Annotated in this window: 103 protein-coding genes and 4 pseudogenes (1 of these 107 running past the window's edge); 53 read left to right on the forward strand and 54 right to left on the reverse strand. The window is 61.9% G+C overall.

Translation table 11 applies throughout. The annotated features are described in order from the left end of the window. Nucleotides 1-60, forward strand: partial view of a hypothetical protein gene (locus D906_RS10115; RefSeq protein WP_016715725.1) — the 3' end only. The gene continues 204 nt to the left of window position 1, outside the view; the window shows 60 of its 264 coding nt (coding positions 205-264); its start codon lies beyond the left edge, outside the window; the stop codon is at nt 58-60. A 123-nt stretch (nt 61-183) separates the two neighbouring features. Here the strand turns inward: D906_RS10115 and D906_RS10120 are convergent, their stop codons facing one another. Further along, nucleotides 184-834, reverse strand: a complete 651-nt coding sequence (locus D906_RS10120; RefSeq protein ID WP_027609057.1) for a TIGR04211 family SH3 domain-containing protein — start codon at nt 832-834, stop codon at nt 184-186. Between the two features lie 200 nt (nt 835-1,034). Here D906_RS10120 and D906_RS10125 point away from each other — a divergent pair, with 200 nt between their 5' ends. After that, complete coding sequence (locus tag D906_RS10125; protein ID WP_027615138.1) at nt 1,035-1,514, forward strand: VOC family protein; 480 nt, start codon at nt 1,035-1,037, stop codon at nt 1,512-1,514. Nucleotides 1,515-1,776: 262 nt separating this feature from the next. Here D906_RS10125 and D906_RS10130 read toward each other — a convergent pair whose 3' ends face one another. After that, nucleotides 1,777-3,522, reverse strand: coding sequence for a BCCT family transporter (locus D906_RS10130; protein ID WP_025754487.1), 1,746 nt, complete (start codon nt 3,520-3,522; stop codon nt 1,777-1,779). Nucleotides 3,523-3,838: 316 nt separating this feature from the next. Here D906_RS10130 and D906_RS10135 point away from each other — a divergent pair, with 316 nt between their 5' ends. From D906_RS10135 to D906_RS10150, 4 genes are all read left to right on the forward strand, one after another. Then, the gene (locus tag D906_RS10135) at nt 3,839-4,156 is read left to right on the forward strand and encodes a hypothetical protein (RefSeq protein ID WP_019096412.1); all 318 of its coding nucleotides are present in this window, start codon (nt 3,839-3,841) and stop codon (nt 4,154-4,156) included. Between the two features lie 8 nt (nt 4,157-4,164). After that, nucleotides 4,165-4,365, forward strand: coding sequence for a DUF1289 domain-containing protein (locus tag D906_RS10140; protein WP_025754486.1), 201 nt, complete (start codon nt 4,165-4,167; stop codon nt 4,363-4,365). A 51-nt stretch (nt 4,366-4,416) separates the two neighbouring features. Further along, nucleotides 4,417-5,058 carry a LysE family translocator gene (locus D906_RS10145; protein WP_019096410.1) on the forward strand — a complete coding sequence of 214 codons (642 nt, stop codon included), beginning with the start codon at nt 4,417-4,419 and terminating at the stop codon, nt 5,056-5,058. 173 nt (nt 5,059-5,231) lie between these two features. Continuing rightward, nucleotides 5,232-6,020, forward strand: coding sequence for an ABC transporter substrate-binding protein (locus tag D906_RS10150; protein WP_019096409.1), 789 nt, complete (start codon nt 5,232-5,234; stop codon nt 6,018-6,020). Here the strand turns inward: D906_RS10150 and D906_RS10155 are convergent, their stop codons facing one another. Genes D906_RS10155 through D906_RS10170 form a run of 4 tightly spaced genes read right to left on the reverse strand, consistent with a single transcriptional unit; the run spans nt 6,021 to nt 11,122 of the window. Next, entirely contained in the window at nt 6,021-7,043 is a 1,023-nt protein-coding gene (locus D906_RS10155) for an XdhC family protein (RefSeq protein WP_027609055.1), read from the reverse strand. Nucleotides 7,044-7,055: 12 nt separating this feature from the next. Then, a complete protein-coding gene (locus D906_RS10160; RefSeq protein WP_027615140.1) occupies nt 7,056-8,399 on the reverse strand; it encodes a cytochrome c in 1,344 nt (447 codons plus the stop codon). Nucleotides 8,400-8,417: 18 nt separating this feature from the next. Continuing rightward, nucleotides 8,418-10,667, reverse strand: coding sequence for a xanthine dehydrogenase family protein molybdopterin-binding subunit (locus D906_RS10165; protein ID WP_027615141.1), 2,250 nt, complete (start codon nt 10,665-10,667; stop codon nt 8,418-8,420). Continuing rightward, nucleotides 10,667-11,122 carry a (2Fe-2S)-binding protein gene (locus D906_RS10170; protein ID WP_016715736.1) on the reverse strand — a complete coding sequence of 152 codons (456 nt, stop codon included), beginning with the start codon at nt 11,120-11,122 and terminating at the stop codon, nt 10,667-10,669. Before D906_RS10170 ends, D906_RS10165 begins: the two co-directional genes overlap by 1 nt. A 245-nt stretch (nt 11,123-11,367) precedes the next feature. Here D906_RS10170 and D906_RS10175 point away from each other — a divergent pair, with 245 nt between their 5' ends. Together D906_RS10175 and D906_RS10180 are read left to right on the forward strand one after the other, a co-directional pair. After that, entirely contained in the window at nt 11,368-13,554 is a 2,187-nt protein-coding gene (locus tag D906_RS10175) for an OsmC domain/YcaO domain-containing protein (protein ID WP_097156167.1), read from the forward strand. A 250-nt stretch (nt 13,555-13,804) separates the two neighbouring features. Continuing rightward, nucleotides 13,805-14,620, forward strand: coding sequence for a class I SAM-dependent methyltransferase (locus D906_RS10180; RefSeq protein WP_019098310.1), 816 nt, complete (start codon nt 13,805-13,807; stop codon nt 14,618-14,620). A 268-nt stretch (nt 14,621-14,888) separates the two neighbouring features. Here D906_RS10180 and D906_RS10185 read toward each other — a convergent pair. From D906_RS10185 to tssB, 11 genes and pseudogenes are all read right to left on the reverse strand, one after another. Then, nucleotides 14,889-15,149 (reverse strand): annotated as a pseudogene (locus tag D906_RS10185) (contractile injection system protein, VgrG/Pvc8 family); the annotation flags it as partial. Nucleotides 15,150-15,223: 74 nt separating this feature from the next. Further along, on the reverse strand, nt 15,224-15,748 hold the full coding sequence (locus tag D906_RS10190; RefSeq protein ID WP_019098308.1) for an Hcp family type VI secretion system effector: 525 nt from the start codon (nt 15,746-15,748) through the stop codon (nt 15,224-15,226). A 132-nt stretch (nt 15,749-15,880) separates the two neighbouring features. Further along, nucleotides 15,881-16,744, reverse strand: coding sequence for a type IVB secretion system protein IcmH/DotU (icmH, locus tag D906_RS10195; protein WP_027615143.1), 864 nt, complete (start codon nt 16,742-16,744; stop codon nt 15,881-15,883). Between the two features lies 1 nt (nt 16,745). Continuing rightward, nucleotides 16,746-18,083 (reverse strand): type VI secretion system baseplate subunit TssK, encoded by a 1,338-nt coding sequence (tssK, locus tag D906_RS10200; RefSeq protein ID WP_027615144.1) that lies wholly within the window; start codon nt 18,081-18,083, stop codon nt 16,746-16,748. Between the two features lie 56 nt (nt 18,084-18,139). Further along, on the reverse strand, nt 18,140-18,940 hold the full coding sequence (tssJ, locus tag D906_RS10205; RefSeq protein ID WP_027609049.1) for a type VI secretion system lipoprotein TssJ: 801 nt from the start codon (nt 18,938-18,940) through the stop codon (nt 18,140-18,142). Then, nucleotides 18,937-19,506, reverse strand: a complete 570-nt coding sequence (locus tag D906_RS10210; RefSeq protein WP_019097027.1) for an FHA domain-containing protein — start codon at nt 19,504-19,506, stop codon at nt 18,937-18,939. Before D906_RS10210 ends, tssJ begins: the two co-directional genes overlap by 4 nt. Beyond that, the gene (tssG, locus tag D906_RS10215; protein ID WP_019097028.1) at nt 19,503-20,519 is read right to left on the reverse strand and encodes a type VI secretion system baseplate subunit TssG; all 1,017 of its coding nucleotides are present in this window, start codon (nt 20,517-20,519) and stop codon (nt 19,503-19,505) included. The genes D906_RS10210 and tssG overlap by 4 nt, the downstream gene beginning before the upstream one ends. Next, nucleotides 20,483-22,249 carry a type VI secretion system baseplate subunit TssF gene (gene tssF / locus D906_RS10220; protein WP_025753236.1) on the reverse strand — a complete coding sequence of 589 codons (1,767 nt, stop codon included), beginning with the start codon at nt 22,247-22,249 and terminating at the stop codon, nt 20,483-20,485. The genes tssG and tssF overlap by 37 nt, the downstream gene beginning before the upstream one ends. Before the next feature lie 3 nt (nt 22,250-22,252). Next, nucleotides 22,253-22,663 carry a type VI secretion system baseplate subunit TssE gene (gene tssE, locus D906_RS10225; RefSeq protein WP_019097030.1) on the reverse strand — a complete coding sequence of 137 codons (411 nt, stop codon included), beginning with the start codon at nt 22,661-22,663 and terminating at the stop codon, nt 22,253-22,255. Further along, nucleotides 22,660-24,150 carry a type VI secretion system contractile sheath large subunit gene (gene tssC, locus D906_RS10230; protein WP_027615145.1) on the reverse strand — a complete coding sequence of 497 codons (1,491 nt, stop codon included), beginning with the start codon at nt 24,148-24,150 and terminating at the stop codon, nt 22,660-22,662. Before tssC ends, tssE begins: the two co-directional genes overlap by 4 nt. 17 nt (nt 24,151-24,167) lie before the next feature. Next, the gene (gene tssB / locus D906_RS10235) at nt 24,168-24,671 is read right to left on the reverse strand and encodes a type VI secretion system contractile sheath small subunit (RefSeq protein WP_025753232.1); all 504 of its coding nucleotides are present in this window, start codon (nt 24,669-24,671) and stop codon (nt 24,168-24,170) included. A 325-nt stretch (nt 24,672-24,996) separates the two neighbouring features. Between tssB and vasI the strand changes: the two genes are divergently transcribed. From vasI to tssM, 3 genes are read left to right on the forward strand one after another with little or no spacing between them, the layout of a single operon-like run. Next, nucleotides 24,997-25,647, forward strand: a complete 651-nt coding sequence (gene vasI / locus D906_RS10240) for a type VI secretion system-associated protein VasI (RefSeq protein WP_027609046.1) — start codon at nt 24,997-24,999, stop codon at nt 25,645-25,647. Further along, nucleotides 25,635-27,098 carry a type VI secretion system protein TssA gene (gene tssA, locus D906_RS10245; protein ID WP_027615146.1) on the forward strand — a complete coding sequence of 488 codons (1,464 nt, stop codon included), beginning with the start codon at nt 25,635-25,637 and terminating at the stop codon, nt 27,096-27,098. The genes vasI and tssA overlap by 13 nt, the downstream gene beginning before the upstream one ends. Next, nucleotides 27,095-30,721 (forward strand): type VI secretion system membrane subunit TssM, encoded by a 3,627-nt coding sequence (gene tssM, locus D906_RS10250; RefSeq protein WP_027615147.1) that lies wholly within the window; start codon nt 27,095-27,097, stop codon nt 30,719-30,721. The genes tssA and tssM overlap by 4 nt, the downstream gene beginning before the upstream one ends. 18 nt (nt 30,722-30,739) lie before the next feature. Here the strand turns inward: tssM and D906_RS10255 are convergent, their stop codons facing one another. The 4 genes from D906_RS10255 to D906_RS10270 are packed head-to-tail and all read right to left on the reverse strand — an operon-like array spanning nt 30,740 to nt 35,314. Then, nucleotides 30,740-32,422, reverse strand: coding sequence for an FAD-dependent oxidoreductase (locus tag D906_RS10255; RefSeq protein ID WP_027615148.1), 1,683 nt, complete (start codon nt 32,420-32,422; stop codon nt 30,740-30,742). Between the two features lie 39 nt (nt 32,423-32,461). Then, entirely contained in the window at nt 32,462-32,782 is a 321-nt protein-coding gene (locus D906_RS10260) for an NIPSNAP family protein (protein ID WP_025753224.1), read from the reverse strand. Then, a complete protein-coding gene (locus D906_RS10265; protein WP_027615149.1) occupies nt 32,767-34,500 on the reverse strand; it encodes an FAD-dependent oxidoreductase in 1,734 nt (577 codons plus the stop codon). Before D906_RS10265 ends, D906_RS10260 begins: the two co-directional genes overlap by 16 nt. A 4-nt stretch (nt 34,501-34,504) precedes the next feature. Continuing rightward, the gene (locus D906_RS10270; RefSeq protein WP_027615150.1) at nt 34,505-35,314 is read right to left on the reverse strand and encodes a shikimate dehydrogenase; all 810 of its coding nucleotides are present in this window, start codon (nt 35,312-35,314) and stop codon (nt 34,505-34,507) included. A gap of 155 nt (nt 35,315-35,469) precedes the next feature. Here D906_RS10270 and D906_RS10275 point away from each other — a divergent pair, with 155 nt between their 5' ends. Continuing rightward, the gene (locus tag D906_RS10275) at nt 35,470-36,240 is read left to right on the forward strand and encodes an IclR family transcriptional regulator (RefSeq protein ID WP_019099334.1); all 771 of its coding nucleotides are present in this window, start codon (nt 35,470-35,472) and stop codon (nt 36,238-36,240) included. Between the two features lie 112 nt (nt 36,241-36,352). On the opposite strand, the gene D906_RS10280 is transcribed toward D906_RS10275, so the two are convergent. From D906_RS10280 to D906_RS10315, 8 genes are all read right to left on the reverse strand, one after another. Further along, on the reverse strand, nt 36,353-37,597 hold the full coding sequence (locus D906_RS10280; protein WP_019099335.1) for an OprD family porin: 1,245 nt from the start codon (nt 37,595-37,597) through the stop codon (nt 36,353-36,355). Nucleotides 37,598-37,792: 195 nt separating this feature from the next. Next, nucleotides 37,793-38,836, reverse strand: coding sequence for a polyamine ABC transporter substrate-binding protein (locus tag D906_RS10285; protein ID WP_019099336.1), 1,044 nt, complete (start codon nt 38,834-38,836; stop codon nt 37,793-37,795). After that, complete coding sequence (locus D906_RS10290; protein WP_027615151.1) at nt 38,833-39,969, reverse strand: FAD-binding oxidoreductase; 1,137 nt, start codon at nt 39,967-39,969, stop codon at nt 38,833-38,835. Before D906_RS10290 ends, D906_RS10285 begins: the two co-directional genes overlap by 4 nt. Next, complete coding sequence (locus tag D906_RS10295) at nt 39,966-41,324, reverse strand: NAD(P)/FAD-dependent oxidoreductase (protein WP_019099338.1); 1,359 nt, start codon at nt 41,322-41,324, stop codon at nt 39,966-39,968. The genes D906_RS10290 and D906_RS10295 overlap by 4 nt, the downstream gene beginning before the upstream one ends. Next, nucleotides 41,321-41,611, reverse strand: coding sequence for a (2Fe-2S)-binding protein (locus D906_RS10300; RefSeq protein WP_016714352.1), 291 nt, complete (start codon nt 41,609-41,611; stop codon nt 41,321-41,323). Before D906_RS10300 ends, D906_RS10295 begins: the two co-directional genes overlap by 4 nt. A gap of 14 nt (nt 41,612-41,625) precedes the next feature. Beyond that, the gene (locus tag D906_RS10305) at nt 41,626-42,420 is read right to left on the reverse strand and encodes an ABC transporter permease (protein WP_016714351.1); all 795 of its coding nucleotides are present in this window, start codon (nt 42,418-42,420) and stop codon (nt 41,626-41,628) included. A gap of 4 nt (nt 42,421-42,424) precedes the next feature. Then, nucleotides 42,425-43,294, reverse strand: coding sequence for an ABC transporter permease (locus D906_RS10310; protein WP_019099339.1), 870 nt, complete (start codon nt 43,292-43,294; stop codon nt 42,425-42,427). Further along, nucleotides 43,291-44,310 (reverse strand): ABC transporter ATP-binding protein, encoded by a 1,020-nt coding sequence (locus tag D906_RS10315; RefSeq protein WP_027609040.1) that lies wholly within the window; start codon nt 44,308-44,310, stop codon nt 43,291-43,293. Before D906_RS10315 ends, D906_RS10310 begins: the two co-directional genes overlap by 4 nt. Nucleotides 44,311-44,559: 249 nt before the next feature. Here D906_RS10315 and D906_RS10320 point away from each other — a divergent pair, with 249 nt between their 5' ends. Beyond that, complete coding sequence (locus D906_RS10320) at nt 44,560-45,387, forward strand: IclR family transcriptional regulator (protein ID WP_027609039.1); 828 nt, start codon at nt 44,560-44,562, stop codon at nt 45,385-45,387. Nucleotides 45,388-45,390: 3 nt separating this feature from the next. Here D906_RS10320 and D906_RS10325 read toward each other — a convergent pair whose 3' ends face one another. Together D906_RS10325 and D906_RS26600 are read right to left on the reverse strand one after the other, a co-directional pair. Continuing rightward, nucleotides 45,391-47,244, reverse strand: coding sequence for an ABC transporter ATP-binding protein (locus tag D906_RS10325; RefSeq protein WP_019099342.1), 1,854 nt, complete (start codon nt 47,242-47,244; stop codon nt 45,391-45,393). Nucleotides 47,245-47,374: 130 nt separating this feature from the next. After that, the gene (locus tag D906_RS26600; protein WP_025753219.1) at nt 47,375-47,716 is read right to left on the reverse strand and encodes a hypothetical protein; all 342 of its coding nucleotides are present in this window, start codon (nt 47,714-47,716) and stop codon (nt 47,375-47,377) included. Between D906_RS26600 and dapA the strand changes: the two genes are divergently transcribed. The 11 genes from dapA (at nt 47,715) to D906_RS10390 (ending at nt 57,699) form a co-directional block, all read left to right on the forward strand. Next, entirely contained in the window at nt 47,715-48,581 is an 867-nt protein-coding gene (gene dapA, locus D906_RS10330) for a 4-hydroxy-tetrahydrodipicolinate synthase (RefSeq protein WP_025753218.1), read from the forward strand. The genes D906_RS26600 and dapA overlap by 2 nt on opposite strands. Before the next feature lie 186 nt (nt 48,582-48,767). Then, a complete protein-coding gene (locus D906_RS10335; protein WP_027609037.1) occupies nt 48,768-49,811 on the forward strand; it encodes an aliphatic amidase in 1,044 nt (347 codons plus the stop codon). Between the two features lie 54 nt (nt 49,812-49,865). Continuing rightward, complete coding sequence (locus D906_RS10340; protein ID WP_027615152.1) at nt 49,866-50,987, forward strand: AAA family ATPase; 1,122 nt, start codon at nt 49,866-49,868, stop codon at nt 50,985-50,987. Between the two features lie 21 nt (nt 50,988-51,008). Beyond that, a complete protein-coding gene (locus D906_RS10345) occupies nt 51,009-52,166 on the forward strand; it encodes a transporter substrate-binding domain-containing protein (RefSeq protein WP_033694576.1) in 1,158 nt (385 codons plus the stop codon). Further along, entirely contained in the window at nt 52,163-52,747 is a 585-nt protein-coding gene (locus D906_RS10350) for an ANTAR domain-containing response regulator (protein ID WP_027615153.1), read from the forward strand. Before D906_RS10345 ends, D906_RS10350 begins: the two co-directional genes overlap by 4 nt. A gap of 12 nt (nt 52,748-52,759) precedes the next feature. Further along, the gene (locus D906_RS10355) at nt 52,760-53,272 is read left to right on the forward strand and encodes an AmiS/UreI family transporter (RefSeq protein ID WP_025753213.1); all 513 of its coding nucleotides are present in this window, start codon (nt 52,760-52,762) and stop codon (nt 53,270-53,272) included. Nucleotides 53,273-53,746: 474 nt separating this feature from the next. After that, nucleotides 53,747-54,103 carry a metalloregulator ArsR/SmtB family transcription factor gene (locus D906_RS10360; protein WP_025753212.1) on the forward strand — a complete coding sequence of 119 codons (357 nt, stop codon included), beginning with the start codon at nt 53,747-53,749 and terminating at the stop codon, nt 54,101-54,103. Between the two features lie 29 nt (nt 54,104-54,132). Next, nucleotides 54,133-55,416 (forward strand): arsenic transporter, encoded by a 1,284-nt coding sequence (locus D906_RS10365; RefSeq protein ID WP_019099351.1) that lies wholly within the window; start codon nt 54,133-54,135, stop codon nt 55,414-55,416. Nucleotides 55,417-55,430: 14 nt separating this feature from the next. Further along, nucleotides 55,431-55,901: an arsenate reductase ArsC gene (locus tag D906_RS10370; protein ID WP_019099352.1), complete on the forward strand. Its 471-nt coding sequence runs from the start codon at nt 55,431-55,433 to the stop codon at nt 55,899-55,901. Nucleotides 55,902-55,924: 23 nt separating this feature from the next. Continuing rightward, nucleotides 55,925-56,638: an arsenical resistance protein ArsH gene (gene arsH / locus D906_RS10375; RefSeq protein WP_025753211.1), complete on the forward strand. Its 714-nt coding sequence runs from the start codon at nt 55,925-55,927 to the stop codon at nt 56,636-56,638. Between the two features lie 551 nt (nt 56,639-57,189). After that, complete coding sequence (locus D906_RS10390) at nt 57,190-57,699, forward strand: GrpB family protein (protein WP_019097707.1); 510 nt, start codon at nt 57,190-57,192, stop codon at nt 57,697-57,699. 272 nt (nt 57,700-57,971) lie between these two features. Here D906_RS10390 and D906_RS10395 read toward each other — a convergent pair whose 3' ends face one another. Next, nucleotides 57,972-59,660: an NAD(P)H dependent flavin oxidoreductase family protein gene (locus D906_RS10395; RefSeq protein WP_027615154.1), complete on the reverse strand. Its 1,689-nt coding sequence runs from the start codon at nt 59,658-59,660 to the stop codon at nt 57,972-57,974. Nucleotides 59,661-59,739: 79 nt separating this feature from the next. On the opposite strand from D906_RS10395, the gene D906_RS10400 reads away from it, so the two are divergent. Together D906_RS10400 and D906_RS10410 are read left to right on the forward strand one after the other, a co-directional pair. Further along, entirely contained in the window at nt 59,740-61,263 is a 1,524-nt protein-coding gene (locus D906_RS10400) for a PLP-dependent aminotransferase family protein (RefSeq protein ID WP_027615155.1), read from the forward strand. A gap of 261 nt (nt 61,264-61,524) precedes the next feature. Further along, nucleotides 61,525-62,415, forward strand: a complete 891-nt coding sequence (locus D906_RS10410; RefSeq protein WP_027609033.1) for an alpha/beta fold hydrolase — start codon at nt 61,525-61,527, stop codon at nt 62,413-62,415. 25 nt (nt 62,416-62,440) lie between these two features. Here the strand turns inward: D906_RS10410 and D906_RS10415 are convergent, their stop codons facing one another. Next, entirely contained in the window at nt 62,441-62,791 is a 351-nt protein-coding gene (locus tag D906_RS10415; RefSeq protein ID WP_232062799.1) for a tetratricopeptide repeat protein, read from the reverse strand. A 307-nt stretch (nt 62,792-63,098) separates the two neighbouring features. Here D906_RS10415 and D906_RS10420 point away from each other — a divergent pair, with 307 nt between their 5' ends. Next, complete coding sequence (locus tag D906_RS10420) at nt 63,099-64,724, forward strand: methyl-accepting chemotaxis protein (RefSeq protein ID WP_027615156.1); 1,626 nt, start codon at nt 63,099-63,101, stop codon at nt 64,722-64,724. Nucleotides 64,725-64,801: 77 nt separating this feature from the next. Here the strand turns inward: D906_RS10420 and D906_RS10425 are convergent, their stop codons facing one another. Together D906_RS10425 and D906_RS10430 are read right to left on the reverse strand one after the other, a co-directional pair. Then, nucleotides 64,802-66,082: an MFS transporter gene (locus D906_RS10425; RefSeq protein WP_027615157.1), complete on the reverse strand. Its 1,281-nt coding sequence runs from the start codon at nt 66,080-66,082 to the stop codon at nt 64,802-64,804. A gap of 247 nt (nt 66,083-66,329) precedes the next feature. Next, the gene (locus D906_RS10430) at nt 66,330-67,205 is read right to left on the reverse strand and encodes a universal stress protein (RefSeq protein WP_027615158.1); all 876 of its coding nucleotides are present in this window, start codon (nt 67,203-67,205) and stop codon (nt 66,330-66,332) included. Nucleotides 67,206-67,448: 243 nt separating this feature from the next. Between D906_RS10430 and D906_RS26780 the strand changes: the two are divergent. Continuing rightward, nucleotides 67,449-67,550, forward strand: a pseudogene (locus tag D906_RS26780) (DUF2780 domain-containing protein); the annotation flags it as partial. A 117-nt stretch (nt 67,551-67,667) separates the two neighbouring features. On the opposite strand, the gene D906_RS10445 reads toward D906_RS26780, so the two are convergent. Beyond that, entirely contained in the window at nt 67,668-68,366 is a 699-nt protein-coding gene (locus D906_RS10445) for an RHS repeat-associated core domain-containing protein (RefSeq protein ID WP_371262234.1), read from the reverse strand. Between the two features lie 621 nt (nt 68,367-68,987). Between D906_RS10445 and D906_RS26785 the strand changes: the two are divergent. Further along, nucleotides 68,988-69,395: pseudogene (locus tag D906_RS26785) on the forward strand (hydratase); the annotation flags it as partial. On the opposite strand, the gene D906_RS10460 reads toward D906_RS26785, so the two are convergent. Further along, on the reverse strand, nt 69,385-70,203 hold the full coding sequence (locus tag D906_RS10460) for a helix-turn-helix domain-containing protein (RefSeq protein WP_027615159.1): 819 nt from the start codon (nt 70,201-70,203) through the stop codon (nt 69,385-69,387). The pseudogene D906_RS26785 and the gene D906_RS10460 sit on opposite strands and share 11 nt — an antisense overlap. 106 nt (nt 70,204-70,309) lie before the next feature. On the opposite strand from D906_RS10460, the gene D906_RS10465 reads away from it, so the two are divergent. The 11 genes from D906_RS10465 to D906_RS10515 all read left to right on the forward strand — a co-directional run bounded on the left by D906_RS10465 (nt 70,310) and on the right by D906_RS10515 (nt 81,087). Then, nucleotides 70,310-70,741 (forward strand): MAPEG family protein, encoded by a 432-nt coding sequence (locus tag D906_RS10465; protein ID WP_019096512.1) that lies wholly within the window; start codon nt 70,310-70,312, stop codon nt 70,739-70,741. 80 nt (nt 70,742-70,821) lie between these two features. Further along, nucleotides 70,822-71,055 carry a hypothetical protein gene (locus D906_RS10470; RefSeq protein ID WP_016714321.1) on the forward strand — a complete coding sequence of 78 codons (234 nt, stop codon included), beginning with the start codon at nt 70,822-70,824 and terminating at the stop codon, nt 71,053-71,055. A gap of 140 nt (nt 71,056-71,195) precedes the next feature. After that, a complete protein-coding gene (gene pstS, locus D906_RS10475; RefSeq protein WP_016714320.1) occupies nt 71,196-72,227 on the forward strand; it encodes a phosphate ABC transporter substrate-binding protein PstS in 1,032 nt (343 codons plus the stop codon). Nucleotides 72,228-72,297: 70 nt separating this feature from the next. Beyond that, nucleotides 72,298-73,263, forward strand: coding sequence for a phosphate ABC transporter permease subunit PstC (gene pstC / locus D906_RS10480; RefSeq protein ID WP_016714319.1), 966 nt, complete (start codon nt 72,298-72,300; stop codon nt 73,261-73,263). Next, nucleotides 73,263-74,156 carry a phosphate ABC transporter permease PstA gene (pstA, locus tag D906_RS10485; protein ID WP_016714318.1) on the forward strand — a complete coding sequence of 298 codons (894 nt, stop codon included), beginning with the start codon at nt 73,263-73,265 and terminating at the stop codon, nt 74,154-74,156. The genes pstC and pstA overlap by 1 nt, the downstream gene beginning before the upstream one ends. Nucleotides 74,157-74,231: 75 nt before the next feature. Then, nucleotides 74,232-74,993, forward strand: coding sequence for a phosphate ABC transporter ATP-binding protein PstB (gene pstB / locus D906_RS10490; protein ID WP_042131386.1), 762 nt, complete (start codon nt 74,232-74,234; stop codon nt 74,991-74,993). Nucleotides 74,994-75,083: 90 nt separating this feature from the next. Continuing rightward, on the forward strand, nt 75,084-75,782 hold the full coding sequence (locus D906_RS10495) for a hypothetical protein (protein WP_025753184.1): 699 nt from the start codon (nt 75,084-75,086) through the stop codon (nt 75,780-75,782). Beyond that, the gene (locus D906_RS10500) at nt 75,782-76,381 is read left to right on the forward strand and encodes a hypothetical protein (protein ID WP_016714315.1); all 600 of its coding nucleotides are present in this window, start codon (nt 75,782-75,784) and stop codon (nt 76,379-76,381) included. Before D906_RS10495 ends, D906_RS10500 begins: the two co-directional genes overlap by 1 nt. Nucleotides 76,382-76,738: 357 nt before the next feature. Next, on the forward strand, nt 76,739-77,926 hold the full coding sequence (locus D906_RS10505) for a porin (RefSeq protein WP_016714314.1): 1,188 nt from the start codon (nt 76,739-76,741) through the stop codon (nt 77,924-77,926). A 130-nt stretch (nt 77,927-78,056) separates the two neighbouring features. Then, on the forward strand, nt 78,057-79,220 hold the full coding sequence (nosP, locus tag D906_RS10510) for a nitric oxide-sensing protein NosP (RefSeq protein WP_027615160.1): 1,164 nt from the start codon (nt 78,057-78,059) through the stop codon (nt 79,218-79,220). Beyond that, nucleotides 79,150-81,087, forward strand: coding sequence for a NahK/ErcS family hybrid sensor histidine kinase/response regulator (locus tag D906_RS10515; RefSeq protein ID WP_371104903.1), 1,938 nt, complete (start codon nt 79,150-79,152; stop codon nt 81,085-81,087). Before nosP ends, D906_RS10515 begins: the two co-directional genes overlap by 71 nt. A 45-nt stretch (nt 81,088-81,132) precedes the next feature. Here the strand turns inward: D906_RS10515 and D906_RS10520 are convergent, their stop codons facing one another. The 6 genes from D906_RS10520 to D906_RS10545 form a co-directional block, all read right to left on the reverse strand. Further along, complete coding sequence (locus D906_RS10520; RefSeq protein ID WP_016714311.1) at nt 81,133-81,798, reverse strand: response regulator transcription factor; 666 nt, start codon at nt 81,796-81,798, stop codon at nt 81,133-81,135. Between the two features lie 54 nt (nt 81,799-81,852). Further along, nucleotides 81,853-82,401: a PQQ-dependent catabolism-associated CXXCW motif protein gene (locus D906_RS10525; protein ID WP_027609027.1), complete on the reverse strand. Its 549-nt coding sequence runs from the start codon at nt 82,399-82,401 to the stop codon at nt 81,853-81,855. A 142-nt stretch (nt 82,402-82,543) separates the two neighbouring features. Beyond that, nucleotides 82,544-83,335 (reverse strand): ABC transporter permease, encoded by a 792-nt coding sequence (locus tag D906_RS10530; protein ID WP_016714309.1) that lies wholly within the window; start codon nt 83,333-83,335, stop codon nt 82,544-82,546. Next, a complete protein-coding gene (locus tag D906_RS10535; protein WP_019099523.1) occupies nt 83,332-84,072 on the reverse strand; it encodes an ABC transporter ATP-binding protein in 741 nt (246 codons plus the stop codon). Before D906_RS10535 ends, D906_RS10530 begins: the two co-directional genes overlap by 4 nt. Continuing rightward, nucleotides 84,069-85,055 carry a YVTN family beta-propeller repeat protein gene (locus tag D906_RS10540; RefSeq protein ID WP_016714307.1) on the reverse strand — a complete coding sequence of 329 codons (987 nt, stop codon included), beginning with the start codon at nt 85,053-85,055 and terminating at the stop codon, nt 84,069-84,071. The genes D906_RS10535 and D906_RS10540 overlap by 4 nt, the downstream gene beginning before the upstream one ends. A gap of 30 nt (nt 85,056-85,085) precedes the next feature. Next, the gene (locus tag D906_RS10545; RefSeq protein WP_019099522.1) at nt 85,086-86,264 is read right to left on the reverse strand and encodes an ABC transporter substrate-binding protein; all 1,179 of its coding nucleotides are present in this window, start codon (nt 86,262-86,264) and stop codon (nt 85,086-85,088) included. 161 nt (nt 86,265-86,425) lie between these two features. Between D906_RS10545 and D906_RS10550 the strand changes: the two genes are divergently transcribed. Together D906_RS10550 and D906_RS10555 are read left to right on the forward strand one after the other, a co-directional pair. Continuing rightward, nucleotides 86,426-87,700, forward strand: coding sequence for a histidine kinase (locus tag D906_RS10550; RefSeq protein WP_019099521.1), 1,275 nt, complete (start codon nt 86,426-86,428; stop codon nt 87,698-87,700). Next, nucleotides 87,700-88,338, forward strand: a complete 639-nt coding sequence (locus tag D906_RS10555; RefSeq protein ID WP_016714304.1) for a response regulator transcription factor — start codon at nt 87,700-87,702, stop codon at nt 88,336-88,338. The genes D906_RS10550 and D906_RS10555 overlap by 1 nt, the downstream gene beginning before the upstream one ends. Nucleotides 88,339-88,432: 94 nt before the next feature. On the opposite strand, the gene D906_RS10560 is transcribed toward D906_RS10555, so the two are convergent. Continuing rightward, nucleotides 88,433-89,092, reverse strand: a complete 660-nt coding sequence (locus tag D906_RS10560) for a pentapeptide repeat-containing protein (RefSeq protein ID WP_019099520.1) — start codon at nt 89,090-89,092, stop codon at nt 88,433-88,435. Nucleotides 89,093-89,158: 66 nt separating this feature from the next. After that, on the reverse strand, nt 89,159-91,054 hold the full coding sequence (gene exaA / locus D906_RS10565) for a quinoprotein ethanol dehydrogenase (RefSeq protein WP_033693183.1): 1,896 nt from the start codon (nt 91,052-91,054) through the stop codon (nt 89,159-89,161). 254 nt (nt 91,055-91,308) lie between these two features. Here exaA and pedF point away from each other — a divergent pair, with 254 nt between their 5' ends. From pedF to D906_RS10610, 9 genes are all read left to right on the forward strand, one after another. After that, nucleotides 91,309-91,770 carry a cytochrome c-550 PedF gene (gene pedF / locus D906_RS10570; RefSeq protein ID WP_016714301.1) on the forward strand — a complete coding sequence of 154 codons (462 nt, stop codon included), beginning with the start codon at nt 91,309-91,311 and terminating at the stop codon, nt 91,768-91,770. Between the two features lie 5 nt (nt 91,771-91,775). Continuing rightward, the gene (locus tag D906_RS10575; RefSeq protein WP_019099518.1) at nt 91,776-92,651 is read left to right on the forward strand and encodes an ABC transporter substrate-binding protein; all 876 of its coding nucleotides are present in this window, start codon (nt 91,776-91,778) and stop codon (nt 92,649-92,651) included. A 9-nt stretch (nt 92,652-92,660) separates the two neighbouring features. Further along, nucleotides 92,661-93,422 carry a quinoprotein dehydrogenase-associated SoxYZ-like carrier gene (locus tag D906_RS10580; RefSeq protein ID WP_027609025.1) on the forward strand — a complete coding sequence of 254 codons (762 nt, stop codon included), beginning with the start codon at nt 92,661-92,663 and terminating at the stop codon, nt 93,420-93,422. Between the two features lie 39 nt (nt 93,423-93,461). Continuing rightward, the gene (locus D906_RS10585; RefSeq protein WP_019099516.1) at nt 93,462-94,403 is read left to right on the forward strand and encodes a quinoprotein relay system zinc metallohydrolase 1; all 942 of its coding nucleotides are present in this window, start codon (nt 93,462-93,464) and stop codon (nt 94,401-94,403) included. A 206-nt stretch (nt 94,404-94,609) separates the two neighbouring features. Further along, nucleotides 94,610-96,397: a PQQ-dependent alcohol dehydrogenase PedH gene (gene pedH, locus D906_RS10590; protein WP_019099515.1), complete on the forward strand. Its 1,788-nt coding sequence runs from the start codon at nt 94,610-94,612 to the stop codon at nt 96,395-96,397. Between the two features lie 133 nt (nt 96,398-96,530). Then, nucleotides 96,531-98,051, forward strand: a complete 1,521-nt coding sequence (locus D906_RS10595; protein ID WP_019099514.1) for an aldehyde dehydrogenase family protein — start codon at nt 96,531-96,533, stop codon at nt 98,049-98,051. Nucleotides 98,052-98,280: 229 nt separating this feature from the next. Continuing rightward, nucleotides 98,281-98,352 carry a pyrroloquinoline quinone precursor peptide PqqA gene (gene pqqA / locus D906_RS10600; RefSeq protein WP_010455123.1) on the forward strand — a complete coding sequence of 24 codons (72 nt, stop codon included), beginning with the start codon at nt 98,281-98,283 and terminating at the stop codon, nt 98,350-98,352. 144 nt (nt 98,353-98,496) lie between these two features. Next, nucleotides 98,497-99,660 carry an alcohol dehydrogenase-like regulatory protein ErcA gene (gene ercA / locus D906_RS10605; RefSeq protein ID WP_016714295.1) on the forward strand — a complete coding sequence of 388 codons (1,164 nt, stop codon included), beginning with the start codon at nt 98,497-98,499 and terminating at the stop codon, nt 99,658-99,660. Next, on the forward strand, nt 99,644-101,332 hold the full coding sequence (locus D906_RS10610; RefSeq protein ID WP_019099513.1) for a NahK/ErcS family hybrid sensor histidine kinase/response regulator: 1,689 nt from the start codon (nt 99,644-99,646) through the stop codon (nt 101,330-101,332). Before ercA ends, D906_RS10610 begins: the two co-directional genes overlap by 17 nt. 52 nt (nt 101,333-101,384) lie before the next feature. Here the strand turns inward: D906_RS10610 and D906_RS10615 are convergent, their stop codons facing one another. Further along, nucleotides 101,385-102,527, reverse strand: coding sequence for a hypothetical protein (locus D906_RS10615; RefSeq protein WP_332262056.1), 1,143 nt, complete (start codon nt 102,525-102,527; stop codon nt 101,385-101,387). A 1,123-nt stretch (nt 102,528-103,650) separates the two neighbouring features. Between D906_RS10615 and D906_RS10620 the strand changes: the two genes are divergently transcribed. Continuing rightward, complete coding sequence (locus tag D906_RS10620; protein WP_025753171.1) at nt 103,651-104,265, forward strand: hypothetical protein; 615 nt, start codon at nt 103,651-103,653, stop codon at nt 104,263-104,265. Nucleotides 104,266-104,341: 76 nt separating this feature from the next. Further along, nucleotides 104,342-104,671: pseudogene (locus D906_RS10625) on the forward strand (PLP-dependent aminotransferase family protein); the annotation flags it as partial. A gap of 48 nt (nt 104,672-104,719) precedes the next feature. Here D906_RS10625 and D906_RS10630 read toward each other — a convergent pair. From D906_RS10630 to D906_RS10665, 8 genes are all read right to left on the reverse strand, one after another. Continuing rightward, nucleotides 104,720-106,057 carry a D-serine ammonia-lyase gene (locus D906_RS10630; RefSeq protein ID WP_027615161.1) on the reverse strand — a complete coding sequence of 446 codons (1,338 nt, stop codon included), beginning with the start codon at nt 106,055-106,057 and terminating at the stop codon, nt 104,720-104,722. Between the two features lie 183 nt (nt 106,058-106,240). After that, nucleotides 106,241-106,963, reverse strand: coding sequence for a proteasome-type protease (locus D906_RS10635; protein ID WP_020371278.1), 723 nt, complete (start codon nt 106,961-106,963; stop codon nt 106,241-106,243). Nucleotides 106,964-107,036: 73 nt separating this feature from the next. Then, nucleotides 107,037-107,816 (reverse strand): transglutaminase family protein, encoded by a 780-nt coding sequence (locus D906_RS10640; RefSeq protein ID WP_025753166.1) that lies wholly within the window; start codon nt 107,814-107,816, stop codon nt 107,037-107,039. Next, the gene (locus D906_RS10645; RefSeq protein ID WP_025753165.1) at nt 107,813-108,763 is read right to left on the reverse strand and encodes an alpha-E domain-containing protein; all 951 of its coding nucleotides are present in this window, start codon (nt 108,761-108,763) and stop codon (nt 107,813-107,815) included. The genes D906_RS10640 and D906_RS10645 overlap by 4 nt, the downstream gene beginning before the upstream one ends. A gap of 3 nt (nt 108,764-108,766) precedes the next feature. Then, complete coding sequence (locus tag D906_RS10650) at nt 108,767-110,176, reverse strand: circularly permuted type 2 ATP-grasp protein (RefSeq protein WP_027615162.1); 1,410 nt, start codon at nt 110,174-110,176, stop codon at nt 108,767-108,769. A 372-nt stretch (nt 110,177-110,548) separates the two neighbouring features. Beyond that, a complete protein-coding gene (locus D906_RS10655) occupies nt 110,549-111,478 on the reverse strand; it encodes a LysR family transcriptional regulator (RefSeq protein WP_025753162.1) in 930 nt (309 codons plus the stop codon). 48 nt (nt 111,479-111,526) lie between these two features. Further along, nucleotides 111,527-112,561, reverse strand: coding sequence for a methionine synthase (locus D906_RS10660; protein ID WP_025753160.1), 1,035 nt, complete (start codon nt 112,559-112,561; stop codon nt 111,527-111,529). A 27-nt stretch (nt 112,562-112,588) separates the two neighbouring features. Then, nucleotides 112,589-113,572, reverse strand: a complete 984-nt coding sequence (locus tag D906_RS10665; protein ID WP_027615163.1) for a DUF1852 domain-containing protein — start codon at nt 113,570-113,572, stop codon at nt 112,589-112,591. Nucleotides 113,573-113,582: the final 10 nt, after the last annotated feature.

Below are 113,582 nucleotides of genomic sequence, written 5' to 3' on the forward strand. Positions count from 1 at the left end.
CAGTGCCAGGCCTCGGCGGACCAGGCCAAGACCATTTACAACAAGGCACGTAGCAAATAAGCCTTCGCGGGCCTCATCGCGGGTAAACCCGCTCCTACAGGTACATCACCGGCCTCGAACCTGTTGAAAATCCTGTGGGAGCGGGCGAGCCCGCGAAGAAGCCAGTGCAGGATGGCCCCACTGTCAGAACCAGCGATCGTTCTTCTTCCGCCCCCGGGTCAGCGCCGGCAGGATCAACCCCGCCAGCAACCCCGCCCCGGCAATGCTGCCGCCATACACCATGTAGCGCATCATCACCTGTTTGTTCTCGTCACCCAGGCGTGCCTGGGTATCGCGCAGGTCCGACTGGCTCTGGTCAAGCTGCTCGCTCAGTGCCTTGTTGCGCGCCTCCAGTTCGTCGTTCAGCTTCTTGCGTGAATCCAGGGTTTCCTGCATGCCCTGCACGCGGCTTTTCCAGCTGTCGTCGATGGTCTTCAACTGCCCGGTCAGTTCCGCGACCTGGGCATCGAGCTGCGGCAGGCGCTCGTTCTGCCCCGGCACGGCCTGCAGGTCGTTGCTGAGGATCCACACCACATCGCCGTTCTGCCCGCGCACCTGGCTGTAGTTGCCCTGGCTGCCGATCAGGGTCAGCTTCTGCCCGGATTTGAGGGTGCCGACGATGCGGTGCCCATCGGTCGGGCCACTACGCACGTAGGTGCTCAGGCTGTCGCTGACCCAGCGTGCATCACTGGCGGGCTCTTCGGCGTACGCCGGTACGGCGAGGGCCACCAGAGCGGCAATCAGGCCGCCGCGCAGGGCAGGGAGGGCGGAAGCGGTTGGGCGGAAATCGGGCATGTTCGGTCTTCGCTGAAACAGGACAAAAGTAGGCCCGGTGACTGGGCCGATGAACCGGTCGGTGAGTTGACCGTCAGCGAAAGACCGTTTTTTTGTAAGCAGGTTCACTACCTGATATCGGAAATGTCTGCAGGATGTTGCAGGAGCTTTATCGGAGCTAGCGCTAGAATGAAAGGTTGACACCTTCATGGAGCAAGACCATGACTGCCAAGAACAGCGTCTGCCTCTGGTTCGACAACGATGCCGAGGAGGCTGCCAACTTTTACGCCAGCGTATTCCCGGACAGTAAAGTGATTGCCCTGCACAAGGCGCCAAGTGACTATCCTTCGGGCAAGGAGGGCGATGTCATCACGGTCGAATTCACCGTCATGGGCATACCCTGCGTGGGGCTCAATGGCGGCAAGGCCTTTACGCATTGCGAGGCGTTTTCGTTCCAGGTCAGTACCGAAGACCAGGCCGAAACCGACCGCTTGTGGGATGCCATTGTCGGTAATGGCGGGGAGGCCAGCGTCTGCGGCTGGTGCAAGGACAAATGGGGGATTTCCTGGCAGATCACCCCTCGTATCCTGATCGAAGCCATCGGCCATCCCGACCGCGCCGCAGCCAAACGGGCGTTCGAGGCCATGATGCAGATGGGCAAGATCGATGTGGCAAAAATTGCGGCGGCATTGAAGGGGTGATGCCGGTCTATGCGCTCTGGTTATCGTTTTGTCCTGGAAAACATCGCTTATCGAGGCGTGCCGCCGTTCCTGAGCTCAGGTGGCGGCACCGATTCATCCGCTGCTTTCGTGGACGAGATCGACCGCCTGCTGGGCTTGGAACTGGGTGCCCGTGCATTCCAGGCGCGCTACCGGGGCGTGGCATTGGAGCTCACACCCTTGGAGTTCCGCATGCTGGCAGCGTTGGGACCGCGCAGCAGCCCCGGTTTACAGGCCGGCCCGGTCAGCTACCGGTCACTTCGGCTTCTGCCGCGACCTTCACTGAGGCCTTCTTCTCCTGCACCACGATGTAGAACTCCTCGCCATGCTTCACCGCGCCATACAGCACGGCCTTCTCGATCAGCTCGTTACCGCGCAGGTGGCGCAGCATCATCGGGTCTTTGCGCAGGTCGCGGTACAGGGCCAGGCACAGCAGCACCATCACCACCACAAAGGGCAGGGCCACGACGATGGTCAGGTTCTGCAACCCCGTCAGCGCCTCGCCGGGGGCCCGTGGGTCGCCAATCGCCAGCATGATCGCCGCCACGGTACCGGTCAGCGCGCCCCAGAAAATCACCGTGCGCCGCGAGGGCGCTGTGGTGCCGTGTTCCGACAGTGTGCCCATCACCAGCGAGGCGGCATCGGCACCGGAAACGAAGAAGATGCCCACCAGGATCATTACCAGCACCGAGGTCGCTGAAGCCAGCGGATAGCTGTCCAGCAACTGGTACAGCGCGTGGTTGCTGTTGACTGCGCCATTGGCCAGCTGGAATGCGCCTTCGCGCACGGCATCGATGGCCGCACCGCCAAAAATGGTGAACCACACCAGGCTCACCAGGCTGGGCACCAGCAGTACACCCGTAACGAACTGGCGGATAGTGCGGCCGCGGCTGATGCGGGCGATGAACATGCCCACGAACGGTGTCCAGGAAATCCACCAAGCCCAGTAGAACACGGTCCAGCCGGCCAGCCAGCTGTTCATCTGCTCACCGCCGCTGGCGTTGGTACGGGCCATCATTTCCGGCAGCATCTTGATGTAGATGCCGAGCGAGGTCGGCAGCAGGTTGAGCATCAGCAACGTCGGGCCGACCATGAAAACGAACACTGCCAGCACCAGCGCCAGCACCATGTTGGTGTTGGACAACCACTGGATGCCCTTGCCGATGCCCGACACCGCCGAGGTGACGAAGGCAATGGTCAGCAGGGTGATGATCGAGATGTAGAACAGCTTGCCGGGGCTCTCGATCCAGCCGTTGTACTCCAGGCCGCCGGCAATCTGCAGGGCCCCAAGGCCCAATGAGGCCGCCGAGCCGAACAGCGTGGCGAAAATAGCCATCATGTCGATCATGCGCCCTAGCGGGCCGTTGGCGTGCTTGCCGATCAACGGCCGGAAGGCCGCGGAAATCAGCTGTGAGCGGCCACGGCGGAAGGTGCCATAGGCAATCACCAGACCGACGATGGCGTACATGGCCCAAGGGTGCAGGGTCCAGTGGAACAAGGTGGTGGCCATGGCCACCTGCATCGCTTCACTTGTCTGCCCGGTGGCCGAGCCGGGCGGCGGCGACACATAGTGCGACAGCGGCTCGGCCACGCCGAAGAACATCAGGCCGATGCCCATGCCGGCGCTGAACATCATGGCCACCCAGGACACCGTACGGAATTCTGGCTGCTCGCCATCACGCCCCAGTGGCACCCGGCCATAACGGCTGGCGGCCAGCCACAGCACGAACACCACGAACAAGGTGGATGTGAGCACGAAGAACCAGCCGAAGTTGAGAATGACCCAGGACTGCGCGCTGGAAGCGCTGCTGGCGAGGCTGGCCTGGTTGAGGAAGCCCCAGAGCACGAACGCGATTGCCAGGAGGCTGGTGAAACCAAACACGACGCCGTCGAGTTTGCCCTCGAAATGCCGGTCCTGGCGGGCCTCTGCGGTTTTCGAGGGGTCCGTCACGCCGAGGTCGAGCGTTTCGGTGATGTGTTCCTTTGCCATGAATGATGAGGCCCCTTTGTGGCTTACCTGCATGCACAGGCTTGTTGTTGTGTGGGCTACCGAGTTCGATGACGGCCTCGGCGGGGTGGAATGCTGGCGCGATTATCCTGCGCGGGAAAAGGCGCCCCCTGTCCCGATAACGCCCTGGGGCGTCCATTGCGCGACTTGGCAAATACTTTTAGTTCTGGGGGCAATAGCCCTTTCTGCCTCGGGTTCTGGTACCCTGATGGGCATTACCCGGGCCCGCTCATCCGAGCACCGTAGAAGCGCTGCTGCTTGCGGGCCTGGCCGTACCAGGAAACGGAGATTCGTCAAAATGGCCACTGATCGTGTGAGCCTGATTCATTTCGATAAATTGAGCATGAGCCCTGCCGCTGCCGATCGGTTCCAGAAAGCCCTCGACGCGCTGGCAGCGCTCAAGCTGCAGGACCGTTACGTGTACCTCATCGCTCCTTATCTGGGTGATATCGCTGACGCGTCTGACGCCGAGCAACTGGACACCGCCTTGGGCCAGTGCATCCAGGTGGTTGATGAGCTGCTGGCTGCCAGGTCGGTGAGCAAGGTCAAGGCCGAGGAAGTGCGCCAGGTGTTTCACAGCGCTGCCGAGCGTGCGCGGGCAGAACTGCCTGGCTGAGTGGTGGGATGGCCAAAGACATCGAAAACCCCTGCGTTTCGTTATGCCAGCTCAACAGCGAGCTGTGCGTGAGCTGCGGCCGCACCCGTGACGAAATCCGCAAGTGGCGGGGCATGAAACGGCCGGAAAAGATGGCCACCGTGCAACGCGCGGCAACGCGGATGAAGGCTATCGTCAAGAAGGCAGCCAAGCGGCAGAATACCGACTGAACCCTCGCGCCCTGTACAGGGCCTTTCCTGATTTGCCTGAAGAGCCTGAAAATGGATGTTCACTCGCTGTTAGCGTTTACCCTGGTTGCCGCCATCGCGATCGCCAGTCCCGGCCCGGCCACACTCATGGCCATCAACAACAGCCTGGCCCATGGCCAGCGCAGCACGATCTGGTCGTCGCTGGGCAATGGCTCGGGCCTGTTCTGCCTGTCGGCAGCCGCCATGCTGGGCCTGGGCGCCCTGCTGGCCAGTTCTGAAGTGCTGTTCAATGCCGTGAAAATCCTGGGGGCGGGCTATCTGTTCTACCTGGGGGTGCGGCAGTTGCTGAAAAAAGGCCCGATGCTGGCGCAGGCTACTGCCGAGGGGGCGGCCAAGGTTCGCCCCTCGCCGCTGAAGCTCTACAAGTCGGCGTTCCTTACCGCAGTGACCAACCCCAAGGCGACCATGTTCTTCACGGCGCTGTTCCCGCAGTTCATCGACCAAGGGGCCGCACTGTTGCCGCAATTCCTGGCCTTGACCGGTATTTTCGTGGCGTTGTCGCTGGTTTCGCTGAGCTTGTATGCCGCGCTGGCTGCACGGGCGAAAGGCGTGCTGACCCGGCCGTCACTGTCGCGCTGGGTGAGCCGGGTGGTGGGCACTACCTTTATCGGGTTTGGTGCGGCGATCCTGGCGATGCGTCGTCAGGGCGCCTGAGTGCCAGAGAGGGTAATCGACGGCTCGTTCACCGTTAGCCGACCATCTACTTTTCGCACAGGGTCCAGACTGTCTGCAGCCCGCACAGATGAATGCTGCAGTTGATCACAGGATGTGGCAGCCTTTGGCCACCACGCCGGGTCACCGGATGTAACTTGTGCCGAGGGTTGTAGATGATCGAGCGTTGTTTTCGCCACGGCTTGCTCCTGTTGTCGTGCCTGCTGCTGCCGTTGGCTGCGGTAGCTCAAGAGCCTTGCCGGCGGTTGACCGCCACCGGCAACCCGGAGTACCCCCCGTACCTGTGGCGCGACCCGCAAAACCCCCAGCAACTGATCGGTGCCAACGCTGACCTGCTCAAGTACCTGGGCAAGCAGTTGGGGCTGGAGATCGAGGTGGTTTACGTCGGGCCGTGGTCGCGCGCCCAGGAAGAGGTGCGCACCGGCCGGATCGACTTGATGGCCGGGTACTTCATGACCCAGGCCCGGCAGCAACAGATGGACTTCATCACCCCGCCATTTCTGCACACGCCCAGCGTGGTCTGGGTTCGCCAGGACAATGCCTTTGCCTACCACCAATGGGCAGACCTGAAAGGTCGCAAAGGCGGGACCTTGGTCAACAACAGTCACGGTCAGCAGTTCGACGACTTTGCCAGGGCCAACCTCATCCTCGAAGCAGTACCCAGCGCCAGGCAGGCATTCGAAAAACTCATGCACAAACGCAGCGACTATGTCGTGTACGAGCAGTACCCCGGCATGGCGCTGGCGCGCACCTTGGGTATTGCCAGCACTGTGCAGGTGCTGGAACCGCCAATCTCCAGCGAAGGGCTGTACCTGGCGCTTTCGCATGATTCGCCCTGCAATCGGCCGCATTTGCGTGAAGCGCTGGCGCGGCAAATGGAAAAGATCGTGGCCGGGGCGTTGCCGCAGCAGTTGTTGCAGCAGAACCTGAAGCGGTGGCAGTAATCAGCGAGGAAGGTGCGCGGCCTCCCGTGCGTGCTTGGCCCGGGTCACGTTGACCGCGCCAGGCAGGGTGACGTCGTTCTTCGCCGCGAGGATTTCGGCCATGACGCTGACGGCGATCTCGGCCGGTGTCTTGCTGCCGATGTAGATGCCAATCGGGCCATGCAAGCGTTGCAGCGACGCCTCGCTTTCGCCGAAGTGCTCGATCAGGCGTTCACGGCGCAGTTGGCTGTTGCGCCGCGAGCCGATGGCGCCAATGTAGAACGCCGGGCTGTGCAAGGCTTCGAGCAGGGCCAGATCATCCAGTTTGGGGTCGTGGCTGACGGCGACGATGGCGCTGCGCAGGTCCGGCGCGAAGGCGCGGACTACGTCGTCGGGCATGCCGGCCAGCAGGTTGACGCCGGGCACGCTCCAGCCTGCTGTGTACTCAGGGCGTGGGTCGCACAGCGAAACGTTGAAACCATTGAACAGGGCCATGGTGGCCAAGTACTCGGCCAGTGCGCCACCACCGATCAGCAGTAAACGATAGCCCGGCCCAAGGGTGCTGAGCATGTGTTGGCCATCGAAGCTGAACAGGTCAGGCGTGCTGGTGGGGGTAAGGCTGATATCACCGTTGTGCAGGTTGAGCCCGCGGCGGACCAGGCTGCCCTTATCGAGGCAGGCCAGCAGTCGTTCGAGGTGCTGCAGCGGCGGTGCGAACTCCAGCACAAGCTCCAGTGTGCCGCCACAGGGCAGGCCGAAACGGTGTGCTTCATCGGCGCTGACGCCGTAACGCACCACTTGAGGCAGGCCGTTGGGCATGCCGGGGCCGCTGTAGGCGGTGGTGTAACGGTGAATGAGGTCATCCTCGATACAGCCACCGGAGACACTGCCGACCACCCGGCCGTCACTGCGCAAGGCCATCATCGAGCCCACCGGGCGCGGGGAGGAGCCCCAGGTGCGGGCGACCGTGGCCAGCAGGACGCGGTGCCCGGCGGTGAGCCAGTCTCGGGTGGTGCGCAGCACCAGCAGGTCGATGCTTTCCATGGAGGCTCCCGTTCAGCGCATATGCAAAATGATCGGGCTACTGCTGGCCGGGTCGGTATGCCCACGCAACGTGCCCACCGCCTGTGCATTCACGACACCGCCCTGGTTTCCCCAGGCCGTGCGCACGAAGCTCAGCACATCGGCAATCTCCTGGTCATTCAGTTGCTCTCGGAACGCCGGCATGCGGTAGGCATCAGGCAACCCCGCCGTCACCACCCGCTGCGAACCGTTCAGGGTAATGTTGATCGCCGAAGCGTCTTCTTTCGCCAGCGCCGAGGTTGCCCCCGCCAAAGGCGGCATCCATTGGTCCTGGCCCTTGCCCTCCAGCCCGTGGCACGAGGCGCAGCGAGTCACGTAGGTATGTGCGCCCGGGCTGTTGAGCTGTGTTGCTGCCGACTCGGCCACGTACTGCCACGGCGCCCCATCGCGCTGCGGGTCGCCGGGAAGCGATTTGAGGTAGTGGGCGATGGCCCTCAGGTCATCGTCGCTCATGAACTGCGTGGAGTTGTTGAACGCCTCGGTCATCGAGCCGAATACGACGGCATGGCGGTTGCGGCCGGTTTTGAGAAACTGCGCAATCTCGTCTTCGCTCCAGCGCCCCAGCCCTGTGTTGTGGTCGGCACGCAGGCTCGGTGCGTACCAGCCATCGAGCAGGGCGCCCGCCAGGAATGGTTTGCCGCTGTCATCCAGCGCCTTTTCGTTGAAGGCCAGGCCACGGGGCGTGTGGCAACTGCCACAGTGACCAGGGCCCTGAACGATATAGGCACCCCGGTTCCACAGCGCATCCTGCCCGGCCTTGTCGGCGTAAGGCGTGGTGGCGGCGAACAGGCCGTTCCACAGGGCAATGGGCCAGCGCAGGTTCAGTGGCCAGGGGATGTCGCTGGCCAGGTTGGCCTGCCGGGCCGGTTGCACGCCGTGCATGAAAAATGCGTACAGCGCCTTTACATCGTCGTCACTGAGCTTGGCGTAGGACGGGTAGGGCATGGCCGGGTACAGCCTCCGGCCGCCGGGCGCGACACCCTGACGCACGGCGCGGTCGAAGTCGGCGAGGCTGTAGCTGCCGATACCGTTGTCGCGATCAGGGGTAATGTTGGTGGCGTGAATAGCCCCCAGCGGGGTGGCCATTTCCAGCCCGCCTGCGAACGGTTTGCCGTCCGGCAGGCTGTGGCAAGCCACGCAGTCGCTGAGCCGGGCCACGTACTCGCCACGGCTGACCAGCGCCGGGTCGGCGGCAATGGCCTGTGCATCGACGAACGGCGAGGCAGGCTCGCGGGTGACATACCAGGCCATCAGGCCTGCCGCGACCAGGCACGGCAGTGTCAGCCAGCCAGCGGTTCTTGCGAAGCGATGGGTCATCGGGCGATCCTTGTGCGGTCAGCTGAAGGTATGGCGGCTCAACGGCAGGCTGCGCACGCGCTGGCCAGTCAGTTGCGCGACGGCGTTGGCCACCGCCGGGGCTACGGCCGGCAACGGAGGCTCGCCAATGCCGCCCATCTTCGCCCCGCTTTCGACAATGCGCACATGCACCCGGGCCATGCGTGAAGGCGGCAGGATCGGGTACAGGTCATAGTTGCGCGCTCGTGGTTTGCCGTCCACGTATACCGCCTCTTCCACCAGCGTCTGCGACAGGCCCAAGGCGACGGCGCCGTTCACCTGATGCTCGATGATCGCCGGGTTGACGATGCTGCCCGGGTCGATGGCTTGCCAGATGTCGTGCACCTTCACCTGGCCGTTCTCGATCGACACCTCGGCGATGACCGCTGCCTCCGAGCCGAATGGCGAGGCCATGGCCACGCCGCGTGCCCGCTTGCTGCCATCCTCGGCGGTGAACGGGCCGCGCTTCCAGCCACCGGACAGGTCGGCGACCGCGTTCAGCAGATTGGTCAGGCGCGGGTTGTCGCGCAGCAGGTGCAGGCGCAGTTCGAACGGGTCCTTACCGCCTTTGTCGGCCAGTTCGTCGAGGAACGACTCGTAGAAAAAGTCGTTCAGTGAGTTGCCCACCGAGCGCCAGTAGCCGAGCATGGCCGGGCCTTTTACGTAGATCTGCGCGATGCGCTTGTTGGCGATGGCGTAGGCCTTGCCCGACAGCCCTTCAAGCGCGGTCGGGTCGATCTTTTCACCTTGTTTGCCGGCCAGGGCCTCGGTCGGGCCTTCGGTGGCGCTTACCGCTTCGAGGGCCACTGGCATGCCGTCGGCATCCAGGCCGGCGCGGAACTTCACCCCGGCGACCGGGCGTAGCACATCACGCAGGAATTCCTCTTCGCGGCTCCAGATAAGCTTCACCGGCCGCCCGACCGCCTTGGCCAGTGCGATGGCCTGCGGGTAGGGGTTGGCCGAGTCGTACAGGAAGTGGCGGCCAAAGAAGCCGCCCAGCAATGGCGAATGCAGGTTGATCTGCGCAGCCTCCAGGCCTGTACGTTTGGCAATGTCGTCGCGGAACATGTCCGGTGCCTGGTTGGGCAGCCACACGTCCAGGGTGCCGTCCGCGTTGAAGCGGGCGAGGGCAGAGGGCGGTTCCAGCTGGGCATGGTTCAGGTACTGGTTGTGGTAGCTGGCCTCTACCTTGGTCTTGGCGTTGCTCAAGGCACCCGTGATATCACCCTCGTTCTCTTCATCACGTGCCGGGCCCTCGACCGTGGTCAGGTGCTCGCGCCAGCCATCGCTGGAGAAGTCTGCCGGCATCGCCCGCACCTTGGTGTCGGCGGTCGCCTCTTGCCAGTCCACCTGGATAGCCTCCACCGCGCGTTTGGCATGCCACCAGCGTTCGGCGACCACGGCGACAGCGCCCGGTAACTGATGCACGGAATGCACGCCCTTCATGGCCTTGACCTGCTCTTCGTTGCGCAGGCTGCCCACGGTCATGCCCAAGCGTGGCGCGTGCTGCACGGCGGCGTGGAGCATGCCGTCGACCTTGATGTCGATGCAGTACTGCGCCTTGCCGGTGGACTTGTCGTAGGCATCCAGGCGACGCACTGGCTTGCCGATCCAGCGAAACTGGCTGGGGTCGCGCAATTTGACGCTGTCCGGGGCGGGTACTGGCAGGTCCATGGCGCGGCCGGCAAGTTCGCCATAAGGTACTGAGCGCCCGCTCATGGTATGTACTACGTTACCCGGTGTGGTAGAGAGCTCCTCGACCGGCACGCCGAGCTGTTCGGCGCCCGCCTGCAGCAGCATGGCCCGGGCGAGGGCACCCAGGCGGCGCATGGTCGGGTAGCTCATGCGCACCGACATGCTGCCGCCAGTGATGCGCATACCGTTTTCCATGACGACATAGGCTTCGCCCGGTGGAGCGGCGTCGACCACGAAATGGGCAGGGTCGACATCCAGCTCTTCACCTACGATCTGCGCCATGGCGGTGAAGGGCCCTTGCCCGCCCTCCATGAAGGGGCTGAGCAGGCGCACCGTGCCATCCGGGCGAATTTCCAGAAACGCGGGCACTTGGGTGCCGCGTTGCGGGGCGGCTGCAATCGCCGCCTGCACGCGTGCTGGCCCCATTGGCAGGCCGAAGCCCAGCACCAGGGCACCGACGGCCGTGCCGGCAAGAAAGCGCCGACGCGACAGGTTGACGGTTTCGCCCATTTGCAGCTTGAGCAGTTCGGCCGGTGTATCGACGGGCGTGTTCATCAGGCCTGCTCCCCTTGGGCCAGTGCATTCACGGCAGTATGGATGGCGTTGTAAGTGCCGCAGCGGCACAGGTTGACCATGGCCGCGTCGATCTGCGCGTCACTGGGCTTAGGGGTGTGCTTGAGCAGCGCCGTGGCCGCCATCACCTGGCCGGACTGGCAGTAGCCGCACTGGGCCACCTGGTGCTCGACCCAGGCCGCGACCACCCGTTTGCCGACGGCATCGGCTTCGATTGCCTCGATGGTGGTCACCTCGCGCCCGACCACACCGGCCACCGGGGTGACACAGGCGCGCACCACGTTGCCGTCCACCAGCACCGAACAGGCGCCGCACTGGGCCAGGCCACAGCCATACTTGGTGCCGGTCAGCCCCAGGTCGTCGCGGATCACCCACAGCAGGGGCGTGTCGGCGTCCACCTCGACCTGGTAGGTCTTCTGGTTGATGCGTAGTTCCATGGTTCACCTGCCAATCATCGGTTGCTATCGCTGTGTTTTTTCTGGGCGGGGAATACGTTGTTCCCCAGAGAAGAAACGCTAGCACAGGGGGATGACCGCTGGTCTGGTGGCGGGGGCAGGTTCAGAGGATCAGGCAAGCAATCCGGTGGAATGCGCAAGCGACGAGGTAAACAGGACTTCCAGGCTGAAAACCCGGATAATGCCGGCCACTTTCGTTTTGCACGCTTAAATCACGGTAAACCCGCATGGAAATCAAGGTCAATTTTCTCGACAATCTCCGTCTCGAAGCCAAGTTCGACGACTTCACGGTGATCGCCGACCAACCGATCCGCTACAAGGGTGATGGTTCGGCCCCAGGCCCGTTCGATTACTTCCTGGCGTCTTCGGCCTTGTGCGCGGCTTACTTCGTCAAGCTGTACTGCCAGACCCGCGACATCCCCACCGAGAACATTCGCCTGTCGCAAAACAACATCGTCGACCCGGAAAACCGCTACAACCAGATCTTCAAGATCCAGGTCGAGCTGCCCGAAGACATTTCCGAGAAGGACCGCCAGGGCATCCTGCGCTCGATCGACCGCTGCACCGTCAAGAAGGTGGTACAGACCGGCCCCGAGTTCGTGATCGAAGTGGTCGACAACCTCGACGCCGATGCCCAGGGCCTGCTGATGCCGGTGTCGGACAGTACCACCTACATCCCTGGCAAGGACCTGCCGCTGGAGCAGACCATCGCCAACATGTCGGGCATCCTGGCCGGGTTGGGGATGAAGATCGAGATCGCTTCGTGGCGCAATATCGTGCCCAACGTGTGGTCGTTGCATGTGCGTGATGCGCAGTCGCCGATGTGCTTCACCAATGGCAAGGGTGCCACCAAGGAAGCCGCGCTGGCATCGGCGCTGGGTGAATTCATCGAGCGCCTGAACTGCAACTTCTTCTATAACGACCAGTTCTGGGGCGAGGACCTGGCCAACGCGCCGTTCGTGCATTACCCGAACGAGCAGTGGTTCAAGCCTGGCCCACGCGATGCGCTGCCCGCCGAGATCCTCGACGAGCACTGCCTGGCAATCTACAACCCCGACGGTGAGCTACGCGGTTCGCATTTGTACGACACCAACTCGGGCAACACGGCGCGCGGCATCTGCTCGCTGCCGTTCGTGCGCCAATCGGACAAGCAGGTGGTGTACTTCCCGTCCAACCTGATCGAAAACCTGTTCCTCAGCAACGGCATGAGCGCTGGCAACACCCTCGCTGAAGCGCAGGTGCAGTGCCTGTCGGAAATCTTCGAGCGCGCGGTCAAGCGCGAAATCCTCGAAGGCGAGCTGTGCCTGCCGGATGTGCCGCAGGACGTACTGGCCAAGTACCCGGCCATTGTTGCCGGCATTCAGGGCCTGGAAGAACAGGGCTTCCCGGTGCTGGTCAAGGATGCTTCGCTGGGTGGCGAATTCCCGGTCATGTGCGTCACCCTGATGAACCCGCGCACCGGCGGCGTGTTCGCCTCGTTCGGCGCCCACCCAAGCCTGGAAGTGGCACTGGAGCGCAGCCTTACCGAACTGCTGCAGGGCCGCAGCTTCGAAGGGCTGAACGACCTGCCGCAGCCGACCTTCGAAAGCCATGCCCTGACCGAGCCGAACAACTTCGTCGAGCACTTCATCGACTCCAGCGGTGTGGTGTCGTGGCGCTTCTTCAGTGCCAAGGCGGACTTCGAGTTCGTCGAGTGGGACTTCTCCGGCCACGGCGAGGATTCCAATATTCAAGAGGCCGCAACCCTGTTCGGCATCCTCGAAGACTTGGGCAAGGAAGTGTACATGGCGGTGTACGACAACCTGGGCGCCACCGCCTGCCGCATCCTGGTGCCGGGCTACTCGGAAATCTACCCCGTCGAGGACCTGATCTGGGACAACACCAACCGCGCCTTGTCGTTCCGCGCCGACATCCTCAACCTGCACAGCCTTGAAAGCCGCGCCCTGAAGCTGCTGCTCAAGCGCCTGGATAACTGCGATGTGGATGACTACACCACCATCACCACACTGATTGGCGTGGAGTTCGACGAAAACACGGTGTGGGGCCAGCTGACCATTCTGGAACTGAAGCTGCTGATCTGCCTGGCAGTGCAGCGCTTCGAGGAGGCCAAGGGACTGGTCGAGGCGTTCCTGCAGTTCAACGACAACACTGTTGAGCGCGGGCTGTTCTACCAGGCCCTGAACGTGGTGCTGGAAGTGCAACTGGATGACGAGCTGGAGATGGACGACTACGAAGCCAACTTCCGCCGCATGTTCGGCAACGCACGCATGGATGCTGTGCTGGGCTCGTTGGATGGTAGCGTGCGCTTCCATGGCCTGACCCCGACCAGCATGAAGCTCGAAGGCCTTGATCGCCACCTGCGCTTGATCGAAAGCTACAAGAAACTGCACGCAGCCCGGGCCAAGTTCGCCTGAGTGCACAATCGGTTGCAGGGCTCGCAGCCCTGCCCGATATCCTGACGCCTGCGCGTTTACTGTGGGAGCGGGCTTGTCGAACCGCCGCGAACACCGGCGCAGCCGGTGCCATATATCGCTTTGATCACGGTCCTATCCCCAATTCGCCTTTCCGCTTGGCCTGAGAGGCGCGTAACATTTTGCTCCCCAAATCCATGGCGCGTTAACCGCCAGAAGGACCTCGGCCGCGCACAGCAAAAAGGCGCAGACCATGACCACCCCTTTGGATACCAATGCCCTCAAAGCCCGTCAGCAAGCCGCCTGGGCCAGCGGTGACTACGCGGTAATCGGCACCACCCTGCAACTGGTTGGCGAGCGCCTGGCAGAAGCCTGTGACCTGCGCTGGGATGAGCAGGTGCTGGATGTTGCGGCCGGTAATGGCAACGCCACACTGGCGGCTGCCCGACGCGGTTGCCGCGTCACCTCCACCGACTATGTCCCCGAACTGCTAAAGCGTGGCGAAGAGCGGGCACGGGCCGAACACCTGAATGTGCTGTTTCAGGCTGCCGATGCTGAAGCGTTGCCGTTTGCCGATGGCACCTTCGATGCGGTGCTTTCCACGTTCGGTGTGATGTTTGCCCCTGATCAGGCCCAGGCCGCACGTGAGCTGGGGCGGGTATGCCGGCCCGGTGGTCGTATAGGCTTGGCCAACTGGACCCCGCAAGGTTTTGTCGGGCAGATGTTCAAGACCCTCGGGCGGCATGTGCCGCCCCCCGCCGGGGCCTTGCCGCCCTCGCGGTGGGGTGACGAGGAACAGTTGCGCGTGATGTTCGAAGGGGTGCTGGGTGAGCTGAATGTCAGTCGCCAGCACTTCAACTTCCGCTACCGCTCGGCGGCGCATTTCATCGAGGTTTTTCGTACCTGGTACGGGCCGGTGCACAAGGCGTTTGCTTCGCTGGATGCGGAGAAGGCCAGTGCTTTGGAGCGAGACCTTGCTCAGTTGCTGGATGACTGCAATGTGGGAGGGCCTGCATCGTTGGTGGTGCCCAGCGAATACCTTGAGGTGGTGATCATTCGCGGGCGGTAGCCAACACACCTTCAAAAGCCTCGGCGGGTGGGGGTGCCGCGCGGACATTGAAGAGCTTGCAGATGAGGTACCAACAGATGGCGACGGTAAGGTTTCGGGGCCATGGGCCATGAAGTGGCGCAGATGCCATTTCGTGTCAACGTCAGTTATACCAAGTGACAAGGCCTGCTCTGCAGATAGTAACTTTGGTCCGTAATGCTCGTTGTGCCAAGCGTAGACTTCAGTTTGTAGCGAGGCGAAAGCAGGGAGTTTCTTCTCATAGTCCAAGGTGATGTCGGGGCTCGCCCTGGCTGAAGCTGCTGACCAGGCCGTGTACGTACCGTACGGGGCGTTCACCCTGCCAGATGGTGAACAGCACGGGTTTGTCGAGCAGGTGGCCGAAGTCGATGCCGTGTTCGAAGCTGATCAGCTCCAGGGTCAATGTAAACGGTTGGCTGAGCGCTTCTTCGAGCTTGAATGACACCACTTCGAACTCAGCGTTGCAAACGAGTGGCTGGAAGCTTTATCGCAAGTCAGATTGGCTGGGCATAAGCAGTCCTTGTCGGCCGTCTGAGGTTTCAGAAGTCCGGGCAGGCTGGCCTGCCCGGTTGCCGTACTGTCAGATCACACGGCTGTCTCTTTGGGCTTGCGCCAGTCATCCGCGCCTGCGGTGCTTGCAGTGAGGTGCTCCCACTCGATGCCGCGGTAAGCCATCGAAACTTTGAAGAACTGGGTGAAGTCGCTGTTGCCCTTGTCCTGCACGTGTGGCATTTCAAGGTCGATGTCGATGATTACCGCGTCGATCAGTTTGGTCGTGAAGAACCGTTCCTGTGTGCCTTCGACCGAGGTCCGGTACCAACTGAGCTCGACGTTGGGCAGCATTTCACCGCTGGACAGCGCGCTGTACAGCAGCGGAACTGCCTTGTTCAGGGCGCAGGTGATAATCAGCGGCCCATGTACCCGCTGGCCTGCTGGCTGACCACTTTGAGGGTCCGTGGGCACGGTGATGCGGTGTTTGACTTCCTGCACCAGAATCTGGTCTTCGTGGCCTTCTACGAAAATGTTGCCGACGGAGTCGGCAGTGAATGCACCTGCGGTGATGTTGCCTTGTGTCTTGCCTTCGATCTTGATGTAAGCGGGTGTTGGCATGGCAGTTTCTCCTGCGTCCATGTGGATTAGCACGCACACCACAGGTGGCGTGGCCATCGAAAACGATGGGCTTTTCAATGAGGCAGATGCCTCGCTAATGGGGTGAATTCGGTGGGTGCATGTAGCCTTCGCCTACTGCTGCAGGATGGCGTTGAGCGACTCCAGTACTTCGGTGGTAATCAGGTGCAGCCGGTAGCTGTAGATGCCGTAGGCCACCGCCATGGCGATGGCGGAAATCACCAAAGGGCTCCACCAGGGCCATTGCCGGTTCATGCGGAAGTTCCGTGGGGCCACATTGGTGTAGGGGTCGCAGACTTCTTCAGGGGTGGGGCCACGCAGTTCGCGGATGATCCCGTGCAGTTGGTGAATCAGTGCAGTGATGGTTTCTTCACCTTTCGGCGCCAGCGCATACTTGCCCCTCAGCCCAAGGCAAAGGGCGAAGTACATGAACTCCAGCACGTCCTGATAACGCTTGGGCTCCTGCATCAGGCGCGAGATCACGGTGAAGATCTTTTCTCCGCCCCAGGTCTCGTCGTGGAAGATGCTCAGCAAGGGTTCCTGGCTCCAGCAGCTGCTTTTGCCCCAGGGCCGCTCCATGACGGCTTCGTCGATGAACAGGCACAGGCCGTAGGTATACGCCAGCAGCTGAGCAGGCTCGTATCCGTGCTGGCGCATTTCTTCCTGAATGTTGTCGATCTGGTTGCGCACTTGCTGGTGCACATCTTTGATATTTGGCAATTCGTCCAGCGTACGCAGGCGTATGACCAAGCCAAACAGCGGTGATGCGGCATCCAGCATCAGGTTGGCGAACCCGCCCCGCAGCTGAAACTGCGGGTCGGCGGGATAGCCTTCGTAAACAGGCTCAGGCTTTTGCGCAGAGGCTTGTGCGTTGGCCGGCGCGGCCTGGTCGTCGGGTGCTGACGGTTTAAGGGTTGTAGTCAGCTGACTGACTTCAGCGTTTGTTGCATCGGTGCGGGTAGTCGTGTCATCTGCCATATCACTGACTCCTGATCGCCCAGAACTGCAGTTCGAGGCCCTGGAATTCGCCCGCAATGTGGAGACCAAAGCCATTGGCCTCGGCCATGCACGCCCAGGCCGGGTCGCGCCTGTTCACTTCGAAGTAACTGAAGCCCGCGTGAAAAGGCAGGTCGCGCGGCGCCACCGGCAAAGGCAACAAGGGGATGCCCGGCAGTTGCAGCGGCACCAGGTCGTACAGCGACTCCAGTGAGGTGATCTTGGCTTTCTGGATGAACATCTGGCGCAACACCTGCGGTGGCAGGTCGGCGCGCACGGCAAGGATGAAGTCGGCTTCGTCGATCAGACGGCGGTCTTCCAGCCTGGTCGTCATCACACCGAACGCTTCGTTCACCAGCGGCAGTGAAACGGCGCGCGGCTGCAGGACGGTGCTCAGGGCGCGGCGCAAGGTGTCTTCCAGCGGCTTGAACGAAGTACGCAGCGCCGTGTGGTGGTACGCGGGGTAATCTTGCGGGAGCCTGTTTTCGTCGGTGAACGTGACAAACTCGCCACAGGCCTGGCTCATGCACAGGTAAAGCTGCTCGGGATGCGTTTGCGCTTGCCGGGCCAGGTGCTGAAAGCACGGCCACCAGCGGTTCATGGCCTGCAGCAGGTTGAAGTCGCGAATGTCGGCGATACCGGACTGGCCCGAGGCGCCAATACGCTTGGCAAGGCCTCGCGCTCGCTCGCGCAGGGTGTTGGTCATTTCGTCTAGGAACCGCTGCAGTGCCGGCACCGCTCGCACCGACACGCTGGTGGGGTAGAAGGTTTCGTCCAGTTGCAGGCTGCCGTCGGGGCGCCGCTCCAGGATGCGTGCCATGGCCAGGCGTGCGTAGGCACTGCTGTCATCAGCCTTGCGTTTTAGCTGCAGGTTGGGCATGGCAAGGTCTACCTGTACCAGGTCACCGTCCGCAGAATGGGTGTCCTTGATCTCCTGTGGCTGGGCGGTGTAGCGGAAGTTGGCGGCATTGTCGGGCCAGCTCACTTCGCAGCCGCCCTCGGTGCGCAGCGGCAGGCACAGATACACCTCGCTGTCCTTGCACGCGTCGTCGTCGATTTCCAGCGGTGGCGGCGGCGGCAGGTCGGCGGGGATGTCGAACACCGTGCCGTCCGGCATGACGCCCCGCGCCCGGGTGATGGCGATCTTGCCCAGGCTCAGGTACTCGTCGTTCAGCTGTAGCTCGCTAAAGCCGTAGTAGGCTGCGTTCAGGCTGGCAAGGCGCTGGTGGAGAGCTGCTTCACCCGCCCGGGCTGCTTGCTGGAAATGCTGTGGTTTTACGAACAGGCCTTCGGGCCAAAGAACGGGATTGCGTGAACTCATGGGCACTCCGTGTCAACGTGAGTAAGCGGGAAGGGCAAAGGGGAGTAGACGTGTCATCAATCTTCTTCCTTGAGCACGATGTGCGTGTCGTTGACCAACACCGACAGCATGATCTGGCGGCCACGCGGCGGAATGCGCAGCACTTGCCGCCAGCTGGCGTCCTCAAGGCCTCGGTAGTCGGCAATCACCGCCACGAAACGGGTTTCGGCATGGATGGGTTCGAACGGGATGTACTTGAACTGGCCAGGGCGCAGCAGGTAATCGTCATCACGGATGTAGGTACTGCGCAGGGCTTTGGCCGGGTCCTGGTCCAGCAACTGGTACACGGTGTTACGCAGTAGCGAGTCGTCGCGCAGCTGCAGGATCTTGATGGCAATCGGCGTGGCGACGGGTTCCGAGGCCACGGTTGTGGTGTGCGGCAAGGTCAACGTTACGGTCGGGTCGTCGTAGCTGCCAGGGGTGCTCTCTTCCAGAGGAGAGCGAGCCGGTTCATCGTTGCCTTCCTCGTCCACCTCGACGGGGGACATGGCTGGAAACTGCTCGTGCAGGTACTCCAGTAGGGTCACGATCTTTTCCGTCAGTGCATAAGGGTCGCCCGCACTCAGGGTGACGGCGTAGGGGCTGGGCTCCAGGGTGCTGTGCTGTTCTTCGGCCGCTACCTCAAGGCTGTTCGGATTACCATTGAGGGTAGGGCTCGCGTTGATGCTGAACGCAACTTGGGTCGGGTGATCCTTCGGCGGCCCGATGGGCAACGTGTGGTCCATGGCAACTTGGCCCATCCTGCTTAACGAGGTGCAGCCGGCACCCCCGAACATTGCAACCAGCAGGGCCGCGACCAGCAACGGTTGGCGGGTCATGGGCGGTCTCCGGCAATCAGCCGCAGCAGCGGGCTCGACGGGGAAGCCTCTGACTCAGCGGCTGCATCCAGCGCTGCCAAGGGATCGTTGCCCATGGTGGGCTCGAAGGCCGAGCAGATCTCGGCAGCCGGTTGCGTAGCAGAGGGTTCGATCGGCCAAGAGGCTGCTGTTTCTTCGGCGATCAGGCGGTCGAGTACCCTCTGATCCGGATAGAACATGTCCTCCAGCGAACGCGTGGCGGCGGGGTCCTGGGCGTACTGAACCTGTAGCCGATAAGCACCCACCCGAAGCTGGTCGCCTTCAAGCAGGCGTCTGGGTGGGTATGCACCCAGGCTGGTGGCGCTGCCATTCAGATAGGTGCGCTGGCAGTGATCGATCACACAGAAGCTGCCTTCTATCCAGCGGATCTCGCAGTGGATGGGCGCAACGCTCTGATTAGGATCGTCGAGCTGCCAGCTTGTCTGTCCGCTGCCAATGGTTCCGCCCTTGCAATCGAATCGGTGCCTGGCGATAACGCCATGTCGCAGTTGGTCCAGGTTGGTGATGCTCACGGTCAATGTGTTCATGAGCGCCCCCTGAACCGTACAACGGGACTGATCTGGCCATGCCGGTCGTCGATGAAGCTGGTCCAGCCCAGGTAGGCGCCCTGGCTGCGGTGCAAGCAGAAGGGTGACAGCGCGTTCTGCTTCAGGCGCAGCTCCAGGTCGTAGGCAAGGCCGTCACGCAGCAGAACGTCGATCAATGCACGCAAACGGCCGAAGTTGATGCCGCTGGGTAGCAGGTCCCGCAGTTGCGCCTGGTCGAGTTCGCTGATCACGATGGTGAACTTGCTGCTGCGTGTGCGTGTACGGCTGCCGATCATGAACGTGCTGCCCAGCTGGCCGTTGGCGCGCCCCAGGCTTACGCGTTGCCCGGCCGCAGTGGGTACCGAGCGGGTTTCGAATTCGCGGATCTGCACATGCTTGAGGTCGAAGCAGTGCGCAATGATGCCGGCCACGGTGCCTGGCGCACGGCTGCGGCTGGCGATGACCCCGGCAAAACTGAGCAGGCGGCTCCAGGGCAGTGCCGTATCCCCTCGCAGTTGCTTGTCGTTCAGCCCCAGCAGGGCAAAAACGTACTGCGAGAACCCGTCACGGGCACCCGGCTGGAAGCGGATGTAGTACCGGTATTTGCGCCAGCTGCGGTGCAACAGGCTGAGCAGGTAGTGGTTGAAAAAGTCGAAGAATGCCGGCCGTACACCGATGCCTTGCGCATGTTCATAGGCCACCTGCTCCAGGTAATAGGTGGGCAATGGTGAATCGGTACCGTGTAACCCGAGGAACGTGGCAACGACCCGGTAGCGCGCCTCTTCGTCGGGCATGCGTTGGGCTTTGTAAACGTCCGATACGGGGAAGGTCAGCCGTGGGTCACAGGCCAGGCGCACGCGCAAGCGGGTAGCCTCGTCAGGCCAACGGGGTTCCAGATCGTCGCCATGCAACCCATGCAGCCGCTCCAGCAACTGGAAGAAGTTGTACTGGTGCGCCTCGGCGAGCAGTCTGTCGGCTAGATCAGCGGTTGTTTGCCGGTCTGTATTGGCCATGTGTAGTGCTCGTTGTTGGTGATGTTGATCACTTCCAGCTGATGGAAGGAATTGATGCTGGCGTACAAGGCAAAGAAGTGGGCAAGCACGCAACTGAACAGGTACAGGTCGCCTTCGCAGAGGAAGGCGGCCTGGTCCAGCTTCAGCCGGGTGTGCAAGCCGCGAATGGGTTGCCCCTTGATAAGCCAGTCCATGGGCTTTGTATGGATGTCGCGCATGCCGTCCAGGCGCTTCTGGGTGGTCCGCGCCTGCTGGATGTCGTGCAGGGCGACGAAGTCGTAGGCGCGGATCACCGCTTTGAGCGGCTCGACCGAGAGCAGGGACAGGTAGTTGAGCGACATGTTGGAAATCAATGCCCATTGCAACTGGCCGTCCAGCACCGGGCGACAAGGGCGGGTGGGCTTGCAGATGTTGGTGTAGGTGGCCAGTGGCGGCGTAAATTCGGTACGCGCGTTGATGTCACCAATGCCCAACGCCAGCGGCAGGTCTCGGTTGGTGCACGTCAGGTCGATGGACGCAGTTTCCAGCTCGCCGATATAGCTGTTGGCATCGGCACGAACGAAGGCGATGCGGTGCGTGACGCCATCGCCGCGCAGGCACGCCTCCACCTGGTAGCGGTAGTACAGCGCAGTGCGTCCTTGAACGTGCTCGATCTCATGGGCGAACGACTCGAAGGGACGGAACGTTCGCAGGTGCTCACCGACACTCCCGTCGGCCGTCGTTCGCGTGCTGATGACCTGGTCGACACTGAAAATTTCGTAACCGTGCGGCTCGGCTCCCTTGGGTTTCAGTGGGGCCAAGGCGTCCTCGCTGGACAGGTCGATGGGCTCGGCACTGTGCTGAAACAAGTTGACTGCAGGTGCGCAGAACAAACTGAAATCTGCGTTGCTGACACGCAGTGTGTCGGGTAACTGGCGCGTGAAGTGAAACTCGAGGCTTACCGCCAGGCTGTCATGCGCTGGCCAGGCTTTATCCAGCCCGGTAACGCTGAAAAAGTGGAAGCGCTGGGGGAAGACAAAGTACTCCTGCAGGATCCTGTAGCCATCAAAGACGTTCTGCGGGTAGGGCAGCAAGGCGTCGTCGGGGCTAAAGCCCGGGAAGGAGATGCTGCCGGCCGGCAGCCGACGAACTTCACCCTTGACGATCACGTTGATGTGCTTGAGGTATTGGGAAACCCACAGGTACAACGTGCGGGCGGTGCGAATATCACCGCTGAGGTAGAAGTCGAGACTGGAGCAGCCCAGGCTGTTCAGTGGCCGGTCGACCAGTGCCTGCAGTCCGATGCGGATCACCGCGTTATCGAGTGTCTGGGTTGCACTCACCGTGTCGATCTTGAACGGATGAATGTTCACCGCAGTGCACGTGCGGAACTCGCAGGCTACGCCGTCCACGGGTTCCGAGCACAACCTCGACCCCTTCGGAATGTGCTGTGACTGACTGAGGGACTGCTTGACCGGGGTGAACTGGATGATCGTCGCGCTGGGCAAGGGCCGCAGGTAATTGGGCCACAGCAACTGCAGCATGGGGTGAGTCAGCTCCGGCAGGTCGTCTTCCAGTTTGAGCCGCAGTTTGGCGGTCAGGAATGCAAAGGCTTCCATCAGGCGTTCGACATCGGGGTCACTGGCACCTGTGCCAAGCAGCCTTGCAAGTTGTGGGTTGTCCTTGGCGAAGTCGTTCCCCAGTTCGTGCAGGTAACGCAGCTCTTCGCTGAAGCGGTCTTTCAGTGACATCGGTCACCTCACTCGGGTGTAGCGGTTGTGCCCGTTGACCAGCAGCTCGAGTTGCAGCTGCTCTGCGTGGTTGTTGACCTGCACCTGGCAATCGAGCCTGAAATGCAGCTCCAGCGGGGCATGGCTATCGGGCACTACCTTGAGCGTGCGTATCTGGATACGTGGTTCGAAGCGCTGGAGGGTGCGGCGAATATCCGCGCTCACGTGTACGAGCAAGTCGCCGCGGTTCACGTCATGCCAGTTGAAGTCACGCAAGCCCAGCTCAGGACTGCTCTGAGAGCACCCCTGGCGGGCGTTGAGCAGCGTTTCGAGGTGGCGTTTGATGGTGGCGAACGTGTGCGCAGCGCTTTCCTGTCGAGTGGCCTGCGGACGGGTACTCTGATCCACCGTCAAGCGTTCAAAAAAACCACTCATTGCGTATCGAGCCGCCCGACCAGAGAGATCTCGAAGTTCGCGCCCATGTACTTGAAGTGCGGACGCACGGCGATCGAAACCTGATACCAGCCTGGGTCACCGGCAACATCCGAGACTTCAATACGGGCGGCACGTAGCGGCCGGCGGCTGCGAACGTCGGCAGAGGGGGTTTCCTGGTCGGCGACATACTGCTTGATCCACTTGTTCAGCTCGGACTCAAGGTCTCGGCGTTCCTTCCAGCTGCCGATCTGTTCGCGCTGCAGCACTTTGATGTAGTGTGCCAGGCGGTTGACGATGAACAGATAGGGCAGCTGGGTCCCCAGCTTGTAGTTGGTCTGTGCCTGCAGCCCCTCGGGGGTTTTCGGGAAGTTCTTGGGTTTTTGCACCGAGTTGGCTGAGAAGAACGCTGCATTGTCGCTGTCTTTGCGCATGGTCAGGGCGATGAAGCCCTCTTCGGCGAGCTCGAACTCCTTGCGATCGGAAATCAGCACTTCGGTAGGAATCTTGGCCTGCAATTGCCCCAGTGACTCGTACAGGTGGACTGGCAAGTCTTCGACCGCACCACCCGATTGCGGGCCGATGATGTTCGGGCACCAGCGGTAGCGGGCGAAGCTGTCGTTGATGCAACTGGCCAGCAGGAAGGCGGAATTGCCCCACAGGTAGTGGTCATGCCGCCCGGCGATGTCTTCGTTGTAGTTGAAGCTCTCGATTGGCTTTTCTTGCGGATGGTAGGCGGAGCGCAGCATGAAGCGTGGTCCGGTCAGCGCGACATGACGTGCGTCTTCGCTTTCGCGAAAAGCGCGCCACTTGGCATGACGTGGGCCGGCGAAGAGGTCTTTTATTTCCTTGAGGTTGGGCAACTCTTCAAAGCTGCTCAAGTTGAAGAACTCGGGGGAAGGTGCGGCCAGGAAGGGCGCGTGGGACATGGCACCTACGGAGGCCATGTAACTCAACAGTTTGATGTCCGCGGAGGCAGGGCCAAAGTTGTAGTTGCCTACCATGGCCGCAACCGGCTCTCCCCCGAACTGGCCGTACCCGGCGGTGTAAACATGTTTGTAGAGGCCGCTGCAGGTAATGTCTGCGGCATTTTCGAAGTCGTCGAGCAAGTCCTCTTTGCTGATGTGCAAAATTTCGAGCTTGATGTTCTCCCTGAAGTTCGTGCGGTCGACCAGAAGTTTCAGGCTCCGCCATGAGGATTCAAGCCGCTGAAACTCGGGTTGATGCAAAATGGCATCCATCTGTTTGCCGAGAACCCGGTCAACCTCAGCAATCATCTGGTCGACCCGGTGCTTGTTGATCAATTGATCCGGGTCATTGCTCTTGAGGATTTCGGCGATGAAGGCAGATACGCCCTGCCTGGCAACCTGATAGCCCTCCTGAGTAGGTACCAGTTTGGTTTCTGCCATGATCTGGTCGAGCAAGGTGCCATTGCCCAATGTATCGATGGTTGCGTCTGTGGTGAGGGTGGTGGTGTTTGGATTAGGCATGGGGACGCTCCATTGTCTCAGTCTTTTTCTGGCGCTTCAGGTACCAGGTCCAGTTCTTGTGCGAGCTGTTTACGGGCTTGCTCGTTGTTCAGCAGGTGTTGCAATTGCTTGCGGAAGGCCGGGACGTTGCCAAGCGGGCCTTTCAGGGCGACCAGCGCCTCGCGCAGTTCCAGCAGCTTGTTCAGCTCGGGTACCTGCCGCGCGATACGGTCCGGCCCGAAATCGTTGATGGACCTGAACTGCAGATGGACCGCCAGCTCGGCATCCGGGGCTGCACTGAGCACGGAAGGCACAGATACCGCCAGGCTCACGTTGGCGTCGTTCAACACGCTGTTGAACGTGTGTTTGTCGACTCGCATCACCTGGCGGTCCTCGAGCGCGCGGTCTTCGTCCAGGCCGAAGTCGCCCAGTACCAGCATTTTGTGGGGCAGCTCCACCTCAGCCTGCTCATCGCTCGTAGCGGGGACGTATTTGATATTGACGCGTTCTTTAGGCGCGACAGAACCCGTATTCCTAGACATTGGTACGTAACTCCCTGTTGGTTTGTAGGATGTTTAATTATGGGGCATGTTTAATGTGCTGTTTCTCTTGTAAGAAGTTTCTTACATATGTTTATCTGGCGGGGTGAGTTGCCTTGTTCCTATAAAACCATGCAGGGTGAAGTGCTCTTTGGTCGAGCGTGAAGATGTAAGTAAATATTTGTTTGTGTTCAGTCGTCGCTGTGTATTAGTCTCCGTCCGGTTTTGTTTTGGCTGGCTATTTTTTGGCGTGTGAGCCTATATGTGTTTATAGGAAAATGGGTGCGGTCATATAGGCGTTTGTACTGTTTTTGGAGAGTGAATCAGGATGATTAACCGTTCTGTATATGGCGCCGGTCTTTCGTTGCTGTTTTGTTTGCAGCCGGTACTGGCAGGCCCCACGCGGGACTGTTCACGGATTGTGTCGAACGTCGAGCGACTGGCCTGTTTCGACCAGGCTGCGAACACGCCGGCATTCACGGCAGAACGGCAGTGGTCTGCACCAGAGCAGCAGGCCCCGAGCGTGTTGCGCGTGATGGCGAATGAAGCAGCGCGGGCGCCAGATGACCTGACGTTTCACATCGGTAGCCGAACCGATGACGGTGCCGGCGTTTCAGCGCTCGTGATATCAGCGCCTGCCATCGCATCGGGTAACGAACCTGCTTACCTGGCAATCAGTTGCATCCAGGCCATCTCCCGGTTGCAACTGATTGCCAAACGCCCCATCGAGGCAAGCTGGGTCAAGGTACGGCTGACAGGGCAGGGCTGGTCTACCCGTGAAACGCCCTGGCAGGTCATGGAGAACGGGCAGGTAATCGATGCCGGCCGGGGCTTGCCAGCGATCGAGCAGATCAGGAAGCTGATTGGCGCTCATCGCATCGAAGTTGTGAGTGAGCACAGCGAGCTCGACGGGTTGATCTTCGATGCACAAGGGCTGAGCCCGTTGATCAGCCAGGCGCGAAACACATGCCGGTGGTAGCGCAGGTGTCAGGGGGCAAGCTCACGCGACTGCTGGCGCCGATCGATCCGGCAGTACCGGCTGGCCTGTTCGATGTCGAGGACGAAACCTACCAGGCGATCGACCAGGAGATGGTCAAGCTGGGCGGGCTGCAGGAGGCGATGATCGACTGGGTGTACATCGAAGAGGCGTCCTGTCAGTACCTGAGCCGGCAATGCAAGCACCTGCGAATCGTCGCGCACTTGAGTGCCGCCTGGTTACGCAGCCGCTGCTGGGAGCGTTGGGGAGATACCTTGGCGTTGCTGGCCGGCATGATCGAGTGCTATTGGGAACCCGCCCACCCCAAGCCAGGGCCGAAAGGCTTCCTGACCAAGCGCAGGCTGGTCGGGCTGGTGATCAACCGCTTGACCGAGGCGCTGCCGCGTCTCGACCGTTTCACTTATACCCCTGCCCATGCCGCAGCAGCGCAGGCGGCGTTGAAACACCTGCAACAACAGCACGCGGCACAGCTGGAGGCTGCTGTTCTCGACGGGCTGGAGCGCCTGCTGTGCAAACACACTGAACGTGTCAGCGGTGCCGGCGAGGCTGCCGTGCCCAAGGCGCCCGCTGTAAACGTGAAGCCTACGCCGCTGGCCGATGTCATCGCCGCGCCCATGCCGCGTGTGTCGATGGGCAGTGAACGTGAGACACGACGGGCCATACTGGCCATGGCCGAACTCATCAACCAGCAGGATCCTTACGACCCAACCGGCTACCAGTTACGGCGTTTCGGTTTGTGGGCACACATTCAGGCGGCGCCTCCGGCCAGGCAAGGCACCCGCACGGAATTGATGGCGGTGCCACTGGATATAACGCGGGTTTATGAAGAGGCCATTGCCAGCACAGCGATTGACCCGGCCTTGCTTCAGCGCATCGAAAAGAGCGTGGCGGCGTGCCCCTACTGGATTCGTGGCAGCTTTCTGGCTGCAACTGTCGCCACGCGGCTGGCGATGAGCGATGTGGCTGAGGCCATCCGTTGCGCGACCGCCCGGTTTGTACAGCGCATGCCGGCACTTCAGCAGCTGTGCTTCAGCGACGGATTGGTATTTGTCGATGACCAATGCCTGGCGTGGCTCAAGGGCGCGCAAGGGCCTTCTGGCCAAGCGGCCCCGCCTCACGCGTTTGGTGGCCTGCACGAGGAACTGGCCGGCCAGCTGGACAGCGGCGGCGTAGAGCCCGTGCTGCTGAGGCTGCAAGCACTGCAAGCGGACCTGGGTACCCCTCGGGACCGCTGCCATACCACCATGATCGCAGCCGACTTGCTGGCCGCACGGGGCGTGTCATGGCTGGCCCAGGACTTGTGCGCCGGCGTTGCCCGTACGATGCAGCAAACCACCGCCAGTGCGTGGGAGCCAGAGGTATTCCAGCGGCTTCAGCAGTACGCAGCCCCTCCAACGCTGGCTGATCAACACAAGGACCAGGAGCCTCGATGAATCATATATGGAAGCAATTCAAAGGTTGGGGCTTGCCGTGGGTAACGCGCATTGGCCTGGCGCTGCCGGTGTTACTTGGGTTGGCGGCAACGCTGCTGCTGGTCGCCATCTGGTGGCTCGGCCCGCAATGGACGTGGCGTGAGCAACAGCCACTGGCCAGTGTGGCGCACCGCAGCGTGGCAAGCCTGGTACTCATGCTCGTGCCGCTAATAGGCTGGCTGGTGGTGCTGCGTAGACGCTTTCGTCGATTGCAAGCGGAGCGCCGGCAGGCACAGGCTGCCGAACGGGATCGCGCGCTGCCGTTGGTGCAGGCGCAAGAGAAGGCGCTGAGCCAAGGGCTTGACCGGTATCTTGACAATGCCGGTGGGCCACGTGCCTTGTACCGGCTGCCCTGGTACCTGGTGATGGGTGATGAACAGGCCGGTAAAACCAGCTTCATCGACTGCACCGATCAGCGTTTTACCCTGACGCGTATCGATCAGGTCCAGGCACAAGGGCGGCAGACTGAAGCGCTGGCCTATCCGGTGGGCTGGTGGGTCAGCGACGATGCCGTGCTCATCGACCCACCCGGTGCGTTCATCCGTCAGCAGCCAGCGGCAGGCTCGACAGCCGACGCCCCCACCGAGCCGGAGCCCTCCTTCGTGCCGGGGGCCCAGGCCAGGTTGTGGGACCACCTGTTGGGCTGGCTACTGCGAAATCGCAGCCAGCGAGCGCTTAACGGCGTGGTGCTGGTCGTCGACTTGCCGGAACTGCTGCATGGCACGCCTGAGCAGCGCGTTGCGCTGGCCCACAGGTTGCGCACCCGCCTGTACGAAGTGAGCAGCCACCTGGGATCGCGCTTGCCGCTCTACGTGGTACTGAGCAAATTCGATTTGCTGGACGGCTTCGATCAGTTCTACGGCAAGCTTTCGGCCGCCAGGCGCGAAAACCTGTTGGGGTTTACCTTCAAACTGGATGCGGTTGACGCGTTCGACGTCTGGCTGGATGAGTATGACGAGCACTACGGTCGGTTTCTCGGCACGTTGCAGGAGCAGCTCATCGATCAACTGGATGTACTGGTGAAGGCTCCACCCTGTGGGCGCCTGTTTTCGCTGTATGGGCAGCTGGTCGGGTTGCGCCCCATACTGCTGGCATTTCTGCGCGAAACCCTGGTGAGTGACCGTTACTCCACGCCCGCCCTGGTACGCGGTGTGTATTGGTCGTCTGTGATGCAGCAAGGCGACATGCGCAATGCCTTTGTGCGTGAAGCCGCACAACCCTACAAGACGAAACTTCCGTTGCGTGAAGGCAAGGCACAAGGCAAGGCATTGGCCTTCTTCATTCAGCAAGCCTTCAGGCGGGTCATCTATCAGGAGGCCGGCCTGGCGGGCGACAACGTTCGGGTGGCGCGCAGCAAGCGTCAACTGCTGTGGGTCAGCTCGGGCGTGGGCATCCTTGCGTTCAGCATCGCCTTGGCGAGTTGGCAACGCTATTTCGATATCAATGGGTCCAAGGCCGCCAGCGTGCTCGCCAAAAGCCAGGAGTACAGCCATCACCAGGTCGATCAGCGCCTAGACCCGACCGGGCGCAACCTGTTGGCGCCACTGGACCAGATCCGCGATGCGGTGGCGGTGTTTGGCGACTATCGCGTGGCATGGCCAGGGGTTGCCGATCTTGGCCTTTATCAAGGGCGCAACATTGGCCCCACGGTTGACGAAGCGTACCTCAGCTTGTTGTCCAGGCGTTTTTTGCCGGCCTTGGCCAGCGGTGTGATCGATGCCATGAACGCAGCACCGCCGGGCAGCGAGCAACAAATGGCGGCGCTCAGGGTTTACCGGATGATCGAGGACCGCCACAGTCGCCGGCCTGAATGGGTGGAAGACTGGATGGCGCGCCAATGGCAAAAGGCGTTCCCTGGTCAGGGGCAGTTGCAGCGAGACCTCATGCACCATTTGGAATACGCCCTTGCCTACGCTGACACCGATTTGCCGCAGTACCGTGAGCGCGTCAGCGAAGTGCAGCAGGCATTGCGTAAATTGCCTCTACCACAGCGGGTTTATGAGGGGCTGAAGCAACAGGCTCACGAGCAATTGCACACCGGCCTGAACCTGCGTCACCAGGTAGGCCCTGCATTCGATGTCGTGTATCAGCCTTCGTTCGGGGCCAGGCAAGGGGAGGAGGATGTGCAACTGCCCCCCATGCTCACAGCCAAAGGCTTCAGGGAGTACTTTGAACCGCACAGCCAGCGGTTCGCTGAAATGGCGATGGTCGATCAGTGGGCGCTCGGGGAGCGCGCCCAGCTCGATTATTCGAGCGTTGATCGAGAGGCGCTGACCGAACGGCTGCACAACCTTTACAGCGCCGATTACGTCGACAGCTGGCGTCGCGCCTTGAACGCCTTCACCGTGGCAGACTTCCGTGATCTGAACCATGGTGTCACCGTTCTGGAGCAGTTGACTGGCCCGGCAGCACCGTTGCAGCGGCTGCTGTATACGGTCAGGGATAACACGTCGCTTGCGTCACCCACAGTTGTCGAGGCACCGGGCGAGGTGGGTTCGTTGCGGCCACAAACAGGCAACCCCGAGCAACAGCAAGCACAGGCCATCCAGCGGGCTTTTGCAGGCCTGGGCGCCATGTTGCTGGTGACAGGAGACAAACCGAGCTACTACGACGAAACCCTGGGTGCCGTATCGGCTGTGCTGGACTATGCCAAGGCCGTACAGGACAGCCCGGACCGCGGCAAGGCTGCGCTGCAAGCCGTGCATCAGCGCTTCTCGATGACCGGGCAGGACCCGATTGGCACCCTGCAACGTGTTGCCACAGGTTTGCCGGAACCGATCAACCACCAGGTCAGAAAGCTTGCCGACCATACAGCCAAAGTGCTGAACGTTGAAGCACTGCGCGAACTGGAGCGACGTTGGGATGCTGAGGTGTACAGCTTCTTCCAGCAACGTCTGGCAGGCCGCTACCCCTTTGTGGTGAGGGCACCTGATGCTTCACTGGATGACTTCGAAGCATTCTTTGGGCCCAAAGGGCGTTTGAAGCAGTTTGATGATCAGTATCTCAAGGTCTTCCTCAAGGACAACCTTGAGGCGTTGCAGTCTGGCCAGCACGGGCATTCCCTGATTCGCCCCGACGTGATCGAGCAGCTCGAGCTGGCCGAACGTATTCGCGAAACCTTCTTCGATCAGCGCGGCAAGTTGAGTGTGCAGTTCAGTGTCGAACCGTTGGGGCTCAGTGCGAATCAGCGTACCAGCCTGCTGGACCTGGATGGCCAGTTGATCTCCTACACCCATGGGCCTACCCAGATCACCGGTATCGTCTGGCCCAATACCATGGGGCAGCAGGTACGCAGCAACCTGACTTTACTCAGGCAGAACGGCAATAGCAGCAGCCTCGAATACCGTGGCCCATGGTCGATGTTCCGCTTGCTCAGCCGCGGCTCGCTCAATGGGCGAACGGCGACCAGCGTGGACCTGAGCTTCAGGACAGGCGACGGTGTAATGCGCTATCGGTTGAATGCTGAAAAGGCCTTCAACCCCATTACCCAGCAACCGTTCAAAGGTTTCCGCTTGCCACGCGGGTTAATGCAACAGCCAACCAAGGTTGCTCAAACCGGGCAACCGCATGAACAGCCTTTATGACGCCATGTCTCGCTGAGGTCATGCCGAGCCCAAGCCGCTCAACGCCCTACCGGCCAGATACCCAAAGGTCATCCCCGGACCAAGGGTAATGCCGCCGCTGGGGTAGTGCCCACCCATCACGCTGTGCATGTCGTTGCCCACCGCAAACAGCCCGGGTATCGGCTGCCCTGCGCGGTCCAGCACCCGGGCCGAGGCGTCGGTGCCCAGGCCGGCGAAGGTGCCCAGGCTGCCCGGCAGTAGCTTCACGGCGTGAAACGGCCCATGCAGCAAGGGCCGCAGCGACGGGTTGGGGGCTTGCAACGGTTCGCCCTGAGCCCGGTTGTAGGCCGATGCGCCACGCTGGAATACGGGGTCCTCACCTTGGGCTGCATGCCGGTTGAAGTCGTGCACCGTGCGCTGCAGCTGCGCGGCATCGATCCCGCAGCGCTGCGCCAGTTCCGCCAGGCTGGCGCTACTGTGCAAGTAGCCACGGCGTTGATAGAAGCGGGTTGAGAACGGAAAGGGCTTGGCCCAGCCAATGCCATAGCGGCGTTGTGCTGCGTGGTCGCAGATCAGCCAGGCTTCAGGTGTTTCGCCGTGCGGTGTTGCGGCGAACAGTGCGTTCATGAAGTCATGGTAGCAATCGGCTTCGTTTACGAAGCGTCGGCCATCGCGACGTACCGCGATGAAGCCAGGTTTGGCGCGGTCCATCAGGTGCGGGAAATGGCCGAAACTGCCATCGCCGCATGGCACCTTCGATACAGGCGCCCAGGCGCCAGCCTGGGCCAGTGCCGTACTGACCAGGCCACCGGCTTGTTCACCCAACCGCAGGCCGTCGCCGCTGTTTTCCCTGGGTGCAGCGGAGTAGTGCTGGTCACCCTGCGGCGCATGCGGCATCAGTTGCGCGATGCGCTGGCGATCATGCGGGAAGCCACCGCAGGCCAACACCACACCACGGCGTGCCTGGATGACCTGGCCGTCGGCAAACAGTGCGCCACTGACTCGGCCTTCGCCCAGCAGGTGGCAGGCCGGTTTGTCGGTCAGCAATGTCACATCAAGGTCGAGGGCGCTGCGTAGCAGGCGCGCCATCAGCGCATTGCCATTGACCAACTGCTGGCCGCGACGATGCAGCAGCAGGTCTCGCCCATGGCGCAGCAGGCGCTTGCTGACATGCAGCGCCGCCTTGGCCGAGCGCGTGGCGTTGAAGAAGGCGGCCATGTCTGTGCCACCGGCAATGCCCATGCCGGCCAGGCTGACGATGTCCAGCGGTGGGCGTAATGTGTGCAGCCAAGGCCCGAGCTGGCGCCCGTCGTAGGGCAGGGCACACAGTGAGCGCCCGCCGTGTGCACTGCCATCGCCTTCACGCATGTCGGGCATGCGGCTGCCGCTCTGGAACTGTACCGCCGTGTGCTGCTGGAAAAACGCCACCATTTCCGGGCCATGGCGCAGGAACGCACGTTGACGCGGGTCCAGTTCGTGGGTGTGGGTTTGCGCACGCAGGTAGCGCTCTGGGGCATCGTCGGCTTCGACGATGCCTTCGGCGATGGCCAGCGGGTTACGCGGTATCCACAACCAGCCCCCCGACCAGGCGCTGGTGCCGCCCAGCTGGCGGGCTTTTTCCGCAACGATCACATGCAGGCCGTGATGCGCGGCGGTTACGGCGGCAGCCAGGCCCGAAGCGCCGGAGCCAATGACGAGTACGTCACATTCGAGGGGGTGCATGAAGGGGTCCGCTCAGGCGTTGGTAGAGGGTGGCGCGCTTTACTGCAGCGGCGAAAAACCGGTGGGCCGCAGCAGCCGCGATTGCAGGCGCACAACGGCCCCGAGCTCGCGGTTAAGCCGCGAAAACGCTGCCCAGCGCGGGTCCGCTGCCATGGCTGTGCGCCGTGCGATGCGATCGTCGAGGCTGGCATAGCCCCAGATGTGCACCACCTGGTTGACGTCGCCGAACTCGCTGGTGAAAAAGCCGACCAGGTTACCCAGGTGTTCGCTTTGAACGTCCAGCGCATGGCTTTGGTACAGGGCTAGCCAGTCGGCCATTTTCAGTGGGTCGAGGGTGTAGGTTCTCAGTTCGTAGTACATGCCGGGGTCTCCGTGTGGGTGGCCGGCGCCTGCAGGCGCGCGGTGATGTGGTTGGCAGCGAGCCAGCCGAAGGTGAGGGCAGGGCCCAGGGTGATGCCGGGGCCGGGGTAGGTGCCCTTCATCAGTGAGTTCATGTCGTTGCCGACCGCATACAGCCCGGCAATTGGCTGGCCGCTACGGTCAAGCACGTTGGCGTCGGCGTTGGTCACCAGGCCACGGGCCGACCCGAGGTCGCCGGTGTGAATGCGGATGGCGTAGAACGGCCCGTTGCTCAACGGCGCCAGGCAGGGGTTGGGCGTGTGTTGCGGGTCGCCCATGTAGCGGTTGTAGCTGTTGCCGCCTTTGCCGAACGCACGGTCGATGCCATTGCGGGCATCCGTGTTGAACTGCTCGAGGGTTTGCGCGAACACTTTGGGCTCTACGCCAATGGCCTGGGCCAGGGCTTGCGGTGTCGCGGCCCGGTACAGGTAGCCGGCGTCGATCAACGCCTGGTTGTTCACAGGCTTCGGCCGCGCCAGGCCGAGCCCATAGCGGTTCATCGCCTCGGCATCGCACACCAGCCAGCAGCTGGCAATGCCGTTGGCGAACATGGTCTGCACGAAGTGGTGGTAGGAGTCGGACTCGTTGACGAAGCGCCGCCCGGTCGGGTCTACCGCAATCACGCCAGGCTTGGCGCGGTCGGTGACCAGGTGCGGGAAGCGCTCCCGCTGGCCACCGGGATGGCGCCGTTCGGAAACCGGCGCCCAGAAGAAGTTGGCCGCCAGGCCTTCGCCCTCGGCGGCCGACACCGCCTGACCAAGGCGCAGGGCGGCACCGTCGTTGAAGGGGGGCGACATGGTCAGGTGCGGCGCCTCTTGGGCGGGGCGGTAGCTGGCGGCCAGTGCGCCTGCAGCGAACCCGCCCATGGCGCACACCACACCGCCACGTGCCATTACCCGCTGACGCCGGCCCTCGTGCAGTACAACCACGCCGGTCACCACGCCTTGCTCGACAATCAGCTCTTCGGCTTCGCTGCGCAACCACAGTTGCGTGCCATGGGCGAAGGCACTGGTGGCCAGGCGGGCGATCAATGCGTTGCCGGTGGTAAGCCGAGTGCCACGCGGGTGCTTTAGGCGGTCCCGCGTGTAGCGCACTATCAGTTTCAGGCAATGCCACAGCGAGCCGGGCGAGCGGCGGATACTGAGAAAATGCTGGATATCCACGCGGTTGACCATCATGCCGCCGAACAGCAGCATGCCGGGCGGTGGCATCTGCAGGTCCTTGAAGCGCGGGCCAAGGTGCTTGCCGTCGTACTCGACCATTTCCAGTGCCCGGCCGAACTGCGTGGCGCCGGGTGCATCCGGGTAATAATCGGGTGAGTGCGGGCGTAAGGCATAGCGCAGTTCGGTGTGGCGCTCCAGCCAACGCAGTGCCTGGTGCCCATGCTCGATGAAGGCGTCGCCCAGCATGGGGTCGTAGCCATCACCGATGACGTGTTTGAGGTAGGTGCGCATGGCCTCGGGGGAGTCCTTGGCACCCGCGTCCCGGGCCTGATCGGTGCCGTACAGCCATACCGCACCGCCTGAAATCGCCGAGGTGCCGCCAAAGCGTTCGGCCTTTTCCACGACCAGCACCTTCAGCCCGCGGCAGGCCGCCGTGGCCGCCGCAGCCAAGCCGCCGGCGCCACTGCCCAGTACCACCAGGTCAACGCTGTGTTGTGTGTGTTCAAGGGTCGCCATGGCTTCAGATCTCCAGCGGCGTCACGCCCATGAAGGCGCCAAGGTGGCCGAGTTGGGCGTAGGCCATTTCCGGGCCCGTCTGGATCGGGCAGCCGACTTGCCGTGCGCGGTTCAGCAGTGGGGTGATTTCGGGCGAAGTGACCACGTCGGCCACCAAGGTGTCGGGTTGCAGGGTAGCCAGCAGGGCGGCGGGCAGTGGCAGCTCTGCGCTTGTGCCCATGCCGACCGGGGAGGCGTTGGCCACCAGGTCGAAGTCTTCCAGCCCACTGAACTGTGTGCTGACCGTAAGCCCGGGGAAGGCATTGCCGAGCAGTTCGCACACCGCCCCCATGCGCGTTGTGCTGGGGTCGCTGAGGGTAATGTTGGCAATGCCTGCCTCGCCCAGCGCATAGGCGATGGCACTGCCAACACCGCCGCAACCGATCACCAATGCCCGCTTGCCCGTCGCTTTGAAGCCATGTTTGCGCGCAGCGCCCAGGAAGCCGGCGCCGTCGACGTTGTCGCCCAGCAGGCGCCCGTCGCGCTCGCGGCGTATCACATTGACCGACCCCAGTGCCGCCGCACGTTCGCTCAGGCTATCCAGGCGGTTGGCCAGGGCCTGCTTGTACGGCACGGTGACCACGCAGCCGCGCAGGTTTTGCCAGCCGCGCAGGGTGCCGGCAAAGCTGTCCAGCGCCGCCTGGTGCAGGTCGATGGGCAGCATGGCGAGGTTGCAGTTTTTGTGGGTGAACCAGGTGTTGAAGTTTTCCGGGGACTTCACCTGGGCGATGGGCGAACCGACGATGGCGACCAGTTCAGTGGAACCACGAATCATGCTGACCTCCTTATTGGCGTTGTTATGACGGCAAGCGTGAAGCAGCGGGGTGCGGGCAACAATGCGCTAATCGGTGGTTTAGTGCGATAATCGCAATCATGTTCCGGTTATCGCGTTAATCGGCTGTTTTTTCTCCCCACTTGCGAGTTGAAGGCATGAACACCCCCGCCATTCATCCCCGTGACCTGATTGCCGGCTTGCAGAAAGGCCTGGCCCTGATGCAGCTGTTCAGCGCCGAGCAGCCACGCCTGAGCGTGCCGCAGGCAGCCAGGCTGTCTGGCCTTACGCCCAGCGCCACCCGGCGCTTTTTACTGACTTTGGTGCATGAGGGCTTTGCCGAAACCGACAGCCGCGAGTACTGGCTGACGCCCAAGGCGTTGCGCCTTGGCCAGGCGTATGTCGACTCGGCGCAACTGCCGCGCATGCTGCGGCCGATCGTCGAGCAGGTGGCGCGGCAGACCCAGGAGCATGTATCAGTGGGCACCCGCGATGGCGACGAGATCATCCACCTGGTGCGCAGCCGCTACAGCCATGTGGCGTCGTTGTCGATCAGGCCTGGTTCGCGGGTGCCGATGTATTGCACGGCGGGGGGACGGATATGGCTGGCTTGGCTGGATGAAAGCGAGCGGGATGACTACTTTGCACGCAACCCGCTGCGGGCACTGACGCCTTACACACAGACTGACCGTGGGCTGCTGGAGGCGGAGTTGCTGCGGGTGAAAACGCAGGGCTTCTGTATTGTCGACCAGGAATATGAGATGGGTATGCGTGTGTTGGGGGTACCGCTGCTGGATCGGGCCGGGCAGTTGAAAGCAACGCTCACCATCACGACCCATGCTTCGCGCCTGAGCGTGGATGAAATTCGGTTGCGGTATGTGCCGACACTGTATGAAGCGCAGGCGTTGTTGCAGCCAGTGATGGCTTGAGGCGGCATGGCTGGGGAATTGCGTAGCCATCTTCGCGGGCAAGCCCGCTCCCACAGGTATCGTGCAGAGTGCCGGGCTTGCGCAATCCCTTAGGAGCGGGCAGTACATACCCTTAGAAAATATTGAGCGGGTACTCGGTAATCACCCGCACTTCATCAATCTGGCCGCCACGCTCGGAGCTACGGTAGCTGGCCTGCCGCACCCGGAACGACAAGTCCTTGGCTACGCCGGCCTGCACCACATAGCGTACTTCAACGTCACGCTCCCAGGCCTTGCCATCCAGGTCGCCGCCGGTGCCGCTCTTGAAGTCGGTGCCTTTCACATAGCGGGTCATGAAGCTCAGCCCTGGTACGCCATAAGCGGCCATGTTCAGGTCGTATCGGGCCTGCCAGGACTTTTCGTTCTCGTAGTCGAAGTCCGAGTACTGCACCGAGTTGGCAAAGTTGTAGACCGCGTTGCCGTCTGGCCCGTACACGTAGTCGCCGGTGCCGGACACCTTCTGGTAGGCCAGGGTGAAGGCATGAGCGCCCAGCGTCCAGGTCCCCCCCAGGCTCCAGATGCGGTTGTCCAGGTCGCCACTGCGGGCCTGGCCGATGCTTTGCGTGTCGTAGGCGTTGAAGTCGAACTTAAGCGACTGGCCGGAACCCAGCGGCAACAGGTAGCGGGTGTTCACGTAGTACTTGCGAAAGTGCTCGGCAGTTTTGGCGTAGTACAGGCTGCTGGAGAGCCGCTCATTGAACGTGTACACCCCGCCCAGGTAGTCCACGGCGGTCATGCGCCCGCTGTCGCGGGATGACTGGTTGCGGTTGGTCAGGCCGGTGAAGTGCCCCGCGTCCAACTGCAGATTGCGGATTTCCTTGCTGGTGAGCGAGAAGCCGTCGACGGTTTCCGGCAGCAGGCGGCTGTCGGAGGTGGCCAGCACAGGCACTGCCATGACCTGCGTGCCGTATTTGAGCACGGTGTTGGACGCGCGCATTTTCAGCACTGCCCCGGCTTTGCTCATGTCTTGCTTGGCGCCATGGTTGTCCTGCTCCAGCAAGCCCGTACCGCCCCCCGTGCGGCCGTCACCCGTGTCGAGCCTGAAGGCGTACTGGCCGATCAGGTCGATGCCAAAGCCGACGGTGCCTTGGGTGAAGCCGGACTGAAAGGTACCGATAAAGCCCTGGGCCCATTCCTCGCCGTAGTTTTGCCGTGCGCCGCTGGCGCGGTTGTCACGCTGCATGTACATGTTGCGTGCCTTGACAGACAGCTTGCTGCCTTCGATGAAACCCGCCGATTCGGACTGCTCGCTGGCCTGCAGCAAGGGGCTGGCAGACGCCAGCAACAGGGCGGTGACGCCGAGTGTGTTGATGCTCATTTCATGCTCCGTTTGCTTGTTCTAGTTAGGTGGCAGCGTGATGCAAGGGGTGCCTGAGCCGTTTTGCAGGCGTGCAGAAGCCCTGTCCGCGCCTGTGCAGGGCAGAGCATTCTTACGTTTACAGATGGCTCAAGCGGGTGGTGCGCCCGCTGGCCGGCATCCGAGGTACCGGCCAGCGGGCCAGGTGGCGTCGGCCTATCGCTCGATCTGGCGATTCCAGCGGGCGTTCCATTCCGGACGTTGGGTATTGACCTGGTCCCAATCGATGGTAACGGCCGTTTGCAGGTAGGTCTGCATGGCCTCGACCTGACCACGGGTCTTGTCGCTGGTCGGGGTGTTGGGGTTGGACGGGATCTGGTCACCTAGCTCCAGAGCCGGAGCCTGCGCTTCGGGGCTCAGCAGGAATTCGGCGAGCTTTTGCGCAAGCTCCGGCTGGTCGTTGTTGGCGGTGACGCATTCGGCCTGGTTGAGCACCACGGCGCCTTCCTTGGGCGCTGCGTACTCCACCGGGATGCCTTTGAGCTTCAGTGCCGTCACTTGGGTGGGGGTGAGCGGGAACAGCGCGGCTTCGTCGGTTTGCACCATTTCCGAGAGCTTGGCCGAGTTGGGGATGTACTCCAGCACGTTCGGGCCAACGTTCTGCTTCCAGGCAGCGAAGCCCGGGTTGACGTCGGTATCGGTGCCGCCGTGCAGGCGGTTGTACATCAGAAAACCGTGCAGGCCGAAGGTGGACGAGGCCATCGACTGGAACACTACCTTGTCTTTGAAGCGCGGGTCGGCCAGGTCATTCCACGAGGTGGGTGCGGCCCAGCCCTTTTCCTTGAACAGGCGGCTGTTGTAGGCCAGCCCGGTTACCCCCAGGCTGACGGCGGCGGCCTTGTCCTTGATCAGGGCTTTTTCCGGCAGCTGGGCCAGGGTTGGGTTGGGCTTGAGCGTGCTGCACAGCCCCATGCCAATGGCGCGGTACATGATGCCGTCATCCAGCACCATCACATGGATCGACGGCTTGTTCGGCGTAGCCTGGACCTTGGCCAGGATGTCGGCCGACGTACCGGGCACGATCACCACCTTTACATCGTTGGCCTTCTCGAACCGGGGCAGGATGTTGTCGCTGAACAGCCGTTCCATGGTGCCACCGTTCATGCCCAGGTACAGCGTGGGTTGGGCCATGGCGGGCAGGCAGGCGAACAGGCCGGGCACGGTGCAGAACAGGGCGAGCAAACGTTGCTTGTGCGTCATGACAGGTTTTCCTTGTGGTGGTGGTTGGGCTGAAAACGGTGGATGGAGAAGGCCGCGAGGCTGATGGCGGGTGTGCCCTGCAGGATGCATTGCGCCAGTGCTTCACCCGCCGCCGGGCCAATCTGGAAACCCGCGCCGGCAAAGCCGAAGCCGTGCAGCAGGCCGGGTCGGTGCAGGCTGGGGCCAAGCACCGGTTCGTCGTCGGGCAGGTAGCCTTCGGTGCCGCTCCAGGTGCGGACGGCCTGGGCACCGGCCAGGGCCGGGTACAGCTCAGTGGCGTTGCGCAATATGTCGAGCACGGCGGCCTGGCCCGGGCGTGCGGTGGTCGGGGTCAGGGCAAAGCCGCGCCCGCCGCCGAGCACGCAGTTGCCACGCGCTACCTGGCGGGCGTAGATACCGCCGCCTTCGACCCCGGTGCTGGCGGTCATGAACAGCGGCAGCGGCTCGGTGACCAGCATGGCCGGGTGGGCGGCGGTGAGTGGCACCGGTTCGCCGAACTGTTCGGCCAGCTGCGCCGACCAGGCGCCGGCGCAGTTCAACAGCCAGGGTGCCTTGAAGCACTGGCCGGTGCTGGTGTGTACGCTGAAGCGCTGGCCGTCGTGGTCCACATCAAGCACGTTGCACTGCTCGTGCACCTCGGCACCGCTGTGCCGGGCTGCCTGGGCGAACGCCGGCGATACAAGGCGAGGGTTGGCGTGGCCATCCTCGGGGCAATACGAGGCACCGACGGCGATGTCGCCCACCCAGGGAAAGCGTTGGCGCAGCTCGCGGCGTTCCAGCAGTTGCAGGCGCAGGTCAAAGGCCTGGGTACGGCGTGCATAGGCCTTCAGGGCATCGAAATCGGTTTCGCTGCGGGCCAGCTTCAGGTGGCCGCTGCGGGCGTACTCGCCGTCGATGCCGATCCATTCGCGCAGCTGCCCCCAAATGGCATGGGCGCGCATCGACAACGGCAGCTGGGCCAGCGAGCGTCCCTGACGGCGCACGCCGCCGTAGTTCACCCCGCTGGAATGCGAACCGCAGAAGTCGCGTTCCAGCAGCGCCACCTGCTGGCCAGCACGGGCCAGGGTCAAGGCAGCGCTGCTGCCGACGATGCCGGCACCCACGATGATGGCGTCCACTTCAAGCAGCCTCATGGCTTTATCTCCAGACCAAAGGGCAGCGGCTTGACCGGTGCCTGGCCGCGCAAGCGCCCGACCTGATCAAGGGGCCGACCGCTTTCGCAGGCAATCAGCTCGGCGGCAGCGGCGCCGCACACACGGCCTTGGCAGCGGCCCATGCCGACCCGGCACATGGCCTTGACCCGGTTGATTTCCCAGTGCCCGGCGCGCACGGTTGCGCGGATTTCCCCGGCGCTGACCTGCTCGCAACGGCACACGGTCAGCAGGTCGGAGGCTTGGCTGGCCCATTGTTCGGGGAACGGGAAGGCTTGCTCCAGGCCCTGACGAAAGCGCTGCAACGTGGCCAAGCGCTTTTCCAGCTGTCGCTGGCGTTGCGGGTTGCCAGGCTTGCCGAGATCGTCCAGCAGCGTCAGGGCTGCCAGTTCACCGGTCATTTCCGCACCATCGGCACCCAGGATGCCGGCACCGTCGCCCGCCAGGTACACGCCGGGGCTGCTGGCGCGGCCCTGGGGGTCACGTACCGGTAGCCAAGCGCGGTTGAGGGTGTTCCAGGCAAACTCGCAGCCCAGCAGGTCGGCCAGCTGGGTTTCGCTGCGCAGGGCGTGGGCGAAGGCCACGGCGTCGCAGGGCAGCTGATGCTGCTGACCGTTGAGTGACCAGCGAACGCCGCTGGCGCGTTGTTCGCCGTCAATGCCGAGCAGGGTTACTCCCTGGTGCACCGGTATGCCTTTGCGGGCAAGCCAGGCGCGGTAGTAAAGGCCTTTGGCAAAGGTGCCCGGCTGCAGCAGCAGGCGTGGCAGGGCACGTACCTGGGCGCTGAACGGCGAGGTGTCGAGCACTGCGCTGACCGTGGCGCCGGCCTTGGCGTACTGATAGGCCACCAGGTACAACAGCGGCCCACTGCCTGCCAGCACCACCCGCTCGCCGATGGCGCAGCCCTGGAACTTCAGGGCAATCTGTGCGGCGCCCAGGGTATAGACCCCAGGCAAGGTCCAGCCGGGGATCGGCAACACGCGGTCGGTGGCGCCGGTGGCGACAATCACCCGGTCGAACGCCAGGCGGTCGGCCAACTCGCCCTGTTGCAAGGTGTCCAGCACCTGCTGCTCGGCGTTCCACACCAAGGTATCCGGGCGGTAGTCGAGTTGCCCGCGCAGTTGCTCAAGGGTGGTATGCACGGCTTGTGCCTTGCCAGCCTCGAAACCGTACAACGCCTTGGCCGACCGGCGAAAGTTGGCTGGCTGCTGGCGGTAGATCTGCCCACCGCCGCGGCTGGCTTCGTCCAACAGCACCGGGCGAACGCCGTGGGCCACCAGGGTTTGCGCGGCGCGGATGCCGGCGGGGCCGGCACCGATGATCACGATTGCAGTCATGGCCGGCGCCCCGGATCGCGGGTGATGCACTGGCCGGCTTCCAGAAAGGTCGAGCAGGCGCGCACCCGGCGCCCATCCTGCAGGCGTACCCAACAGTCCTGGCAGGCACCCATCAGGCAGAAACCGGCGCGCGGCTCGGCGCTGAAATCGCTGCCGCGCAGGTGCGTGGCATTGGTCAGGATAGCGGTCAGCAGGGTGTCGCCGTTCATGCCCTGGGCTGGCTGGCCGTCGAGCAAAAAGGGCAGCGGCTCGCGGTCGTGCTCGGCCACGCGCTTGAACAGGGGCATAGGGGCATTCCTTGTCATTGCTTGCCCACCAGGACGCGGTCCAGGCCGTAAACCCGGTCCAGGGCGACCATGGTCAGGGCGGTGACGGCGATCACCAGTGCCGAAACGGCGGCCATCATCGGGTCGATCGATTCGGTGGCGTACACGTACATGCGCACGGGCAGAGTCTGCGTGGCGGGTGAGGTGACGAAGATCGACAGCGTGACTTCGTCGAAGCTGTTGATGAACGCCAGCAGCCAGCCACCGGCCACCCCCGGCAAGATCATCGGCAGGGTCACTTTGCAGAACAGCGTGACGCGGCCTGCGCCCAGGCTCTGTGCGGCCTGCTCGGCGCTGCGGTCGATGCCAATGGCGGCAGCCAGCACCAGGCGCAGCACGTAGGGTGTAATGACCACCACATGGGCAAACACCAGCCAGGCGAAGCTGCCATTGACCCCAAGCAAGGCGAACAGCCGCAGCAGGGCTACACCCAGCACCAGGTGCGGGATGATGATGGGTGACAGCAGCAGCCCGTTGACAAAGCCCTGGCCCGGGAAGCTGTAGCGGGTCAGCGCCAGGCCAGCGGGTACGGCGATCAGGGTGGCCAGCGAGGCCGCCAGGGCGGCGAGTTTCAGGCTGTTGTAGAACGCGTCAAGGAAGTCGGCGCGCTCGAACACGGCGCTGAACCAGCGCAGCGAGAAGCCGGCGGTGGGCAGGCTCAGGGTGTTTTCCGGGGTGAATGCCACCAGGCACACCACCACCAGCGGGGCGAGCATGAACAGCATCACCAGGGCGTGAAAAGACAGGGCCAGCGGGCCGTTACGGGTCATGGGTTCAAACTCCAAGTGCGCGTTTGTAGCGGCGTTCCACCAGCCGGTTCCAGCTGAGCATCACCAGCAGGTTGATCAGCAGCAGGGCGACCGCGATGGTGGCGCCCATCGGCCAGTTCAGTTCGGCCAGGTACTGGTCGTAAATCATGGTGGCGACCATCTTCAGTCGGCGCCCGCCCAGCAGCCCGGGGATGGCGAACGAGCTGGCCGCCAGGCCGAACACGATCAGCGTGCCCGACAGCACGCCCGGCATGATCTGTGGCAGCACGATGCGGCGGAACACCGTCCACTGGCTGGCGCCCAGCGACAGTGCAGCCTGTTCGGCGGCCGGGTCGAGCTTCTGCAACGAGGTCCATACCGGGATGATCATGAACGGCAGCATCACGTGGACCAGGCCGATGATCACCGCGAACGGGGTGTACAACAGCTTTACCGGCTGCCCACCGAGGGCGCTGATGCCTTGGTTGATCAGGCCGTCAGAGCCCAGCAGCAGGCTCCAGCCGAAGGCGCGCACCACCACCGAAATCAGCAGCGGGGTCAGCACCAGGATCAGAAAGATCGAGCGCCACGGCGCGCCCATGCGGCTAAGCACCATGGCCTCGGGGATGCCGATCAGCACGCACAGCAAGGTGACCAGGGCGCTGATCCAGAAGGTGCGGAAGAAAATCTCGTAGTAATAGGTGTCGGTCACCAGGCTCAGGTAATGGCTGAGGGTGTACTGGCCGGCCTGGATGCCGCTGGTGTAGTCGAACGCGTTGAACGACAGCAGCACGGTCAGCCCCAGCGGCATCACCAGCAAGGCCAGGAACAACAGCAGGGCCGGGCTGCTCAGGCCGTAGCCCCAGGCATTGTTGCGCAGTTTTGCCGTACTCATGCCGCCACCTCGGCCGCATTCAGCACCCGCAGCAGGGCATCGTTCCAGTCCAGGCCAACCGGCGCACCTTCGTCCAGCGGCGCGCTGCCATCGTTGGCGCGGACCACGGCCAGGTTGCCCAGGGCAGTATCAACGCGGTACAGCCACTGGCTGCCGAGGAAGTAGCGGCAGCTGATGCGCCCTGCCAGTTTGCCGCTGCCCGCCGGGCCGAGGCTGATCTTTTCCGGGCGCAGGCTGAGGGTGAGCGGCCCCTGGGGCGCTGCCTGCGGTTGGCCGCCGGGGCCGGTGACACCACGCAGGCGGTTGGCCTTGCCGACAAAGTCGGAAATGAACGGTGTGCCCGGGTGTTCGTAGAGACGGTAAGGGTCATCGACCTGGGTGATGCGCCCGGCTTCCATCACCACCACCCGGTCGCTGATCGACAAGGCTTCGGCCTGGTCGTGGGTGACCATCAACGTGGTAATGCCGACTTCATTCTGGATACGGCAGATCTCGAACTGCATTTCTTCACGCAGGTGTGCGTCCAGGTTGGACAGCGGCTCGTCCAGCAGCAGCACGGGCGGTTCGATCACCAGCGCGCGTGCCAGTGCCACGCGCTGGCGCTGGCCGCCGGACAATTCCCGTGGGTAGCGGTCGGCATGCTTGTCCAGGCGCACCAGCGCCAACGCCTGGTCGACGCGGCGGGCGACGTCGGCATTGACCACCTTGCGCATGCGCAGGCCAAAGGCAACGTTGTCGCGCACGGTCATGTGCGGGAACAGCGCGTAGCTCTGGAACACCACGCCCAGGCCGCGGCTGGCTGGTTTGGCGTGGGTGATGTCGCGGCCATCGAGCACGATGCGGCCACTGGTGACCTCGACGAAGCCGGCAATCATCTGCAGGGTGGTGGTCTTGCCGCAGCCGGAAGGGCCGAGCAGGGAGACAAACTCGCCTTTTTCGATGGCCAGTGACGAACTGGCCACGGCCTCCGTGGCGCCATAGCGCTTGCAGAGTTTGTCGATCAACAGAAAGGTCATGGCTGTGCTCCATCGCAAACGGAACCGGGATGAACCGGCAGTTTCAGGGTGGGCAGAGCGCCAGCGGCGAAAAGCAATGCTTTTACGGACGTTGGCGCTCGCTTCTGTGGCGGCGGCCGATGTTGTGATATCGCCCTATGGACCGGAGAGTAGGGCAATGATTAGGATGGCGACAAAGGGTAATTTCACTGAGTGACAGCTATTTTGAAATTATTCCACTCAATGAAATTTGAAAGGGTTTAGCGAAAAATGGATTCCGATAAACGAAATGAGCAAGCCAGGGAAGTGGGTGTCAGTGCCGTGTCCCGTTTGTTCGCCGTGTTGCGTGCGCTGGGTGATTGCGGTGGCGAGGGCGAGAAGGTCAGCCAGCTGGCCCAGCGGGTTGGCCTGGCACAGCCCACCACACACCGGTTACTGCGCAGCCTGATCGAAGAGGGCATGGTCGACCAGTGTGCGACCACCAAGCGCTACCGCCTGAGCCTGGATTTCTTTGCCCTGGCGGCCAAGGCCGGGCAGGCCGGCAATTTGCGCGATGTGGTGCGCCCCAGCCTGTTGCGGCTGTCGGCTTCGCTGGGGGATTCGCTGTTTCTGCTGGCGCGTTCGGGGTTTGACGCCGTGTGCCTGGACCGCAGCGAAGGGCCTTACCCGATCCGCACCTTTACCGGCGACATCGGCGGCCGTGTGGCGTTGGGCGTGGGGCAGGGCAGCCTGGCCATTCTGGCTTTCCTGCCTGAGGAAGAACGTGACGAGGTGATCCGTTACAACCTGCCGCGGCTCAAGGATTTTCACCATTACGACGAAGTGCTGCTGCGTGCCGAAATCGACAATGTGCGCAGCCTGGGGTATGCCGGGCGCAATACCGGGGTACTCGACGGCATGGCCGGCCTGGCTGTGCCGATTCTCGACCGCAACGGCCACGCTGTGGCTGCGCTGAGCGTGGCGACCATCAGCGACCGCCTTGGGCCTAACCGCATGCCGACTGTGGTGGCCTTGCTCAAGCGTGAGGCGGCGGCGATCGGCGAGCGGGTGAACCCGTTCGACCCGGTGCTGCGCCGCCCCTCGCATGTGTTTGGCTAAGGCCTATTCCACCGCCTCGGCCACTCCTTGGTCCTCACCCAGGAACCCGCCGCTCTGGTGTTGCCACAGCCGGGCATAGGTGCCCTTTTTCGCCAGCAACTCAGCGTGGGTACCTTGCTCGATGATGCGGCCTTCATCCATCACGATCAGACGGTCCATGGCCGCAATCGTCGACAGCCGGTGGGCGATGGCGATGACGGTTTTGCCTTGCATCATTTCATCCAGGCTTTCCTGAATGGCCACTTCCACTTCCGAGTCCAGCGCGCTGGTGGCTTCGTCCAGCAGCAGGATCGGTGCGTTCTTCAGCATCACTCGGGCAATGGCGATGCGCTGGCGCTGACCGCCGGACAGCTTGATACCGCGTTCACCCACCAGTGTGTCGTAGCCACTGCGGCCTTGGCGGTCACTGAGCTGGCTGATGAACCCATCGGCCTGGGCATTGACCGCAGCAGCGCGGATCTGCGCTTCGGTGGCATCCGGGCGGCCGTAGGCGATGTTGTCGCGGATCGAGCGGTGTAGCAGCGAAGTGTCTTGTGTGACCATGCCGATGGCGCTGCGCAGGCTGTCCTGGGTGACCTTGGCGACGTCCTGCCCATCAATGCGGATGACACCGCTGTCCACGTCATAGAAGCGCAGCAGCAAGTTGATCAAGGTGGATTTGCCTGCGCCTGAGCGGCCGACCAGCCCGACCTTTTCGCCTGGGCGAATGTGCAGGCTCAGGTCGTTCAACACCTGGCGCTCGCCGTTGTAGTTGAAGCTGACCTTGTCGAACGTTACTGCGCCGCCCTGGGTCACCAGTTCGCCTGCATCGGTTGCATCCTGCACCTTGGGGCCGCGGGTGAGGGTGGCCATGCCGTCCTGCACGGTGCCGATGCTCTCGAACAACGAGGTCATCTGCCACATGATCCAGTGCGACATCCCGTTGATACGCAGGGCCATGGCGGTGATTGCCGCGACTGCACCGGTGCCGACCTGGCCTTGGTGCCACAGCCACAGCGCATAGCCGCCGGAGCCGAAGATCAAGCCCACCACCAGCGCCTGGTTGACGATTTCGAACTGGCTGACCAGGCGCATCTGGCGAAAGCCGGTCTGCTTGAAGTCCTCCATGGCCGCACGGGCGAAGTGCGCTTCGCGCCTGGAGTGCGAGAACAGCTTTACCGTCGTGATGTTGGTGTAGGCATCGGAAACCCGCCCGGTCATCGACGACCGCGCGTTGGCCTGTTCCTGCCCGACCTTGCCCAGGCGCGGCACGAAGTACAGCATCGCCAGCCCGAACAGAGCCAGCCAGGCAATGAACGGCAGCATCAGCTTCAGGGCAAAACCACCCGCCAGGGCGATGATTGCAATGAAATACACGCCGATACCGGGCAGTATTTCGATGACGGTGAACAGCACCTCGCGTACCGCCAAGGCTGTCTGCATCACTTTGGTAGTGACCCGGCCCGAAAACTCGTCAGAGAAGAACGACAAGCTCTGGCGCAGCATCAGCCGGTGAAAGTCCCAGCGCAACCGCAGCGGCAAGTTGATCGCCAGCACTTGGTGCTGAACCATGGTACGCATTGCCACCAGCCCGATGCTGGCCACCAGGACGATACCGATGCCCCACAACACGCGGCTTTCCTCAGCACCTACGGCGCCCCCGGCCTGCCAGTTCGAGAGCAGGTCGACCACCTGGCCGAGGAAGGCAAACAGCCAGGCTTCGTAAACCGATACCCCGGCACTGAGCAGGGCCAGGGCAAGGATATAGCCACGGGCGCCCCGGGTGCAGGCCCACATGAAGCGCAGCAGGCCCACCGGGGGTGGCGGCACTTCGTCAGGGGGGAAGGGGTCGAGCCAGCGTTCAAAAACACGAAACATGTGGGTCTCCGCAAATCAGGTTTTGCTTACCGGGTAACCATACCGCACATCCAGGCATTCGCCTGCCGGCATAACCTTTTCTCATCAAGTCATCGCCCGAAATGTCGCTGTATGCACGGTGAACGAAAGTTCAGGCTTCTGCACTGAGCCGGCTTCGAGCTTTGCGACGCTGCAGCAAGGTCGAGGGTTGACACCCCGCGTGTCGCTCCACCATTATCCAGCCTAATCCACGCAACGGGCTTTCCCCCATGTCCATGTCCAACCACGCCATCATCGCTTCGGGCTTCATTGCCCAGGCAGGCGCGTGCGTTGCCGTTGCCAAGAAATCCAAGAAACAGCCGCTCATCTGACCGAGGCGCGCTGTCTCGTCAGGTGGGCTGACGAGACAGAAGGCGCCAGGTATCCCTGCCAGACCACTTCGGCTCTTCACCCTCTGACGCTGACTTTCGGTCAACATCAGGAGTTTTTGCATGTCGAATTTCCGTGGTATCTGGATCGCCCTCGTCACGCCAATGCGCGCCAATGAAATCGACTTTGCCGCCTTGGAAAAGTTGGTGAAGAAGCTGCTCGAGGACGGCGTGGCCGGTTTTGTGGTGTGCGGTACCACGGGTGAGGCGGCGGCACTGTCCAAGGCCGAGCAGCTGGCGGTGCTGGATGCGGTGCTGGCCTGGGTGGAGCCAGGCAGGGTGGTGATGGGCCTGTCGGGTTACAACCTGCGTGAGCTGCTAGCGTTTCAGGCTGAAGTCCAGCAGCGTGACATTGGCGGGTTGCTAGTCCCCGCACCGTGCTACATCCGCCCTTCGCAGGCCGGTCTCGAAGCCTTCTTCGCCACTGTGGCCGATGCCGCCCGCGTGCCGGTGATCGTATACGACATTCCCTATCGCACGGGCGTGCGCATCGAGCGTGAAACCCTGCGCCGAATCGTGCGCCACCCGCGCATTGCAGCGGTCAAGGATTGCAGCGGCGACAGCGAGACCACCCTGGCCCTGATCGAGGATGGCCATGCCCAGGTGCTGGCCGGTGAAGACCTGCAGATCTTCAACAACCTGTGCCTGGGGGGGGCCGGGGCCATTTCAGCCTCCGCGCACGTGCGCGCCGACCTGTATGTGCGCATGCAGCAGCAGGTCGACAGCGGTGACTGGGTGGCAGCGCGTGGCACGTTCTACCAGTTGCTGCCCTGGATCAAGCTGGCGTTTGCCGAGCCCAACCCGACGGTGGTGAAGGCAGCGTTGCAGTTGCAAAACCTGATGGCAGACGAGCTGCGCGAGCCGATGCAAGCGTGCACGGATACGACCCGGGACAGGCTACAACGCGTGCTGGGCTCACTCGGCGCCTGAAGAGGCAGCAGCTGTTGCCGGGTTGACAAGCCGCCACACCCGACATATACCGTTGGTTGTCAGGAGCTGCGCATCAATGGCGATGCCGCTGCCTCCACCCCGAACCCCCAAGAGCAAATGAGCTCTCTCCGCATGCGGAGAGGGCTTTTTGTCGTCCCTGAAAAATAACAACAAGAGGTGTTCAACATGCGTCATGGTGATATTTCCAGCAGCAACGACACCGTCGGTGTGGCCGTGGTCAACTACAAGATGCCGCGCCTGCATACCCGCGATGAAGTGCTCGAAAACGCGAGGAAGATCGCCGACATCATTGTCGGCATGAAGCAGGGGTTGCCGGGCATGGACCTGGTGATTTTCCCGGAGTACAGCCTGCAGGGCATCATGTACGACCCGGCAGAAATGATGGAAACCGCCGTGGCCGTACCCGGCGTGGAAACCGAAGTGTTCGCCCAGGCCTGCCGCAAGGCCAATGTCTGGGGCGTGTTCTCGCTGACCGGCGAACGCCATGAAGAGCACCCGCGCAAGTCGCCCTACAACACCCTGGTGCTGATCGACAACAACGGCGAGATCGTGCAGAAGTACCGCAAGATCATCCCTTGGTGCCCGATCGAAGGCTGGTACCCCGGCGGCCAGACCTACGTTGCCGATGGCCCCAAGGGCCTGAAAATCAGCATGATCATCTGCGATGACGGCAACTACCCGGAAATCTGGCGCGACTGCGCCATGAAAGGCGCCGAGCTGATCGTGCGTTGCCAGGGCTACATGTATCCGGCCAAGGACCAGCAGGTGCTGATGGCCAAAGCCATGGCCTGGGCCAACAACTGCTACGTGGCAGTGGCCAACGCCGCCGGCTTCGATGGTGTGTATTCCTACTTCGGCCACTCGGCGATCATCGGTTTCGATGGCCGCACCCTGGGCGAGTGTGGTGAAGAGGAAATGGGCATTCAGTACGCCCAGCTGTCGATCTCGCAGATTCGCGATGCGCGGCAGAACGACCAGTCACAAAACCACCTGTACAAGATTCTGCACCGCGGTTACAGCGGCATGCATTTGTCCGGCGACGGTGACCGTGGCATCGCCGAATGCCCGTTCGACTTCTACCGCACCTGGGTGCTGGATGCCGAGAAGGCCCGCGAAAATGTCGAGGCCATTACCCGGCGCACCTCGGGGGTGGCGCAGTGCCCGGTTGGCAACCTTCCCTACGACGCGAAGGAAAAGGAAGCCCGCTAAAGGGCGTGCCCGGCGTGCCTGCGGGCACGCTGTTTCACCGTTGAGGGGAAGACCATGCCGTTCTTGAACGACCTGCTGGAGCAGACGCGCCGCGACGCGTCCTCCAGCGCTGCACTGAATGCCGAAAACTGTCACACGCGGACAATCGTCGAAACCCACCTGCGTAGCGAAGACACCCTGCAGTCGCGATTCCGCTTCGATGTCGCCGCTATCATGCAGGTGTTACGCAGCGAAGTACTGGGCCAGGACGAAGCCCTGCAGGCCATCGAAGATGTGCTCACGGTGGTGCGGGCGGATATTCTCGACCCGCGCCGGCCACTGTTCACGGCGTTGTTCCTCGGCCCGACCGGGGTTGGCAAGACCGAGATCGTGCGCGCCCTGGCCCGCGCACTGCACGGTGATGCCGATGCCTTCTGCCGGGTGGACATGAACACGCTGGCCCAGGAGCACTACGCCGCTGCCCTGACCGGTGCGCCGCCGGGCTATGCTGGCGCCAAGGAGGGCCGCACGCTGTTCGACCAGGCGCTGCTCGACGGCAGCCAGGGGCGCCCGGGGATCGTGCTGTTCGATGAGCTGGAAAAGGCCAGCAAGGAGGTGTCCCAGGCGCTGCTCAATGTGTTCGACAATGGCCTGCTGCGCTTGGCTTCCGGGGAAAAGAGCTTCAATTTCCGCAATACCCTGGTATTCATGACCAGCAACCTGGCGGCAGACGAAATACGCCAGCACCGGCTTGGCCCACTGGCATCGCTGCGGCGTTTGCTGGGGCAGCGGGCAGGGCAACGGGAGCGTTTGCTGGCCGTTGTGCGGCGACGCCTGGTGAAGCGTTTTTCTGCCGAGTTCGTCAACCGCATCGACAGCACCGTGGTGTTCAACGCCATCGAACAGGAAGTGAGCGAGCGCATCGTCGAGCTTGAAGTGTCGCGCCTGAACCGGCGTCTGGCCAAGCATCACTGCCGCCTGCAACTGGATGCGGCAGTGGTCGGCAAGCTGGCCAGCGAAGGGCATGACGTGGAGTTCGGCGCCCGTGCACTCAAGCGGTTCATCCGCCACGAACTGGAGGTGCCGCTGGCCGAGTACCTGCTCGGCAACCGCATCCCCTGCCGGGCCGAAGTGGCCTGCATCACGGTGGCCGGGCACCTCGAGCGCGGGCGTATCCGTTTTTCGGTGCCTACATGATGGCTGCCACAGGACAGTGTGATGAGTAGACAAGACAGGCAATTGAAGGTGGGCTTGCTGTTCGCCGAAAGCGGCGTTACTGCAGCCATCGAGCGCTCGCAGCGCTGCGGTGCGTTGCTGGCGGCAGAACAGGTGAACCGCGAAGGCGGTGTACTTGGCCAGCCGGTGCTGACCCTGGTCGGTGACCCCGGGGGCGACCCGGACCGGTACCGCAACCTGTGCGACGACTATGTGCGCAACCACGGCGTGCGCCTGATGCTCGGCTGCTACATGTCGCATACCCGCAAAGCCGTGATGCCGGTGGTCGAGCGCGCGGATGGCTTGCTGTTCTATCCCACGCCTTACGAGGGTTTCGAGTACTCGCCCAACATCATCTACGGCGGGCCGGCACCCAACCAGAACAGCGCGCCGCTGGCGGCCTACCTGACCCGCCATTATGGTGCCAGGGTCGCCTTCGTCGGCTCGGACTACATCTACCCGCGGGAAAGCAACCACGTCATGCGCCACCTGTACAAGCAGCATGGCGGCGAAGTGGTGGAGGAGGCTTACATGCCACTGTACCCCTCGGCCGATGACCTGGCCCAGGTGGTGGAGCGGGTGGTTCGCGCTGCCCCGGATGTGGTGTTCTCGACCGTGGTCGGTACGGGTACGGCAAGTTTCTATCAGGCATTGGCGCAGCGTTACGGTAATGGTCCTCGGCCGCCCATTGCCAGCCTGACCACCAGTGAGGCCGAAATCGCCGAGATGGGCGCCAAGGTGGCCTGTGGCAACATCGTCGTGGCGCCGTATTTCACCAGTGTCGACTCGCCACAAAGCCACGCGTTCGTCAGCGCGTGTCGGGCGTTTTTCCCTGCTGATGTGCGCATCACCGCCTGGGCCGAGGCCGCCTACAGCCAGATGCGCATGTTGTGCCAGGCGGTGAATGCCACCGGCAGCCTGGAGGTGGAGGTGATCCGCAATCACCTGTACCACGCCAGCTTGGACAGCCCCCAGGGCAGGGTGCATGTGGAGCAGCAGAACAACCATTCGCACCTGTTCGCGCGCATAGGCGAGATCGATGCGAGCGGGCAGATCTGCATCAAATGGCAGTCGCCAGTGGCTATCCGCCCCGACCCCTATGTGGTAGTGCACAACCTCGATGACTGGACGGCGAGCATGGCGGGAGGCGGCCCCTCATGAGCACCTCGAACATCCTGAATACGCTGCGTGAGCTGCATGTCGGCATTGTTTGCCCGCCCAGTGAAATCACCGATGCCCTGGTGTTGCAACTGATGCGCATCGGTTGTTCGGTAAAGCAGTACTGGCCACCGCCCAAGGCGTTCGACACCCACACCGACCTGGTGTTTTGCGGGGTGTTCGAAGGGCGCCACCATGGCGAACTGGGCAAGCTGCTGGCCCAGGGCGGGGTTCGCCTGACCGCTGTCGCGCTGGTTGAGTATGAAAGCCCGACCATTCTCTCGCAGATTCTGGAGCTGGGGTGCCATGGCGTGATCGTGCTGCCGCTGGACAGCCACAAGGTGCTGCCTGCGCTGGTGTGCGCCAGAAGCAATAGCGAAGCCCACGCCCGTTTGATGCAGAAAAACGCCCAGTTACAGGAGCGCCTGGAACACCAGGCCGACATCAACAAGGCCAAGGTCCTGCTGATGGCGGCTCAGGGCTGGCAGGAGCCTGAAGCCCATGCCTACCTGTCGAAAGAGGCAATGAAACAGCGGTTGTCGATGTTGGAAATGGCAAGAAAAACCCTAGAACAATTCGAATGAGAAGAGGTTGCCATGTTGTACGGACTGGTTCTGCTGTATGTGGGTGCGGTGTTGTTCATCAACGGCATCTGGCTGATGGGGCGTATCACCGACCGTGAAGTGGCGGTGATCAACCTGTTTGTCGGGTTGCTCAGCCTGTTGGTGGCGGTCTACCTGATTTTCGTGGTGGGGGCGGCCGAAGGCATCAAGGCGGGTGCCTTGACCATCCTGTTCGCCTTTACCTACCTGTGGGTGGCCGCCAACCAGTTGTTGCAGGTCGATGGCCGCGGGTTGGGCTGGTTCTGCCTGTTCGTCAGCGTGACAGCGCTGGTGGTGACAGTCAGCTCCATCCCGGGCGCCGAGGGCCTGATGAAGGTGTGGGATGTGCTGAACTGGGCCGCGTGGACGGTGTTGTGGTTCAGTTTTTTCCTGTTGTTGGCCTTGGCCAGGAAAATCCAGCGGCTGGTGGCGGTGATGACCCTGGTATGCGCGATCTTCACCGCGTGGGTGCCTGGGTTGCTGATCCTGTGGCAGCAGATGGGCTAAGGGCAACACTATCGCCCTGAAACAGGGCCCGATTCCTGTAGGAGCGGGTAAACCCGCTACTACAGGTCTCAGCCTTCAGAGGCTGCCTCATGGGTGAGGTGCGACTCACGAGATTCACAACCCGAAGAAAACCGTTCCGCTGGGCATGGTGCCTCTGGTGCTTGCGGGTCCGGTGATATCCCACCTTCGGGCTGCAAAAGGTCTTGGGTCGGCAAGCCCGCTGCAGTCAGATGCTCAGCCAGGCCTTGGATTTGATCGGTACCAAGCAACCGGACAGAGATATCAGGCTGGTTCATTGGAGAGTCTGGGGATGGTGTCAACGGCCAGTATAGGGCCCAGAGCGCGGGCATTTTCCGGTTTTTATGACGTCCCGTAAGGCGAGTCGATTGTAAATATCTGCTTTACCGCATATTTGAATCGTCATATATTCGGTTTTCCAGATATTGGCCGTACACGCATTTCCCAGGAGGTCACATGCGGGAAACACTGACACCCCCCATCGTTTTCAAATGCCTGGCTGATGACACCCGGGCCCGGATGACCCTGCTGATCGCCCGTGAAGGCGAACTCTGTGTCTGCGAACTTACCCACGCGCTGGAACTGAGCCAGCCGAAGATCTCCCGGCACCTGGCCCAGTTGCGCGAGGCTGGAATCCTGATGGATCGCCGCAAGGGTCAGTGGGTGTACTACCGACTGCACCCCGAACTGCCGCAGTGGGTGGACGCGATACTGAAGGGCGTTGTCGAAGCCAACCAGGAATGGTTGAGCCCCGATGCATTGCGCCTTGCCGAAATGGGCGAGCGGCCGCAGAGCCCTGTTGCCTGTGCTTAAGACTTCCCTTCGCTGATTGAGTTGTAGCCATGCTGATCGCATTTTTGATTTTCCTGGTGACGATCGTTCTCGTCATCTGGCAGCCCAAAGGCCTGGGCGTGGGCTGGAGCGCCGCACTGGGGGCCGTCGTGGCACTGCTGGCGGGCGTCGTGAGCCTGTCCGATATCCCCGTGGTCTGGCAGATCGTCTGGAACGCTACCGCCACTTTCATCGCCGTCATCATCATCAGCCTGCTGCTGGATGAGGCGGGGTTCTTCGAGTGGGCGGCATTGCACGTGGCCCGCTGGGGCAATGGCAGCAGCCGCAAGCTGTTCGCCTTCATCATCCTGCTGGGCGCCGCCGTCTCGGCGCTGTTCGCTAACGACGGTGCGGCACTGATCCTGACCCCGATCGTCATCGCCATGCTGCTGGCCCTGCGCTTCTCCCCGGCGGCGACGCTGGCATTCGTCATGGCGGCGGGCTTCATCGCCGATACCGCGAGCTTGCCGCTGGTGGTATCCAACCTGGTGAACATCGTTTCCGCCGACTACTTTGGCATTGGCTTCAGCGAGTACGCTTCGGTCATGGTGCCGGTGAACCTGGTCAGCATCGCCGCCACGTTGGGCATGCTGCTGTGGTTCTTCCGCAAGGACCTGCCGCGTACCTATGAACTCGACCAACTGAAGGCTCCCGAAGCCGCTATCCGCGACAAGGCGACGTTCGTTGCCGGCTGGTGGGTGCTTGCGCTGTTGCTGGTCGGCTTCTTCGCCATCGAGCCGCTGGGTGTACCGATCAGCGCCATCGCTGCTGCCTGTGCGCTGATCCTCTACCTGATCGCAGCGCGCGGGCACGTTATTTCTACCCGTAAGGTGCTCAAGGACGCGCCTTGGCAGGTCGTGGTGTTCTCACTTGGCATGTACCTCGTGGTCTATGGCCTGCGTAACGCCGGCCTCACCGAGTACCTGACGCAGATCCTCAATGTCTTCGCCGGCTATGGGATCTGGGGCGCATCCCTCGGGACGGGGCTGCTCGCCGCTGGCCTGTCGTCGGTCATGAACAACATGCCCACCGTGCTGGTAGGGGCCTTGTCGATCCATTCTGCCGAAGCCACCGGCATTGTGCGCGAGGCCATGATCTACGCCAACGTCATCGGCTGTGACCTCGGTCCGAAAATCACCCCCATCGGCAGCCTGGCCACCTTGCTGTGGCTGCACGTGCTGGCCCGCAAGAACATCGTCATCACCTGGGGTTACTACTTCCGCACCGGCATCGTCCTGACGCTGCCGATCCTACTTGCCACCTTGGCCGCATTGGCCATCCGCCTGAGCTTTTGAACCGGAGATACCTGATGAAAGTCTTGTTCATGTGCACCCACAACAGCTGCCGCAGCATTCTGTCCGAGGCGCTGTTCAATCATCTGGCCCCCGAGGGTATGGATGCTGTGAGCTCGGGCAGCTTCCCAAGCGGCAAGGTCAATGAGCGGGCACTGAAAACCTTGGAAGCCGCCGGTATCCCCACCGCTGGTCTTTCAAGCAAGGCCTCGGATGCCTTCGAGAGCTCTCCTCCCGACATCGTTGTCACCGTGTGCGACCGCGCTGCTGGCGAAGCCTGCCCGATCTTCTTCGGTCCATCGCTCAAAGCCCACTGGGGCCTGGCCGACCCTTCGGCGGTCACCGGGAGTGAGGCAGAAATCGAAGAAGCCTTCCAGACCACACTGGCGAAGATCGATGAGCGCGTGCGCGCCTTCATTGCGCTGCCTTTCTCGCAACTGAGCCAAGCTGAACTGAAAGCCGAACTTGCCCGCATCGGCGCGCTGTAGGCCCTGGATTGATGGAGACCGAAATGAACGACCACCTGCCAAATGTCCAACCAGACCTGATTGATCTGCCGTCGCTTGAGCGCCTGGCGCCGAAGGATCCTTCCACACACAAACCGCGCATCCTGCTGCTGTACGGATCGACCCGCGAACGCTCATTCAGCCGCTTGATGGTCCAGGAAGCTGCGCGCCTGCTGGAAGAGTTCGGCGCCGAAACCCGTATTTTCGACCCTTCCGGCCTGCCGCTGCCGGATGACGCCCCGGACTCCCACGAGAAGGTGCTGGAACTCCGCGCGCTGATGCAGTGGTCCGAGGGCCAGGTGTGGTGCTCACCCGAGCGGCACGGCTCAATGAGTGCTGTCTTCAAGGCGCAGATCGATTGGGTACCGCTGGCCATGGGCGCCGTTCGCCCGACCCAGGGCAAGACCCTCGCCGTGATGCAGGTTTGCGGTGGCTCGCAGTCTTTTAACGTGGTGAACCAACTGCGTGTGCTTGGCCGCTGGATGCGTATGTTTACCATCCCGAACCAGTCGTCGGTGCCGAAAGCCTTCCTGGAGTTCGATGAGGCCGGGCGCATGAAGCCGTCTTCTTTCTACGATCGACTGGTCGACGTGATGGAGGAATTGACCAAGTTCACGCTGCTGCTGCGTGATCGCCAGGATTATTTGGTAGATCGCTACTCCGAGCGCAAAGAGTCGGCGGAAGAACTATCCAAGAGAGTCAATATCCGGTCTATTTGAGGTCATGAGCATGTCGTATTCTTACTCATTGAAATCGTTGCCCCACACTCCGGGTGAACTGATTTTTACACCTTGTCCGGGCACGCCGTGGCGATGGTTACCCTGATGTCGGATACAGAACTTCAGTAAAACGGCATTGGCGGCGCCTGGGTTTCCAGCACATCGGTACTTTTGCGCAGGTCGGATTCAAGCTCGATGCTTGGCATGGTGTGGGGTATTGGCGGTTTTTGATTTCGCAGACGAAGGCCTTCGCACCGAGGCTCCAATGAGCTTCCTATCTCAAATCCCAAGGCCACGTTAGAGCGTCCCAGTGGGTTTAGCTGTCTTGCGCGAAAGGCAGCTATGGGTCGATAGCTGCCGGTCGTGAATGACCGCTATCGACCCATAGCGGACATTGGCTGCGAGCCACTGATATTTCGGTTGAGCGTTAATGCGAAAGGTGCGACAACGCCTGGATGACTTTTACCGTCATTTTTCAATGCTGATCGTCCCCGTCAACCTGCAAGATGAGATAATTCGCTACTTCAAGTATTTGCCATCAAGGAACGGACATGGCACTGACCAGCAAGATCGCTCTCTACAACCCCGCATGGCCCCTCCAATTTCTGGCAGACAAGTCACTCATCGCTTCGGCCTTTGGCGATGAACTGGTTGCCATACACCACGTTGGAAGCACTTCTGTTCCAGGTCTCGCGGCGAAGCCCGAGATCGATGTACTCATCGAGGTCCGCGATCATTGCAATGTCTCGGCGCGAGACGAGGTGTTAAAGGATTTGGGGTATGTTCGAGGAAGTGACCTATCGGAAGGGCATTATTTTTACCGACGAAATGTGGATGGGATCCGCACGCACAAGCTCCACGTTTGTTCCCGCGACCACATTTCGATCACTCAGATGCTTGGGTTCAGAGATTTGCTCAGGAGCGATGCCTCGATCCGCCAGCAGTATGAAGCGCTGAAGCTTCAGTTGGAGTCGAGCAATACTGGTGGAATGGCTGAATATCTTGATAAAAAGGGACCATTCATTACCGCCGCGCTCATGAACGCTGGTATCCATGGTTGAATGATCGTTGGGCCGCAAGGGAACTCCATTTTAGAATGTCCACTATGGGTCGAAAGCAGCCGTTCACGCGTGTCCGCTTTCGCCCTTGGCAGGCATAGCGTTCGCTGCTGATTTGGGCACTTCAGTAGGTCTAAACCCATCAGAGCCAACAACCCTTGAGATTGCGCCTTGCGTTGGCGCAGACTCGATCAGCCCGGTCATGGCTTGGGCCACAGGCATGCCGAAGGGGTTGCGCGCCTGATTGACGCGCACCTTGCCTCCTGACGGTCGTTTCAAGCTGCCGTAGCCACGACTGGCCTAGCCTCGCCAATCAGGATGTCTTCAAAAAACGCCCCGACGGGTTCGGTAGGGTGGCACAACTGTATTTCCAGTACCCATACCACCTCGCTAGGGACGATCTCTATCTCGGCCAGTTTGTCCTGCCCATAAAGCACATGGGGGAAATCGGCGATGCGGTGCCCGGCCAGGTTGCGCTCGAGCTGCCAGCCTTTGGCCTGGGCACTGCGCTCGGCGAAGTCATACAGTTCGCGCCCCGTCAGCCCACGCCCCCAGGCCTGACGGGTTTCGTCGAACACGTCATGCAATGCCTTGACGCAGGCGTGGTGCAGTGCGTGCTCGCCGAACACGAAGGTGTCCCCATAGTCACCTTCGTAGCCATCCCAGACCGGGCCGACGTCGACCACGACGATATCCGTAGTGCGTAGTACGCGTTGAAGATCAATACCTTGCCGGGGGGTACGCACGGTGTCATCACCGAAGCGGATGTAGGTGGGGTGCCAGGTGTGCGATGCGCCCATGGCCTGCAGGGTTTGTGCGGCCATCTCAAGCGCCTGGGCAGTGGTCATGCCGACCTGCAGTTGGCTGGCAATCGCGGCCACGGCCCGTACCGACTGCTCGCGGGCTGCAAGCATGCCGTCCAGCGAATAGCGCGGGCCGACCTTTTCCAGCTCTGGGTGCAGTGTACTGGCCGATGAGGCCTGCGCTGCCGGTGTGCCACTGGCGACGAAGGCTTCGGCGACAAAACGATGGGGGTGTACGCCTGCGGCAATGCAGTGTTCGCGGGCCTGGCTGATCATTGTGGCATTTCCGCAGGCGTAGACCTGGGTATCGGCCCAGCGATGCGGGTGGGCCAGCGCGGCCTGCTGCACTTGCGCCTGGTCCGAGCGTATCGGGTACCAGCGAAAGTGAGGGTGCGCACGGCTGGCCTGTTCGAGAAAATCATGGTCGTAGAAATCCGCTTGCGATGAACCGCCCCAATACAGCGTGACCTCGGCATCGCGGGCCAAGGCAGTCAGCAGCAGGGGCTTGATACCGGCATACCCTGTGCCGGTGGCGAACAGCACCAACGGGTGTTGGTCCTCGTGTTGCCAGGTGCACGCGCCCAGTGGGCCTTCGAGCGTTACTGAAGCACCTGCTTGCAGGGCGGGCAGCACGCCTTCGGAGAACAGGCCACCGCTGACCTTGCGAATGTGAAACACCAGTTGCCCCTGTTCCAGGGCCGGCAGGTTGGCAATGGAGAAACAGCGGCTGTCGCCATTGCCCAGCTGGAACCGCACATACTGGCCAGCCCGAACATCCAGTGGCTGGGCAGGCTGCAGCACGAGCTCGACGATATCTGTGCTCAGCGCGCGCTGGCCAACAACCTGGGCGCCGACTTCCAGTGCCGGGGTATCCAGTGACCAGCCGGGTATCTCCAGGCGCATGTCGCTGCAGGCGTGGCTCTGGCACAGCAGCATCTCGTCGGCAGCCAGGGGATAGGAGGGGGCCGGTGTGTCCGCCTCTCGCTGCTTGTCGTGATACTGCCCCGACACCACCTTGACCTTGCACGAGCCACAGGCGCCTCGGCGGCAGGAGAAAGGTACCGGCAGGCCGCTGGCGAGCATGGCATCGAGCAGCAATTCGTGGCTGGCTTCGAACGTTTTGCCCGAGGGTGACAATTCAATGACGTGGCGGCTTTGCATGAACACCTCGGCTCAAATGGAGCTTCCGATTGTTGCTATAGTCCAGGACCAGCAGAACCTCCAGATTTGGATAATTCACATGGTCCAGCTTCGTAAATGGCAGCCGCTGCTCAAACTCGACGGGGCGCAAGCTTCGTACCGGCAGATTGTCGAGGGCTTGGTGGCCGCGATCAGCGAGGGTCGCCTGCGCCCTGGCACGCCCTTGCCGGGCACGCGGGAGATGGCGCAATTGCTGAACGTCAACCGCAAGACGGTGATCCTGGCCTATGAGGAAGCCGAAACCAAAGGCTGGCTGCAAAGCGTGCAGCGCCGGGGCACCTTTGTCAGTCAGCAACTGGCGGCCAGCGCACGGGCCGAACATGATGCCACCCGGCGCTTTGCCCTGGCGCTGCCCGAGGAACCCGCCGTTGCCTACTTTGCGGCGAACGAGCAGGCCGCCGCGCAGCAGGGGCGGCCAGGTGCGTTGTTTTTCGACAACGGTGCGTGTGACCACCGCCTGCTGCCGCAGGCTGTACTGCACCGCTATTACCGCAATGCCTTGCGCAGCAGCTTCACCAGCAACAGCGTGCGCCACGGCAGTGAATGCAGCAGCCGCTACCTGCGCAGCGCCCTGGCCGACATGCTGCGGCACAATCGCAGCCTGAACGTTGGCGCCGAGCATATCTGCCTGACCCAGGGGGTGCAGATGTCGTTGTCGCTGGTGGCCAGCGTGTTGCTCAAGCCGGGTGATGTTGTGCTGGTCGAGCGCCTGAGTTATCCGCCTGCGTGGGAGATTTTCCGTCAGCGGGGTGCCCGGCTGGTCACTGTGGAACTGGACCATGAGGGCTGCCGGGTCGATCAGCTCGATGCCCTGTGCAGGCAGCACAAGGTACGGATGATGTACATCACGCCCCATCACCAGTTCCCCACCACGGTCAGCCTGCCGGCCGGGCGCCGGCAGCAGTTGCTGGAGCTGGCGCGCCAGCACGACTTTTGCGTGGTCGAGGAAGACTACGACTACGAATACCACTTCTCCGGGCGGCCCTACCTGCCTTTGGCCAGCGACCGCCAGCAGCGGCATGTGATCTACATTGGCACGATGTCCAAGCCCTTGGGCAGCACGTTCCGCTGCAGTTATATCGTGGCGCCCGTGGAGGTGATTGCCGTGCTGGAGCGCAGGGCGACGCTGACCTTGGGGCAGGGCGATGCGGTGATGCAGCGCATGCTGGCGGACTTGATCAATGAGGGCGAGCTGAAGAAGCACTTGCGCCGGGTCAACCGTGAGTACCGTCGACGCCGTGAGACCCTGTTGGCGTGTTTGCACGAAGCGTTTGGCGAGCACATTTGCGTACAGGAGCCGGAGGGGGGACTGGCGCTGTGGGTGCGCTTTGCCGACGAAATCAATGTGGATGAGTTGGTCGAGAAAGCACTGGAGCTGGACCTGGTGGTGCGCAGTGGGCGGCAGTTTTCCCCGTTTGGCCATGCCGAGAACGCCCTGCGCCTGGGGTTTGCTTCGCTGGATGTGGATGAGATCCGGCTGGCCACGCAACGTTTGGCACAGGCCGCACAGCGGCCCCCTTGTCGAGCCGCTATCGCCGCCGCCACACCTCGCCTTGCTCGCTGACCACCCAAGGCCTGTCCGCCGCATCGATCAGCACCCCGCCAACCCAACGCGGTGCGGGGTTGCAATCAAGCCACTGTACCTTCCCGGCAAGCACCTGTTCGGCAAGCGGGCTCAGCCGCAATTGCCGCTGTGCCCAGGCCTCCCCAGGGCCTCGCCTTTAACGGTGTAGCGTACCGGGTTGCAAACGATAGTTTACCCATGCCGTGTGGCACGCCTTATAGTGGCGGGCTTTTCCAGGTTCAAGTCAAAGGAATGGCCACTATGCGTGTACGAACCCTGCTTGCGGCAATCGGTGCCAGCGTTGCCCTGTCTTCGGCGTTAGCCGCACCAGGCCAATCAGTACCTATGGCTGATGAACGCATTTCTGTGCAGGTCGAGGGCGCCGGGCCAGACGTTATCCTGATCCCTGGGTTGGCCTCATCGCGTGAAGTATGGGCAGGGCTTGCCAGTGCGCTGCGCCAGCAGCACCGCCTTCATCTGGTGCAGGTTGCAGGTTTTGCCGGCGCGCCTGCCGTGCCCGCTGCGCAGGGGCGCGTGGCAGCTCCCGTGGCCGAGGCAGTCGCAGGCTACATCCGCAGCCAGCACCTGGAGGCACCGGCCATCATTGGTCATTCGCTGGGCGGCGAGGTTGCGCTGATGCTCGGCGCGCGTCACCCCGAGCAGGTGGGGCGGCTGATGGTGGTCGACGCGCTGCCGTTCTACACGTTATTGATCGATCCGGCGGCAACCGCTGAAACGGCAGCACCACAGGCTGCCGCCTTGCGCGATGCGATGTTGGCGGCACCGGCAGCGCAGGCCGAAACGATGCAGCGGGCAGCCATCGACCGGTTGGCCAAGACCACAGCGGCCAGGCCTGCACTGGTTGATGCAGCGCTGCGCTCGGACCGCAAGACGGTAGCCGATGCCACCCATGAACTGATGACCACCGACTTGCGCCCGGAACTCGGGCGTATCCAGGCACCGGTAGAGGTCGTGTATGCCTATGATCCCCTGTATGGCATACCCGCGACCCGTGTTGATGCAACCTTCGCTGATGCCTATGCCGGCACGCGGGGCATCAGTTTCAAGCGGATCGACGGCAGCTTCCACTTCGTCATGCTGGATCAACCCCAGGCGTTCGCCGAGGCAGTGGTCGATTTCCTCGGTCGCTGAGTTTTTGTTGGCGCTTGGCCGATCATCAATGCGCAGCCGTCGGCAGCATGCCTGAGCGTTGGGCGTTGTGTGCGGCTTCAATCAACTGCAGGTTGCGATTGCGCAGCGCGTGGTTGGCCCCGACACGCAGGTTGGAACGCAGCGCCAGCGTCTCTGCCTGTTCAAACTGCCCTTGCTGCAGGCGCAGAACGCCAAGGTAGTGCAAGGTTGCCGGGTTGTTCGGCTGGATGTGCAGCGCGCGCTCAAGGGTTGCCGCAGCCTGGTCCAGTTTGCCGTCGGCATACTGCTGCGAAGCCGTTTCGATCAGCACGGTCGATGCCGTGTTGCTGCGTGCAGGCGCCGAGCGCTCGCCGGCCAGCGAGTGGGTTGTTGCCACTACGCTCAACAACAAAAGCAAGGCTGACAGGGCAGGTGTGCTGGGCATTGGCAGTGAACTCGACAGGTCTTTGGCAAGCCGCTCGCGGGTAAGGGGCGAGGGGTCGCTATAGACCGGGAACCCGGGATGAAGTTCAAACGTGGGCGGCGCACTGCCGCCGCTCCCGCCCCTGGGCTGGGCAACATCTGTTCGGTTACCGCCCATAACCGCTTCCAGGCACCTCAAGCCTGCGCCGGCACCTCCGATAGCAGCACACCCACCGTCGAATCATCGACCAGAAGTGGTGCCAACCAGGAGTACTGCCCGCATGCTTGCCAACCTGAAGATACGTACCGGAATGTTCTGGGTATTGTCGCTGTTCAGCCTGACCTTGCTGTTTTCTACCGTGAGCGCCTGGTGGGCAGCTGTGGGCAGTGACCAGCAGATCACCGAACTGGACCAGACCGCACACCAGTCGGACCGGTTGAACAATGCGTTGCTCATGGCGATTCGTTCCAGTGCCAATGTGTCCTCGGGTTTCATCGAGCAGTTGGGTGGCCATGACGAGAGCGCAGGCAAGCGCATGGCGCTGTCGGTCGAGCTGAACGACAAGAGCCAGAAGCTGGTCGACGAATTTGTCGAAAGCGCGCGCGAGACCGCCCTTCGCACACTGGCTATCGAGCTGCAGGCTACCTTTGCCGAGTACGCCAAGGCGGTGGCGGGGCAGCGGGAAGCGACCCGCCAGCGTTCGCTGGAGCAGTACTTCAAGGTCAACAGCGATGCCGGCAATGCCATGGGCCGGTTGCAGGCGTTGCGTCAGCAACTGGTTGGCGCACTGAGTGAGCGGAGCCAGCAGATCATGCTTGAGTCCGACCGGCGCCTGGCCCGTGCGCAATGGTTGAGCCTGGGCCTGCTGGGTGTGACCTTGCTGTTGGCGGTGCTGTGCGGGGCCTTCATTGCCCAGCGGGTACTGCGCCCGTTGCGTGAAGCCGGTCGGCATTTCCAGCGCATTGCCGGTGGCGACCTGAGCGTGCCGGTGCAAGGCCAGGGCACTAACGAGATCGGCCAGCTGTTCCATGAGCTGCAACGCATGCAGCAGAGCCAGCGCGATACCCTTGGGCAAATCGACCACTGCGCCCGGCAGCTGGACGCTGCTGCCACGGCTTTGAACGCAGTCACCGAGGAAAGCGCCAACAACCTGCGCCAGCAGGGGCAGGAGCTGGAGCAGGCCGCTACCGCCGTGACCGAAATGACCACGGCTGTGGAGGAGGTTGCACGTAATGCCATCACCACTTCGCAGACCACCAGTGAGTCCAACCAGCTGGCCGCACAAAGCCGTCGCCAGGTCAGCGACAACATCGACGGCACCGAGGCCATGACCCGCGAGATCCAGACCAGCAGTGCGCACCTTGAGCAGTTGGTCGGGCAGGTACGGGATATCGGCAAGGTGCTGGAGGTGATCCGCTCGGTGTCCGAGCAAACCAACCTGCTGGCGCTCAATGCCGCCATCGAGGCCGCCCGCGCGGGTGAGGCCGGCCGTGGCTTCGCGGTGGTGGCGGATGAAGTGCGCACATTGGCCTACCGCACACAACAGTCGACCCAGGAAATCGAGCAGATGATCGGCCGCGTGCAGGCCGGTACCGAGGCCGCAGTGGCTTCGATGCAAGCCAGTACCAACCGTGCCCAGTCGACGCTGGACGTGACCCTGGCCTCAGGGCAGGTGCTGGAGGGCATCTACAGTGCGATCGGCGAAATCAACGAGCGCAACCTGGTCATTGCCAGTGCGGCCGAAGAGCAGGCCCAAGTGGCGCGGGAGGTGGACCGTAACTTGCTGAACATTCGCGAGCTGTCGAACCACTCGGCGGCGGGCGCACAGCAAACCAGCGAAGCGAGCAAGGCGCTGTCGGGGTTGGTCGGGCAGATGACAGCGCTGGCGGGCAGGTTCAGGTTGTGACGTTCAGTGCAGGGTGCGCCTGTATGCAGACGCGGGCTTGCCTACAAGGGGCTGCACAGCAGCCCCGGCAATACAACTCAGCCCGGCTGCGCCACCAGGCTGTTGCTGACGTTGCGGCCCAGCACCAACACCGTGACAAAGCCGCAGCCTACCAGCGCCGTGGCCAGGCTCAGCAGCACCGCTGTGCCCATGTGGTCGACCACCTGGCCGCCGAAGAATGAGCCCACGGCAATGATCACCTGGAACATGGCCACGAACAGCGGCATGCCACGCTCGACATCCTTGGGGGCTACGACAAACATCCAGATGTTGGCGCAGGCCGGGAACGCACCGAAGGCGAAGCCCCACAGTGCGATCAGCATCGCGGCGCCGGTCATGCCGGTGGCGAAGTGCGGGAACAGGGCAGTGCTGACGGCAATCATCAACGCGACCAGCATCAGGGTATGCCGCACGCTGCGGTTGGCTGCAAAGCCGGCGAAGATGTTACCCATGAAACCGGCCACACCATACAGCAGCAACAAGGAGCCGATCGTAGGCCCGTCGAACCCGGCATTTTGCTTGAAGAACGGTGCGACATAGGTGTACGCGGCAAAGTGCGCCAGGCCAATCAGCAACACGGCGATCAAGCCGACCCGTGCTTGCGGGTTGATGAACAGCGCCGGCAGGTCGCTGATGCGAATGGCCTTTTCCGGCATCAGCCGCGGCAGCAGGAACACTTGGGCCAGCAGCACAGGCACACCCACCAGTGCGGTCACCAGGAAGGTCATGCGCCAGCCCATCAGGCCACTGAGCCAGGTGCCCACGGGTACACCCACGACGGTTGCCAGGGTTACGCCAGCCATGATGATGGAGTTGGCCTTGGCCACGCCCATGCCATCAGGTGCCAGTCGGCCGCTAAGGGCAATGGCGGTCGCCCAGAAACCACCAATGCTCACACCCAGCAGCACGCGGCCGACCAACAGCAGGTTGAAGTCGCCGGCATAGGCCACGATCGCGTTGGCGATGATCATGATCAGTGTCAGGCCGATCAGCAGGTAGCGTCGGTCCAGCGCACCCACGCCGACGGAAATCAGGGGGGCGGCCAATGCGGCCATGATGCCGGGCAGGGTCACCATCAGGCCGGCAAGGCCGGCACTGATGCCCAGGTCGCTGGCCACATCGTTGAGCACCCCCACCGGGAGGAACTCACTGGTGACCAGGTCGCTGGCCACATCGTTGAGCACCCCCACCGGGAGGAACTCACTGGTGACCAGGGCGAAGGCACCCACGGCGACCGAGAGGATTGCCAGCCATTGCTGCAGGACACTCTGTTGACTATGTTCGGGAAGGCCGCGAGGGGCCTGGCGGTTGCTTGGCATGGGTTCGGTTCCATGAGGGATATCGCCTGTAGCAGGCGCAGGAGCGGGGGGATTTGCAGGGGATTATAGGGACGCCCTTGTCAGGACGACAGGCAGGCTGCTTGATAGTAAACATCAGCGCAATCGATGAAACACCGTGAGCAGAGCGCTTGCAATGGCAGTGTCACTGTAGGCAGTTGTTGCGGAACCTGGGAATGCTGCGGGTAGGGCAGCATTCGGAAAAAGGCTGCCCGCCTGGTCCGGTGTGTTATGGCGACACCAGCACATCACACTGCGATTCGTTCAGTACATGCTTGGTGACGCTACCCACCAACAGCTCCTCCAGCGCGCTAGTACCCTGCTTGCCGACCACGATCAGGTCGCATTCCAGCTCCTGTTCCTGTTCGGCAATGCGCCAGCCAGGGTCGCCATGCACCACGATCTGCCGTGCATCGGACATGCCGGCTGCCTGGCTCAGGGCGGCAAGCTGTGTCACAGCATCCTTGCGGATCACATTGCGGTAATGGGTGAGGGTGTCGTGGTCGATATGGGCGAAGCGCACGCTGCTTTCGAACGGTGCTTCGTACACATGTAACAGAATGATCTCGGCCTGTGGGGCAATACGCCTGGCCAACTCGATGGCGCGCAGCGATACGGGGGAAAAGTCGACGGGAACCAGCACGGTGCGGTAGGCATCGCGAGGGGCAGGCTTGACCACCAGCAAAGGGCAGGGCATGCGGTTGAGCATTTTCTGCACGGTCGAGCCCAGCAGCAGGCGCCGGGCCACGCCTTGGCCCCTGGCGCCGCACACCAGCAGGCTGCTGTGCTTGTCCTGTACCACCCGGGTGATTTCCGTGGTCACCGAGCCGCTGGCAACCTGCACACCTGCAGAGATGTCGTAGCGCTGGAACAGCATGGCGGCCAGCGCATGGATTTTTTCTCCGGCGCTATCCAGTACGCGCTTCAACAGGTCGTCGTCAGGCACTACCAACTGCTTCAGGCGCTCGAAGGGTGCAGGGTTGGCAACGTAGAGCAGGTCAAGCGAGGCCTGTTGCGCTTTGCTCAGGTAGGCGGCGCGCTCCGCAGCGTTGCGGGCATAGGGGGACAGGTCGGTGGCAACCAGTATGTGTTTCAGCGGGCTCATGTGGGGCTCCTTGTCCAAGGCCGCGCACAGTGATATTGGATAAATCCCTATTGCTGTGCGGCTGGCGGTGCTTGAGTCATTCCTTGCTTGAAGCCATCCTCGCGCGAACCCGGCGTGAGGGCTTGATGTGTGTCAATGGAATGGAGAAGCTGCAGCTGCAGCTGCAGCGAATCATGCTGGCAACAGCACGCGCAGCACCCCTGTGACGACAATGGCAAACACCACCACCGGCAAGAAGGAAAACCATTGTTTCTACTTTACGTTGGGCAGCAGGGGGCTGCCGGGCCGTTGTTGCAGAATCTGGGTAGCTTGTGGACGGCGCCGTTGGTACAGCTTTCGGTCTGAAGGTCTTTTGGCAGGTACTATCGCCGGGAGGCCTTGTCCTCTGTGTCGGGGTTGGCTGCCGGTTATGAGGTCACCCCGATAGATCCCGATTCAGCGCATTATTCCGGCTCAATGTTATCAAGTAGTTGGATTGAGTCTAGGCGGTAAAGGTGGTATTTCGCCACGGACAGCAGCGTTGTCCGTGGCGAGAGAGTTAGATCCATTTCCTAAGTTAATTTCAGATTGTATTGCCGTTTGTAGCGGATGTCCCTGGGGTAGGGTGTTTAATATCATTATGTTATGTTCGTTGGCATAGTTCTGTCGGCTTGCTTGGTCGAAAATGTTAAATGAGCCGATATCAATGTCGTTCTGAGAATAGGTGCGTTTATTTTTCAGGATGGATTTTGGTTCGTCGTTGACTCCGTGAGAGATATTACTGGGCATCAGATGTTTATTGAAGTGCACGGATCTTTTGTCGCCGGATATTAGTTTCTCCCCTTTGATAGGGTGTGTGACGCTATCTCGTTGCAATGGGGGGCGTTTGCTTAGGTCTTTGGATGCCTGGGCTTGGCGTTTGATTACCTGGGCTTTTACTCCTCCGCGAGGTACGCCGATATTACTGACTACGCGTCTTGTCTGTGCGGATGGGTCTGAATAGTTAATGGGGTCGGAAGAGCAGTAAGCGTATGTGTTTATCCCTCCGTCCCTGAAGGGGCTTAAGCTGTCAGGGCTTAGGAAGCGCATAAGAATAGGGCTGTAATTGCGATGCCCCGCTCCAAGCGCGTAACAGTTTGTCATGGAGTCCAATGCCTGACCAGTGAAGCTGATTAACTCCAATATTGAGTTTTCAGCGGGGTCATAGCCATAGGGTGAATAAACATTTGTTTTTTTTGGTTGGTGTTTTGGTAGTTAAGAACTGAGTGGCTAGCATTGATTGCAATAAGGCAGGAATCACCTGTTTTGCTCGAATCCATTAGCGCGAGTGGCTGTTCGCCATTTCTGAAAGCAGAATGAGTTCTAGCGTGCTCTTTGATTGAAATAAGACTTTTGTTCTGGTAAAAATATAACCTGAAAATAGGTGTGGCATTCATCGTGCTATTACCTCGGTCCATTGAGAAGTGTGCAAGCGTGCAGGTATAAGTCTCTCGTGATTTCAAGTCGGGTACTACTGGCAAAAATGATAGGTATACGCATCCATGGCCGGCTGACCAAGGCGGTCACGGGTTTGTACCTGTTACCTTGCGCCGTGGCGGTTGCAGTAGCTTGGGTAACAGGGTTGGTTGGCCATTTATCCAGGCTTTTTTAGTAAGACCGCAGCGAAGGTCATGTCGAAGCCGTAGTTGCGCGGGTCGCCGAGCAACGGCCCGATTTGCGCGCCAAGGCTGGTGAAAGCCACCCAGGTGGCCCGCCGGCACAACGCTATGCCCATGAAGTATCGCAGGCTGAAGGCGCCGCGCTGATGTGCGCGCCACCTGCGTCACCTTCGAAGTGGTGCGCTCGCGCTTTGTCGACCGCAAGAGCGTCGGCTGGCCAAGCTTCGTGGCGGACAACGTGGGGTTTGAAGCCTTGGTCGTGGGCAGCAGCCTCGGCGCAGGCATCGACGTGCCTTTGCTGGCCGACCTGGCCGAGACCACCGAGGTGCATGTTGATGGCGAACTACGCGTGCGGGGCTTGACGGGCGATGCCGCAACCGACCCGTTGGTGTCGCTGGCCCACCTGTATGCCCATGCTGCCGAACGTGGCTTTACCCTGAATGCCGGGGATGTGGTAACCACGGGGGCCATGTGCCAGCCCTTCGACCTGAAGGCAGCAGGGCATCAGGTCAGTGCCAGGTTCCTTGGCCAGACGTTGTCGTTCACCCTGTAACGGCCGACCACTGTTCGAATGCCGCCTGCATCCGCTGCCGTGTCTGCGGGTCGGCAGGGATCAGGTGCTCGATGCGCAGTGATTGCACGGTAATGTCCTGCGGCATGCCGAATGTGGTGAACGTGGACAGAAACGTCAGCACACCGTAAGGCGTGCATACACGGGTGAGCATCACGGGAGCCGCCGCCGCCGTTTCAAGTGGGCTGGCCGGGGCCGGCAGGCTGTGCAAGCGCTCGGCCAGTGCCGGGTTGCCGGCGGCCTCCCTGGTGGCGCGCTGCCAGGCAGCGGCGCGGATCTCTTGCGCATTGGCCAGGTGGTCGCCCAGGCCGCCAGGGCAGAGCAGTGTTTGCAACAGGTTAAGCCCTGTCACCGGTTGTGCCGTAACGCCTGCCATCGCCAACAGCAGGCCCGTACTGGTATTGGCGGCGATGACGTCCCAGTTGCTGTCGATGACGATTGCCGGTGCGGGGTTGTTCACCTGCAGGATATGGTCGATAGCGGTGTGTACCAAGGCCAGTTCAGGCGCATCGAGTGGCGAGGCCGCGTAGCGGGGCGCGTACCCGGCGGCGACGAACACCTCATTACATAACGCCAGCGACGCGCCAAGCGCCGAAAGCAGGGCATGCAAGGTGCTCGGGCTGGGCTTGGCGCGCCCGGTTTCCACACAGCTCAGATGACGCTGCGACAGCCCCGCCAGCAGCGCCAGTTCCAGTTGGCTGAGGTTGGCCTGCCGGCGCAGCTGACGCAGATGCTGGCCCGCCGTGGTCTGTGGGGCAGGGGTATTTCGATGGAAAAGATGCGGATTCATGCGTTGCCCTGATCGTCCTTGAGTGCAATGTCCATGACCTCACGGGTCATTGAGCGCAAGCAACCCTATCACTACTGTGCTGGCAAACCCTACCAAGGAGAGGACGATGGGCTTGCATGTCTTTGCGCTTTGCGTGGTCGCGTTGTTCCTGAAGATGTTCCTGGTCTCCTGTTATCAGGGTTACCACCGCTTGCGCGTTGTCGCGTTCACCAACCCGGAGGATGCCGCTGTCTTCAAGCGCGCCCCTCAGCCAGCGGAGCGCCCGCAGGTAATCCGCGCCTCCAGAGTGTGGGCCAATGATCTTGAGAACATCCCGGCTTTTTTTGCCCTTGGCGGGCTGGCCATTGCACTGGATTCGCCTGCCGCACTCACTGCCTGGCTGTGCGTCGTGTTCACCTTGGCCAGGGGCCTGCACACAGGGGCCTACCTGGCGGCGCTGCAGCCTTGGCGAACACTTTTCTATGGTATCGGTGTGCTCTGCCTGCTGGGCTTTTGCGTGCTCATCCTGATGAGGGTATTCAGCCTTTACCGGGCCTGATGACCGCCCGCGCAATTTTGCATGAGTCAGCTTGATGCTTTCCTCTAGCAGTACTAATACTAAAGCACTGCCGAAGAGGGATGATCATGCAGACGCGCTTCGTTGTGGTTCCTGCCGTGCCGCTCCAGAAAGAAATCTACCCGCGCCGCCTCGGCTTTCCTGCCGTGTTGGGGGAGGGCTACGACCTTTATGACACGCAAGACAAGATGCGCCTGAGCCTCAACTTTCCGACCCGGGCTGCGGCGGAGTTCGAGTGCCTATGCCGTAACCGCTGCCCAGAAACAGATGAGGGGGGTATTGCCGGCCTTGGTTGATGCCGGTGAGCCGCGCATGGCATCAATCTGCCGTGATGGCGCAACCAGAAAGCTCTAACGTGCGGCCTGCCATTCAATAGTCACAAAGCTGTAACACAGCTGATGCAAAGTGTGCCGGCCATCACACGGAGCACATTTTGATGAAACGCCTGATGAAGTCTGCTGCACTCGCTGTTGCCGTTTCCCTCTGCGCCACTTCGGCAGCCTTTGCTTCCGAAAACGTTCGCCTGACCGGTTCCGGTGCCAGCTTCCCTGCACCCATCTACCTGACCTGGTTCAAGGACTTCAGCAAGAACACCGCTGGCGTCACCGTTGATTACCAGTCCAAGGGGAGCGGGGCGGGTGTACAGGACTTCCTGAACAAGACCGTCGACTTCGCCGCCAGCGACTCGGCCATGAGCGAAGCAGACATTGCCAAGGTTGGCGAAGGCGTGCAGTTGCTGCCAATGACCGCCGGTGAAATCGTGCTGGCTTACAACCTGCCGGGCAACCCTAAAGGCCTGAAGCTGCCGCGCGATGTGTACTCCAACATCTTCCTCGGCAAGATCACCCAGTGGAACGACCCGCAAATCGCTGCGGCCAACCCTGAGCTGAAGCTGCCTGCCACCCCGATCACCGTGGTGGTACGTGCCGACTCCAGCGGTACCACCGCCGTCTTCACCAAGCACCTGTCGGCCATCAACGCTGACTTCAAGCAAGGGCTGGGTGAAGGCAACACCGTTAACTGGCCGGCCACTGACAAGTTCATCAAATCGCCGAAAAACGATGGCGTAACCGCCACCGTCCGCCAGACCCCAGGCGCCATCGGCTACATCGAGTACGGTTTTGCCAAGCTGGCCAAGGTCGACTTCGCCGTGCTGCAGAACAAGGCTGGCCAATACGTCGTGCCGAACGCCGAGAGCGGTGCCGAAGCACTGGCTGCGGTGAACATGCCGGAAAACCTGGTGGCCTGGCTGCCAGACCCGACCGGTGCCAAGTCCTACCCGATCACCTCCTACACCTGGATGATCTTCCGCAAGGACAACGGCAACCCGGCCAAGGCCAAAGCCATGCGTGAAATGGTCGAGTACAGCCTGACCAAAGGCCAGACCATCGCCGATTCGATGGGTTACATCCCGCTGCCACCGTCGGTTGTCGACCAGGTGCGCAAAGCGTCGGCCAACATCCAGTAATACCCAGGCGCTCCCGGTATGGCAGTGAAGCCGTGCCGGGCGTGTTTGTCCCTTGTCCCGGAATTTGCCCATGAACACACCCTTTGCCATACCGGATAACCCCGACTCTGCGTGCCAGCCACCGTCAGCGAAAGACTTCCTGGTTGATCGCACCTTCCGTGCGCTTGCGCGCATTGGTGTGGTGCTGGTACTGGCGCTGGTCGTCGCGCTGGTCTACGAAGTGGGCCGCAAGGCACTGCCAGGCATTGAAAAACACGGTTTTGACGTGCTGTTCGGCAGCGTCTGGGATGTTAACCAAGGCAAGTACGGTATTCTGCCAGCGATCTGGGGCACGCTTTACAGCGCCTTCATCGCACTGTTGATCGCCGGTTTCTTCGGCGTCAGCATGGCCATTTTCCTCACCCAGGATTTCCTGCCGGCACGGCTGGCTGCCGTGTTCCGCACCATTGTCGAGTTGCTCGCCGCCATCCCCAGCGTGGTTTATGGCCTGTGGGGCATCTACGTCGTTATCCCGGCCATCCGCCCGCTGACCACCTGGTTGAACAGCGAGCTGGGCTGGATCCCGTTTTTCGGCACTTCCTTGAGCGGGCCAGGCCTGCTGCCTGCGGCGCTGGTGTTGGCCATCATGATCCTGCCGACCATTGCCGCCGTTTCCCAGGATGCGCTCACCAGCGTGCCGATGAAAACCAAGCAGGCGGCCTACGGCATGGGGACTACCCACTGGGAAGCCATCCTCAAGGTGATGGTGCCATCCGCCGCCACCGGTATTTTCGGTTCGCTGGTGCTCGGCCTGGGCCGTGCCTTGGGTGAAACCATGGCGCTGGCCATGCTGGTCGGCAACGCCAACACCATTTCCGTGTCCCTGTTCGCACCGGCCAACACCCTGGCGGCGCTGTTGGCGCTGAACTTCCCGGAAGCCGGCCCGAACGAGGTCGAAGTACTGATGTACGCCGCACTGGTGCTGATGTTCATCACCCTGCTGGTGAACGTGCTCGGCTCGATGATCATGCTCTACGCCCAGCGGGGTAACAAATAATGACGGACCTCAGCACCCCAACAACTGCTTTGCCCAGCCTGCAGCGCAAGCTGGAAGGCCGTGCCCTGCGCAGCCTGATACTGACCACGCTGGCCTGGGTTGCGGCGCTGGTGGCCAGCGTGCCGCTGATTTCCGTGCTGTACATGCTGGTTACCCGCGGCGGTGCACGCCTTAACCTGGAAGTGTTCACCGAGCTGCCGCCCACCGGCTTCGAGATGGGCGGTGGCTTCGGCAACGCCATGGCCGGTACGTTCGTCATGGTCGGTATCGCCGCAGCCATCGCGGTGCCGGTTGGCATCCTGGCGGCGGTATTTCTGGCCGAACTCGGGCCGGACAGCAAGCTGGCCAACGCCGCGCGCTTTGCCGCCAAGATGCTCACTGGCCTGCCGTCGATCCTGGCCGGTGTATTTGCCTACGCCCTGGTGGTGATGACCACCGGTACCTATTCGGCGCCGGCAGGTGGCGTGGCACTGGCGGTACTGATGCTGCCGATCGTGGTGCTGACCGCCGAAGAGTCGATGAAGATGGTGCCCAAGATCATGAAAGATGCTGCCTACGGCATGGGTTGCACCCGTGCACAGGTGATCTGGAAGATCGTCTTGCCCACCGGCCTGCCCGCCATCCTGACCGGCGTCATGCTGGCCGTGGCCCGCGCCGCTGGCGAAACCGCGCCACTGCTGTTCACCGCGCTGTTCAGCAACTACTGGATTTATCACGACGGCAGCCTGGCGGTCATGAACCCCACGGCCTCGCTGGCCGTACTGATTTACAACTTCTCCGGCATGCCGTTCGACAACCAGCTGGAGCTCGCCTGGGCGGCTTCGCTGGTACTGGTAATGATCGTGCTGGTAATCAACATTCTTAGCCGTGTTTTCGGCAAGCCCAAGTATTGAGAAAGGGAGCATCCAAACTTGAACGTATCCACTGCGCAAAAGGTCGCTCCCGTGGTCAACGAAACCCCCATCGTCATGGACTGCAAGCTGGACAAGATCTTCTACGGCAACTTCATGGCCGTACGCGACAGCCATGTGCCGATCCGCAAGAACGAGATCACCGGCTTCATCGGGCCATCCGGCTGCGGCAAGAGTACCGTGCTGCGTAGCCTCAACCGCATGAACGACCTGGTAAAGGGCTTCCGCTTCGAAGGGCATGTGCACTTCCTGGGCCAGGATGTCTACGGCAAGGGCGTCGACCCGGTAGTCGTGCGCCGCTACATCGGCATGGTGTTCCAGCAGCCCAACCCGTTCTCGATGAGCATTTTTGACAACGTCGCGTTCGGCCTGCGCCTGAACCGCTACAAGGGCGACCTGGGTGACCGCGTGAAGCACGCGCTGCAAGGCGCCGCCCTGTGGGACGAAGTAAAGGACAAGCTCAAGGTCAGCGGCCTGTCCCTGTCCGGCGGCCAGCAGCAGCGCCTGTGCATCGCGCGCGCCATCGCCACCGAACCGGAGGTGCTGCTGCTGGACGAGCCGTGCTCGGCACTCGACCCGATCGCTACCCGCCGCGTCGAAGAGCTTATGGTCGAACTGAAGAAGGACTACACCATCGCGCTGGTAACCCACAACATGCAGCAGGCGATTCGTGTCGCCGACACCACCGCATTCTTCTCGGTCGATATCTCCCAGGGTACCCGTACCGGTTACCTGGTCGAGATGGGCCCGACCACGCAGATTTTCCAGAACCCGCGTGAACAATTGACTGCCGACTACATCAGCGGCAAGTTCAGCTGATCACTTTTCAAGGTGGCCGGGCGTTGCAGCCAGGAAGGGTGCAACGCCCGGCCGCGTTACCTTCCGTTAAAGTGTTACCCGGGATTTCCAATGCCAGCGATGCGTCGTCTTGATCTGTCAGCGGTAGAGCGCGCACTGCGCGAGGTGCAAGGCCGCTTTGCCGAACTCAGCCAGCATTTCACCGAACCGAGGGACCCGTTCACCGACGAGGTGCTGCTGAATGTGCTTGAAGGCTATGCCCTGATTGACGACTATGTCGCTCGCGGTATCGACCTGTTCGACCTGCAGCAGCTGAACCTGATGCTGGAAATCAATGCCACCGTGCTGTGCGGCAGCGACCCGGCCAGCCGCCTGGAGTTCGCCCCCCACCTGGCTGCAACCGAGGCGCACTTTTTCAACAACGTCGAAGGTGGCATCAAGGATTTGTACAACTGGTACTGCGCGTACCGCAGCGATTCGGTCTGGAAGCGGGCTGCCGGTGTGTATGTACGTATCCTCAGCAAGCCGCAGCTGTTCATCGAAGGCAACAACCGCACGGGTTCGCTCATTGTCAGCTATTTGCTGATGCGTGCCGGGCTGCCGCCATTCGTGCTGTCGCTGGATAACGCCGAGGGTTACTTCAACCCGTCCTCGGTCATTCGCAACTCCGCCAAACACGGTGTCAAGGCTTTGTACGAACTACCCAAAATCAAGAAAAAGTACGCCGCTTTCCTTGAAGCGAAGGCGCCTGAGCCCGGCAAGTTCTTCCTGAGCGGTACGCCCGTGCCTGCCTGCGAGAGGAGCCGCTGATGCTTCGTTCATCCATGCTCCAGCGCGGGCGCCAAGCCATCGAGCGCAAGCTCAAGCGTGGCCAGGTACGTATTTCCTTCGATATCGACGACACGCTCGCCTGCCTGCCTGAGCACGCTGACGCCGAGGACAGCAAGCTGCCGGGCTTCGTCCACCGCTGGTTGGGCGAACCCCTGCGCAGTGGCACGCGTTCGCTGATCCGCGACCTGCGCCGCCAGGGTTGCAGCATCTGGATCTATACCTCCTCGGGGCGCACCCCGGCCTACATTCGCCGCTGGCTGATGCTGTATGGCATCCATGTCGATGGCGTGGTCAACAGCGACCGGCACCAACACATCCTGGCCCAGAAAGGCCTGGAGAATTCCCCCTCGAAGTTACCCTCGGCGTTCGATATCGACCTGCATGTCGATGACTCCGAAGGTGTGCGGCTGGAAGGTGTCGACCATGGTTTTCGTGTGGTGGTGGTGTGCCCGAAGGATGAGCACTGGGCCCAGAAGGTGAAGGACGCGGTGGTCGATGTGCAGGCACGGCTGGCCTGGCAGCAACCGCACCGCTACCAAATGCCACTGCGCCAGCGTTCGCAGGCGCTTGCTTCCTGAAGCTAAGCGATTGCTGTCAGGTAGTGTAATTGGGGCTGCTTTGCAGCCCTTCGCGGGCTCGCCCGCTCCCACAGGTACTGCATAGCCCTTGGCAGCGGTGCAGTCCCTGTGGGAGCGGGCGAGCCCGCGAAGGGCCGCAAGGCGGCCCCGGTTCGTTCAGGTGTATCAATACCCGCCAGTCATTCATGCGTACACCCTAAGTCCTGCACCCCGACCCAAGCAGGTACCAGCACCAAATCACCGCACCCCATCCTCCAATCCAAAGCACCCAAAACCCCGCCCCAAAGCAGCGTATCTGGCAATTTGCCCTGTTCTGATAATCGCCTCCGACATCCAGTCCCCTGTTTGGAGCGCGCCATGTACAACAACAATAAGCACCTGCCGCCTCGTTTCCTCGCCGCCGCCATCGCCAGCTTTTCTGCCCTGGGCCTGAGTGGCGTCGCCGAAGCCGAGATCATGCTGTACGACAAAGACCAGACCACCTTTTCCACCGACGGCTACATCAATGCCTTCTACGTCAACAGCAAGGTCGACCGCGAAGGCGAGCAGTTCGATCGCCGCCAGTCGCGGGTGAAAATGGGCTTCCTGCCCAACTACCTGGGCTTCAACATGGGCAAGCAGGTGGATGACCTGAAGCTCGGCGCACGTGCCTCGTTCTGGGTCACCATCAACGACAGTGAAACCAACGGCACCGACACCGCCATCGACGTGCGCCAGTTCTACGGCACCGTGGCCAATCCCGAATGGGGCGAGGTGCTGATCGGCAAGGACTTCGGGCTGTTCGCCCGTTCCAACATCCTGCTCGACGAACTGCTGGCCGGCTACGGCCAGGTCAGTGACACCTTGGGGCTGGTGGATGGCGGCGGGGTGTCGTTCGGCAACATCGGCAGTGGCTACCCGTACCCGTTCCCCACCTCGCAGATCACCTACCGCACCCCGGTAATGGACGGCCTGCGCGTGGCGGTAGGCATCATGGACCCGGTGGACACCAACGACAGCAGCCCGACCGGCAAGGCCTACCAGGAAAACCCGCGTACCGAGAGCGAGATTACCTACCAGTTCGACCTGGGCGGGGCGCAGATCTACAGCTGGGTCAACGGCAGTTACCAGACCTCCGACAACACCGACTCGACGGTGGAGACGATCACGTCCAAAGGTGTTGGCTATGGCGTGCAGGCGAAGATGGGCGGGCTGTCGCTGACCGGCTCGGGGTTCCAGGCCAAGGGTATCAACCCGTTCTTTACCAACAATGCCGGCGAACCGGTCTTGCGTAACGTCGACAGTGACGGCTACCTGTTGCAGGGTTCGTACAAAGTCGGCAAGAACCGCATTGCCTTGTCGTATGGCAAGACCAAGGACGACGGCAACGGTGCGGTGGGCAGCGGGGCGGACTACGAGACCCGTGGCGTGGCACTGTTCCATGACGTCAACGACAACCTGAAGCTGGTGGCCGAGTACAACCAGTTTTCCATCGATGGGCATGACACCAGTGCGCAGAACGAAGACACCGATACCTTTGCAGTGGGTGCGGTGTTGACCTGGTAGGCACCCGGGGCCGCAAAGCGGCCCCAACATTTACGCCCATGGAACCGCCCACCCGCTACCCAAGTAGCATTCGTCCCCCGCAAACACCTTCGTACACTGACCCCTCAGCCACCCCGCGCCGGAGACCCCAATGCAGCAGGCTCAAAACGACGGTGTGGTCAGCGCCATGTCCCAGGCCACCGACGCCCGGTTGGCCGCCCAGGACCTGGCGCGGCAATTGCTGCACCCGCACCTGGGTTTCGTGCTGTTCTTCTGTTCCGCCGAATACGACTTGCAGGCCTTGGGCGAGGCCCTGGAGCAAGGTTTCGGCGGCATCCGCCTGGTCGGCTGCACCAGCGCCGGCGAAATCACGCCGCAGGGCTACGGCCGTAATTGCGTCACAGCCGTAGGCTTTGATCACCGGCACTTTTCTATCGCCACTGCGTTGATCGATGAAATGGAGCGCTTCAGCCTGATCGACGCCCAGCAGATGGTCGAGCGCCTGGTCGGCACCTGCCGCAGCAATACGTTAGCCCCCATCAAGGGCCACAGCTTTGCCCTGACCTTGCTCGACGGCCTGTCCAGCCGCGAGGAAATGGTGCTTGCCGCGCTCAGCGCGGCGTTAGGTGAAATCCCGCATTTCGGGGGCTCTGCCGGTGACGACAACTACCTGACACGTACCCACGTGTACTACGGCGGCGCCTTCCACAACGGGGCGGCCGTGGTGGTGCTGGTCAACACCTGGCTCGATTTTGAAGTGTTCACCACGCACCACATCTTGCCACGCCAGGAAAAGCTGGTGGTAACCGGCGCCGACAGCGCCCAGCGCCGGGTCATTGAACTGAATGCCGAGCCCGCAGCCGAAGAATACGCCCGCCACATCGGTGTACCGGTGGCTGCGCTTGACCATAGAGTGTTCGCCGCTCACCCGCTGGCCGTGCGCATTCACGACCAGTACTACGTGCGAGCGATCCAGCAGGTGCACCCGGACCTGAGCCTGAGTTTTTACTGTGCAGTGGAAAACGGCATCGTGCTTACGGCCATGACCCCAGGCCCGCTGTTGCCTAACCTGCACCAGCTGTTCGACGGCCTGCGCCAGCGCCTCGGGCCGCTGTTGCTGACCATTGGTTGTGATTGCTTCCTGCGGCGGCTGGAACTGGAGGCCCGGCATGGCCTGGAACCGGTCGGCGCGTTTCTGCGTGAGCAGCGGGTGATCGGTTTCAACACCTACGGAGAACAGTTCAATGGCATGCACATCAACCAGACCTTCACCGGGGTCGCCATTGCCCGCAACCGGCCTCCTGTCGGGCGCTGAGCTGCAGGCCGAGGTCACCCGGCTGCAGCACGAAAACCAAAAGCTGCAGCGGATCAACGGCGCGTTGATTGAACGCATCGAGTCTGGGGTAACCCGGGGTAACGATCCCTATGCGGCGTTTCAGCATTCCGTGGTGCTGGCCGAGCAGGTGCGTGAACGCACCGATGCCCTGAACCAGGCCATGGCCGAGCTCAAGGCCGTCAACCGCTTGCTCAGCGAGGCCCGCCAGCGGGCCGAGACCGCCCACCAGCATCAGATTCGCCTGATTACCGATAATGTACCGGCGCTGATCGCTTACCTGAACGCCGATCTGGTCTACGAGTTCACCAACAAGGTGTATGAAGAATGGTATTGCTGGCCCCACGGCGTAATGCTTGGCCAGAGCCTGCGCGAGGCCCACAGCGAACAGCATTACCAGCGCCTGGAAGCCTATGTGGCGCGGGCGCTGGCGGGGGAGAGCGTCACCTTCGAATTTGCCGAAACCAATATCAATGGCCAGGAACGCTACATGCTGCGCTCCTACGTGCCGAACCGCCTGGCCAGCGGCGAGGTGGTGGGCATCTTCGTGTTGATCCGCGACATTACCGAGCGGCGCAACACCGCCCAGGCGCTGCACCAGGCCTATCAGCACCTGGAGCAGCGGGTGCGCGAACGCACCGCCGAACTGACCAGCCTCAATGACCAGTTGCTGCGTGAAATCGAAGAGCGAAGCCAAGCCGAGGCTCGCCTGCGCGAGGCCAAGCGCGAGGCCGAACAGGCCAACTTGTCGAAAACCAAGTTCCTCGCAGCGGTCAGCCATGACCTGCTGCAACCGCTGAACGCGGCGCGGCTGTTCACCAGCGCATTGCTGGAGCGCCGCGACCCGCAAGACAGCGCCCACCTGGTACGTAACGTCAGCAATTCGCTCGAAGATGTGGAGAACTTGCTCGGCACTCTGGTCGACATTTCCAAGCTCGATGCCGGGGTGATCAAAGCCGATGTCGCCCCGTTTGCCCTGCGCGAACTGATGGACAACCTTGCTGCCGAATACGCACAGGTGGCGCGCAGTGAAGGCCTTGAACTGCATTTCGTGGGCTGTTCGGCGGTGGTGCGCAGTGACATTCAGCTGCTGGCGCGGATCCTGCGCAACCTGCTCAGCAATGCCATTCGCTACACCCGCAGCGGGCGTGTGGTGCTGGGCTGCCGGCGCCTGCGTGGCGGCCTGCGGATCGAAGTGTGGGACAGTGGCATCGGCATTGCCGAAGAGCACCTGGACGACATGTTCCAGGAGTTCAAGCGCGGTGATGTGCAGCGCCCGGACCAGGACCGCGGGCTAGGCCTGGGCCTGGCGATTGTAGAAAAGATCGCCGGCATCCTTGGGCATCGGATACGGGTACGTTCATGGCTTGGCAAAGGCTCGGTATTCGCCGTCGAAGTGCCACTGAGCACCACCGCGCCCAAAACCCAGCCGAGCCAGGTGGTCAGCGAGCCAATGCTCGAACGCCTGCGCGGGGCGCGGGTGTGGGTGCTGGATAACGACGCGGCGATTTGCGCCGGCATGCGCACCTTGCTGGAGGGGTGGGGCTGCCGGGTGGTCACGGCGCTGTCGGAGGAAGACCTGGCACGCCAGGTGGACAACTACCATGCCGAAGCCGACCTGCTGATAGCCGATTACCATCTGGACAACGACTGCAACGGTGTCGACGCCGTGGCGCGGATCAATGCCCGGCGCACCCAGCCATTACCGGCGCTGATGATTACCGCGAACTACAGCAACGACCTCAAGCAGCAGATTCGCGAGCTGGGCCACACCCTGATGCACAAGCCGGTGCGGCCGATGAAGCTCAAGACGGCGATGAGTCACCTGCTGGCCGGCAGCATGACATAGCCGCTGGCCTCTTCGCGGGCTCGCCCGCGAAGAGGCCAGAACAGGCTAACGCCGCAGGTAGTCGGCAAAATCGATATCCCCGGCACTGAGAATGGCCTGCACCCGGTTATGCACATTGAGCTTGCGCAAGATCGCCGAAACATGAGCCTTCACCGTGGTTTCGGCGATGTCCAGCGTATAGGCAATCTGCTTGTTCGACTCACCCTTGGTCATGCGCTCCAGTACCAGCAGCTGCTTGCGGGTCAGGGCCTGGAGCATTTCCGGCGGGAAGCTCGGCGCCTCGTTGTGGCGCCGGCTGGTGTTGCTTTTCTGGGCGCGGATGATGTCGGGCGGCAGGTAGACATTGCCGTTGAGGATCTGCTCGATCGCTTCGATCATCTGCGAACGGGGCGAAGACTTGGTAATGAAACCCACGGCACCGTAGGTGATGGCCTGCAGCACGATCTGCTTTTCCTGCTCGGCCGAAACGATCACCACCGGGGTGGTCGGCGCCTCGTTGCGCAGGGTAATCAGCCCGTTAAGGCCATGCATGCCGGGCATGTTCAGGTCGAGCAGGATCAGGTCGAGGTCGTCGTGCGCCTGGGTCAGGGCCAGGGCGCTGTCCAGGTCGGCGGTTTCCATGACCTCGCTGCCCTGGAAGCCATCGCTGATGACGTTGTGGATGGCTTCGCGAAACAGCGGGTGATCGTCGGCAATCAAAATTTTGTACATGGCCTTTTCACCTTGTTTTTATTGGAGGGGGCGGGGCACGCATTTACAGGCAGTTCAGGGAAAGGGTACAGGTTGCGCTGGCTGCAGCGGCAGGTTGGCCTGCTGCCAGGCGTCCAGGCCGTCGCGGTACCAGTACAGGTTGTTGTAGCCCAGGGCTTTAGCGCGTTTTACCGCGTTCCAGCTTAACCAGCAATCGGAGCGGCAATAAAAAACCAGGGGGTGCTCCGGGCGCCCGGCAGTGGCTTTTTGCAGGTTGCGCACGAAGTAGTCCTGCCAGGCCGGGCTCAGCTCGCCGTCGCCGGTGTTGGCCAGCCAAAGGCTACCCGGGAGGTTGGCGTGCGGTTCGTCTTCGATGAATTGGCCTTGCAGCCATTGGCGGCGATAGACGTCGATCAGTACTGGCCTGGGGCTTTGTGCCAGCAGGTTTTGCAGCGTGGCGGTGTCGATGACCTGGCCGCCCTCGACCTGTTGCGGGGTCGGGCTGCGGTAGAGGGTGGCGCGGTAGCCTTCGGCGGAAAACAGCGGGGTGGTGTCGGCCTGGGCGATACCCAGTGACAGACACAGCGAAAGGGCAGCCAGCAAAGGGCGCGGGGCACGTGGCATGGTTTTATCCTTTTTGTTATAGGCCCATTACATGCCAGTGGTGGTGTGTTGTGAATGCGACGATCAGACAGCAAAGGCAGTACTAAAGTAGTAGGCACTGCTCAGGAAGATGGGGCCATAAAGCAGCCCCAGGCAGGAGGCTTCAGCGCGGCTTGCGCAGCGCGGCATGCTGAGGGTTGAAAGTGAGTATCGCCAGCAGGGTGAACAGCACGGTCAAGCCAAGGCATACAGCCAGTGCCAGCAGGTTCAACCGCTCATACAGGGCGAACCGCACCAGCTCCACGGCATGGGTGAACGGGTTCACCGCACACAGCCAGTACAGCCACTGGCTGGCCTCGCGCATCTTCCACAGCGGGTACAACGCCGAAGACAGGAAAAACAGCGGGAAGATCACGAAGTTCATCACCCCGGCAAAGTTCTCCAGCTGGCGGATCGCGTTCGACAGCAGCAGCCCCAGGGCACTGAGCATCAACGCTACCAGCAGCATTGCCGGCAGCGCCAGCAGCAGGCCCGCCGCTGGCGGCTGTACGCCGTACAGCCAGGCGATGGCGAGGAAGGCATACACCTGCAGCAGGGAAATCAACGCGGTCGCCAACAGCTTGCTGCCCAGCAGGAACGGCCGTGGCAACGGGCTGGTCAGCAGCACGCGCATGCTGCCCATCTCCCGGTCATACACCATCGACAGCGAGCCCTGCATGCCATTGAACAGCAAGATCATGCAGGCCAGGCCCGGGATGATGTACACCTCATAGGGAATGTAGGTGTCGTAGGGCTCGATGATGGCAATGCCCAGGGCCGCACGAAACCCGGCGGCGAACACCAGCAACCACAGCAGCGGACGCACCAGCGCACTGAGCAGGCGCGTGCGCTGCATCACGAAGCGTAGCCATTCGCGCAGCATGATGCCGTTGAAACATTGCCAGTAAGCGTTCATTGGGCATTGGCTCCTGAGGGCGCGCTGGTCAGCCGGGCAAAGGCATTGTCGAGGTCGCCACCGTGCTCCAGGCTCAGGGCGTCGGCGGTACCGCGTGCTACCAGGCGGCCTTGATGCAGAATCAGCAGGTCATCGCTGGGCTGGACCTCGTCCAGCAGGTGGGTGGTCCACAGCACGCTGAGCTGCTGCTCGCGGCACAGCCGCCGCACGTGCTGGTTGAGGGCCAGGCGGCTGGCCGGGTCGAGGCCGACACTGGCTTCGTCAAGCAGTAGCAGGCGTGGTTCGTGCAGCAGGGCGCGTGCAATCTCCACCCGGCGCCGATGGCCGATATTCAGCGCACGAACACGCTCATGCCGACGTTCGCCCAGGCCTTGACGGGCCAGTTCGGCGTCGACCCGTTGGCTGCTCTGGCGCCGCGACAGGCCATGCAGCGCCGCGTGGTAGCGCAAGTTCTGTTCAACGGTCAGGTCCAGGTCGAGGGTGCTTTGCTGAAACACCACGCCCAGCTGGCGCAAGGCCGGGCGTGCGGCATTGCGCAGCGAGCAGCCGCCTACGCGGATGTCGCCGTGCTGCAGGTCGTACAGGCGCGTAAGCAGGGCGATAAGTGTCGATTTGCCGGCCCCGTTGGGGCCCAGCAATGCGGCGAATCGCCCTGGCGCCAGGCTGAACCCGACCTGTTTGAGTGCCGCGCGCTGGCCATAGGCAAAGCTTACATCACTGACGTCGAGGGCGTTCATGGTGTGACCACCACACCCCAGGGGTAGCGCCCGACCTTCACCGACTTGAGCACTTTGAGGTTTTTTGCATCGATGACCGAGACATCGCCGCTGACGCCGTTGGTGGCCAGCAACTGGCTCTGGTCCGGGGTGAACGCCAGCTGCCAGACACGCCGCCCGACCAGCAGGTAGTCGAGCACCTCGTAGGTGTTGGCATCGATCACCGCCACATGGTTGGCCGGGCCCAGGGCGACGAAGGCGTACTTGCCATCGGCGCTGAGCTTGATGCCCACCGGCTGGACCTTGTCCGGGTGTACGCCCTTGATCTGGAAGTTCAGGGTTTTGAGTACCTGGCGCGTGGCCACGTCGAGAATGGTCACCGTGCCGCCGATTTCCGCCGATGCCCACAGCCGCGAGCCGTCCTTGTTGAACTCGACGAAGCGTGGCCGCTGATCGACCAAGGTGCTGTCGGCCAGGGTCTGGGTGCTGGTGTCGATCCAGTGCAGCATGTTGGTGGTTTCGCTGGTGTTGACTGCCCATTTGCCGTCAGGGCTGACCGCCATGCCTTCGGGTTCGATGCCAACGTCGATCTGCCCCAGCACCTTGTCGGTGACGGTGTCGATCACTGTCACCAGCGCGTCGTCCTCGTTGGACACGTACAGCCAGCGGTCGTTGGGGTGCAGGGCGAACTGCTCGGGGTCCTTGCCGGAGGGCAGCTCCTTGATGATCGTGCGGGTGGCCACGTCCATCACCTGCACCCGGTCCGAATCGCTGGCGCAGATGTACAGCAGTTTGTTGTCGTGGGACAGCAGCAGGCCGCGCGGGCGCTGGCCGACCGGCAAGGTGTCGGTGACTTCAAGCGTTTGCATGTCGATCAGGCTGAGGCTGTTGTCCTTCTCGTTGGAGACCCAGGCAGTGGCAGCCATGGTGTGCCCGCTGGCCAGTGCCAAGGCGGCCGATAGCAGGCTGGGGCAAAGCAAGGCCCTGTGAAAGAGGCGGCGCATGGCGGATTCCTTATTGTTGTGGTGATCGGGTCAGGGGTAGCTGCAGGTCACTTCGGGCTTGTCGTAGCCCAGGCTGTCCATTTCGTTGAAGGGGTGCAGGAAACCTTCCTGCGGTGAGGTGCTGACCAGGGCGCGCGGCTGTACCAGCGGGATTGGCTGGCGCAGTTCGCCGTTCCACGGGCGGTAGCTGAGCTTGCGGCCCTTGAACCCGTCTAGCGGCAACTGTTCGCTGAGCAGCAGTTGCTGCAACGCACGTGGTTCGGTCTGGCGCAGTTTGCTGACTGCACTGGCGACGCTGCGCACGGCCATCCAGGCGGCGAAATCGCGGTCGTTCATCCAGCGCCCGGCCTGGGCTTCGAAGCGTTTTTGCAGCTGCGCGGCGCCGAAGGTTTCCACGGTCTTGTGCCAGCCGGTGGGGGTCAGCCCCTGGGTGCCTGCCACCGGGCGCGGGTACCAGGTCTGGTAGGGCAGGTACTCGCCGAAGTCGCCGCGTTCGTCCGCCACAAGCACCACGTCGTATTCGGCGGTTTGCGTGAACAGCGGCATGTCGGCCTGGGCGCTGCGGCGCTGGTCGTTGTCGAAGGTCCAGGCTTTTTCTGCAACCAGCTGCATACCAAAGCGCTTCATCGCCCTGCGCAGGGCGGCGGCGTACGCCTGGTCGTCTTCGGTCTGGCCGACCACCAACAGTGCCCGCTGCCATTTGCGCAATACCATGAACTGCACCAGGGCGTCGGCCAGCATGGCCCGGCTCGGCAGGCTGTGCAGCACATTGCCCAGGCACTGGCTGCTGCGCAAGCTGTCGTCGGGGCTGCCGGCATTGAACAGCAGGCTGTCGGGCAGGGCGGCAGACAAGGCGCGCAGGCTGGCGGCCGGGGCATTTACCACGAACAGCCGCAGGCCCTGGTCGTGCTGGGCGTTGGCCGCCTGCAGCAAGGCTTCGGGGCTGTCGGCCGTGGCCTTGGTCAGTTGGAATCGCTGGTTCAGGAAGCGCCCCGTGCTGTTGCTGTCGACAATCGCCAGTTCCGCGCCTTGCAGCCCGGCATCGGCAGGTTCGGGGATGATGTTGGACAACAACGGGCCTGGCTCGGGGCGATAGTTCAGGTAGCCGATGCGTACCTGCAAGGGTTCTTCGGCGGGTGCCAGCGGTGCGCACAGCGCTGCGGCCAGGGCCAGCAGGCAGGTCAGGGCAAGAGGGGCAGGCTGGCGCATAACATACTCCACGGCAGATGGCGCCAGCATAGGAAGCCCACCGGGAGGGGGAAATATGCAGAAAGTAGCGCCCGGCCGGTACCAAGGTAGTAATTCGGCGTAGGTGCTGCGGCTTTACGATGGGAAACACGATGGGCTACAACGCCCAAGGAGAATCGTCTGTGCGCCCTGTCAACCTGTCGGCCCTGTGGCGGATCAACCTCTGGGTCACGTGCTGCTTCGCCCTGGTGACGCTGGCCTGTGCCGGCGTGCTGTTGCACCAGGCGGTGGCTGATGTCGAGCGTGAGTTGCAGTCTGCCGAAGCCGTGGTGGCTTACCTTGGCGACACCGCCGAACGTGACCCGGCAAGCCTGCAACCCCGGCTGACCCAGAGCCTGCGCCATGTGCGGGTACACTGGCTGGCGGCGGGGGAAGCACCGCAGCTACCGCCGCAGAGCGGCCTGGATGCCTGGCTGGGCCGCCAGCTGTTGGGTGAGCGGCACAGTAGCAGCCGGCTGCTGGACCTGAATGACGGGGCGCGGGTGCTGATCGCTGTAGATGCGCGGGATGAGATCGACGAAGTCTGGGATGCCTTGCAGCAACTGCTCGGCTTGTTCGGCCTGGCGTTGCTATTGAGCCTGTTGACCATCCGCTGGGCGGTACGGCGGGGCATGGGTTTGCTGGATGAGCTGCTGCAAGCCTTGCGTCAGGTCTCGGGCGGGCAGTTGACGGCCCGCCTGCGCGAGGCCGGCCTGCCGGAGGCCCGTCAGCTGGCGGAACACTTCAACCGCATGGCCGCCACCCTGGAGCAGACTCAGGCCGACAATACGCAACTGACGCAGGCCCTGCTGGCGGTGCAGGAGCAGGAACGCACCCACCTGGCGCAGACGCTGCACGACGACCTTGGCCAATACCTGGCAGGTATCCGTGCCCAGGTGTGCCTGTTGCGCATGGTGGCCGACCAGCCGACCGTGGTGGAGCAGACTGCGCAAGCCCTGGCACTCAATTGCGAACGCCTGCAACAGGGCTTTCGTGCGTTGGTACGTGACCTGTATCCGGTCGCGTTGCAACACATGCCGCTGGCTGAAGCCTTCGACCTGCTCGTCAACCAGTGGCAGGCCAGCCAGGGCATTGAATGCCGTTTGCGGGTTGGCGGGCACCTGCCAACGCTGCCCGGGGCGAGCCGCACGCACCTGTACCGGTTGCTGCAAGAGGCGCTGACCAATGTCGCCCGGCATGCCGGTGCCAGCCAGGTGCGGGTACGCCTGCAACGCAGTACCAAGGGCCTGCGCCTGCTGATTCGCGACAACGGCTGCGGAGCCCGTCAGCCGCAACGGCCCGGCGTAGGCTTGCATTCGATGGCCGAACGCGCCCGTAGCCTGGGGGGCGAACTGCGCATTTTCAGCCGCCCCGGGGTTGGCTGGGCACTGGCTCTGAATATTCCCTTGGAGGTGTGATGAATATTGTATTGGTCGATGACCATGCCGTGGTCCGCCAGGGCTATGCCAGCCTGCTGCGGGCGGTGTTGCCCACGATGGAAGTACGAGAGGCTGCCAGTGGCGAAGAGGCCTTGGCCCGGGTTCAGGAGCAAGTGCCTAATCTGGTGATCATGGATTTTGGCCTGCCTGGCATTAGCGGCCTTGAAACCACCCGCCGCCTGCGCCAGCGCCTGCCCCAGTTGCGGGTGCTGTTTTTCAGCATGCATGATGAGCTGCCGCTGGTGCGCCAGGCGCTTGAAGCCGGGGCCTTGGGTTACCTGACCAAAAACTCGGCGCCCGAGGTGTTGATCGAGGCGGTGCAGCGGGTGTTGGCCGGGCATGCCTACATCGAGCAGCCTTTGGCTACCCAGTTGGCTTGCACTTCACCACAAAACGCCAATGACCCGCGTTTGCAGCGCATGACCCAGCGTGAGTTGGAGATTTTCACGATGCTGGCCAAAGGCACCCCGGCGCGGGTGATTGCCGAGCAGTTGTGTATCAGCGCCAAGACCGTGTCCAATCATTTGACCTTGCTCAAGAGCAAGTTGCAGGTCAGCTCGCATGCCGAGCTGGTGCATCTGGGGATTGATCTGGGGGTGGTGAGGGTGGCGGGGTGATTCGACGTGCGGGATGCGGCGCCTGTGAGACCCAGCGCCGCCCGCGCGGCGCTGGGTCTCACAGGCGCTGAAGATGCCACGGCGAACCCTTCGCTCAATTATCCCAAGTCTCTGGGCACCCCTTGCACCCCTCCATGTTGGCCTCCTGAAAGTTCCCGTAATGCTGCCGCGCCCCGCGCAAATCGGCGCGTTCCAGGTTGCTCTGGCCAAATTTGGCTTCTTGCAGATTAGCGTCCCCCAGGTTGGCCTCTTGCAGGTCCGTCTTGCTCAGCCAGGCCATTTCCAGGTCTGCGGCCTGCAGGTTGGCGTGGTGCATCTTTGCCCCTGACAGCCGGGCGAACTGCAAGTAGGCCGCGCCGAGGTCGGCTTTCTCGAACTGCGCGCCTTGGGCGAACATGCCCCAGCCTTGAATGGCGACCAACTTGCTATTACTCAGGTCAGCCAGGCGCAGGTTGCTTTGCTGCAGGCTGGCGCGGGTCAGGTTGGCGCCTTGCAGGCGGGCCTTTTCCAGGTTGGCCAGGTCCAGCCGGGCATGGCGCAGGTCGGCCTCACGCAGGTCGGCGCCGGCCAGGTTCATCTTGCGCAGGTCCTGGTTGGCCAGGTTGGCGCCGCGAAGGTTGGCCCCCGGGCACTGGCTGGCTTCGGCAATCACGCAACCGTTGACGGTCAGGGGGGCATCGTTGCCATCGTCGTCGGCACCCACCGCCATGGCGGGTGACAGTACCAACAGCAAGGCAAATGGCAGGTAGTTCATGGTGAAAGGCTCCTGGCGGAAGATGAACAAAAGCGGGGAGGGGGTTGGCCCGCTCCCCGCTGGCGATCAACGTTGCGCGGTCTTGTTGTCCCAACTCGGGATCTTGAACACCCAGAACGAACCACCCTGGGCCACCGGCTTGGTCAGCTCAGCCATGTCTCCGCCCCATAACGGCACGGCGCCGCCGTAGCCCACGGTCACGCCGATGTACTGTTCGCCGTCCTGCTCCCAGGTAATGGGCGGCGAAACGATGCCGCTGCCGGTCTGGAACTTCCACAGCTCTTTGCCCGTCTTGGCGTCAAAGGCCTTGAAGAAGCCGTCACCGGTGCCGGTGAACACCAGGTTGCCTTTGGTGGCCAGTACGCCGGCCCATAGCGGCAGGTGCTCCTTGTGTTCCCACACCAGCTTGCCGGTGGTCGGGTCCATGGCCCGCAGGGTACCGACGTGGTCGTCGTACATGCGCTTGATGCGGAAGCCCATGCCCAGGTACGCCGAGCCTTTCTTGTAGTTCACTTCCTCGGTCCAGTACTCCTCCTTCCACTGGTTGCCGGGGATGTAGAACAGGCCGGTGTCCTGGCTGTAGGCCATGGGGTTCCAGTTCTTGCCACCGAGGAACGGCGGTGACACTTCCACCGGTTTTCCCTTGGTTTCACCCGGCAGCGGCTTGGCCGGGCGCTGGCCAGGGTTTTCTACCGGGCGACCGGTTTTCAGGTCGATGTGGCTGGCCCAGGTGATGTTGTCCACGAACGGGAAGGCATTCTGCAGCTTGCCGTTGTTGCGGTCGACCACGTAGAAGAAGCCGTTGCGGTCGGCGTGGGCGGTGGCCTTGACCACCTTGCCGTCTTTGTCCTTGTAGTCGAACAGCACCAGCTCGTTGTTGCCAGAGAAGTCCCAGGCATCGTTCGGCGTGTGCTGGTAGAACCACTTCACCTCGCCGGTGCTCGGGTCGACGCCGACCTGGCCCGAGGTATAGAGGCTGTCGTAGTCGTGGGGGTTGCCATCCTTGGAGGTGCGTGCCCAAGTGTTCCAGGGGCCGGGGTTACCAGCGCCGACGATGATGGTGTTGGTCTCGGCATCGAAGCTTGCACTTTGCCAAGGGGCGCCGCCGCCGTGGCTCCAGGCTTCGACCTTGCCGGTTTCGGTGGTTGGGTCATCTGGCCAAGACGGCGCCTTCACATCGCCGGTCGGGGTACTGTCCTTGCCGTTCAGGCGGCCCATGTGGCCTTCGACGAAGGGCCGCATCCACACTTCTTCACCCGTTTCCGGGTCGCGGGCGAACAGCTGGCCAACCACGCCGAACTCATCGCCGGAGCTGCCATGGATCAGCAGCACCTTGCCGCTGGTCTTGTCCTTGATCAGCACCGGGGCGCCGGTCATGGTGTAGCCGGCGCTGTGGTCGCCGAACTTCTTGTTCCACACCACCTTGCCGGTGTGCTTGTCCAGGGCGATGACCCGCGCGTCCAGGGTGCCGAAGTAGATCTTGTCGCCGTAGATCGCCGCCCCGCGGTTGACCACGTCGCAGCACGGGCGAATGTTGTCGGGCAGGCGGTGGTTGTAGGTCCACAGGCGTTTGCCGGTCTTGGCATCCAGGGCGAATACCCGCGAGTAAGAGCCGGTGACGTAGACCACGCCGTCACTGACGATGGCCTGGGATTCCTGGCCGCGCTGCTTCTCGTCACCGAAGGAATAGGACCAGGCCGGGGTGAGCTTGAATACGTTCTTGTCGTTGACCTGGGCCAACGGGCTCCAGCGTTGGGCGTTGGTGCCCATGCCGTATTGCAGCACGTCCTTGGTGGTCAGGTGGTCGTTGGCGATGTCTTCCCAGGTCACGTTCTTGCCGGCAGGTGCCGCTGGGGGAGTGGCCGCGATGGCCGCGTTGCTCAGGGCCAGGCTACCGGCCAGCAGCAGGGCCCGCACGCTGAGGGCCAGAGGGGAGAGGGCGGGTAGCGTTCTTGTTGTCATGGTTGCAGTTCCCTGTGGAGGTTTTGGCCTGCACAGGGTGCGGCGAGGCAGCCTTGGGCGGATACGGAAAATATCCCGCCTTTGCCGGGAAGAGTTCCCGAGCGGCACCTCAATTGGCCCTTCACCACAAGCCCTACTACCAAGGGAGTAAGGCCCGGCCACCAAAGCAGCATTCGGCCGCCTGCGGGCTGTTTTTAAGATGGCGGCACGGCCTCTGTGGTTGAGGCTTTGCGTGCAATGGTGAGGGCATAACAATGACAACAAAACGCAATGTGTTGCTGGCTACGGGGCTGCTGGCTGCGGCTGTGCTGAGCGGTACGGCCTGGGCTCATGGCAACGTGGTGCCCCAGGCGGTAGAGACCAAGGGCCTGACCCCGATCAAGGACGCTGGCGTAAGCCTGGACGGCGACGGCTGGGCGGCGGTCAACCCGTACCGTACGTCGCCGGAGCACGACAAGGCCGTGGAAATCGGTGCCTCTGCCTACAACCAGAACTGCGCCGCCTGCCATGGCCTTGAAGCCAAATCCGGGGGGATTGCCCCCGACCTGCGCATGCTCGATGCGGGTGAGGCGGGCGATGAGTGGTTCGTCGAGCGGGTACGCCATGGCGCGGTTCGCGACGGCCGCGTGTATATGCCGAAAATGGCCGACTACCTGAGCCAGGAAGCCTTGTGGGCGGTACGTACCTATCTGGACAGTGTGCACGTCGAGGAGTGACGGCCATGCGTCTGTGGGCGGTGCTGTTGAGTGGCCTGCTGCTGTGTTGCGCAGCGGCCCAGGCGCAGGTGCGCAACTATGACGCGATCATCGCTGCCGGCGAGTTGAAGGTGGCGGTGTACAAGGATTTTGCCCCCTACAGTTTCGAGGACCACGGCAAGCCCCGCGGTGTCGATGTGGAGCTGGCGCAGGCTCTGGCCACGGCCATGGGGGTGCGCCTGCATCTTATCTGGGCGCCGCCCGGGGAAAAGCTCGACGATGACCTGCGCGACTATATCTGGCGCGGCAGCCCGCTGCGCCACCAGCAGTTGGCCGACCTGATGATGCGGGTGCCTTATGACCACGACTATGCACAGAAGCGCAACGACGTGGGCGAGCTGGAAAACGGCCAGGTGGTGATGTTCGGCCCGTATCAGGCAGAGCGCTGGCAAGTCGCGTACGACCGCCGTCGACTGGCCTCGGTGGCCAGTGTGGCAGTGTTCCAGCAGCACCCCATCGGGGTCGAAGTGGACAGCGTGCCGTCGTTCTACCTGACGTCGGTATTCAACGGCATGCTCAGTGCCAAAACCCATCATTACCCCGGTGTGCAACAGGCATTCGCCGCGATGCAGGCCGGGCAGGTGGACGCGGTGATGGCCATGCGCGGCGAGGTTGACTGGCAGTTGCACCAGGCTGCCGACCCGCAACTGGCGCTGGCGGAAAACGCCTACCCCAACCTGGGCAAGCAGGCCTGGGAGATTGGCATGGCGGTTCATGAAAGCAACCGCCAGTTGGCCTATGCCGTGGAAGAAGCCCTCGAAGCGATGATTCGTGATGGCCGGCTCAAGGCCATGTATGCCGCTTACGGCCTGCGTTACGAGGTCCCGGAGATGTATCAATAGGAGCAGGCCATGAACTGGCGAGCGACTTTTTTGCTGGCCTGCTGGATGCCTTGTGCGGCCCTGGCGGCCACGCAAGGGACCCAGACAGACCCGGTACCCTCGGTAATGTGGGACTTCTACCACAAGCAGTTACTGGGACAGGCCGCGTTCGTCTTCGACGACCGGGTCAAGCTGCTGGCGCCGCCGTTTGCCGAGGACGCGCGCCAGGTGCCGCTGGAGATCGATGCCCGGGCGTTTTCTGGCGATGTGGTACGTATCATCGCCTGGGCGGAGCTGAACCCCTTGCCGCGTATTGTCGATTTCCAGCCCGGCGAGCGCGTGCTGCCCTGGTTGTCGATCCGCATCCGCATCGAACAGGCCACGCCGCTGCGCGCCGCGGTGCAGACGCGCGACGGCCTGTGGCATGTGGGCTCGACCCTGATCGACGCCGCTGGCGGTGGCTGCACCGCACCCAGTGTGGTGCGCACGCAACCGGGCTGGGAGGAGCACCTCGGCGAGGTGCTGGGCGGGCGCTACCCGCGTGGCGACAGCAGCCGCTTGCGCCTGCAGGTGGCTCACCCGATGGATAACGGCCTGGTCAGCGGCGTTCCCGAGTTCTTCCTCAACCAGGCCGAGTTGCAAGATGCGAACGGCCAACGCCTGGCCCACCTCGAGCTGTACCCGGCCGTCAGCGAAAACCCCAACCTCGGGTTCGACATCCAGGGCCCTGGGCCGACCCGGCTGGTGCTGCAGGACAACAGTGGCAACCAGTTCGAGGCGGCGGTGCCCTGACCCTTTTGCCCGACTTCACCCGTGACCAGAGGCGCCTGTATGCGTTGGATAGCGTTGTTGTTGCTGTGCCTGGGCCTGCCGGCCTGGGCTGACCTTGATTATCGGCTTGCACCTCGGCAAATAGCCGCAGATACCTGGCTATTGGAAGGCAGCACCGACAATTTCGCCAGGAGCAACGGCGGCAATATCGTCAACACCGCGTTCATCGTCACCGACAGCGGGGTGGTGGTGATCGACAGCGGGCCGTCAAAACGCTACGGCGAAGCCTTGCGCCAGGCCATTGCCGCCACCACCGACAAACCGGTGCTGGAGGTGCTGCTGACCCATCATCACCCCGACCATGTGCTGGGCAACCAGGCCTTCACCGATGTGCCTATCGGGGCCTTGGCGGGTACTGGTGATTTGTTGCGCCAGCAAGGCGATGCCATGGCCGAGAACATGTACCGCCTGGTCGGCGACTGGATGCGCGGCACCGAAGTCGTGCTGCCAACCCGTGTGCTGGAGGCGGGTATCCACGAGGTCGGCGGGCACCGGTTGCGTCTGCTGGCCTTGGGCGGACATACCGGTGCCGACCTGGCGATTCTGGATGAAAAGACCGGCGTGCTATTCGCCGGCGACCTGGTGTTCTACGAACGTGCCCTGACCACGCCCAACAGCCCGGGGCTGGAGGTGTGGCTGAAGGACCTGGACACCCTGCAAGCGCTGCCCTGGAAGCAGCTGGTACCCGGACATGGTCCGGTTGCCAGCGATGCCCGGCCCTTTGTGCAGATGCGCGACTACCTGGGCTGGCTGGATGGGTTGATGCGTGACGGCGCGGCGCGTGGCGATGACATGGCCGAGATGATTCGCAGCCCGATACCCGAGCGGTTTGCCGGTATCAGCCTGACGCGGTACGAGTTGATTCGCAGCGTCAGTCACCTGTATCCGCGTTATGAGCGTCAACAGCTGCGGCGCGTCGATCGGGACAGCGGGGATTTTTAGGGCTTGCCACGACATTTTTGCGCCTGTGAGATCGAGCGCCGCACGGGGGCGCTCAATGCGCGCGTCCACACAAATCCCAAGCCTATACCAAGGAACTAGAAATCTCCGCACTGCGGGCAATTGTTGGCAACCGGGTCGGGACCAAGAATTCCCGGCACACCGGGAAATTTTCCCGGATACAACAAAAAAATCCAAAGGTAGCCGTCATGACCCGATCCCCGCGTCGCCCCTTGTTCGCCGTGAGCCTGGTGTTCAGCGCCATGCTGCTTGCTGGCGCGGCCCACGCCGCTGTCAGCAACGAAGAAATCCTTCAGGACCCGAAGAACCCGCAGCAGATCGTGACCAATGGCCTAGGCGTGCAGGGCCAGCGCTACAGTCCGCTGGACCTGCTGAACGCCAATAACGTCAAGGAACTGCGGCCAGTCTGGGCGTTTTCCTTTGGTGGTGAGAAGCAGCGCGGCCAGCAGGCCCAGCCGCTGATCAAGGACGGGGTGATGTACCTGACCGGCTCCTACTCGCGGGTGTTCGCCGTGGACGCCCGCACTGGCAAGAAACTGTGGCAATACGATGCGCGCCTGCCGGATGACATTCGCCCGTGCTGCGACGTGATCAACCGGGGCGTGGCACTGTACGGCGACCTGGTGTTCTTCGGCACGCTGGACGCCAAGCTGGTGGCCTTGAACAAGGACACCGGCAAGGTGGTGTGGAGCAAGAAGGTGGCCGACCACAAGGAAGGCTATTCCATCAGTGCCGCGCCCATGATCGTCAACGGCAAGTTGATCACTGGCGTGGCCGGTGGCGAGTTTGGCGTTGTGGGCAAGATCCAGGCCTACAACCCGGAGAACGGCGAGCTGCTGTGGATGCGCCCTACCGTGGAAGGGCACATGGGCTACGTGTACAAAGACGGCAAGGCCATCGAGAACGGTATCTCCGGCGGTGAGGCGGGCAAGACCTGGCCAGGCGACCTGTGGAAGACCGGCGGCGCTGCGCCCTGGCTGGGCGGTTACTACGACCCGGAAACCAACCTGATCCTGTTTGGTACCGGCAACCCGGCACCATGGAACTCGCACCTGCGCCCTGGCGACAACCTGTATTCCTCGTCGCGCCTGGCGCTGAACCCGGACGACGGCACCATCAAGTGGCACTTCCAGAGCACGCCGCATGACGGCTGGGACTTCGACGGCGTCAACGAGCTGATCTCGTTCAACTACAAGGACGGCGGCAAGGAGATCAAGGCCGCCGCCACCGCCGACCGTAACGGTTTCTTCTACGTGCTGGACCGCACCAACGGCAAATTCATCCGTGGCTTCCCCTTCGTCGACAAGATCACTTGGGCCACGGGCCTGGACAAGGACGGGCGTCCTATCTACAACGAAGCCAGCCGTCCGGGCGCACCGGGTAGCGAGGCCAAGGGCAGCTCGGTATTCGTCGCGCCGGCCTTCCTCGGTGCCAAGAACTGGATGCCGATGGCCTACAACAAAGACACCGGGTTGTTCTACGTGCCGTCCAACGAGTGGGGCATGGACATCTGGAACGAAGGCATTGCCTACAAGAAGGGCGCGGCGTTCCTCGGTGCCGGCTTCACCATCAAACCGCTCAACGAAGACTACATTGGCGTGCTGCGTGCCATCGACCCGATCAGCGGCAAGGAAGTGTGGCGCCACAAGAACTACGCGCCGCTGTGGGGTGGGGTGCTGACCACCAAGGGCAACCTGGTGTTTACCGGTACGCCAGAAGGCTTCCTGCAGGCCTTCAACGCCAAGACCGGTGACAAGGTCTGGGAATTCCAGACAGGCTCTGGCGTGCTTGGCTCGCCGGTAACCTGGGAAATGGACGGCGAGCAATACGTCTCGGTGGTGTCCGGCTGGGGCGGCGCTGTACCGCTCTGGGGTGGCGAAGTGGCCAAGCGGGTCAAGGACTTCAACCAGGGCGGCATGCTCTGGACCTTCAAGCTGCCCAAGCAGTTGCAGCAAACGGCCAGCGCCAAGCCTTAAGGCCGAGGCCCTGCCGCCTACTACCAAATGAGGAGAGCCCCGCTGCCAACGATGCATTCGCCTGGCACGCGGGGCTTTTTACCATCGCTGCATCCCCTGTCGCTGGACAGGCACCGACCCACAGAGGCTCAGCATGATCTACGCACAACCCGGAACTCCAGGCGCCGTCGTGTCCTTCAAGCCACGCTACGGCAACTTCATCAATGGCGAGTTCGTGGCGCCGTTGGCTGGCCAATACTTCACCAACAGCTCGCCGGTTAATGGCCAGCCAATCGCCGAATTCCCGCGTTCAACCGCCCAGGACATCGATCGGGCGCTGGACGCTGCGCATGCCGCCGCCGAAGCCTGGGGCAAGACCTCGGTGCAGGACCGCGCCCTGGTGCTGCTGAAAATCGCCGACCGTATCGAGCAGAACCTGGAAGTGCTGGCCGTTACCGAAAGCTGGGACAACGGCAAGGCCGTGCGCGAAACGCTCAATGCCGACGTGCCGCTGGCGGCCGACCACTTCCGCTATTTCGCCGGCTGCATTCGTGCCCAGGAGGGCGGTGCGGCCGAGATCAACGAAGGCACCGTGGCCTACCACCTCCACGAACCGTTAGGCGTGGTCGGGCAAATCATCCCGTGGAACTTCCCGCTGCTGATGGCGGCCTGGAAGCTTGCCCCGGCCCTGGCTGCCGGCAACTGCGTAGTGCTCAAACCGGCTGAACAGACGCCGCTGTCGATCACCATTTTTGCCGAGCTGATAGCCGACCTGCTGCCGGCCGGCGTGCTGAACATCGTCCAGGGCTTTGGCCGTGAGGCTGGCGAGGCGTTGGCCACCAGCAAGCGCATTGCCAAGATTGCCTTCACCGGCTCTACCCCGGTGGGCTCGCACATCATGAAATGCGCCGCCGAGAACATCATCCCGTCTACTGTCGAACTGGGCGGCAAGTCGCCGAACATCTTCTTCGAAGACATCATGCAGGCGGAGCCCGCGTTCATCGAAAAGGCCGCCGAAGGCCTGGTACTGGCGTTCTTCAACCAGGGCGAAGTGTGCACCTGCCCGTCGCGGGCGCTGATCCAGGAGTCGATCTACGAGCCGTTCATGGCCGAGGTGATGAAGAAAATTGCCAAGATCACCCGGGGCAACCCGCTGGACACCGAGACCATGGTGGGCGCCCAGGCCTCGGAACAGCAATACGACAAGATCCTCTCTTATCTGGATATCGCCCGGGAAGAGGGTGCCCAGTTGCTCACCGGTGGTGCTGCCGAGCGGCTGCAAGGCGACCTGGCCACGGGTTACTACATCCAGCCGACCCTGCTCAGGGGCACCAATGCGATGCGCGTGTTCCAGGAGGAAATCTTCGGGCCGGTGGTGGGCGTGACCACCTTCAAGGACGAAGCCGAAGCGCTGGCGATTGCCAACGACACTGAGTTTGGCCTGGGTGCCGGCCTGTGGACCCGCGATATCAACCGTGCTTATCGCATGGGCCGTGGGATCAAGGCTGGCCGCGTGTGGACCAACTGCTATCACCTGTACCCGGCGCATGCGGCGTTTGGCGGGTACAAGAAGTCGGGGGTGGGGCGTGAGACCCACAAGATGATGCTTGACCACTATCAGCAGACCAAGAACTTGCTGGTGAGCTACGATATCAATCCGTTGGGCTTCTTCTAAACCGCATCGCGTTCTTCACGGGTAAACCCGCTCCCACAGGGATTGCACAATTTTCAAGACTTGTGCGGTACCTGGGGGAGCGGGTTTACCCGCGAATAGGTCGGCACAGGTGTCTTCTCCCTCCTACCAACGCACCCTGCAACTTCCTTCCAAAGTAGCATTCGGCTCAGTCCGTCCCCGTGCATTAATGCCTCTACCGGAATCCCCCGGCATAAGAAGAGGATTGCCCATGTGGAATAAACCCGCCTTTACCGACCTGCGCATCGGCTTTGAAGTGACGATGTATTTCGCCAATCGCTGATGTGCCGCCCGGCCATCGCCACGGTGGCCGGTTCCCCCTGATTACCTGTGGTGGAGCCAGTGCCACGCTTTGGTCTGGTTGCTTTCGCTGCGGGATGCTTTACGCTGGCAGTTACCTTCCAGAACAATAAGAACAGGCTTCACGATGAGCCAGAGTTTCAGCCCGCTTCGCAAGTTTGTATCGCCTGAAATCATCTTCGGTGCCGGTTGCCGGCATAACGTTGCCAATTACGCCAAAACCTTCGGCGCCCGCAAGGTGCTGGTGGTCAGCGACCCCGGCGTGATTGCCGCCGGCTGGGTGGCGGATGTGGAAGCCAGCCTGCAGGCGCAGGGCATCGACTACTGCCTGTACACGGCTGTATCGCCCAACCCACGGGTGGAAGAGGTGATGCTCGGCGCCGAGATCTACCGGCAAAACCACTGCGACGTGATCGTCGCCGTGGGTGGCGGCAGCCCGATGGATTGCGGCAAGGCCATCGGCATCGTGGTTGCCCATGGGCGCAGCATCCTCGAATTCGAAGGTGTGGACATGATCCGCGTGCCAAGCCCGCCGCTGATCCTGATCCCCACCACCGCCGGCACTTCGGCGGACGTGTCGCAGTTCGTGATCATTTCCAACCAGCAGGAACGCATGAAGTTCTCCATCGTCAGCAAGGCGGTGGTGCCGGATGTATCGCTGATCGACCCGCAAACCACCCTGAGCATGGACCCGTTCCTGTCGGCCTGTACCGGTATCGATGCGCTGGTGCATGCCATCGAAGCCTTCGTGTCCACCGGCCATGGCCCGCTGACCGACCCCCACGCGCTGGAAGCCATGCGCCTGATCAATGGCAACCTGGTGGAAATGATCGCCAACCCCACCGATATCGCCCTGCGCGAGAAGATCATGCTGGGCAGCATGCAGGCGGGGCTTGCGTTTTCCAACGCGATCCTGGGTGCAGTGCATGCCATGTCGCACAGCCTTGGCGGTTTCTTGGACCTGCCCCATGGCTTGTGCAACGCCGTGCTGGTGGAGCACGTGGTAGCGTTCAACTACAGCTCGGCGCCGGAGCGCTTCAAGGTGATTGCCGAGGTGTTCGGCATCGATTGCCGTGGCCTCAACCACCGGCAGATTTGCGGGCGCCTGGTGGACCACCTGATCGCCCTGAAGCACGCCATCGGCTTCCACGAAACCCTCGGCCTGCACGGCGTGCGCACGTCTGATATTCCGTTCCTGTCGCAGCATGCGATGGATGACCCGTGCATTCTCACCAATCCCCGCGCGTCGAGCCAGCGTGATGTCGAGGTGGTCTATGGCGAGGCCCTCTGACGAGCAGCAGCGGGCGTTGGCCGGGCTGCTGGGGCTTGGCGACCACTCCGCGCGCAAAAGCCACTATCCGGAGCTTTCTGCCCGCCTGGACGAACTGGAGGCCGAACGCAACCGCTATAAATGGCTGTTCGAAAACGCCGTGCACGGCATTTTCCAGGCCAGCCTGCAGGACGGCATGCGGGCCGCCAACCCGGCGTTAGCGCGCATGCTTGGCTACGACGACCCGCAAGCCGTGCTGTTTTCCCTGACTGACCTGGCCGCTCACCTGTTTGACGGCGGTGCCGAAGAATTGCAGGCGATTACCGCGATCCTCGCCCGTGACCGCAGCCTGCATGGCTACGAAACCCGCTTGCGGCGCAAGGACGGCAGCCACCTCGATGTGCTGATGAACCTGCTGCTCAAGCCCGGGCAGGAAGGGCTGGTGGAAGGTTTTGTCGCCGACATCACCGAACGCAAGCAGGCCCAGCAGCGTTTGCAACAGCTCAACGACGAACTGGAGCAACGGGTTGCTGCGCGTACCGATGAATTGCTGGAGGCCCGGGATGCCGCGCAAGCCGCCAACCGCAGCAAGGACAAATACCTCGCCGCCGCCAGCCATGATTTGCTGCAACCGCTGAACGCCGCCCGCCTGCTGATTTCCACCTTGCGCGAGCGGCCATTGCCAGAGGCGGAGCATGTGCTGGTGGAGCGTACGCACCAGGCCCTGGAAGGTGCCGAAGACCTGCTGACCGACCTGCTGGATATTTCCCGGCTCGACCAGGCAGCGGTCAAACCCGACGTGGCCGTGTACCGTCTCGACGAAGTCTTTGCGCCGCTGGTCTCGGAGTTCTGCACAGTGGCTGACGCGGCAGGCCTGAAGCTGCACGCGCGCATCGCTGACCATGCCATCAGCACCGACCTGCGGTTGCTGACGCGCATTTTGCGCAACTTCCTCAGCAACGCCTGCCGCTACACCGACGAAGGCCGGATTCTGCTGGGGGCCAGGCGCCGTGGCGAGCATCTGCGGCTTGAGGTGTGGGACACCGGCCGGGGCATTGCGGCGGATCGGCTGGATGCCATTTTCCTCGAATTCAACCAATTGGACGTCGGCCGCGCTGCGGATCGCAAAGGGGTGGGGCTGGGGCTGGCTATCGTTGAACGGATTGCCAAGATTCTGGGTTACCGGATCGAGGTGCGTTCATGGCCGGGGCGCGGCTCGATGTTCAGTATCGAGGTACCGATTGGCAAAGAAGTGCCACTGGCCGTTCACCAGGCTGTGCCGCTGCCAAGTGCCGGCAACCCGCTGCCGGGCCGTCGCTTGCTGGTGCTGGACAACGAAGTGAGCATCCTCGAGAGCATGGGCGCGTTGCTGGGGCAGTGGGGCTGTGAAGTGGTCACTGCAACCGATCAGGAGGCAGCTTTGCTGGCGTTGAAGGGGCGGGCTCCGGAATTGATCCTGGCCGATTACCACCTCGACCATGGTGTGGTGGGCTGCGAGGTGGTCAAGCACTTGCGTGAGCATTTTGCGGTTGCGATACCGGCGGTGATCATTACCGCAGACCGCAGCGACCAGTGCCGTCGGGGCTTGCAGAAATTGGGTGCACCGCTGCTGAACAAACCGGTCAAACCGGGGAAATTGCGGGCAGTGTTGAGTCAGTTGTTGAGAGAGGCCGCAATGTCATTAAACCAATAGAGCACTGCCGAAAGCGCGCCATCTAGCGCACTTTCGGCATTCTGCTGACGGGTCAGTAGTTGATCTGCTTATAGCCGTTATCAATGCCACCCCGCGTGTGTGTGACACCTGCAGGAAGGCTTGGCCAAGCAGTAAGGTTAGGTACTTCAAATGTACCTGAGTATGTGCCTCTGAAGCATCGGTTGTTCAAGGTGTAAGGGACCGTTAGACAAAGTGGCCCTGAAAGGCCCGTGACTTTCAATGAGGCGCCCGCCCGCTGAGGAAAGCCGGGACAGAGCTTGGATATAGTCTTCATCGCCCCGGGCGTCAGTTCCATCTCGCAAAGTGTGCCGCCAAAACTATTGTTTGAATACAGTTTGACCTTGACTGTACGGGCAGGGGGCGGGGTTAACTCTGCGAAGGTATCAATGTTGTATTTGTACTCTCCTTTGTGGGTTACATGTTGGTAACTGTCGACTTGAAGAATATGGTTGTTCCAGTCAAATAAAAGCCTTAGCCAGGTTTTATTCATCAGGGCGCCGCTTCGGAATACAGGCACCTTCCCTAATACGCCTATTTTCCCTAAATCCAAATGAATGTCTCCTGCAAAAATGCCAACGACCTTATTGTTTTTGACGAGATCAGCGAACTTGCCTGTGCGAACACTGTCATCCTTCCAGTTGCCGTATTTATGCATGTTGACGATCGTATATTTGCCACGCGCTTTCGCAGCCGTCAGGTCGTTTTCAAGCCATGCCATGGAGCTGCTGATGATGAAGCGTGTGCCAGCGATAGGGTCCCCGGTGTGGAAGTTTACAGTGTAGGTAGGTTCAAGGTTGAGTTGCACCACATGGAGGTTACCAATATCGAAAGAGTAAGCGAGCGACCCCCTGTGGACTGTTTCATTTCCCTCTTTTTTGACGCTATGGTCGAAACTGACACCCGATGATTTGTTCTGGATGGTCTTGGTCCAGATAATATGGTCGCAGACAGCGTCTCGCGCACACCCGTTGTTTGCACAGTCGTTCACATTGTTTGCGTAGTCGTGATTTCCGAGCCCGGGCAGGAAGAGTGGCCCCTTTTGCGATCCCTCAGCCTTTACAATCTGTTCCCGGAAGCTACGCCGCTCATTGCCGTGGCCGAACTCTGTGAGATCACCATTGATGATGAGCGGGAAGTACTCGCTGCCGCTGCGTTGTGTGTTCATCATGTTCATGATGACTGACATTGTGTTTCGCCAGATAGGTTCTCCAATGTCATTGCTGCCATCGTCCCGGTAATACCTATAGGGTTGGGGGTCTGATGTTATCAGTAGTTTCTGGACGGGGTGGCCAGATTGCCAGTTGCCAGAAATATAACTTTCGAATGTGGTGGTATCAGTCGATCCGCATCCTGTGTCTACTGCTTGAATGACGTCTTGATTGATTGATTGATTGGTTGGTTGATTGTTTGTTTATATTGGAACAGCCACTGAGAGAGGCAGCAATCAGCATTGCTCCCAAGGGAAGATATAACTTGAACATAGGCCTAGTTTCCTGTGGTTTTACCACAAAGTACTCCCCGGCGCGAATCAGGCACAACTGACAAAAATGCCAGTTTTCGCTTGGCGACGTTGTCAGTATTCTTAATGGTTTGTAGTGCTTGGCCTTGCGCAGGTGTTGGTGACAGCCGATCCGATTTTTCAGAGCGTGAGTGATCTATGTTGCAGACGTAGGCCTGACTGGACGTTCTTCGGCCCATAGGCAAACGCGTCTCCCAAGCCGGCCACTGAGTGCCAATTTCGTCACGATCCCCGGCTCCAGAAGTGAGCCTGGGTGACGGTCAGTAGAGTGCAAGCAGCGAACCAGAGCGATCAGAAGCTGCTGTGGGGTTTTGGATCCCGTAGTAATAAAACTTTCCATTCGGTCAGCTTGCAAAAAAGTTAGGGTGCTAATCAATGTGGTCTTAAATACCGCTGGTCGGTGGTTGTGTTCGAGAAGTGAACGATTCTGCTGCTGGCGGCTCCTATTAGTCAGCAGGTGCATTCCTCCAGAACTGCACTTCGCCCCATTCCCCAGGTAATAATGGACGTTCAACCTCATTTGCATCGCAGGGATGCACATGGGGATTTTTTTTACCGCTGAACAATGGAGTAACACCATGCCCAGCCGAGGTTCAACGGCTGAGCCACTGTGTGAAGTAACAATCCGCTGTTTCAATTAACGATATGAATCGGGCCTTGCCGTTGCGATCAACGCGTTCGCACGTCTGTTGCAAGGCCCTCTAGCGCTAATGCATTACGTGGAGAAGACGTCGTGGAGATTAATACAATTATTAGCCTGTTCGGGCAGAAAGAATCCATGGAGCTGGTGCGGTTGTCGGTTATTTATGTTCACTTGCTGGCCTGCTGTGTCGCCATCGGGCTAGTGTTTGCCAGTGATGCCGAGATGGTCAGGGACTTGCTCAAAGGTCATAAACAGGCCGGGCATGACGGTCAACATATGGCGCGTTTGCAAACGTCTGTGTCCAATGCCTTGATATTCTTGTGGCTCACAGGCGCTGCTGTTATTGGTATTGATTATCTTGAGAAGGGCATGAGCTATTTTGCCAACCCTAAACTTCATGCCAAGATTATTATTGTCCTGTTGTTGACGTTCAATGGCATGTTGTTGCATCGCTATGTATTGCCGGCCTTGCTCAAGGCAGGTTCTTTGCTCGACCTGAATATCGGCGTGCGCATGTTCGCGTTGTTTTCCGGCGCGCTGTCGGGCGTGTCCTGGTTGTATGCGGCGATGTTGGGTGTCGGTCGGCCGCTGGCGTGGAAATATTCGCTGACCGAGTTGCTGTTGGCCTACCCGGTCATGATCCTGCTGGGCTTTGCCTTGATGGCCGGCCTGACCCAGTGGGCGCGAAAACGCAGCCAGGTCAAAGAGACGCAAGCGCCTGTCTGGCCACTGGCGGGTATACCGTGCTGATCGCCTGAGCAATGCCGCGAACCGCAAACCCGGTTCGCGGCGCTTTACTACAAGATCGACAGCGGATAACTCACGATTATCCGACCTGCAGATGATGTTGCACACCAGTTGTTCGGAACTGTGCGAACGCACGGCGGATGTGATCCTCAGCGAAGGGCACTTCCTGCGGCACCTGATGCGCCTGCAGGACCGGGTGCGGGAAGCCACCGCCGGTGGGCTGCGGGTGCTGGACGAACTAGGTGCCGAGGTGTTCTGCCGGCCGGAGCAAAGCCTGTACCTGTGGGCGCGCTTTCCGGGGATCGACGACACTGCCGTGCTGACCCGCGAAGTGCAGGGCAGGGGAGTAACGCGGGCGCCGGGGGCGATCTTCCAGACCAACCAGAAGACCGTGACGCCCTGGACCCGCGAAGAGGCCAGTACAGGCAACCCATTCAAGGGCCGTGACAAGCGTAGCCTACAGGTTGCGGCCTTTCGCCAGATAAGCCTCAAACTCGGTTTCTGGAACCATGCTGCCGCCCGTTCCCCACACAAGGTGAGTGGCATTTTGCAGATGAGTTGGGGTAAAGCCCTGGCGAGCCAGATACTCGTCTGCCTGTAACACCCGTGCCATGCCAGGTACGCCAGCAAGCGCAGAAGGCTCCAGCTTGACCCTGTCCTGCTCGTGGGCGATGGCCATCAAGCGGTACAGTTCTTCGTCGGTCACGGTGTAGTAACCATCAATCAGCCGTTGCATGGCTTTGCCGACAAACCCGGATGGGCGCCCGACCGCCAGGCCGTCGGCGGCGGTGATATTGTCGATGCCGAAGTCCTGCACACGGGTTTCATCGTGCAAGCCGGTGTACACCCCCAGCAGCATGCACGGGGAGTGGGTGGGTTCGGCAAAGATGCAATGCACCGCATCGCCGAACACCAGCTTCAGCCCGAATGCGACACCGCCGGGGCCGCCCCCTACGCCGCACGGCAGGTACACGAACAATGGATGATCAGCGTTCACCTGGATGCCGGCCTCGTCGAACTGCCGTGCCAGCCGTTCGGCTGCTACGGCATAGCCGAGGAACAGCTGCGGGGAGTTTTCATCGTCGACAAAATAACAGCTGGGGTCTGAAGCTGCCTGCTGGCGACCTTGCTCGACTGCCACGCTGTAATCGCAGGCGTGCTCTACCACCGTTACGCCGTTGGCGCGCAGCTTGTCCTTCTTCCATTGCCTAGCGTCAGACGACATGTGCACGCTCACCTGGAAGCCCAGCTTGGCACTCATGATGCCAATCGACAGGCCCAGGTTGCCGGTCGAGCCCACGGCGATCTTGTACTGGCTGAAGAATGTGCGGGCCTCATCGTTGGCCAGTCTGGTGTAGTCATCCGACGGGGTGATCAAACCGGCCGCCAAGGCCAGGTCTTCGGCGTGCTTGAGCACTTCATGAATGCCGCCCCGGGCCTTGATGGATCCGGAGATAGGCAAGTCGCTGTCAGCCTTGAGCCACAGGCTGCCCACGTTTTGCAGTGAGCCTTCCTCGATAAGCCGTTGGCGAAGCTGCGGCAGCGGGGTGATGTGCGACTCGATCACCCCGCCGGCAGCTGCCGTTTCAGGGAACACAGTGGCCAGGTAGGGTGCGAAACGCTGCAATCGCGCGCTTGTCGCTTGCACGTCGTCAGCCGTCAGACCTACGTCGTGCAGGGCTTCGGCAGCCTTGGCGATACCAGGGTTGAACCAGCTGGTTTCTTTCAGGGCAACCAGGTCGGCGATGATCGGGTGGCTTTTTTGCCAGGCTTCCAGGGTTTTTCCGTGAATCATGGTTTCACCAGTAGCGCAGTATTCGCCCAATTAGAGCTCAGTGGCCGGTGAGACTCAAACGATGACTCCTCACAGCATGCACAAGATCATCGCAGCCTTCAGGTTATGCGCAGTACTTGTGGGAGCGGGCTTGCCCGCGAAGAGGCCTGCACAGGCAGCAGATGTTTCGAGCCGTGTGTTCATTCAGCCATAAGGCGGTGCAGGCAGCTCCGCCAACAACCGCTTCAACCCATCACTCCACTGCCTGCGAATCTGCTGATAATAGGCATCCTCGTTGGTGATGCGCTTGCGCGTCATGCTTTCGAGGCTGCCTTTGCGATACACCAGCAAGTCCAGCGGCATGCCCACCGACAGGTTGCTGCGGATGGTGGAATCGAACGAAATCAGGCCGCAACGCAACGCTTCATCCAGTGGCGTCTGGTATTGCAGGTTGCGGTCGAGAATAGGCCGCCCGTACTTGCTTTCGCCCAGTTGCAGGAACGGGGTGTCTGGCGTGGCCTGGAAGAAATTGCCCTGCGCGTAGACGTTGTAGATGGCCATGGGGGCGCCGGCTATCTGGCCGCCGACAATGAATGAACTGCTCAGGTCGATGTCGCCCGTAAGCTTGCTGCGGTCACGGTTGACCACTTCGCGCAGGGTGTCGGCGACCAGCACCGTTGCATCGTAAAGCGTGGCAACGTTCAGCAGGTGAGGGCCGCTGCCCTGGCTGCGTTGCTGCAGCAGGTTCACCACCGACTGCGAGGTTGCCAGGTTGCCGGCGGTCTGCAGCACGATCAGCCGCTCGCCCGGCACGCTGAACACGAACAACTTGGCAAAGGTGGAGATCTGGTCAATGCCGGCGTTGGTGCGTGAATCGCTGATGAAGACAAGCCCGTCCTCAAGGTGCATGGCAACACAATAAGTCATGCGGTTTCCCTTGTATTGGGTATGGAGTGGTCTTGCCGCACCTGCGCGGCAAGACCGGCCTGCAGCAAACGTGTCACTGGCGGTGTACGTGAACGCTGGCCTGCATCGATTCGATACCGCCGCCGCGGCGCACGCCCCGGACCGGGCAGGCATCGAGGTAGTCCAGGCCAACCGCCAGCTTCAGGTGACGGTCTGGCCGCGTCAGGCGGTTGGTGATGTCGAAGCTGTACCAGGCGTCGTCGATCCAGGCTTCTGCCCAGGCGTGGCTGGCCAGGTGCTGCTCGTCCTCGGTGCACAGGTAGCCCGAAACGTAGCGTGCCGGCACCCCCAGGCTGCGGGCGCAGGCCAGGAAGGCGTGGGTGTGGTCCTGGCACACCCCGGCGCCGCCGTTGAATGCTTCGATCGCGGTGGTACCCACCGAAGTGGCCCCGGGGCTGTAGGGCATGTGCTCGGCCAAGCCTTGCATCAGCCCCGTCAGTGCCGCCCGGTCGCGGTGCTGGCCACATTGCCGGGTGGCGAACGCCTTGAGTGTGTCATCGGCCTGGGTCAGGCGGCTGACACGCAGGAATGGCAGGGGAGACTGGCTTTCGGCCTCCTGCTCGCAGTCCGGGTCGATCTCTACCTGCCCGCTGGCAGTCAGCGCCAGGTGGCCGTGGGGTTTGTCCAGGGTCAGCACATGCAGGATGTTGCCGTACGGGTCGATCTGGCTCTTGACCTTGCAGGGCAGGCCCAGTTGCCATTCATTGATACGCTGGCGTGCGCTGCTGCGCGGCGTCAGGCGCAGGAACTGGATGCTGTTGCTGACATCGCTGGCATAGCTGTAGGTGGTGTCGTGGCGAATGGACAGTTTCATACAACCTCCAGGTAGGAGTGATGGACCGCCTGGCCCAGTTGGTTGACGCGGCCGATGAAGTCGCTCAGCCAGGGGTGTAACCCTGCATCGAGGATTTCATCGATGGCGGTGTAGCGCAGGCGCGCGTTGAGTTCGGCGGCCATGCGCTGGGCGGCGCGCCCGCTACTGCCCGGCAGACCGGCCAGGATCAGGTCCAGTTCCTCGATGCAGGCATGCAGCGAGCGTGGAACATCCACCCGCAACAGCAGCAGCTCGGACACCGGCCGCGCGCTGGGGGCGGCGCGATAGATCTCGTTGAAGGCTTCATACGAGGTCAGCGCACGCAGCAAGGCGCTCCACTGGTAATAACCACGGGCGGAATCGTCGCTCACCTCTTCGGAGGTTTCGCCGAACATTTCATAGCGCGCATCGAGCAGGCGCAGGGTGTTGTCCGCCCGCTCCAGGAAGGTGCCCAGGCGAATGAAGCTGTAGGCATCGTTACGCATGATGGTGCCGGAGGTGGCGCCACGGAACAGGTGCGAGCGCTCCTTGACCCAGTCGCAGAACTGGCTGATGCCATAGCGGCCAAGGCCATTGCTGGCGATATTGCGCATCTCGATCCAGGTGGCGTTGATGTTTTCCCACATGTCGGCGGTGATGCGGCCACGCACCGCATGGGCATTGGTGCGGGCGGCCTGCAGGCAGCAATAGATGCTGCTGGGGTTGGTCGCGTCGAGGGCGAAGAAGTGCAGCATGCGCTCGGTGTCGAGCTCGGTGTGCCGGCGGATGTAGTCGTCCAGCGTGCCGGATGCCAGCAGCGACATCGCCAGCTCGGCATGGCCATCGCTGCGCCCGGCCTGGGGCATCAACGACAGCGAATAGCTGACCTCAAGCATGCGCGCGAGGTTTTCTGCACGCTCCAGGTAGCGCGACATCCAGTACAGGTCGGAAGCGGTTCGCGAAAGCATGGTTCAGTCCTCCACCACCCAGGTGTCCTTGGTACCGCCGCCTTGCGACGAGTTGACCACCAGCGAGCCTTCCTTCAGCGCCACGCGGGTCAGGCCGCCGGGCACCAGGCGGGTTTCACTGCCCGAAAGCACAAACGGGCGCAGGTCGATGTGGCGTGGCGCGATGCCGCTGTCGACAAAGGTCGGGCAGGTGGACAGGCACAAGGTGGGTTGGGCGATATAGGCGTGCGGGCGGGCTTTGATGCGCGCGCGGAAGTCTTCGATCTGGGCACGGGTCGATGCCGGCCCAACCAGCATGCCATAGCCGCCGGAGCCCTGGGTTTCCTTGACCACCAGTTCGGGCAGGTGGGCCAGGACGTGGGACAGATCAGCAGGCTTGCGGCACTGCCAGGTGGGCACGTTGTTCAGGATCGGCTCTTCGCCCAGGTAGTAGCGGATCATGTCGTCGACATAGGGGTAGATCGACTTGTCGTCGGCCACGCCGGTGCCGACGGCGTTGGCCAGTACCACATTGCCGGCGCGGTACACCGAGATCAGCCCCGGCACACCGAGCATCGAGTCCGGGTTGAACGACAGCGAATCGAGGTAGTCGTCGTCCAGGCGGCGGTAGATCACATCGACCTGCTGCGGGCCGGCGGTGGTGCGCATGTAGACATGCTCGTCACGCACGAACAGGTCTGCGCCTTCCACAAGCTCGATGCCCATTTCCCGGGCCAGGAACGCATGCTCGAAATAGGCGCTGTTGAAGCGGCCGGGGGTGAGCAGCACGGCCGTGGGGTTGTCCAGCGGGCTGGCGCTCTTGAGTGTGTCCAGCAGCAGGTTGGGGTAGTGGTCGATGGGGGCGATACGCTGGGCGGCAAACAGCTCAGGGAACAGGCGCATCATCATCTTGCGGTCTTCGAGCATGTAGCTGACGCCGCTGGGGGTGCGCAGGTTGTCTTCCAGCACGAAGTAGCTGCCATCGCCATCGCGCACCAGGTCGACACCGGCGATGTGGGCATACAGCCCTCGGTGCAGGTCCAGGCCCTGCATGGCGATCTGGTAGCCCTCGTTGGCCAGCACCTGCTCGGGCGGGATGATACCGGCCTTGAGGATGCGCTGGTCGTGGTAGATGTCCTGCAGGAACAGGTTAAGCGCCTGCACACGCTGTATGCAGCCACGCTCGACCGTGCGCCACTCGCTGGCGCGGATGCTGCGCGGGATGATATCGAAGGGGATCAGGCGTTCGGTGTCCTGGCTGTCGCCGTACAGGGTGAAGGTGATGCCGGCACGGTGGAACAACAGGTCCGCTTCACGTCGGCGCTGCTCCAGCAGCTCCAGCGGTGTGTTCGCCAGCCAGCGGGCGAACTCCTGGTAATGCGGGCGGCAACTGCCGTTCGCTTCGTACATTTCATTGAAAAAAGCCCGGGACATACCCACTCCTTGCCGCCGTTGCCGGCAGCTTCATTGCGGTTCATCTGCGTTTTTCAGGGTGCTGCCTTGCTGGGGTCGGTGGGTGCCGTGTCTCGCGTGAGCCTCGGTTGCGATTGATCACCTGTGCGGTGACCACAACAAGCATTGCAATGAAGGTGCCGAAAACGCAGTGCAGCGGGGATGTTTAGGGGGAAGCGCCGCGAAACACGGGATGTGGGCGGGTAATTCGTGTCAGTACGGGCCGGTGTTTGCTTTAGCTGCGAGTGAGCAACGCCGGGCCGACAGCCAGGCGTGCATCAAAAAAGGGCGCTTTGAACCCCGTTACCGATTTTGACCCGAACTGGGGCGTGGTCCGCCAAGGCCGCGCAGTTGTCAGCGTACGGGCCCTGACGCCACGCTGACACCTGCCAGCGTGGTGAAGGAGATGTCCTTGGCGGTGAGCAGAAAATCACTCACGTATGGCACTTCCAGCATGTCACTGCGCAGTGCAGCGTAGAGCCTGGCCTGCAAGCCATGTTCGCCAAGGCGCTTGGCGGTTACATAGCCACGCGAGCTGTACTCATGCACTGCCCAGTTGGGCAGGCTGCAGACGCCGCGCCCGGACGCCACCAGCTGCATCATCATCACGGTCAGTTCCGAGGTGCGTACCTGTGCCGGCTCGACGTCGGCCGGGTCGAGAAAGCGGGTGAAAATATCCAGACGAGTGCGTTCGATCGGGTAGGTGATCAGCGTCTGGTGGGCGATATCGGAAGGTTCCAGGTAAGGCTTGTCGCGCAGGGCGTGGTGGTTGTCGATGGCCAGCAGTGCCTCATAAGCGAATAACGGCACATAGCTGATGCCCGGCAGTGTTACCGGGTCGGAAGTGACTACCAGGTCCAGGTCGCCGCGCTCCAGGGCTGGCAGTGGTGCGAAGGAAAAACCGGAGGCGAGGTCCAGTTCCACCTCTGGCCAGGCGCTGCGAAATTCATCCACGCAAGGCATCAGCCACTGGTAGCAGCTGTGGCATTCGATGGCGATGTGCAGCCGCCCGGCCGAGCCCCCGGCCAGCTTGCCAAGGTCCCGTTCGGTACTGCGGATTTGCGGCAACACCTGGTCGGCCAGCTGCAACAGTTTCAGCCCCGCACTGGTGAAGCGCACCGGCCTGGATTTGCGCACGAACAGCGGCATGCCGATACGCTCTTCCATGTCGCGGAACTGGTGCGACAGGGCTGATTGGGTCAGGTGCAGGCGCTCGGCGGCCTCGTGCAGGCTGTCGGTTTCACGCAGTGCGTGGAGGGTTCGCAGGTGGCGTAAATCGATCATGGGTAAAATACGGGTCAGCTCAATTTGGGGCTTTTGTCTGCACAGGCTTCAGCGTGCGTTGACGAGTTCCTGGCGCACGATTGCTGCGCCTGCACTCAACGCCTTGAGCTTGCCGCTGGCTACCTGACGAGGCAGCGGTGCCATACCGCAATTGGTACACGGGTAGAGTTTGTCGGCATCGACGAACTGCAATGCCTTGCGCAGGGTGTCGGCAACCTGCTCCGGTGTTTCAATGGCATGGCTGGCCACATCAATGGCGCCGACCATGACTTTCTTGCCGCGAATCAGCTCGATCAGGTCCATTGGAACATGCGAGTTATGGCATTCCAGCGAGATGATATCGATGCCGGACTGTTGCAGTTTGGGGAAGGCTTGCTCATAGTGCCGCCATTCCGAACCCAGTGTCTTTTTCCAGTCAGTATTGGCTTTGATGCCATAGCCATAGCAGATATGGACGGCTGTTTCGCACTTGAGGCCTTCAATGGCCCTTTCCAGGGTGGCCACGCCCCAGTCATTCACTTCGTCGAAGAAGACATTGAATGCCGGTTCGTCGAACTGAATGATGTCAACACCGGCCGCTTCCAGTTCCCGGGCTTCCTGATTGAGAATCCTGGCGAATTCCCAGGCCAGTTTCTCGCGGCTTTTATAGTGGGTGTCGTACAAGGTATCGATCATGGTCATGGGGCCAGGCAGCGCCCACTTTATCGGCTGCGTAGTGTGTTGGCGCAAGAACTTGGCATCTTCGACAAATACGGGTTTCTGTCGAGCGACAGCACCCACCACGGTTGGCACGCTCGCGTCGTAGCGATCGCGGATTCTAACGGTTTCCCGCTGTTCGAAATCAACACCACTCAGGTGCTCGATAAAGGTGGTGACGAAGTGCTGACGTGTTTGTTCGCCATCACTGACAATGTCGATACCGGCGTGTTGTTGTTCTTGCAAGGCCAGGCGCAGGGCATCCTGTTTGCCTTCGATAAGCTGCGCGTCTTGTAACTTCCACGGTGACCAGAGTGTTTCAGGTTGGGCAAGCCAGGACGGTTTAGGCAGGCTGCCGGCAGTGGACGTGGGGAGTAGCGTGTTCATGAGCGATGACCTTGTACTTTGAATGATTCAACGGGTGTATTGAGCGGACCATTGCTCAAGCGTGGCCTGGTAGGGTTTGACAAAGTTCGCCTCGGCAAATTTCCCCTGTTCGATCGCCAGCCGGCTGCGTTCATCCCGATCGTAGACAATACGCGTGAGCGAGTAGTCCTGGTGCTTCAGGCTGGGCTGGTAGGCCTTGCCGGCTGCAGAGTTGGCATTGTAGATTTCGGGGCGGTAGATCTTCTGGAAGGTATCCATGGTGCTGATGGTGCTGATCAGCTCAAGGTTGGTGTAATCCGCGAGCAAGTCACCGGCAAAATAGAATGCCAACGGGGCAACACTGTCCGGTGGCATGAAATAGCGAACCTTCAAACCCATTTTTTTGAAGTATTCGTCCGTCAGCGAGTATTCATCCTGCTGGTATTCAGCGCCCAGTACAGGGTGCTGGTTTTCGGTGCGGTAGTAGGTTTTGCTGCTCGACACACTCAGGCAGATAACCGGCGGTTTTTTGAAGTGCTGCTGGTAGGTTGGCGAATTTACGAAACACTTGAACAGGTTGCCGTGCAGCGTGCCAAAGTGCTCGGGCGTGCTGAAGGTTGCCCGATGCTTGTTGTGCTCCAGCAACAGGACACTGAAGTCGTAGTCGCGAACGTACGAGGAAAGGTTATTGCCTACCATGCCCTCGATGCGGGTATTGTTCGTGCGGTCGACAATATGGGTTTTCAGTATTTCTATCAACGGCAGGGTAGTGCCGTGCTGTTCGGCTTCCATGTTCATTTCCACCGAGATGATTTCGAGCTCGACGTGGTAGCGGTCATTGTCGGGATTATCCCAATGCGCCAGGGCGTTGAAGCGGTTGTTTATCATCGTCAAGGTGTTGCGCAGGTTTTCCTGGCGGTTCGCCCCCCGCGCCAAATTGGCGAAATTGGTGGTAAGGCGGGTGTTATCGGCAGGGTGATAATGTTCGTCGAAGGCAATGCGTTTGAGGCTGAATGTAGGTGCTGTATTCATGGTGCGCGGT

This window comes from Pseudomonas sp. LAIL14HWK12:I1 (assembly GCF_003202095.1).
Taxonomy (GTDB): domain Bacteria; phylum Pseudomonadota; class Gammaproteobacteria; order Pseudomonadales; family Pseudomonadaceae; genus Aquipseudomonas; species Aquipseudomonas monteilii.

Bases quoted from the DNA above. Each gene is read 5' to 3' on its own strand.
- D906_RS10260 (WP_025753224.1), bottom strand. From the start codon at position 32,782: ATGTACTACGAACTGAGAACCTACACCCTCGACCCACTGAAAATGGCC.
- D906_RS10575 (WP_019099518.1), top strand. From the start codon at position 91,776: ATGCGTCTGTGGGCGGTGCTGTTGAGTGGCCTGCTGCTGTGTTGCGCA.
- D906_RS10660 (WP_025753160.1), bottom strand. From the start codon at position 112,561: ATGAACACGCTACTCCCCACGTCCACTGCCGGCAGCCTGCCTAAACCG.
- D906_RS10315 (WP_027609040.1), bottom strand. From the start codon at position 44,310: ATGACCTTTCTGTTGATCGACAAACTCTGCAAGCGCTATGGCGCCACG.
- D906_RS10630 (WP_027615161.1), bottom strand. From the start codon at position 106,057: ATGATTCACGGAAAAACCCTGGAAGCCTGGCAAAAAAGCCACCCGATC.
- D906_RS10360 (WP_025753212.1), top strand. From the start codon at position 53,747: ATGCGGGAAACACTGACACCCCCCATCGTTTTCAAATGCCTGGCTGAT.
- D906_RS10125 (WP_027615138.1), top strand. From the start codon at position 1,035: ATGACTGCCAAGAACAGCGTCTGCCTCTGGTTCGACAACGATGCCGAG.
- D906_RS10460 (WP_027615159.1), bottom strand. From the start codon at position 70,203: ATGAATCCGCATCTTTTCCATCGAAATACCCCTGCCCCACAGACCACG.
- exaA (WP_033693183.1), bottom strand. From the start codon at position 91,054: ATGACAACAAGAACGCTACCCGCCCTCTCCCCTCTGGCCCTCAGCGTG.
- D906_RS10540 (WP_016714307.1), bottom strand. From the start codon at position 85,055: ATGCGCCGCCTCTTTCACAGGGCCTTGCTTTGCCCCAGCCTGCTATCG.
- pstA (WP_016714318.1), top strand. From the start codon at position 73,263: ATGACGGACCTCAGCACCCCAACAACTGCTTTGCCCAGCCTGCAGCGC.
- D906_RS10470 (WP_016714321.1), top strand. From the start codon at position 70,822: ATGATCATGCAGACGCGCTTCGTTGTGGTTCCTGCCGTGCCGCTCCAG.
- D906_RS10355 (WP_025753213.1), top strand. From the start codon at position 52,760: ATGTTGTACGGACTGGTTCTGCTGTATGTGGGTGCGGTGTTGTTCATC.
- D906_RS10350 (WP_027615153.1), top strand. From the start codon at position 52,163: ATGAGCACCTCGAACATCCTGAATACGCTGCGTGAGCTGCATGTCGGC.
- D906_RS10210 (WP_019097027.1), bottom strand. From the start codon at position 19,506: ATGAACACATTGACCGTGAGCATCACCAACCTGGACCAACTGCGACAT.
- D906_RS10155 (WP_027609055.1), bottom strand. From the start codon at position 7,043: ATGGAAAGCATCGACCTGCTGGTGCTGCGCACCACCCGAGACTGGCTC.
- D906_RS26600 (WP_025753219.1), bottom strand. From the start codon at position 47,716: ATGCAAAAACTCCTGATGTTGACCGAAAGTCAGCGTCAGAGGGTGAAG.
- D906_RS10255 (WP_027615148.1), bottom strand. From the start codon at position 32,422: ATGCACCCCCTCGAATGTGACGTACTCGTCATTGGCTCCGGCGCTTCG.
- D906_RS10140 (WP_025754486.1), top strand. From the start codon at position 4,165: ATGGCCAAAGACATCGAAAACCCCTGCGTTTCGTTATGCCAGCTCAAC.
- pedH (WP_019099515.1), top strand. From the start codon at position 94,610: ATGACCCGATCCCCGCGTCGCCCCTTGTTCGCCGTGAGCCTGGTGTTC.
- D906_RS10270 (WP_027615150.1), bottom strand. From the start codon at position 35,314: ATGATTCGTGGTTCCACTGAACTGGTCGCCATCGTCGGTTCGCCCATC.
- D906_RS10535 (WP_019099523.1), bottom strand. From the start codon at position 84,072: ATGAACGCCCTCGACGTCAGTGATGTAAGCTTTGCCTATGGCCAGCGC.
- tssB (WP_025753232.1), bottom strand. From the start codon at position 24,671: ATGTCTAGGAATACGGGTTCTGTCGCGCCTAAAGAACGCGTCAATATC.
- D906_RS10285 (WP_019099336.1), bottom strand. From the start codon at position 38,836: ATGACGCACAAGCAACGTTTGCTCGCCCTGTTCTGCACCGTGCCCGGC.
- D906_RS10555 (WP_016714304.1), top strand. From the start codon at position 87,700: ATGAATATTGTATTGGTCGATGACCATGCCGTGGTCCGCCAGGGCTAT.
- D906_RS10395 (WP_027615154.1), bottom strand. From the start codon at position 59,660: ATGCAAAGCCGCCACGTCATTGAATTGTCACCCTCGGGCAAAACGTTC.
- D906_RS10365 (WP_019099351.1), top strand. From the start codon at position 54,133: ATGCTGATCGCATTTTTGATTTTCCTGGTGACGATCGTTCTCGTCATC.
- D906_RS10430 (WP_027615158.1), bottom strand. From the start codon at position 67,205: ATGAGCCCGCTGAAACACATACTGGTTGCCACCGACCTGTCCCCCTAT.
- D906_RS10120 (WP_027609057.1), bottom strand. From the start codon at position 834: ATGCCCGATTTCCGCCCAACCGCTTCCGCCCTCCCTGCCCTGCGCGGC.
- D906_RS10175 (WP_097156167.1), top strand. From the start codon at position 11,368: ATGGAAATCAAGGTCAATTTTCTCGACAATCTCCGTCTCGAAGCCAAG.
- D906_RS10500 (WP_016714315.1), top strand. From the start codon at position 75,782: ATGCTTCGTTCATCCATGCTCCAGCGCGGGCGCCAAGCCATCGAGCGC.
- D906_RS10520 (WP_016714311.1), bottom strand. From the start codon at position 81,798: ATGTACAAAATTTTGATTGCCGACGATCACCCGCTGTTTCGCGAAGCC.
- D906_RS10190 (WP_019098308.1), bottom strand. From the start codon at position 15,748: ATGCCAACACCCGCTTACATCAAGATCGAAGGCAAGACACAAGGCAAC.
- nosP (WP_027615160.1), top strand. From the start codon at position 78,057: ATGCAGCAGGCTCAAAACGACGGTGTGGTCAGCGCCATGTCCCAGGCC.
- D906_RS10465 (WP_019096512.1), top strand. From the start codon at position 70,310: ATGGGCTTGCATGTCTTTGCGCTTTGCGTGGTCGCGTTGTTCCTGAAG.
- D906_RS10300 (WP_016714352.1), bottom strand. From the start codon at position 41,611: ATGCCCCTGTTCAAGCGCGTGGCCGAGCACGACCGCGAGCCGCTGCCC.
- D906_RS10515 (WP_371104903.1), top strand. From the start codon at position 79,150: ATGGCATGCACATCAACCAGACCTTCACCGGGGTCGCCATTGCCCGCA.
- D906_RS10545 (WP_019099522.1), bottom strand. From the start codon at position 86,264: ATGCGCCAGCCTGCCCCTCTTGCCCTGACCTGCCTGCTGGCCCTGGCC.
- D906_RS10525 (WP_027609027.1), bottom strand. From the start codon at position 82,401: ATGCCACGTGCCCCGCGCCCTTTGCTGGCTGCCCTTTCGCTGTGTCTG.
- icmH (WP_027615143.1), bottom strand. From the start codon at position 16,744: ATGGCAGATGACACGACTACCCGCACCGATGCAACAAACGCTGAAGTC.
- tssK (WP_027615144.1), bottom strand. From the start codon at position 18,083: ATGAGTTCACGCAATCCCGTTCTTTGGCCCGAAGGCCTGTTCGTAAAA.
- tssM (WP_027615147.1), top strand. From the start codon at position 27,095: ATGAATCATATATGGAAGCAATTCAAAGGTTGGGGCTTGCCGTGGGTA.
- D906_RS10560 (WP_019099520.1), bottom strand. From the start codon at position 89,092: ATGAACTACCTGCCATTTGCCTTGCTGTTGGTACTGTCACCCGCCATG.
- pstB (WP_042131386.1), top strand. From the start codon at position 74,232: ATGGACTGCAAGCTGGACAAGATCTTCTACGGCAACTTCATGGCCGTA.
- pstS (WP_016714320.1), top strand. From the start codon at position 71,196: ATGAAACGCCTGATGAAGTCTGCTGCACTCGCTGTTGCCGTTTCCCTC.
- D906_RS10310 (WP_019099339.1), bottom strand. From the start codon at position 43,294: ATGAGTACGGCAAAACTGCGCAACAATGCCTGGGGCTACGGCCTGAGC.
- D906_RS10345 (WP_033694576.1), top strand. From the start codon at position 51,009: ATGAGTAGACAAGACAGGCAATTGAAGGTGGGCTTGCTGTTCGCCGAA.
- D906_RS10610 (WP_019099513.1), top strand. From the start codon at position 99,644: ATGGCGAGGCCCTCTGACGAGCAGCAGCGGGCGTTGGCCGGGCTGCTG.
- D906_RS10425 (WP_027615157.1), bottom strand. From the start codon at position 66,082: ATGCCAAGCAACCGCCAGGCCCCTCGCGGCCTTCCCGAACATAGTCAA.
- D906_RS10410 (WP_027609033.1), top strand. From the start codon at position 61,525: ATGCGTGTACGAACCCTGCTTGCGGCAATCGGTGCCAGCGTTGCCCTG.
- D906_RS10295 (WP_019099338.1), bottom strand. From the start codon at position 41,324: ATGACTGCAATCGTGATCATCGGTGCCGGCCCCGCCGGCATCCGCGCC.
- pstC (WP_016714319.1), top strand. From the start codon at position 72,298: ATGAACACACCCTTTGCCATACCGGATAACCCCGACTCTGCGTGCCAG.
- D906_RS10420 (WP_027615156.1), top strand. From the start codon at position 63,099: ATGCTTGCCAACCTGAAGATACGTACCGGAATGTTCTGGGTATTGTCG.
- D906_RS10495 (WP_025753184.1), top strand. From the start codon at position 75,084: ATGCCAGCGATGCGTCGTCTTGATCTGTCAGCGGTAGAGCGCGCACTG.
- tssG (WP_019097028.1), bottom strand. From the start codon at position 20,519: ATGGCCAATACAGACCGGCAAACAACCGCTGATCTAGCCGACAGACTG.
- D906_RS10145 (WP_019096410.1), top strand. From the start codon at position 4,417: ATGGATGTTCACTCGCTGTTAGCGTTTACCCTGGTTGCCGCCATCGCG.
- D906_RS10390 (WP_019097707.1), top strand. From the start codon at position 57,190: ATGGCACTGACCAGCAAGATCGCTCTCTACAACCCCGCATGGCCCCTC.
- D906_RS10655 (WP_025753162.1), bottom strand. From the start codon at position 111,478: ATGATCGATTTACGCCACCTGCGAACCCTCCACGCACTGCGTGAAACC.
- tssE (WP_019097030.1), bottom strand. From the start codon at position 22,663: ATGAGTGGTTTTTTTGAACGCTTGACGGTGGATCAGAGTACCCGTCCG.
- tssF (WP_025753236.1), bottom strand. From the start codon at position 22,249: ATGTCACTGAAAGACCGCTTCAGCGAAGAGCTGCGTTACCTGCACGAA.
- D906_RS10335 (WP_027609037.1), top strand. From the start codon at position 48,768: ATGCGTCATGGTGATATTTCCAGCAGCAACGACACCGTCGGTGTGGCC.
- D906_RS10275 (WP_019099334.1), top strand. From the start codon at position 35,470: ATGAACACCCCCGCCATTCATCCCCGTGACCTGATTGCCGGCTTGCAG.
- ercA (WP_016714295.1), top strand. From the start codon at position 98,497: ATGAGCCAGAGTTTCAGCCCGCTTCGCAAGTTTGTATCGCCTGAAATC.
- tssC (WP_027615145.1), bottom strand. From the start codon at position 24,150: ATGCCTAATCCAAACACCACCACCCTCACCACAGACGCAACCATCGAT.
- D906_RS10370 (WP_019099352.1), top strand. From the start codon at position 55,431: ATGAAAGTCTTGTTCATGTGCACCCACAACAGCTGCCGCAGCATTCTG.
- D906_RS10280 (WP_019099335.1), bottom strand. From the start codon at position 37,597: ATGAGCATCAACACACTCGGCGTCACCGCCCTGTTGCTGGCGTCTGCC.
- vasI (WP_027609046.1), top strand. From the start codon at position 24,997: ATGATTAACCGTTCTGTATATGGCGCCGGTCTTTCGTTGCTGTTTTGT.
- D906_RS10650 (WP_027615162.1), bottom strand. From the start codon at position 110,176: ATGTCCCGGGCTTTTTTCAATGAAATGTACGAAGCGAACGGCAGTTGC.
- D906_RS10645 (WP_025753165.1), bottom strand. From the start codon at position 108,763: ATGCTTTCGCGAACCGCTTCCGACCTGTACTGGATGTCGCGCTACCTG.
- D906_RS10505 (WP_016714314.1), top strand. From the start codon at position 76,739: ATGTACAACAACAATAAGCACCTGCCGCCTCGTTTCCTCGCCGCCGCC.
- D906_RS10135 (WP_019096412.1), top strand. From the start codon at position 3,839: ATGGCCACTGATCGTGTGAGCCTGATTCATTTCGATAAATTGAGCATG.
- D906_RS10615 (WP_332262056.1), bottom strand. From the start codon at position 102,527: ATGAACATGATGAACACACAACGCAGCGGCAGCGAGTACTTCCCGCTC.
- arsH (WP_025753211.1), top strand. From the start codon at position 55,925: ATGAACGACCACCTGCCAAATGTCCAACCAGACCTGATTGATCTGCCG.
- D906_RS10530 (WP_016714309.1), bottom strand. From the start codon at position 83,335: ATGAACGCTTACTGGCAATGTTTCAACGGCATCATGCTGCGCGAATGG.
- D906_RS10130 (WP_025754487.1), bottom strand. From the start codon at position 3,522: ATGGCAAAGGAACACATCACCGAAACGCTCGACCTCGGCGTGACGGAC.
- tssJ (WP_027609049.1), bottom strand. From the start codon at position 18,940: ATGACCCGCCAACCGTTGCTGGTCGCGGCCCTGCTGGTTGCAATGTTC.
- D906_RS10320 (WP_027609039.1), top strand. From the start codon at position 44,560: ATGGATTCCGATAAACGAAATGAGCAAGCCAGGGAAGTGGGTGTCAGT.
- D906_RS10170 (WP_016715736.1), bottom strand. From the start codon at position 11,122: ATGGAACTACGCATCAACCAGAAGACCTACCAGGTCGAGGTGGACGCC.
- D906_RS10640 (WP_025753166.1), bottom strand. From the start codon at position 107,816: ATGAAACTGTCCATTCGCCACGACACCACCTACAGCTATGCCAGCGAT.
- D906_RS10265 (WP_027615149.1), bottom strand. From the start codon at position 34,500: ATGGCGACCCTTGAACACACACAACACAGCGTTGACCTGGTGGTACTG.
- D906_RS10585 (WP_019099516.1), top strand. From the start codon at position 93,462: ATGCGTTGGATAGCGTTGTTGTTGCTGTGCCTGGGCCTGCCGGCCTGG.
- D906_RS10180 (WP_019098310.1), top strand. From the start codon at position 13,805: ATGACCACCCCTTTGGATACCAATGCCCTCAAAGCCCGTCAGCAAGCC.
- D906_RS10305 (WP_016714351.1), bottom strand. From the start codon at position 42,420: ATGACCCGTAACGGCCCGCTGGCCCTGTCTTTTCACGCCCTGGTGATG.
- D906_RS10150 (WP_019096409.1), top strand. From the start codon at position 5,232: ATGATCGAGCGTTGTTTTCGCCACGGCTTGCTCCTGTTGTCGTGCCTG.
- D906_RS10635 (WP_020371278.1), bottom strand. From the start codon at position 106,963: ATGACTTATTGTGTTGCCATGCACCTTGAGGACGGGCTTGTCTTCATC.
- dapA (WP_025753218.1), top strand. From the start codon at position 47,715: ATGTCGAATTTCCGTGGTATCTGGATCGCCCTCGTCACGCCAATGCGC.
- D906_RS10620 (WP_025753171.1), top strand. From the start codon at position 103,651: ATGGAGCTGGTGCGGTTGTCGGTTATTTATGTTCACTTGCTGGCCTGC.
- D906_RS10400 (WP_027615155.1), top strand. From the start codon at position 59,740: ATGGTCCAGCTTCGTAAATGGCAGCCGCTGCTCAAACTCGACGGGGCG.
- D906_RS10340 (WP_027615152.1), top strand. From the start codon at position 49,866: ATGCCGTTCTTGAACGACCTGCTGGAGCAGACGCGCCGCGACGCGTCC.
- D906_RS10665 (WP_027615163.1), bottom strand. From the start codon at position 113,572: ATGAATACAGCACCTACATTCAGCCTCAAACGCATTGCCTTCGACGAA.
- tssA (WP_027615146.1), top strand. From the start codon at position 25,635: ATGCCGGTGGTAGCGCAGGTGTCAGGGGGCAAGCTCACGCGACTGCTG.
- D906_RS10290 (WP_027615151.1), bottom strand. From the start codon at position 39,969: ATGAGGCTGCTTGAAGTGGACGCCATCATCGTGGGTGCCGGCATCGTC.
- pedF (WP_016714301.1), top strand. From the start codon at position 91,309: ATGACAACAAAACGCAATGTGTTGCTGGCTACGGGGCTGCTGGCTGCG.
- D906_RS10165 (WP_027615141.1), bottom strand. From the start codon at position 10,667: ATGAACACGCCCGTCGATACACCGGCCGAACTGCTCAAGCTGCAAATG.
- D906_RS10580 (WP_027609025.1), top strand. From the start codon at position 92,661: ATGAACTGGCGAGCGACTTTTTTGCTGGCCTGCTGGATGCCTTGTGCG.
- D906_RS10325 (WP_019099342.1), bottom strand. From the start codon at position 47,244: ATGTTTCGTGTTTTTGAACGCTGGCTCGACCCCTTCCCCCCTGACGAA.
- D906_RS10160 (WP_027615140.1), bottom strand. From the start codon at position 8,399: ATGACCCATCGCTTCGCAAGAACCGCTGGCTGGCTGACACTGCCGTGC.
- D906_RS10595 (WP_019099514.1), top strand. From the start codon at position 96,531: ATGATCTACGCACAACCCGGAACTCCAGGCGCCGTCGTGTCCTTCAAG.